General features: G+C 71.8%; 60 protein-coding genes and 1 tRNA gene (1 of these 61 running past the window's edge). 41 read left to right on the top strand and 20 right to left on the bottom strand.

Annotated elements, in window-relative coordinates; translation table 11 throughout:
• The 3 genes from VF092_29210 to VF092_29200 all read right to left on the bottom strand — a co-directional run.
• A protein-coding gene (locus VF092_29210) for a hypothetical protein (GenBank protein HEX6751406.1) crosses the window boundary here: on the bottom strand, nt 1-334 show its 5' portion. 176 nt of this gene lie to the left of the window's left edge; the window shows 334 of its 510 coding nt (coding positions 1-334); it begins with the start codon at nt 332-334; its stop codon lies off the left edge, out of view.
• Nucleotides 319-1098, bottom strand: coding sequence for a hypothetical protein (locus tag VF092_29205; protein HEX6751405.1), 780 nt, complete (start codon nt 1096-1098; stop codon nt 319-321). The genes VF092_29210 and VF092_29205 overlap by 16 nt, the downstream gene beginning before the upstream one ends.
• Nucleotides 1099-1395: 297 nt before the next feature.
• On the bottom strand, nt 1396-3912 hold the full coding sequence (locus VF092_29200) for a prolyl oligopeptidase family serine peptidase (GenBank protein HEX6751404.1): 2517 nt from the start codon (nt 3910-3912) through the stop codon (nt 1396-1398).
• A 482-nt stretch (nt 3913-4394) separates the two neighbouring features.
• On the opposite strand from VF092_29200, the gene VF092_29195 reads away from it, so the two are divergent.
• Complete coding sequence (locus VF092_29195) at nt 4395-4874, top strand: nuclear transport factor 2 family protein (protein ID HEX6751403.1); 480 nt, start codon at nt 4395-4397, stop codon at nt 4872-4874.
• An 80-nt stretch (nt 4875-4954) separates the two neighbouring features.
• Here the strand turns inward: VF092_29195 and VF092_29190 are convergent, their stop codons facing one another.
• Together VF092_29190 and VF092_29185 are read right to left on the bottom strand one after the other, a co-directional pair.
• On the bottom strand, nt 4955-5377 hold the full coding sequence (locus VF092_29190) for a hypothetical protein (GenBank protein HEX6751402.1): 423 nt from the start codon (nt 5375-5377) through the stop codon (nt 4955-4957).
• Between the two features lie 310 nt (nt 5378-5687).
• On the bottom strand, nt 5688-6065 hold the full coding sequence (locus VF092_29185; GenBank protein HEX6751401.1) for a hypothetical protein: 378 nt from the start codon (nt 6063-6065) through the stop codon (nt 5688-5690).
• A gap of 307 nt (nt 6066-6372) precedes the next feature.
• Here VF092_29185 and polA point away from each other — a divergent pair, with 307 nt between their 5' ends.
• The 5 genes from polA (at nt 6373) to VF092_29160 (ending at nt 13304) form a co-directional block, all read left to right on the top strand.
• Nucleotides 6373-9174 (top strand): DNA polymerase I, encoded by a 2802-nt coding sequence (polA, locus tag VF092_29180; GenBank protein HEX6751400.1) that lies wholly within the window; start codon nt 6373-6375, stop codon nt 9172-9174.
• 125 nt (nt 9175-9299) lie between these two features.
• Nucleotides 9300-10643, top strand: a complete 1344-nt coding sequence (locus tag VF092_29175) for an ankyrin repeat domain-containing protein (protein ID HEX6751399.1) — start codon at nt 9300-9302, stop codon at nt 10641-10643.
• Nucleotides 10643-11152, top strand: coding sequence for a hypothetical protein (locus tag VF092_29170; protein ID HEX6751398.1), 510 nt, complete (start codon nt 10643-10645; stop codon nt 11150-11152). Before VF092_29175 ends, VF092_29170 begins: the two co-directional genes overlap by 1 nt.
• 424 nt (nt 11153-11576) lie before the next feature.
• The gene (locus VF092_29165; protein ID HEX6751397.1) at nt 11577-12539 is read left to right on the top strand and encodes a M48 family metallopeptidase; all 963 of its coding nucleotides are present in this window, start codon (nt 11577-11579) and stop codon (nt 12537-12539) included.
• 66 nt (nt 12540-12605) lie between these two features.
• Nucleotides 12606-13304 (top strand): zinc ribbon domain-containing protein, encoded by a 699-nt coding sequence (locus VF092_29160; protein ID HEX6751396.1) that lies wholly within the window; start codon nt 12606-12608, stop codon nt 13302-13304.
• 98 nt (nt 13305-13402) lie between these two features.
• Here the strand turns inward: VF092_29160 and VF092_29155 are convergent, their stop codons facing one another.
• Together VF092_29155 and VF092_29150 are read right to left on the bottom strand one after the other, a co-directional pair.
• A complete protein-coding gene (locus tag VF092_29155) occupies nt 13403-13804 on the bottom strand; it encodes a DUF4259 domain-containing protein (protein HEX6751395.1) in 402 nt (133 codons plus the stop codon).
• A 26-nt stretch (nt 13805-13830) separates the two neighbouring features.
• Nucleotides 13831-14430, bottom strand: a complete 600-nt coding sequence (locus tag VF092_29150) for a DNA-3-methyladenine glycosylase I (protein HEX6751394.1) — start codon at nt 14428-14430, stop codon at nt 13831-13833.
• A 176-nt stretch (nt 14431-14606) separates the two neighbouring features.
• Here VF092_29150 and VF092_29145 point away from each other — a divergent pair, with 176 nt between their 5' ends.
• Nucleotides 14607-15548 (top strand): hypothetical protein, encoded by a 942-nt coding sequence (locus VF092_29145; protein HEX6751393.1) that lies wholly within the window; start codon nt 14607-14609, stop codon nt 15546-15548.
• Nucleotides 15549-15627: 79 nt separating this feature from the next.
• On the opposite strand, the gene VF092_29140 is transcribed toward VF092_29145, so the two are convergent.
• The 7 genes from VF092_29140 to VF092_29110 form a co-directional block, all read right to left on the bottom strand.
• The gene (locus tag VF092_29140) at nt 15628-15855 is read right to left on the bottom strand and encodes a hypothetical protein (protein HEX6751392.1); all 228 of its coding nucleotides are present in this window, start codon (nt 15853-15855) and stop codon (nt 15628-15630) included.
• A gap of 78 nt (nt 15856-15933) precedes the next feature.
• On the bottom strand, nt 15934-16173 hold the full coding sequence (locus VF092_29135; protein HEX6751391.1) for a hypothetical protein: 240 nt from the start codon (nt 16171-16173) through the stop codon (nt 15934-15936).
• Nucleotides 16174-16177: 4 nt separating this feature from the next.
• Entirely contained in the window at nt 16178-16669 is a 492-nt protein-coding gene (locus VF092_29130; protein ID HEX6751390.1) for a hypothetical protein, read from the bottom strand.
• Between the two features lie 201 nt (nt 16670-16870).
• Nucleotides 16871-17098: a hypothetical protein gene (locus tag VF092_29125; protein ID HEX6751389.1), complete on the bottom strand. Its 228-nt coding sequence runs from the start codon at nt 17096-17098 to the stop codon at nt 16871-16873.
• 178 nt (nt 17099-17276) lie between these two features.
• Entirely contained in the window at nt 17277-17501 is a 225-nt protein-coding gene (locus VF092_29120) for a hypothetical protein (protein HEX6751388.1), read from the bottom strand.
• A 19-nt stretch (nt 17502-17520) separates the two neighbouring features.
• On the bottom strand, nt 17521-18012 hold the full coding sequence (locus VF092_29115; GenBank protein HEX6751387.1) for a hypothetical protein: 492 nt from the start codon (nt 18010-18012) through the stop codon (nt 17521-17523).
• A gap of 212 nt (nt 18013-18224) precedes the next feature.
• A complete protein-coding gene (locus VF092_29110) occupies nt 18225-20438 on the bottom strand; it encodes an aconitase family protein (GenBank protein HEX6751386.1) in 2214 nt (737 codons plus the stop codon).
• Between the two features lie 538 nt (nt 20439-20976).
• On the opposite strand from VF092_29110, the gene VF092_29105 reads away from it, so the two are divergent.
• From VF092_29105 to VF092_28990, 24 genes are all read left to right on the top strand, one after another.
• Entirely contained in the window at nt 20977-21510 is a 534-nt protein-coding gene (locus VF092_29105) for a hypothetical protein (GenBank protein ID HEX6751385.1), read from the top strand.
• Nucleotides 21511-21548: 38 nt separating this feature from the next.
• Nucleotides 21549-21621, top strand: a tRNA-Ala gene (locus VF092_29100).
• An 857-nt stretch (nt 21622-22478) separates the two neighbouring features.
• Nucleotides 22479-23636: a pyridoxal phosphate-dependent aminotransferase gene (locus VF092_29095; GenBank protein HEX6751384.1), complete on the top strand. Its 1158-nt coding sequence runs from the start codon at nt 22479-22481 to the stop codon at nt 23634-23636.
• Between the two features lie 477 nt (nt 23637-24113).
• Nucleotides 24114-24701 carry a UpxY family transcription antiterminator gene (locus VF092_29090; protein HEX6751383.1) on the top strand — a complete coding sequence of 196 codons (588 nt, stop codon included), beginning with the start codon at nt 24114-24116 and terminating at the stop codon, nt 24699-24701.
• Between the two features lie 176 nt (nt 24702-24877).
• Nucleotides 24878-25966, top strand: a complete 1089-nt coding sequence (gene gntD / locus VF092_29085; GenBank protein HEX6751382.1) for a guanitoxin biosynthesis L-enduracididine beta-hydroxylase GntD — start codon at nt 24878-24880, stop codon at nt 25964-25966.
• A 16-nt stretch (nt 25967-25982) separates the two neighbouring features.
• Entirely contained in the window at nt 25983-28028 is a 2046-nt protein-coding gene (locus VF092_29080) for a non-ribosomal peptide synthetase (protein ID HEX6751381.1), read from the top strand.
• Nucleotides 28028-35110 carry an SDR family NAD(P)-dependent oxidoreductase gene (locus VF092_29075; GenBank protein ID HEX6751380.1) on the top strand — a complete coding sequence of 2361 codons (7083 nt, stop codon included), beginning with the start codon at nt 28028-28030 and terminating at the stop codon, nt 35108-35110. The genes VF092_29080 and VF092_29075 overlap by 1 nt, the downstream gene beginning before the upstream one ends.
• Nucleotides 35111-35323: 213 nt before the next feature.
• Nucleotides 35324-51940 (top strand): non-ribosomal peptide synthase/polyketide synthase, encoded by a 16617-nt coding sequence (locus tag VF092_29070; protein ID HEX6751379.1) that lies wholly within the window; start codon nt 35324-35326, stop codon nt 51938-51940.
• A gap of 7 nt (nt 51941-51947) precedes the next feature.
• Complete coding sequence (locus VF092_29065) at nt 51948-52724, top strand: 4'-phosphopantetheinyl transferase superfamily protein (GenBank protein ID HEX6751378.1); 777 nt, start codon at nt 51948-51950, stop codon at nt 52722-52724.
• Complete coding sequence (locus tag VF092_29060; GenBank protein HEX6751377.1) at nt 52721-53818, top strand: class I SAM-dependent methyltransferase; 1098 nt, start codon at nt 52721-52723, stop codon at nt 53816-53818. The genes VF092_29065 and VF092_29060 overlap by 4 nt, the downstream gene beginning before the upstream one ends.
• Complete coding sequence (locus VF092_29055; protein ID HEX6751376.1) at nt 53815-55011, top strand: pyridoxal phosphate-dependent aminotransferase; 1197 nt, start codon at nt 53815-53817, stop codon at nt 55009-55011. The genes VF092_29060 and VF092_29055 overlap by 4 nt, the downstream gene beginning before the upstream one ends.
• A 1-nt stretch (nt 55012) precedes the next feature.
• Nucleotides 55013-55276 carry a phosphopantetheine-binding protein gene (locus tag VF092_29050; protein ID HEX6751375.1) on the top strand — a complete coding sequence of 88 codons (264 nt, stop codon included), beginning with the start codon at nt 55013-55015 and terminating at the stop codon, nt 55274-55276.
• Nucleotides 55277-55965: 689 nt separating this feature from the next.
• A complete protein-coding gene (locus VF092_29045; protein HEX6751374.1) occupies nt 55966-82302 on the top strand; it encodes a non-ribosomal peptide synthase/polyketide synthase in 26337 nt (8778 codons plus the stop codon).
• A gap of 115 nt (nt 82303-82417) precedes the next feature.
• Nucleotides 82418-84205: an HAD-IIIC family phosphatase gene (locus VF092_29040; GenBank protein HEX6751373.1), complete on the top strand. Its 1788-nt coding sequence runs from the start codon at nt 82418-82420 to the stop codon at nt 84203-84205.
• 290 nt (nt 84206-84495) lie between these two features.
• Nucleotides 84496-86952 carry an ABC transporter permease gene (locus tag VF092_29035; protein ID HEX6751372.1) on the top strand — a complete coding sequence of 819 codons (2457 nt, stop codon included), beginning with the start codon at nt 84496-84498 and terminating at the stop codon, nt 86950-86952.
• A 222-nt stretch (nt 86953-87174) separates the two neighbouring features.
• On the top strand, nt 87175-87906 hold the full coding sequence (locus tag VF092_29030; GenBank protein HEX6751371.1) for an ABC transporter ATP-binding protein: 732 nt from the start codon (nt 87175-87177) through the stop codon (nt 87904-87906).
• Nucleotides 87907-88764: 858 nt separating this feature from the next.
• The gene (locus VF092_29025; GenBank protein ID HEX6751370.1) at nt 88765-88986 is read left to right on the top strand and encodes an MbtH family NRPS accessory protein; all 222 of its coding nucleotides are present in this window, start codon (nt 88765-88767) and stop codon (nt 88984-88986) included.
• Nucleotides 88986-90719 (top strand): MFS transporter, encoded by a 1734-nt coding sequence (locus tag VF092_29020; GenBank protein HEX6751369.1) that lies wholly within the window; start codon nt 88986-88988, stop codon nt 90717-90719. The genes VF092_29025 and VF092_29020 overlap by 1 nt, the downstream gene beginning before the upstream one ends.
• Before the next feature lie 145 nt (nt 90720-90864).
• Entirely contained in the window at nt 90865-92667 is a 1803-nt protein-coding gene (locus tag VF092_29015) for a DUF3179 domain-containing (seleno)protein (protein HEX6751368.1), read from the top strand.
• Nucleotides 92664-94322, top strand: coding sequence for an FAD-dependent oxidoreductase (locus VF092_29010; protein HEX6751367.1), 1659 nt, complete (start codon nt 92664-92666; stop codon nt 94320-94322). The genes VF092_29015 and VF092_29010 overlap by 4 nt, the downstream gene beginning before the upstream one ends.
• A 166-nt stretch (nt 94323-94488) precedes the next feature.
• Nucleotides 94489-96177 carry an FAD-dependent oxidoreductase gene (locus VF092_29005; protein ID HEX6751366.1) on the top strand — a complete coding sequence of 563 codons (1689 nt, stop codon included), beginning with the start codon at nt 94489-94491 and terminating at the stop codon, nt 96175-96177.
• 68 nt (nt 96178-96245) lie between these two features.
• The gene (locus tag VF092_29000) at nt 96246-96839 is read left to right on the top strand and encodes a hypothetical protein (GenBank protein ID HEX6751365.1); all 594 of its coding nucleotides are present in this window, start codon (nt 96246-96248) and stop codon (nt 96837-96839) included.
• Nucleotides 96840-97120: 281 nt separating this feature from the next.
• A complete protein-coding gene (locus VF092_28995; protein HEX6751364.1) occupies nt 97121-98500 on the top strand; it encodes a sigma-54 dependent transcriptional regulator in 1380 nt (459 codons plus the stop codon).
• Nucleotides 98497-99885 carry an ATP-binding protein gene (locus VF092_28990; protein ID HEX6751363.1) on the top strand — a complete coding sequence of 463 codons (1389 nt, stop codon included), beginning with the start codon at nt 98497-98499 and terminating at the stop codon, nt 99883-99885. The genes VF092_28995 and VF092_28990 overlap by 4 nt, the downstream gene beginning before the upstream one ends.
• Before the next feature lie 462 nt (nt 99886-100347).
• Here VF092_28990 and VF092_28985 read toward each other — a convergent pair whose 3' ends face one another.
• The 4 genes from VF092_28985 to VF092_28970 all read right to left on the bottom strand — a co-directional run bounded on the left by VF092_28985 (nt 100348) and on the right by VF092_28970 (nt 105815).
• Complete coding sequence (locus VF092_28985) at nt 100348-101088, bottom strand: ABC transporter ATP-binding protein (protein ID HEX6751362.1); 741 nt, start codon at nt 101086-101088, stop codon at nt 100348-100350.
• A 47-nt stretch (nt 101089-101135) separates the two neighbouring features.
• Nucleotides 101136-102383, bottom strand: coding sequence for an HlyD family efflux transporter periplasmic adaptor subunit (locus VF092_28980; protein HEX6751361.1), 1248 nt, complete (start codon nt 102381-102383; stop codon nt 101136-101138).
• A 340-nt stretch (nt 102384-102723) separates the two neighbouring features.
• Entirely contained in the window at nt 102724-104745 is a 2022-nt protein-coding gene (gene htpG, locus VF092_28975) for a molecular chaperone HtpG (protein ID HEX6751360.1), read from the bottom strand.
• A gap of 479 nt (nt 104746-105224) precedes the next feature.
• Complete coding sequence (locus VF092_28970; protein HEX6751359.1) at nt 105225-105815, bottom strand: isochorismatase family protein; 591 nt, start codon at nt 105813-105815, stop codon at nt 105225-105227.
• 221 nt (nt 105816-106036) lie between these two features.
• On the opposite strand from VF092_28970, the gene VF092_28965 reads away from it, so the two are divergent.
• The 8 genes from VF092_28965 (at nt 106037) to VF092_28930 (ending at nt 111992) form a co-directional block, all read left to right on the top strand.
• The gene (locus VF092_28965) at nt 106037-106615 is read left to right on the top strand and encodes a Uma2 family endonuclease (GenBank protein ID HEX6751358.1); all 579 of its coding nucleotides are present in this window, start codon (nt 106037-106039) and stop codon (nt 106613-106615) included.
• A gap of 38 nt (nt 106616-106653) precedes the next feature.
• Nucleotides 106654-106884 (top strand): DUF433 domain-containing protein, encoded by a 231-nt coding sequence (locus tag VF092_28960; protein HEX6751357.1) that lies wholly within the window; start codon nt 106654-106656, stop codon nt 106882-106884.
• Nucleotides 106885-106920: 36 nt separating this feature from the next.
• The gene (locus VF092_28955) at nt 106921-107544 is read left to right on the top strand and encodes a hypothetical protein (protein HEX6751356.1); all 624 of its coding nucleotides are present in this window, start codon (nt 106921-106923) and stop codon (nt 107542-107544) included.
• Between the two features lie 64 nt (nt 107545-107608).
• Nucleotides 107609-108136 carry a hypothetical protein gene (locus VF092_28950; protein ID HEX6751355.1) on the top strand — a complete coding sequence of 176 codons (528 nt, stop codon included), beginning with the start codon at nt 107609-107611 and terminating at the stop codon, nt 108134-108136.
• 227 nt (nt 108137-108363) lie between these two features.
• The gene (locus tag VF092_28945; protein ID HEX6751354.1) at nt 108364-108987 is read left to right on the top strand and encodes a penicillin-binding protein activator LpoB; all 624 of its coding nucleotides are present in this window, start codon (nt 108364-108366) and stop codon (nt 108985-108987) included.
• Between the two features lie 35 nt (nt 108988-109022).
• Nucleotides 109023-109841 carry a hypothetical protein gene (locus VF092_28940; protein HEX6751353.1) on the top strand — a complete coding sequence of 273 codons (819 nt, stop codon included), beginning with the start codon at nt 109023-109025 and terminating at the stop codon, nt 109839-109841.
• Nucleotides 109838-111451 (top strand): hypothetical protein, encoded by a 1614-nt coding sequence (locus VF092_28935; GenBank protein ID HEX6751352.1) that lies wholly within the window; start codon nt 109838-109840, stop codon nt 111449-111451. Before VF092_28940 ends, VF092_28935 begins: the two co-directional genes overlap by 4 nt.
• A 22-nt stretch (nt 111452-111473) precedes the next feature.
• On the top strand, nt 111474-111992 hold the full coding sequence (locus VF092_28930; GenBank protein HEX6751351.1) for a hypothetical protein: 519 nt from the start codon (nt 111474-111476) through the stop codon (nt 111990-111992).
• A 162-nt stretch (nt 111993-112154) separates the two neighbouring features.
• On the opposite strand, the gene VF092_28925 is transcribed toward VF092_28930, so the two are convergent.
• Nucleotides 112155-112328 (bottom strand): hypothetical protein, encoded by a 174-nt coding sequence (locus VF092_28925; protein HEX6751350.1) that lies wholly within the window; start codon nt 112326-112328, stop codon nt 112155-112157.
• A 122-nt stretch (nt 112329-112450) separates the two neighbouring features.
• The gene (locus VF092_28920; protein ID HEX6751349.1) at nt 112451-113662 is read right to left on the bottom strand and encodes a patatin-like phospholipase family protein; all 1212 of its coding nucleotides are present in this window, start codon (nt 113660-113662) and stop codon (nt 112451-112453) included.
• A 250-nt stretch (nt 113663-113912) separates the two neighbouring features.
• Here VF092_28920 and VF092_28915 point away from each other — a divergent pair, with 250 nt between their 5' ends.
• Nucleotides 113913-114164: a hypothetical protein gene (locus VF092_28915; protein ID HEX6751348.1), complete on the top strand. Its 252-nt coding sequence runs from the start codon at nt 113913-113915 to the stop codon at nt 114162-114164.
• Between the two features lie 201 nt (nt 114165-114365).
• Entirely contained in the window at nt 114366-115274 is a 909-nt protein-coding gene (locus tag VF092_28910) for a hypothetical protein (GenBank protein HEX6751347.1), read from the top strand.
• Nucleotides 115275-115343 lie beyond the last annotated feature (69 nt).

The raw sequence follows: 115343 nt of genomic DNA, 5'->3' as shown, positions 1-115343 counted from the left end.
CCGAGTCCGCCACCGTCAGCGAGTCGAGCCAGACGGTGGGCCGCGCGCGGCGGACGGGCTCGCCGGCGGGGGCGCCGCAGGGCCCGGTGGTGTCGATCATCCGCCGCATCGGCGGCAGGATGACGCCCATGTACTCCGCCGGCGGGCCCAGCAGCCGCGCCACGGAGCATCCGTCGAAGCGCGTGCTGTCGGCCAGCCACGCGCCGCGGAACGACATCACCGCGCTCAGCGCCGCCGGCCCGGGGCGCGAGAACAGCCCCTGCGCAGCGGCGCGCGGCACGACGACGACCGTCATCGCCGCGGCGAGCAGCGTCCGGATCAGCGCTTGATGCACGAGTTCGGTCCCGGGTTCAGCCGGCTGAACGGATGCTCGGCGTACGAGTCCTTGTGGTCGACCCAGGTCGGGTCGGAGTGATGGTAGCCAAGGACGTGCAGCAGCTCATGCAAGGCGCTGACCGCCAGGTCCCTCGCTTCCGTGGCGTTCCCCGCCGCGGCGGCGTCGAGCCCGCTCGGGTCGAAGTGGATCTTCCCCTGGAAGGCCGCGCCGTAGTGGCTGGCGGTGTCGGGGTTGTCGTAGGCGCCGCGGAAGACGTTCCCCGCCGCGAGCTGCGCGTTGAAGTCGCTGAACATCTGCGCGCACTCGTCCTTCGCGTCGGGGTCGGTGAACTCGCTGTCCGGCCGCCGGTTGGAGGCCAGCGCGTTCTTGATCGTCTCGCGGTCGACGTCGGTCAGCGGCTGGTTGCAGTTGGGGTCCTTTTCGGCGTTGCACGTGCCCTCGACCACCGTGGTGGTGGTCGTCGTCGTGCCCCCTCCTCCGCCTCCGCTGGTCGGGTCGCCGGCCTGCGTGCCGGTCGTTCCGCCGGTGGTGGTGGTGCCGGACCCGTCGGTGGCCGACTTGCAGTCGGGGTACACGCCGCCGTACTTGCAGGTGGTGGTTTCGAGGGTTTCGAGCTGGATGGCCGTCTCGCCGCTGGGGCCGCCGGGGGCGCGGGCGGTGCCCGCGGGGTTCTCGCCGCAGGCGGCGGCGAGCAGGGCCACGCCCAGCACGGCCGGGATCAGCCGGGGCCGGTGCGGCGCCCCGATGTGTCTGCACTGCATGGTGACGTGGAAGAATTCTGGGGATTGGATCGACCGTGGCCGGAGGATTACGCGGCCGTCGTGTTCGAGTAGATGGGTAGAAACATATGATTACATCGCCGAACGCTCAATGGGTGCCCATGTGGATGGGGATACGATTCTCGTGCACTTCCGAGTACTGCTCTGTCTCACGCGGAGACGCGGAGGCGCGGAGAACTGATGATCCGTCTCTGTGCCCTCCGCCGACCCGGCAATGAGAGCGCCGGCATCCGCGGCGAACCGCGGATGCCGGCGCAACTCCATCTCCCGCTCCGGGGATCAGTTCCCCGTGGTCGACGCCGAGCGCTGCTGCGGCTGGCGCGGGCCGGCGTTCTTCACGTAGCGGTCCATCCAGCGCACCATCTCGGCGAGGGTGTGCAGTGTGGCCTCGCGGCCGCGGTAGCCGTGCGCCTCGTACGGCAGCACCACGTAGCGCACCGTGGCGCCGTGCCCCTTCAGCGCCGCGTACATCCGCTCGCTCTGGATGGGGAAGGTGCCGCTGTTGTCGTCCATCTCGCCGTGGATCAGCAGGATCGGCTCGTTGATCTGGTTGGCGTAGGTGAACGGGCTCATCCGCGTGTAGATGTCCGTCGCCTGCCAGTAGGTGCGCTGCTCGGCCTGGAAGCCGAACGGCGTCAGCGTGCGGTTGTAGGCGCCGCTGCGCGCGATCCCCGCGCGGAAGATGTCGCTGTGCGCCAGCAGGTTGGCGGTCATGAACGCGCCGTAGCTGTGCCCGCCGATGCCGATGTGGTCGCGGTCCGCCACCCCCATCTCCACCACCTTGTCGACCGCCGCCTGCGCGCTGGCCACCAGCTGCTCGACGTAGGTGTCGTTCGGCTCCTTGTCGCCCTCGCCGATGATGGGCATGGTGGGGTTGTCGAAGATCGCGTAGCCCTGCGTGAGCAGGAACAGGTGGCTGATCCCCGCCGGCCGCGAGAAGCGGTTGGGCGATCCCTGCACCTGCGCCGCCGCGCCGGCGTCGCGGAACTCCGTGGGATACGCCCACATCAGCATGGGCAGCCGCCCGTCGCGCTGGGGATTGTAGTTGGGCGGGAGATAGAGGGTGCCCGAGAGCTGCACGCCGTCGCCACGCCGGTAGGTCACCAGCTGCCGCGTGATCCCCGCCAGCTGCGGCGCGGGGTCGGGGAAGCGGGTGATGGCCACCGCCTGCCCGCCGGGGAGCGTCCGCACGAAGTAGTTGGGCGCCTCGGCCTGCGACTCGCGGCGGGTGAGGATGCGGCCGCCGTCGGCGTCCAGCACCGTCACCACCTCCTCGTAGTACGGGTCCTCGGCCTGCCAGATGCGCGTGCTCTTCCCGTCGGCGATGCTCATCCGCGCCAGGAACGGATAGTCGCCGCGCTGCGAGGCGCCCGCGCCGGTCAGGTAGATCGACCCGCCGTCGGGGGTGAAGAGGAGGAGCGACTCGCCGCGCGCGTCGCGGCGCAGCACCGGGAAGCCGGGGTCGGCGTAGCGGTCCTGGTAGCTGCGGTCCAGCAGCAGCCGCGGCTGGCCGGGATTGGTGGGGTTGACGGCGAAGCGCTTTTCGCGGCGGGTGCTCCACCAGCGCTCGAGCACGATGGCGAAGTCGCCGCGGCCCCAGAACGCGCCGCTGTAGCGCTGGTCCAGGTCCATCAGCTTGCGCGGCTGGCCGGTGAAGGGCGCGTCGAGCTGGAAGAGCCGGTCGTGCACGTCCACCCGGCGCGACGGGTCGCCGCCGTCCTGCGCCTCGGCCCACACCAGCGTGGCCGGCGCGTCGCCGCGCCACTCGATCTCGCGCGGGCCGGTGATCACCGCGTCGAACGCGGGCGGCAGGTTGTCGGCCAGCGGCTGGTCGGCGATGCGCTTGACCACGGCGCCGCGCGTGTCCAGCACCAGCGCCTCGTAGGGGAAGCTCCCCGCGCTCACCTGGTAGCTGAACGGGCGGTGGATCTTCCGCGCCAGGATGTAGCGCCCGTCGGGCGACGGGTCGAACGCGGAGTAGATCCCCGGCTGCCCCACGCTGGCCGCCGCGCCGCCGTCCACGGGCACGCGCACCATCTGCGCGGTGAAGTAGTGCTCGAACAGCCGCTCGTCGTACGGGTTCTTGAGCATGTCCTCCAGCGTGCGCACCGGCGCGGCGCGGCCCGAGCTCTCCTGGATCACCGGGCCCTCGGGCACGCGCGAGCGCTCCGGCGCCGCGCCGCGCCCGGCGGGAACGCGCAGCGCCAGGACCGCGCGCCCGTCCGGCATCCAGCGGAAGGGGTTGCCGAACGCGGCGTTCAGCACCGCGGGCAGCAGCCGCCGGGCCGTGCCGGTGCGCGCGTCGGCCACCCACAGCTCGATCCCCGTCTCGGTGAAGACCGTGAACGCCAGCTTCGACCCGTCGGGCGACCACTGCGGGAACGCGGCGCGGGCGCGCGGCGGCAGGCGCACCTCGCGATTCGCGCCGCCGGCCAGGTCCTGGAAGGTGATGGAGGTGAGATAGCCGACCCGCGCCGCGTTCCATCCGTTGGTGCGCGGGTTGAGGCGGTAGCCGGCCAGCCCCAGCCACGGCTCGGCCATCTCCTGCAGCGACGGCAGGTTCTCGCGGCCCAGGACGGCCACGGTGCGCTGCCCCGGCGCCACGCTGAGCGCCGGCGTGGGTGCCGCGTCGATGATCTGCGGGATCGGCGCGGGCGGCATCAGCCAGGCGCCGGCCGTGGGCGTGGCCGCGGTCTGCGCCGTGCGCGCGGCCTGCTGCGCGGCCGCGGGCCCGGCGGCCAGCGTGGCGGCGGCCAGCACCGCCAGCGCGCGCGACTTGGAGGTCAGGGTGAGCATGGGCGTCCTGAGCGGAGGGGAGGGTAAACGGAACGGCGCGGCGCCGTCCGGTCGTGCGCGAATCCGGTCTCGGGGAACGCGCCTAATCTGCGGCGGGCCCGGCTGGTTCATCAAGACGGAAGGATGCGCCGCTTTACGATTCCGTTAAGATGTGCAATCCGGACGCTGTACCCCCTGATGTCGGATTGAATGGATTGTTGTGCATTCGACCTGCTCTGATAGAACAGTCTCACACGGAGGAAACGGAGGGAACGGAGGACTGCTCATCATCCTCCGTTTCCTCCGTTCCCTCCGTGTGAGACAATTCTGTTTGTAGGATCGCACAGCCCGCCTCGGGCCTCCGCGCGTATGGCGGAGCGATGCATCGTCATCCAGCCGGCCCGCTCGCGTTCGGGGGGATCGATTCTCTGGTGCGCGGAGGCTCCGCCGCTTAATCCTCGTCTTCGGTCGATGAAATCTCCCTTCATTGCACGGAGCGCCCGATGAGACGAATCCTCGCCCCGCTCGCGCTGATCGCCGCCGCTGCATGCAGCCACATGGTGCCCGCCGCGTCGTCCGGCGAGCCGGATCGGCCGCCGGCGCTGCCGGAGGGGCTGGGCGCCGCGCGCGCCGGCTACATCGCGGCGTGGGGCGGCACCGACCGGGCGGCGCTCGCGTCGTTTTTCGCCGACGACGCGCAGGTGGTGTTCTCCGACTTCACGCTCGAGGGCCGCGCGCGCATCGAAGAGCGCTGGCTGGCGGAGGACGTGGGCCGCGTGAACGATCTGGTGATGGTGACCCAGCGCGTGAGCCGCAGCGGCCACGACGTCACCGAGGCGGGGATGGTGACGCTGCGCTTTCGCGGCCAGGGCGGTGACGTCCGCGCCGAGCGCGGCACCTACGAGCACACGTGGACGCGCACCGCCGCTGGCTGGAAGCTGAAGATGGTGAAGATGGATACGCACCCCGCCCCGGCGCTGTAGCGGCCGGAATCCGGAGAACGGCGGGACGGCCGGGATCGATGGATCCCGGCCGTCCTTGATATTGTCCCCACGGATCGGAACTACGGCCCCGATGCGTCCGGCGGCGGCGTGGCGCGCGCCAGCCTGCCGCGCGCGGTCAGCCCCTCGCCGCGCCAGTCGAAGTCGAGCCCGCCGCCGTCGGGCGAGAAGGTGATGACGCCGTTGTCCACGCAGTCGCCGAAGGTGATGCGCTCCAGCACCTCCACGCGGCCGCGGTCCGCGTCGCGCAGGACCAGGTCGCCGCCGCACGCCAGCGACGGATAGGTGATGGTGCCGACCACGGTGCCGCGCGCGCCGTCCGCCAGCGTCAGCGCGATGGTCCATTCGCCGCCGTCCGCTTGTGCCCCTTCGCCCTTCCACGATCCCTGGAAGCTCCGGGCGATGGTGGACGGCGAGGAGTTCTGCGCGGCGGCGCTGCCCGCGCCCAGCAGGGACGCGGCGAGGAGGAGAAGTGCGATTCTCATGGGAGCTGGATGATGACGGGGTGGGTCGTCGGGAGATCACGGCGGGCGATACATCGGTAAGCGATGCGGCGACGCCGGACAAGCATTTTCGAGACGGGAGCGCGCGAGGCGGGATTCGCACGGGCGGGTAAACCCGCGGCTGGAACATTGGAAAGCCTGCTGCGCAGGCTGCGGGTGCCGTCTCCGCTCGAGTGGCAGCATCCCGCGCCGCCTCATCCCCCGAATGCAGTTGAAGCCTCGCGCGGTTTGCGAGGCTTCCCAATGTTCCAGCCGCGCCTTCAGGCGCCCGTCGCGATCGGATGGGGCAGATTCAGAGCAGGTACGCCTCGGGCGCGAGCACGTCGTAGCGCTCGCGGGCCAGGCCGATCACCTTGCGCAGCTCCTCGAACGCGCCGGCCGAGATCACGCCGGCCACCTGCACCACCAGGCTCGTCTCCGACCAGTTGCACTCGTCGGCGTAGGGGTCCAGCGACCAGACGCCGCCGCGCACCTTCATCCCCGCGCACTCGGGGCGGGCCTGAACCTCGTGGTTGATGAAGGCCAGCAGCTTGGCGGTGCTGACGATCTCGCGGCCGGTGACCGTGGTCTCCGGCTGCTCCTGCACGGGCTCCACGGCCGGCCCGAGCGAGGCGGTGCGCCGGCGCGGGCGGATGTTGCGCGACGTGATGGTGGGGACGGGGATGATCATCGGGCGACTGCGCGAGCTGCGGGGTCGGGGGGCGATCGGATGCGCTCTCTCTTGGCACGATGCGGACCACATCGTTTCGCGACTGAATACGCAGGCAGGACGTGGGATCTTCCCACCTGCCGCTCCCAAACGCCCGTTGCATTTCTAAACATCTGTCGAACTTTGCGACACCGACATCCGTCCGCCGCAGGCCGGGGGTGGCGTTCGCGGGGATGTCAATCCCCCTCCGCCGCTTTTGCCCGCGTCCGGCGCGGGGGATAGATTCCGCGCGGCTCCGGCACACCTTTGCACCCGCCCGCGAACGCACGTGGACAAGCCCGAGAAAACCCGCCCGCGCCTGTACCTGATCGACGGCTACGCGCTCATCTACCGCGCCTTCTTCGCGCTGGTGTCGCGCCCGCTGGTGTCCAGCCGCGGCGAGAACACCAGCGCCGCGTGGGGCGTCACCCGCTTCCTCATCAAGGTCATCGAGAAGCACGAGCCCGACTACCTGGGGATGGTGTTCGACGCGGGGATGAGCGACCGCCACGTCATCTACCCCGAGTACAAGGCCACGCGCGAGAAGATGCCCGACGAGCTGAAGGCCTCGCTCCCGCGCGTGCGCGACCTGGTCGAGGCCTTCCGCATCCCCGTGCTGGAGCTGGAGGGGTACGAGGCCGACGACGTGATCGGCACTCTGGCCGACCAGGCGGTGGACGGCGGGCTCGAGGCGGTGATCGTCAGCGGCGACAAGGACTTCTACCAGCTCATCCGCCCCCATGTCTGCCTGCTCAACCCCGGGCGCGGCGGCCCCGCGGCGGTCGAGGAGGAGTGGGTCGACACCCGCAACGCCAACGAGCGGCTGGGCGTCCCCCCCGAGCGCGTGGTCGACTATCTCGGCCTGATCGGCGACGCCAGCGACAACGTCCCCGGCGTGCCGGGGATCGGGCCGAAGACGGCGGTGCAGCTGATCGAGGAGTACGGCCCGATCGAGGAGATCCTGGCGCACGCGGCGGAGATCAAGGCCAAGCGTCCGCGCGAGGCGCTGGAGGCGTTCGGCGCCGACGCCATCCTCTCCAAGCAGCTCGTCACCATCCGCACGGACCTGCCGCTCACGCTCGACCTCGACGGGCTGCGGCTGGAGAAGCCGGACCGCGCGCGCCTCCGCGAGCTCTTCCTCGACCTGGAGTTCCACACCCTCGTCCGCGACTACGCGGCGCCCGACGAGGAGGAGAAGGCGGCGGGCGAGCGAATGCCCACGGATTATCGTCTCCTCGACACGCCCGAGGCCGTGCGCGAGGTCGTCCGGCGCATCCGCGAGCAGGGATATGTCGCCGTCGACACGGAGACCAGCAGCACCGACCCGATGCGCGCCGAGCTGTGCGGCATCTCCCTCTCCCTCAAGCCCGGCGAGGCCTTCTATCTCCCCTTCCGCCACCGCCTTCCCGCGCCCGCGCAGGGCGACCTGCTGGGCGGCGGCGGCGACCCGTCGCCGGAGGCGCGGAAGCAGGCGGGGCCGAAGAACCTCCCCGATCTACACGGGGCGGAGATGCGCGAGCTGATCGACGTGCTGCAGGACGCGCAGGTGCGGAAGATCGGGCAGAACCTGAAGTACGACTTCCTGGTCTTCCGCCGCGAGGGGATCGCGCTGGAGGGGATCGACTTCGATACCATGGTGGGCAGCTACCTGCTGGAGCCGGGGCGGCGCGAGCACGGGCTGGACTCGCTGGCGCTCCAGCACCTGGACCACAAGACCATCCACTACGAGGACGTCACCGGGAAGGGGAAGGCGCAGATCGAGTTCGCCGAGGTGGAGCTGGAGAAGGCCCGCGACTACGCCAGCGAGGACGCCGACATCGCGCTCCGCCTGCACGAGCGCTTCGAGCCGGAGCTGGAGAGGCTGCACCTGACGCCGCTCTTCCGTGAGATCGAGATGCCGCTGGTGCGCGTGCTGGCCGAGATGGAGTGGAACGGGATCCGGATCGACGAGGAGTTCTTCGGCCGGATGAGCGGGCAGATGCACGGCCAGCTGCGCGACCTCGAGGCGCGCATCTACGCCGCCGCCGGGCAGGAGTTCAACATCGGCTCCACGCCGCAGCTGCGGGAGATCCTGTTCGGCAAGCTCGCGCTGCCGGTGATCAAGAAGACGAAGACGGGCGCCAGCACCGACGTGGACGTGCTGCAGGAGCTGGCCGCGCAGGGGCACGAGCTGCCGCAACTGCTGATGCAGTACCGCCAGGTGGAGAAGCTGCGCGGCACCTACGTCGACGCGCTGCCGAAGGCGGTGAACCCCGAGACGGGGCGCATCCACACCTCGTTCAACCAGACGGTGGCCGCGACGGGGCGGCTCGCGTCTTCCGACCCCAATCTCCAGAACATCCCCATCCGTACGGAGATGGGGGCGGAGATCCGCCGCGGCTTCATCCCCGCCGAGGGGATGCGCTTCGTGGCGGCCGACTACTCGCAGATCGAGCTGCGCATCCTGGCGCACTACTCGAGCGACGAGGCATTCGTGGAGGCGTTCCGCGCCGGCGTCGACATCCACCGCCAGACCGCGGCGCTCATCTTCGGCGTGGCGTCCGACGCGGTGACGCGGGAGATGCGCGACCGCGCGAAGACGGTGAACTTCGCGGTGATCTACGGCATCGGCCCGTTCGCCCTGGGGCAGAAGCTGGGGATGACGACGGCGGAGGCGAAGGAGTTCATCGAACAGTACTTCCAGCGCTTCCCCGGCGTGCGGCGCTACCTCGACGAGCAGATGGAGAAGGCGCGGCAGACGGGGTACGTGGAGACGCTGACGGGGCGGCGGCGCTACATCCCCGAGATCAACGCGCGCAACTTCAACGTGCGCTCCTTCGGCGAGCGCGCGGCCACCAACGCGCCGATCCAGGGCACCGCCGCGGACCTGATCAAGATCGCCATGATCCGCATCCAGGACGACCTGGACCGCCGGACGGACGGCACGAAGATGCTGCTGCAGGTGCACGACGAGCTCCTGTTCGAGGTGCCCGAGGGCCGCGAGCAGGAGGTGCAGGAGCTCATCCGCGACCGGATGGAGAACGCCGCCGCGCTCGACGTTCCCCTGCGCGTGGAGAGCGGCATCGGGTTGAGCTGGCTGGAGGCGAAGTAGTCTTCGAAAGAACAGAAAGACTCACACGGAGGGAACGGAGGAAACGGAGGAACAGCGATCGGTTCTCCGTTTCCTCCGTTCCCTCCGTGTGATCCTTCTTCCCTTCTCTGTGGAGGAGGAGCCGCATGGACGACGATCCCCGCGCCGAATTCATCGAGGCCGCGTCGGTGCCGCTCGACGCGTGGCACGCTTCCGGGACGCTCGATCGCGCCGAGGAGCTCCTCGCGGCGCACCCCCGGATCGCCGACGCGGACATCTACACCGCCGCGACGCTGGGCGACGACGCGGCAGTGCGACGCTTCCTGGCCGCCAATCCCGAGCTCGCCCGCGCGAAGGGCGGCCCGCGCGGCTGGGACGCGCTGACCTACCTCTGCTTCTCGCGCTACCTGCGGCTCGATCCCGCCCGCTCCGACGGCTTCGTGCGCGCCGCCGAGGCCCTGCTCGCTGCCGGCGCCGAGGCGAACACCGGCTTCTTCTCCGGGGACCACCAGCCCCATCCCACGCTGGAGAGCGCAATCTACGGCGCCGCGGGCGTGGCCCACCATCCCGGCGTCACCCGCCTGCTGCTGGAGCACGGCGCCGACCCCAACGACGACGAGACGCCGTACCACTCCCCCGAGACCCTCGACGACCGCGCGCTGAGGGTGCTGGTGGAGAGCGGGCGGATGACGGCGGACAGCCTCACCACCATGCTCCACCGCAAGCTCGACTGGCACCACTCGGACGGCGTGCGGTGGCTGCTGGAGCACGGCGCCGATCCCGATCGCGTCAGCCACTGGGGGAACCGCGCGCTCCACCACGCGCTCGGCCGCGACAACCCGCTCGCGTTCTTCGAGCTGCTGATGGACCACGGCGCCGACCCCACGCTCCCGCCGCGCGAGGGGCCGTCCGCGTTCGCGCGCGCGGCGCGGATGGGGCGCGCCGACGTGCTGGACCTGTTCGCGCGCCGCGGCTTCGCCATGGAGATGGAGACGGACGACGCTTTCGCCGCCGCCTGCGCGCGCGGGGACGAGGCGGCCGTGCGGGAGATGATGGCGCGCGATCCGGATCTCCTCCCGCGCGTGATGCGCGAGGACGCGGCGATCCTGCCGCGCTTCGCCGGGGCGGGGAATACCGCCGGCACGCGGCTGCTCCTCGACCTGGGCTTCGACGTAACCGCGATGACGGGCGGGCGGCCGTGGGAGACGGGCGACACAGCGCTCCACCTCGCCGTCTGGCGCGATCGCAGGGATACCGTCGAGCTGCTGCTGGAGCGCGACGCCCCGCTCGAGGCCACCAATCGCCGCGGCGAGACGCCGCTGGAACTCGCCGTCCGCGCGCTCGCCGAGCCGTCGGAGTGGACACCGCACGAATCCACCGCGCTGGTCGCCCGCCTCCTCGCCGCCGGCGCGCGCCCCGACGCGGTGAAGCGCTTCCCCACCGGCTCGCCCGAGGCGGACGCGCTCCTTCGCCAGCACGGCCGCGAGTAGTGGAGCGTCCGGGAATCGACGTCGCGGAGGTCGAGCGGCTGCTGGAGAAGTATGCCGGCTGGCCGGACGACGAGCTGAAAGGCGTCGTCGCGGCGGCGGATGGCTACACGTCCGAAGCCGTTGCCGCGGCGGTCGCGGTGCTGTGGGAGCGCGGGATCGACGTCACGCCGGCCGACGTGCGCGCAACCGCTCCGCGTACCGGCCGCGGGCGCTGCGACTGCTGCGGGAAGAGCAGCGAGGTCGCGTTTCTGCCGTTCGTGGCCGCCCGCGACCGCGGCGAGGGATTCGGGCCGGACTTCGCGCGCGCGGGCCGGCGGGTGCACGAGCCCATCCTCCTGCGCCTGGGTATCTGCTCCCCGTGCGTGGCCGCGTGGTCGGACTTTTCGGGGCGCCTGACCGCCGAGGCGTATCTCCATCAAGCCGAGTACGCGGAGCTCGCGTCACACGGGCACGACGTGATCATCGACGCGGCCGAGATCCCCCGGTTCGGCTTCTCGCACTGGATCTGAGCGGGTGTTGCTGACCGCGGGACGCGCTCGTCGGGCTGTCATCCTGAGGGCGCGGCGCACCTGACGGTCGTCGTCACCGAATCCTGCCGCGCCCGAAGGATCTTGCATGGCGGGCCGGATATCCGCTCGAACGAGCAGGGTCTGTCCGTAGGGCGAGCAGATCCTCCGGTCGGCGCCAGGGCTGGGTGCGGACGAGAGTCTGGCGCGGCGCCTCCCCTCAGGATGACAACCGAGGTGCCTTGGGATCCTGGTTTGGCAACATCCTCCAACGCGGTGGTCGTCGCCGGAAACTTGCGGCGTTGTCCCCCGCCGGGGAGCGGATTACCTTCGGCTGGAGAGCCGGCGCGCGGCACCCGATCCCCACGGCGCCTCCCGCCACCGGTGCCGCCGGCTCACCCGGTTTCCCCGACACGGGAGCAGCCGCATGCGCGTCAACGCCCGAGACTTCATCCACCCCGAGGATGCCGCGGCCCAGGACCAGCTGCGCAGCATCCCCATGTTCGACCAGTTCGTCAAAGCCTTCCTGAAAGTCTTCCAGGAGCAGCTCTTCCACAACCAGTACATCTCGCAGGCCATCCGCCTGGGCCCCAACCAGCTCCCCCATCTCCACAAGCACCTCGTGGACTGCTGCCAGGTGCTGGAGATGGAGGTGCCGGAGATGTATCTCCAGAACTCGGGCGAGATCAACGCGTTCTCGCTGGGCGACACGCGCCGCTTCGTGGTGGTCACCGCCGAGCTGGTCGACTCGCTCGACGAGGACGAGCTGCGCGCGGTGATCGCCCACGAGGTTGGCCACCTGGTCTGCCGCCACACGCTGTACAAGACCATGGCGATGGTGCTGGCCAACGGCGGCGCCGCCATCCTCGGCCCGCTGTCGGTGGCGGTGAAGCCGATCGAGATCGCGCTGGCCTACTGGTCGCGCCGCTCCGAGTTCTCCGCCGACCGCGCGGCGGCGGTGGTGCTCGGCGGCCCCGAGCCGGTGGTGGAGACGATGATCCGGCTGGCCGGCGGGAAGAAGTCGGTGACGGCGGACGTGAACGTGGAGGAGTACCTGAAGCAGGCCGAGGACTTCGACAAGCTGGCCGAGAACGCGTGGGACAAGGTGCTGCAGCTGCTGTCGGTGATGGAGGCCACGCACCCGTTCAGCGCGCTGCGCGCCCGCGAGATCATGCGCTGGTGCCAGGGCGAGCAGTACCGGCGCCTGTCCGCGGCGCTGCGCGGCATGCAGGCGGGCGAGCGCTGCCCCGCGTGCGGCAACGCGGTGGAGCAGGAGTGGAAGTTCTGCCGCCAGTGCGGCACCGCGCTGCTGAGGGTGCAGATCGCGCCTCCCGCGGCCGATCCCGCCGCCGACGCCCCCGCGGCGGGCGCGCCGGGCCCGGCGCAGTAGGCGAATCCAAGGATGTGATCGAGGACGCAGTCGCGACGGTGGACGCTCGAAACCGGAGGCAACCGCATGGGCACGTTCAAGTCCAGCCGCTTCTTCCCGCTCTCGCCCCCCGACCTGGCGCCCGTGGGGCACGAGGTGATGCGCGAGTTCCAGGGCCGCGGGTTCGAGGTGAAGGGTGAGCAGAGCCTGACCGGGAGCTGGTTCATCAGCATCCACCAGGGCGGCACGTTCAAGGCGGTGGTGGGGATGAAGACCGCGCTGAACATCCGCATCGAGCCGGTGGACGGCGGCACGCAGGTGAACGCGGGGATCGGGATCTTCGGCCAGCAGGTGATCCCCACGCTGGTGACCACGCTGGTCTTCTGGCCCGTGCTGATCGGGCAGGTGGCGGGGATGGTGCAGAGCGCCAAGCTCGACGACGAGGCGCTGGTGATCGTGGAAGCCGCGCTCCGCCGCCACACGCCGGGATTCCACCCCGCGCCGGGCTACCCGCCCCCGCCGGGGTACGCGCCCGCCCCCGGCTATCCGCCCCCGCCGGGATACGCGCCTGCCCCCGGCTATCCCCCCGCGCCGGGATATCCGCCCGCGGCCGGATACCCGCCGCCGCAGCAACCGGAGACGCCCGCGCCGCCCGCGCCCGCCGATGCTCCCGCCGTCCCCGTCGGTGCGATGCCGGCCGGCTTCTGCTCCGAGTGCGGCGCGAAGCTCGGCCCCGGCGCCAAGTTCTGCAGCCAGTGCGGCACCAGCATCGGCGCGTCGGTCTGATCTCGAATCGTTCTCACGCCGAGACGCGGAGCCGCGGAGGAGATGATTCCTCCGCGGCTCCGCGTCTCCGCGTGAGGCCAGGGATCGATGGGATACGGCTAGCCGGCCGTGCGCAGCCGGTCGAGCAGTTCGGCGATGGTCGTCTCCCATTCGGCGCCGCTGTCGTCCTCGCCCCACAGGTCGCGCAGGTCGGACGCCTCGCGGATGCGGGTGACGGCGTCCACGGCCTGCGCGGCGAGCGCGGCATCGACGTCGCCGCCGCGCGCCCGCACCCACTCCGCCAGCTCGCCGGGGAGGTCGGGCGCGGGACGGCCGCGCGATGCCGCCACCGCCTCGGCCGCCGCGATGGCGATGCGCGCCTGCTCCACCTCGATGCGCTCGCCCTCCTCCGCGATCGTCTGGAAGGCGACCAGCATCGCCTCCGCGCCCAGGCGCTCCAGCGTGTCGAGCCAGTCCAGCGCCGTGTCGTTGTCGAAGGCGCCCACGCCCCACGCACCCATCGTCCCGTCTCCCGTCCGAGCGTGAGTCAGACCGCGGCGGCGGCCGTGCGCGCCCACGCCGGGCCGGCCGCCAGGATGCGCGCGTGCACGGGGCAGTCGGGGCGATGCGCGCCGGGGAGGTAGCCGGTGCTCATCAGGAACTCGCCCACGATCTCGCCGCCGGTGAAGCGGAAGGTGCGCTTGAACAGCTTCACCCACTCTTCCTTCGAGCGCGGGTGATGCGCGTCGAGCCATGCCGCGAACGAGCCGTGCGACTCGCGCAGCTGCCGGATGCGGCGCGCGTTCTCGATCACCGCGTCGATCTTCAGCCGGTTGCGGATGATGCCGGGGTCGGCCATCAGCCGCTCGCGGTCCTCGTCGCCGTACGCCGCGACGCGGTCCACGTCGAAGCCGTCGAAGGCACGGCGGAAGGCGTCGCGCTTCTTGAGGATGGTGAGCCAGGAGAGCCCGGCCTGGTTGATCTCCAGCGCCAGCCTCTCCAGCAGCTCGTCGTCGCCGGCGAGCGGAAACCCGTATTCGTGATCGTGATAGGGCCCGTGCCACTCGTGCCCCGGCGCCGCGTCGCAGTATCCCGACATCTCCCCGCCGCCCTCCGTTGATCTCCATCCCCACGTGAACTCAGACAACGTACGTGCCGCAGCGCACTCACGCACTCACGCACTAATTGCATCGTAAGGCTCCCCTAATCGCATTTCACTTTCGCATCCGGAGACAGCGCGCTAACATGCACGTTCTCCGCGAATCCTGAATGGGAGGTCTTCATGGCCCCAGCGCGCGCGACGCGCCCTGCCGCGTCTCCAGAATGAGCATCCTTCCGGGCTCCGACTTCGAGCATCTTCCCTTCGTCCTCGGCATCGTGGGCGATTCCGGGAGCGGGAAGAGCACGGTGGCGCAGGGCGTGGCGTCGCTGATCGGTCCGGAGCGCGTGAGCACGCTCGAGCTGGACGACTACCACCGCTACACCCGCGCCGAGCGCCACGAGCTGGGCGTGACGGCGCTGCACCCCACCGTGCACAACTTCCCGCTGATGCAGGAGCACCTGCGGCTCCTGGGCCGCGGCCGCCCCGTGCGCAACCGGGGATACGACCACTCGGACGGCAGCTTCGGCCAGATCCGCACGGTGGACGCCAACGAGGTGGTGCTGGTGCGCGGGCTGCTGGGCTTTCCCAGCGACGAGCTGCGCACCGCGTACGACCTGGCCGTGTTCCTCCAGCCCGAGCCCGAGCTCCTGTTCCGCTGGAAGCTGCGCCGCGACGTGAAGACGCGCGGCTACAGCGAGGCCGAGGTGCTCAAGCACATCGCCCGGCACCTGCTGGACAGCAAGGAGTACGTGCTGCCGCAGGCCGACCGCGCCGACCTGGTGGTGCGCTACGAGATCCCCGAGTGGGACGCGCCCGACAGCGAGGTGCGCGCCACCCTCACGCTCCGCCGCAAGGCCGCCGAAGCCGTCCGCAGCAACGGGATCATGCACCGCTTCGGCGACTTCGTCGCGTTCGACGAGGGCGACGGCGACGCACTGGTGGTGCGCGTCGATGCGGACCTGCCCGGGGAGATGGTGGACGGGTGGGCCGTGGAGCGCTTCCCCGAGACCTTCGAGTCCGATGCGCTGGGGCTGTTCATGGACGAGGAGGGCAACGACAGCCGCCTGGTCCCGCTCGCCTTCGCGCAGGTGCTCATCGCCGACCTCACGCAGAAGCTCCGCCGGACCGCCGGCGTGGCGCACGCCGCCAGCACGGTGGCGTAGCCCGCGCACGCAGCACGACGGCGAACGACGAAGCGCCGGCTCCCGAGCGGGGGGCCGGCGCTTTCTGCTTCAGGATCGACTACACGGCGGGACGGCTGGGTGGCCGCCCCCGGCCTCGCGCCACCTTCGCGCGGCTCTGCTCCAGCCAGGCCTGAGCCTCCGCCACTGCGTCCTCCAGAGATCTCAGGTTTTCTGCATCGTTCTGGAACTCGGGCCTCGATGCCTGGGAGCGCAGATGATCCAGCCAGGCGATGATCCTCTCGGGAGGCGAGAACTGGTTCACGGGCGCGTCGAATAGCGTGTACACGCTCTCCTCCCTCGCTGGCTTACCGCCGTTCGGCTCCCGGGCGGGGGCCGGCGCTTCGTCATTATCGTGATCTCGCGATCAGACGGCGGGACGATCGGGAGGCCGCCTCAGTCGTGACGCCGCTCTGGTCTGGCTTCTCGCAAGCCATTCCTGCGCTTCCGCGATCGCCGCATCGAGCCGCTTGCGATTCTCCGCATGCTGGAACTCCGGCCTCCCGGCGCGGCCGCGAAGCTCCTCGATCCACGCACTGATGGTCTCCGGCCGCGAGAACGGCGTCACCGGAGGATCGAAGACGGTGAAGACCTTTTCTCCCGCCATCTGCCTACCACCTTTCAGCGGCGTAGCGGACGAGCCCGTGGCTGGCCATCCGCTCCCAGAGTCGGTGATGGTACACGAGGTCTGCGCGAGCCGCAGTCAGGATGCCTCTTGCAATCTCATCCTCCACCTGCCGATCCAGCAAGCCCAGTTCGCGCCGAAGGACCGTCAGGAACACTTCTGTGGGCGTGGGATTCCACCCCTCCTCCGGCGGTTTGATGGAGAATCGCTGCTTCGCCGTCACCACACGGATCTCCTGCAGCTTCCACATCCTCGCGAGCAGGACGTCATCGGTCGAGAGGGAGCGGCCGCCCGGGTGGTTGTGGGTGAGAATCCCGCCGTCCATCGAGTGGAGCTCTTCCAGCGAAAACGACACGCCATCGGGCAGATCGTCCGTGGTCTGCCACATGATCCCACGCTCCTGATCGAGAAGGAACGCGCGCTCCACCGGCAGGTTGCGGATCTGCCGCTCGATGCGCTCCAGCGTCAGGTTGAGCATCCAAACCGACCTCGTGAAGCAAGCTCGCTGGCATTGTGCTGTTCGGGAAACGGGCTGAAGAGTAGGGGTAAACTCAGTTCACTTCAATATGCACTTGAGGCCGCTTCGGAGCGTCGCCACAACTCGGTCACTCCGCGCACAACGCGCGAAGCGCCGACCCCGTTCGGCGCCGGCGCTTCTCTCGTACGGTGATCTCGCCGCTCAGCCGGCGGGACGGTCGGGTGGCCGCCGGCGCTGCGGCTCCGCTCGCATTCGGCTCTCGACCAGCCACCCTTCTGCCTCGGCCAGCGCGAAGTCGAGCGACTTCCCTCCCTCGGGATACTGGAACTCCGGCCGCGAAGCGCGCGAACGGAGCTCCGTGATCCACGCGCTGATCTCCTCAGGCGTCGAGAACGACGACACCGGTGGATCGATCACGACATAGTACATGCTTCCTCCGCGGCTGTAGCTACCACTTCTGAGCGCTGTAGCGAATCAGGCCAAGCGCCGCGACCCTCTCCCACAAGCGATGTGGGGGCGACCGCTTTGGCCATCGAGCCGTCCGGCGCGACCAGCACCAGGCCGTTCGTCCCGCAGCTCGTCGTCATTCCTGCGGCCGCCTCAGCGATCAGACTGCTGGTCGGTTGGGTGGTTGCCGAGAAGTTCCGGCGTGTTCGCGGCTGTCTTTCAGATACTGCTCGGCCTCGGCGATCGCCTCGTCGAGTCGCTTGCGGTTCTCCGGATGGTCCCGGAACTCCGGAAGCGAGATCCACGAGCGCAGCTCATCGATCCACGCGGTAATCTTCTCGGGTGGAGAAAACGGGGAGATCGGTGGATCAATCAGCGTGTACATTCGCACCTCCGAATTCGAGCTACCACGTTTCGACACGGTACTGGATCAGTCCGAGCGAAGCGAGCCGCTCGCACAGGTGGTGATGGAAGACGGAATCCAGCAACGAGCTCGTCATGCGGCCTCTCGCAATCTCACCACGCAGCTGTTCAAGAAGCAAGGCCCGTTCTCGGCCAACGACGGCCATGAACTCGTCGCGCCCGCACGTATCCCATCCCTCTACCGGAGGTTTGAGCGAGTATCTGTTTCTGGATGTTACCACCCGTAGCTCGCTCAATCCTGCATCGCGTGCCAGCAGAAGATCGCGGATCGAGAAGGAGCGACCACCTGGATGATTGTGCGTGAGAATCGCGCCGGCCATCGCCGCGATCTCCGACTTCGTGAATGCCACGCGGGACCGGTGATCGTTCGTACGATGGACGACGATGTTGTGACCCGCGTCGAGTGCGAAAGCATGCTCGACTGGCAGATGGCGAATCTGCCGCTCGATCCTCTCCAGTGTGAGGTTAAGCATGCAAGCCGGACCCCGAGGTGACCGCGTGGGCATTGTGCGATTCGAGAAAGGGGCTCAAGGCTATATGCGGACTCAGTTCACTTCAATATGTGCTTGAGGCCGCTTTGGAGCGTCGCCACAACACGGTCACTCTGCGCACAACGAGCGAAGCGCCGGTCCCGCGGGACCGGCGCTTCGCCACCACCGACTCCGTCAGCCGCGCTCGGTGATGCCTACACCCCCGCGAGCTCCGGCTGCGGCTCCCAGGCCACGATCTCGCCGGCCATGGCGCTGGCGGCCACCGTGTACGGCGACGCCAGGTACAGCTGCCCCGGGCCGCTGCGGCCGGGGAAGTTGCGGTTGATGGCGCTGATCGTCACGTCGGTGGGCTTGCGGCTCACCCCCGGGCCGGCGTTGATGCACGCGCCGCAGCTCGGCTCGATGAAGGTGGCGCCCACCGCGTCGAAGATGCGGTCGTAGCCCTGCTCCTGGCAGTAGGCGTACACCTCCTGGCTGCCGCACTGGATGTAGAACTGCACGTGCTCGGGCTTGCGCTCGCCGCGCTCGGCGTACTCGCGCAGCACGGCGGCGTACATGTCCATGTCCTCCTTCTTCCCCGCCGTGCAGCTCCCCGCGTAGGCGATGTCGATGCGCACCGGCTCGGCCAGCTCGTCCACGTGCTGCCCGTTCCCCGGGTCGCCGGGGAGCGCGATCATCGGGCGGAGGGTGGAGGCGTCGATCTCGATGGTCATCACGTACTCGGCGCCCTCGTCGCTGAACAGGCCGTCGCACAACGCCTCGGCCCGCTCGCGGCTCATCCCCCGCTGCTCCACCAGGTAGTCGGCCGTCTTCGCGTCGGGGGCCACGATCCCGGTGAAGGCGCCCACCTCGGCGGCCATGTTGGTCATCGTCGCGCGCTCGTCCACGCTGAGCGCCTCGACCGCGGGGCCGGTGTACTCGATGATCTGCCCGATCGCGTGGCCGTCCTTGATGTACGGCTGGCGGAGGATCTCCAGCATGAAATCCTTTGCGGAGACGTTCGCCGGCTTCTCGCCGCGCACCACCACGCGGAACGACTTCGGCACCTCCACCCGCACGTCCCGGGTGATCCACGAGTTGAAGATGGCCGTGGTCCCCACGCCGAACGCCACGCAGCCCACCGCGCCAGCGTGCGGCGTGTGGCTGTCGGAGCCGATGATGATCTGCCCCGGCTCGGCGTAGGCCTCCAGGATCTTGCTGTGGCAGATGGCCTCGGAGCCGTGCTTGCCGTGCCCCAGCTCGCCGTACAGGCGGACGCCCTGCTTCTCGGCGAACTCGCGCTGCTTGACCTCGAGCTGGTTGGCCACGTTGAGAAGGCCCATCTGGATGCGCTCCTGCGTCATCGCATCCTTCAGGAAGGTCAGGTGGTCGCGGAAGAAGAGGATCGACTCCGGCTCCAGCACCTTCTCGTCCTCGCCCACGTAGTGCTCGAAGAAGATGGCCGACATCGGCGTCACGTACTCGTGGCTGAAGCGGATGTCGGTCTTCACGAATCCCGAATCGCCCGGCTGCACCCACGGCACGCCGACCGCGTCCTTCGACAAATCCGTCACCCAGTGCCGCGCGAAGATCTTCTCCGCCAGCGTCATCGGGCGCGGCCCCGGGCCGTGTGTCGTCCCCGCGGCGCCCAGCGCGTCGGAGCCGGCGTTCGAGGTCGACGTGGCCACGAACTGGGCCGCGGCGCCGTCCACGCCGGTGTCGGGGCCGGGCTGGTTGTACTCGCCGCTGCCGCGCAGCATCCGCACGTCCTGCCGGTCCAGGTCCTCGGCCGTCTCACCCGCACCGTGGCAGGAGATGGGCGGCGTGCGCACCGTCCCCTGCAGCCGCGCCACGTTGTAGTTGAAGAGCCCGCCGTGCTCGATGATGCCGCGGGTGATCTCGTCGGCGCCCTCGGTGAACTCGCTGAGCGGGATGGTCTCGCCGCGGCGGATGCGGTCGATCAGCTCGAAGTTGGTCGACGTCAGCACGCCCAGGTTCTGGCAGTTCTCGCGGTAGATGCGCTCGATGTTCTCGGCGATCACCACCCGGATCCCCGCCATCATCTCGGCGTACGGGCTCTGCTCGCGCGACGAGCCCTTGCCGCGGCGCTTGCCGCTGACGGAGGCCACGAAGCCGCCCTTCTTCACCAGCCCCTGCCGGATGGGGAACTCGGTCCCCGCCTTCAGGCCGAGATACGGGAATTCGCCCAGCGTCTCGTCGTAGTAGTAGCAGATGTACGCGGGGGTGATCTCGTCGGTGGAGATGTTGTCGCGGAGCTTCGCGCGCACCTCTTCCGTGAGCTCGACGTCCTCGCCCTCGAGCTGGCGGCGCACCAGCTCGGCGTCGTCCACCAGGAAGAGGATACGGCCCTCGAGGCGCACCTCGGGGGGAAGCTTCTCGATCTTGCGCGTCAGCAGCGACGGGATCATCTGCGGTACACCTGTCTGGCGGAATGCGGAGAGGCCCGGTCCGTTCCCGGGGCGCGGGAATCTGGACCGGACGACCGTTCGGTGCAACCCGGAGAGACGCGAAAGGCGGACCCGCTCCTCCGGGTCCGCCCATTACCCCGCTATGGTGCCGGGGTGCGTCAGCAGCCGAAGCAGGTGAAGACCCGGGTTTTCGCACGAGTTGCCGCTGAACCTGCGGGATGCGCTCGGTTGGATGTCATCCTGAGGGCGCGGAGCACCTGAGCGTCGTCGTCTCCGAATCCTGGCGCGCCCGAAGGATCTTGCATGGCGAGATGGAGATCCACTCGAACGAGCAGGTCCGTCCGGGGGCGAGTAGATCCTTCGGTCGGCGCCAACCGATGACGCGGTGGAAAGTTCGTCGCGGCGCCTCCCTCAGGATGACACCGCGGGGGGCTCGGGATCTCGGGTTGACGACACCCTTTCAGTCGCGTCGACGGGACCGATTCCGCTCGCGCGCATCCTCGCTTACCTTCCGTGCAGCCATCCACCCGGAGCCTCCATGCGCCCGATGCGATTCATCCCCCTGCTCGTGCTCGCCGCCGCGATCGTCCCCGCGCATGCGGTGGCGCAGCGCTACGCCGCGCCGGCGGGGCGGAACGCGGCGTCCGACACCGTGCTGGCGTTCGAGTCGGGCGACGAGATCCAGGTGACGGCCTATCCGCGGATGGCGAGCGGGATCGAGATCTGCGGCACCGTCACCCGCGGGATGCACTGGGGGAAGATGCTGTTCGCCCGCACGGACGCGGAGACGAACAGCGCGCAGGAGAGCGTGGTCAGCTTCCCCTCGGTGGGCGTGACCTCGTCGTGCGAGACGCACGTCGAGACCGCGGGCCAGTGGCTGGTGGTCACCTTCTCGCGCGCCGTCCGCGACGAGGTGGGGCGCATCGGCCGGGTCACCGTGGGGCAGGCGTTCCTCCCGCTGGCGCCGCTGCGGGGGAAGCGCGTGACCTTCCGCTGGCGGCGCGAGGGCGCGTTCGACGTTGGCAGCGTGTCGCCGGCGCCGGACACGCTGGGCCCGCCGCGCACGCCTTGAGCGAAACGCCTGGTTGCGTTAGCTTTGTAAGCTGATTCGGGGCCTTAGCTCAGCTGGGAGAGCGCCGCATTTGCAATGCGGAGGTCACCGGTTCGAACCCGGTAGGCTCCACTTCGATCGATCAGGAAGCGCCCGGACCGCGCGACGGTCCGGGCGCTTCTCGTTGATGCTTCCTCAAAGCGCCGGCGACGCTCCGGGAGCGATCCCCGGTTTCGCTGAGATCGTCCGCGACGCGGCCCGCACGGGGCCCGTCCCCGGTTTCCCGCGTGCGGTTGGGCGAGGTGACGTCTCGGTTGATCCGCTACACGTATAACACCCCTCCACTCGCTCACGGCTCGGTGACCGAGGGCAGGTGGCCACCCGGAACGCCCGCACGGCCGGTCCCCGGGAGACAGTTCGCACCGCCTGACACGCTCGCCGGTAGCACCTGAGCGTCACGTATGTCCACCTGGAGATGTTTTCCGGAACCGGGAGCCGGATCGGGGTCCCCACCCGGCCAACAGTTTGTCTCGGTGCCCATGGGATGAGACGCGCAGGTGGAACGATCGGTCGCGAGCGGCTTGGAACGCGCCACATCACGCAACCACGCGGATTCCGGGCGCAACGGGGTGGCAGGTGCCGTCTCACGCGAACTTCCCGTACTCCGTACTCCATGCGACAACAGCACTTAGAGGTGCGCAAGGGAAACGTTTGAGGGGGTTGACGAGATTCAAATGTTTTGCAACAATTAGCGACACCATTTCTGACCTCTTGGTCGAACTCCCGTGACGCGGCTCGACCCGGCTCCGGGTTGCACCCTCATCGCCGCGCCAGAAGACCGCTATTGTCGCAGTCCCTGCGACGTTTTGTGCGCTTGCGAGCGCTTCCCGGCTCCGCCCCTCCACGGGCGTGGTCCCAGAGGTTGCTGTTTCGCGTCGTTCGTAGAGCCAATCACCGTTGGAGGGTACATGCCGCGTCCGGCTGGTCACGTGAGGGACCTCATCGAGGCGATGTCGATCAAGTACAACAACCGCGTCTACGAGAAGAAGCAGCGTGGCGAGGACGTGATCACGCTCTCGTTCGGCGAGGCGTACTTCGACATCCCGCTCTTCCGGTTCGACGACCTGCCGATGCCGGGGCTGTACCACTACTCGCACTCGCGCGGGATCATGGAGCTGCGCGAGCTGCTGGCCGACTACTACGAGAGCCGCTTCGGCGTGCCCGTGGACCCCGAGACCGAGCTGGTGGTGACCGCCGGGTCGAAGATCGCGCTGCACATGGCCTTCATGGCCGTGCTGGAGCCCGGCGACGAGGTGCTGGTGCCCGAGCCCGCGTGGGTGAGCTATCCCGAGCAGGTGCGGCTCTGCCACGGGGTGCCGGTGCGCATCCCCTACCACGAGCGCGTGGCCGACTACCGGCGCTACATCACCCCGCGCACCCGCGCGATCGTGGTGAACAACCCGAACAACCCCACCGGGCACCTGGTGAGCGCCGCCGAGTGGCGCGAGCTGCACCGGCTGGCCGAGCAGCACGACCTGTACATCATCTCCGACGAGGCGTACAGCGACTACGTGCTGGAGCCCGGCGACTTCATCTCCGCGGCGGCGTACGACCCGGAGAAGAAGCACACGATCGTGTGCAACACGCTGTCGAAGAACTACGGGATGTCCGGCTGGCGGATCGGCTACGTGTTCACCAACGAGGAGATGCTGTTCCAGATCCTCAAGCTGAACCAGCACCTGATCACCTGCCCGGCCACCGTGCTGGAGTGGTACGTGGTGCGGCACTTCCACGAGGTGCTCGACATCACCGCCCCGCAGATCCGCGACGTGGTGGTGAAGCGGCGGGCCGTGGCGCGGATGGTGGAGAGCATGGGGCTGCGCGTCTTCCCCGGCGCGGGCACCTTCTACCTGTTCGTGTCGATCGAGGACAGCGCGCTCGGGTCGGAGGAGTTCTGCGACCGGCTGCTGGACGAGCGCGGCGTCAGCACGGTGCCGGGGATCGGCTACGGCGACTCGTGCGACGGTTTCATCCGCATCTCGGTGGGCTCGGAGAGCCTCGAGCGGATTCGTGCCGGCCTGGAGCACATCGCGGAATTCATCCAGGAAACGGCGCCGCTCATGGCGCCCGTGGCGGCCGCGGCCTGATGCCCGGCGTGCCGCACGCCTCTCGAAGCACCCTGTAAAATCGGGGGATTCGATCACCCGGCGCCCGTCCCCACGGCCCACGCGGCCGTGCGGACCGGGGGCCGCCGGATCGTTCCCGCGCGCCGGGCTGCTGGCAGCCCGTCCGTACGGTCCCGGAATTCTTCCGCGGGTCGCACCGTGTTTCGTGCCGTCCCGCGGTCGGTTGGAAACATATGAAGCACCGCCCCGCTCGTTTCACGCACCTGTGACCGAGGGGGCCGAAGGCCGGCCGGGCGAGACGGAATCGACGCTCGCGGCGCGGAGCCGGGCAGGAACAGAACCAGACACACCCCGCTCGTTCACGGAGATGTGACCGAGGGGGCCGAAGGCCGCCCGGGGGCGTCGTTCCCGGCCCGGTCCCACTGGCGAAAGCAGTGCCGTCCGGCCCGCACGGGGCCCGGAGAGGCCGGATCGCCCATCCCGATCCCCAGGTCTCCAATGCTCGACTCGTTCGACTTCCCCGGCGGCTTCGACGCCGTTCCCAGCGCACCGCGCTGGTACGCGTGCTACACGCGCGGACGCCACGAGAAGCGCGTGGCCGCCCTCCTCGAGCAGCGGGGGATCGAGCACTTCCTTCCGCTGCACGCCAGCACCGAGCAGTGGAGCGACCGGAAGAAGCGCGTCCTGTGGCCGCTCTTTCCCAGCTACGTGTTCGTGCGCGTGGACCCGCGCGACCTGACGAAGGCGCTGGCCGTGAACGGCATGGTGGCGGTGGTGCGCGGGGGCTCGGCGCCCGTGGCCATCCCCGACGTGGAGATCGAGAACGTGCGGCGCTTCGCCGCGGCGATCGAGGCGCACGGGCTGGAGCCCGAGCTCGAGCCGTGCCTGGCCGTGGGCCGGCGGGTGCACGTCGGCGCTGGGCCGCTGCGCGGGGTCGAGGGCGTCGTGGTCGAGCGCCGCGGCCGCGCGCGGGTGCTGGTGGGGCTGCAGGCGGTGGGGCGGGGGATGTCGGTGGAGGTCGACGCCGCCCTGCTCCAGCCGCTGGACGCCCACGCCGAGGCCGGCAGCATGCGGCTCGCCGCCTAGGCCGGAACCGCCGCCGTCCCGCAGCCGGGGGACGGCGGCCGCTTCCGTCCGTACCTCCCGACCCAGATCGTCGCTCCGGCCGGCTTGCCCGGCCTGTCCGTTTTCGCGGCTCCACCCCGGGCGCCGCGCAGCACCACCCACGCAGTCTTGCCAACGAGCCAGCGGAGAAAAGGCATATGTCGACCCTCCTGATGCCGACGGCGCCCGCCGACATCACCATCCTCCCCGCGCCGCCCTCGGGCGACCCGGGACGGATCGTCTTCACCGAGAGCGAGGTGGAGGAGATCCGCCTGCTGCTGGCGGACGTCATCCACCGCTACGCCTCGCCCGAGGACGCGGAGTTCCTGGCGGAGGTCGGGGTGATCGCGCACGAGCTGCCGCTGCGCGTGCGCCGCGCGCTGCTGCAGTTCCGCCTGCACGAGCCCGACTCGGCCATGTGCATGGTGTCGGGGTGGCCGGTGGACCAGCAGAAGCTGGGGCCCACGCCCAGCCACTGGCGGAAGACGGACGCCGCCAACCGCGCGCTCGAGGAGGAGATGCTGCTGGCGCTGCTGGGCTCGCTGCTGGGCGACCTGTTCGGCTGGAGCACGCAGCAGGACGGCCGGGTGGTGCACGACCTCCTTCCCATCCAGGGGCACCAGCAGGAGCAGATGGGGAGCGGGAGCGACGCGCTGCTGGCCTGGCACGTGGAGGAGGCCTTCCACCCCTACCGCGGCGACTACCTGGGGCTGATGTGCCTGCGCAACCCCGACCGGGTGGCCACCACCTTCGCGGCGATCCGCAAGGTGGAGATCACCGCGGAGGAGTACCGGCTCCTCTCCGAGCCGCACTTCATCATCCGTCCCGACGAGTCGCACCTCCCCAGGAACCGGGGGAACGCCGGCGCCATGAACGCGCTGCTGGAGCGCGCCTACGCCCGCATCATCCGCATGAAGGACCACCCCGAGCGCATCCCCGTGCTCTTCGGCGACCCGAACGCGCCCTACCTGCGCATCGACCCCGTCTTCATGGACGCGGCCGACGCCCCCGACGCGCAGGCGGCGCTGGACGCGGTGGTGGAGCGCATCGAGGCGGTGCTGGAAGACCAGGTGTTCGAGCCGGGCGACATCTGCTTCGTCGACAACTTCCAGGCGGTGCACGGGCGACGGCCGTTCCGCGCCCGCTTCGACGGCACCGACCGCTGGCTCAAGCGCGTCAACGTCACCCGCGACCTGCGCAAGTCCCGCGACGCGCGCGAGTTCGCCAGCGCGCGGATCCTGTACTGAGCCGGCGAGCGCCCTGATGACGTTACTGGCAGTCGGTGACATCCCCCTGAGCCCCGGCGGCGCCCCTCCGGGGCGCGGCAGGCGGTCGCTGGTGGACCTGTTCCGCGAGCAGGCCGCGGCGGATCCGTCGCGCGCCGCGGTCCGCGGGATGGAGGACACCTGGACGTACGGCGAGCTGGACGAGGCGAGCGACCGCCTGGCGCACGGCCTCCGCGCGCTGGGCGTCCGCCGCGGCGACACGGTGGCCGTGGTGAGCACCCGCTCGCCCGGGCTGATCGTGGCGCTGCTGGGCGTGCTGAAGTCCGGCGGCCGCTTCGTCATCAGCGACGCGTCGCGCTTCTCGCGCGATCAGCTGGCCGGCCTGCGGCGCGTCCATCCCGCCGTCGCCGTCGCCGTGGGCGAGGGGGAGACGATGGAGGGCGTGCACGCGGTCCTCCGCGAGCAGCCGGGCCTGTCCGTGATCTCCCTCGCGGGCGGCCGGAAGCGCGAGACGGAGCGCTCGCTGTCTCCCTTTCCCGGCGGGCCGGTCCCCGATCTCCCCACCGGCGAGTGGTACGCGTACTACGCGTTCACCTCCGCTTCGACGGGGAAGCCGAAGATCGTCAGCGGGCGGCACGGCGCGGTGGCCAACTTCCTGGAGTGGTACGCGGGCCATGGAGAGCTCGGCCTGGACGACCGCTTCGCGATGCTCTCCGCGCTCCCGCACGACCCGCTGCTGCGCGACGTGTTCACGCCGCTCTCCGTGGGCGCCTCGATCCTCGTCCCCACCGACGAGCTGCGCTCGCGGCCGCTGGAGCTGGTCGACTGGCTGCGCGACCGCCGCGCCACCATCGCCCACCTCACCCCCAGCTTCGCGGCCACGCTGGCGTCGCGGAACCCTCACCCCGTCGACTCGCTGCGGATCGTGGGGCTGGCCGGCGAGGCGCTGGACTTTGCGCGCGTGCGCGCGATCCGGCGCCTGGCTCCCAGCGCCACCCTGCTGAACTTCTACGGCGCCACCGAGACGCCGCAGGTGATGGGGTGCCACGTGGTGCGGCGGGACGCGGCCGCCGCGGGCGAGGACGGCGGCGTGCTGATCCCCGTGGGCCGGGGGATCGGCGGCGCGCGGCTGCTGGTGCTCGACGAGGAGATGCAGCCGTGCGGCGTGGCCGTCCCCGGCGAGGTCTTCATCCAGAGCGCGCACCTGACCGACGGCTACCACGACGACCCGGTCCTCACCGCCGAGCGCTTCATCGCCAACCCGCTGGGCGACGGGAGCGTGGCCCGGCTGTACCGCACGGGCGACACCGGCTACTACCTGCGCTCCGGCGAGGTGGTGGTGACCGGGCGCTGCGACCGGCAGGTGAAGCTGAACGGCGCCCGCGTGGACCTGGGCGAGGTGGAGGGCGTGCTGCGCGAGCACCCGCGGGTGCGCGAGGCGGCGGTGCGGGTGCGCGGCCCGGCCTCGCAGGCGCGGGTGATGGAGGCGTTCGTGGTGCTGGACGGCGCCGGCGCGCCGGACGACGCGGCGCTGCGCCGCTACGCCGTGGAGCGGCTGGCCGCGGTGGCGGTGCCGGCCGTGTTCCACCGAATGGAAAGACTGCCGATGTCCGAGAACGGAAAGATCGACTACCGGCGCCTCGACGCGCTGATCCCCGCGCCGCCCTGCGCCGCCCTCGACGAGCCGCCGCCGGCGGAGGGGAACGCGACGCACGGCGCCGTCCGCCTCGAGGGCCTCGAGTTCGTCCCCGCGGGGGCGAACGGCCACGACCGGACGCTGGAAGAGCAGGTGACCGCGGTGTGGCGCGAGCTCCTGGGCCGGCCGTCGATCGACCCCTGGGACAACGTGTTCGAGTTCGGGGCCCAGTCGCTGACCGCGGCCGAGGCCACGGCCCGCATCGCCGTGGTGGTGGGTTCCGCAGTGGACGTGATGGACATCTACATGTACCCGATCATCCGCGACTTCGTGCGCACCCGCCGCAGCGCCGTGCCCGTGGGCGCGGCCGAGACGCGGATGCGGACCGACGCGGTGGACAACCGGAGAAGGGCCATGGAGCGCGCCAAACTCAGGAGGAGAGACTGATGGAGCATCGCGACGATCTCATCGCGATCGTGGGCGTCGGGCTGCGGTTTCCGCAGGCGTCGACGACCGATGAATTCTGGCGCAACCTCCTGGAAGGGAAGGACTGCCTCGAAACCCTCTCCGACGACGAGCTCCTGGCCGCGGGCGCCAGGGAGAGCGAGCTGCGCAACCCGGGCTTCGTGCGCCGGGTGAGCCGGCTGCGCGACGTCGACCTGTTCGACGCCGAGTTCTTCGGCTTCACTCCGCGCGACGCGGGGCTGGCCGACCCGCAGCTGCGGGTGCTGCTGGAGGTGGCCCACGAGGCGCTGGAGGACAGCGGCCACGCGCTGGCCGGCGACAGCGTGGGCGTGTACCTGGCCACGGCCGACAACGAGCTCTGGCTGTCGCGGCAGATCTACCACACGCCCGACCGGCCGGACGAGTTCCTGGGCCACCGCGTGCTGGCGAAGAAGGACTACTTCGCCATGCAACTGGCGCACAAGCTGGACCTGCGCGGCCCCGCCATCAACCTGACCACCACCTGCTCGTCGGGGGTGGTGGCGGTGCACGAGGCGGTGAACAACCTCCTCCTCTACAACTGCGACTACGCGCTGGCCGGCGCCTGCGAGATCAGCCAGCCGCGCGGCTACGTGTACGGCGAGGGCGGGATCGACTCGGCCGACGGCGTGTGCCGCCCCTTCGACGCCGCGGCCACGGGCACGGTGTTCGGCAGCGGCGCGGCCATGGTGCTGCTGCGCCGCTACGCCGACGCGGTGCGCGACGGCGACCACGTGTACGCGCTGATCCGCGCCGTGGGGCTGAACAACGACGGCCGCCACAAGCCCGGCTTCGCGGCGCCCAGCGCCACGGGGCAGGCCGCGGTGATCCACGAGACGCTGCTGCGCGCCGGGATCACCGCCGAGGACGTGTCGTACGTCGAGGCGCACGGCACCGGCACCCCGGTGGGCGACCCCATCGAGGTGGAGGCGCTCACCCGCGTGTTCCGCCGCTTCACGGACCGCACCCAGTTCTGCGCGCTGGGCTCGGTGAAGTCCAACTTCGGCCACCTGAGCATCGCCGCCGGGATGGCGGGGGTGATCAAGACGGCGCTGGCGCTGAAGCACCGGATGATCCCCGCCACGCTGCACGTGAAGGAGCCGAACCCGCGGATCGACTTCTCCGCCAGCCCCTTCTTCCTGAACACCGAGCTGCGGCCGTGGGACGCGCCCGAGGGCGGCGTCCGCTGCGCGGGCGTCAGCGCCTTCGGCATCGGCGGCACCAACGCCCACCTGATCCTGCAGGAGGCGCCCGCCCAGGACGCGCCCGTCATCTCCGACGGCCCCGCGCTGCTGCTGGCGACGGGGAAGAGCGTGGCCGCCGCCGGCGAGTCGTCGCGGCGGATCGACGAGTTCCTGGCCGCCGAGGGCGCGCCCGGGGTGGCCGACGTCGCCTACACGCTGCAGGCCGGGCGGCAGCACTACGACCTGCGCAGCTTCCGCGTCGTCCCCGGACCCGACGCGCCCGCGGGCGAGCCGGGCGCGCCGGGCGAGGCCTGGTCGGCGCCGGTGGCCGTGCGGCACGATCCCAAGGTGGCCTTCCTCTTCCCCGGGCAGGGGTCGCAGTACCTGAACATGGGGCGCGGGCTGTACGACGCGTTCCCCGTCTTCCGCGCGGAGCTGGACGCCTGCGCCCGCGCGCTCGTCCCCCACCTGGGCGAGGACATCCGCGCCATCGTGTTCGGCGGCGACGCGGACGCCGAGTCGCCCGCCGCTCTCCGCCTGCAGAGCACGCGCTACACGCAGCCCATCCTCTTCTCCGTCTCGTACGCGCTGGCCAGGCAGCTGATGAGCTGGGGGATTCGTCCCTCGGTGATGCTGGGGCACAGCCTGGGCGAGTACGTGGCCGCGTGCCTGGCCGGCGTGTTCGAGCGCGACGAGTGCCTGAAGCTGGTGGCCGCGCGCGGCGCCGCGATGGACGACACCGCGCCCGGCGCGATGCTCTCCGTCTCCGCCGCCGTCGCCGACGCGCGCCGCTTCGTCACGGGCGAGGTGGAGATCGCGGCGGTGAACGGCCCCGAGAGCTGCGTGCTCTCCGGGCCCACGGCCGACGTCGAGGCGGCCGCCGAGGCGCTCTCCGCGGAGGGGATCCACGTCACCCGGCTGCGCACCTCGCGCGCGTTCCACTCGCCGCTGATGGAGCCGGCGCTGGCCCGCTACCGCGCGGCGTTCGAGGGCGTCACCCCGCGCGCGCCCCGCATCCCCTTCTTCTCCAACGTCACCGGCGGGCCGATCACCGCCGCGCAGGCCACGGACCCGGAGTACTGGGTCTCGCAGATCCGCGCCGCGGTGCGCTTCCACGACGCCGTCGAGCGGCTGGCCGAGGACGCCAGCATGGTGGCGGTCGAGGTGGGGCCGGGGACGGCGCTCTCCTCGATCATCCGCGCGGCCGACTCGGCGCTGCGGGTGATCCCGTCGATGCGCAAGGCCAAGAGCGCGCATCCCGACCGCGAGCACCTGCTGGCCGCGCTGGGCGGGCTGTGGGCGGAGGGCGTGAAGGTCGATTGGGACGAGATGTACGGCGAGGAGCACCCCGTCCGCGTGGCGCTGCCCAAGTATCCCTTCCAGCGCAGCCGGTACGTGCCGGACGAGCGGCGGAAGGGGAAGCGCGGCAGCCGCCCGGAGGAGGTCTTCCATCCCCTGCTCGGCGCGCGCTGGGCGGTGACCGACGACGTGCAGTCGTACGAGAACTGGGTCTCGCCCTCCGAGCCCGTCTACCTGGCCGACCACCGGCTGGGCGGCACGCCGATCTTCCCCGGCGCGGGCTACCTGGAGATGGCGCTGGCGATGGGCGCGGCGTCGAGCCCCGGCGGCGTGGCTTCGGTCGAGGAGATCCGCTTCGAGAAGCCGCTGATGTTCGCGGGCGACGACGGGCGGGCGCTGCAGGCCGTGGCCACCGCCTGCCCCGGCGAGCAGCCGCGCTTCCAGATCATCAGCCGCCCCGAGACGCAGGTGCAGGCGGAGCGCAGCTGGACGGTGCATTCGCGCGGCCGCCTGGCCGCCGCGGAGGGCGCGCCCGGCGAGGCGCTGGACCCGATGGCGGTGAAGGACCGGATGTCGGCGCGCGTCGACCTGGACGCGATGTACGCCGGGATGGAGTTCGTCAACTACGGCCCGAACTTCCGCGCGCTCACCGGGATGTGGCGCGGCGAGCGCGAGGCGCTGGGGCGGATCGAGCTTCCCGTGGCGCTGGGCGATCCGGCCGCGAGCTACGTGTTCCACCCCGTCCTGGCCGACTCGACCTTCCAGGTCGCCGGCACCCTGCTCGACGAGTACTCGGGGCTGGGCCCCACGCTCCCCGTGAAGCTGCGCGGCGTGCGCGTGTTCGAGCGCGTCCCCCGCACCTGCTGGGTGCACACGACCATCGAGGCCGAGGACGAGACGCACCTCTTCGCCACCATCACCCTCCTGGGTGACGACGGCCGCGTCGTCGGCCGGATCGACGAATACCACCAGGCGGCGGTGGAGATGCCCGAGTCGGCCGACGCCGCCGACGAGGATCCCCACTACGAGTTCCGCTGGATCCGCCAGGACGCGCCCGCTGGCCAGGACGGCGCGGCGTCGACGCTGGTGCTGTCCGGCGCCGGCGCCAGCCGCAAGGCCGCGGCGGCGCTGAAGACGGCGCTCGACGCGCCGGGCAGCACGGCCTCGGTGGTGGAACTGCCGGCGGGCGAGGCGCTCGCGGCGGACCTCCCCGCGCTGGTGGAGGAGTGGGCGCAGGCCTCCGCCGGGCAGCACCGCAACGTGGTGCTGCTGGGCGCGCTGGACGGCGGGAGCGCGCTGGACCTGGCCGAGCAGGCGCTGGGCGTGGTCAACGCGCTGAGCGAGACGCTCGACACGGCGCCGCGGCTGTGGATCGCGACCGCCGGGTGCCACGCGGTGGAGGGCGAGCGCGTGCCCTTCGCGGCGGTGCCGCAGGCGGCGCTGTGGGGGCTGGCGACGACCATCCGCGGCGAGCACCCCGACTTCCGCTGCACCACGGTGGACTTCGACTTCGGCGGCGTGGACGCCGCGGCGCTGGCCGCCGAGATCGCCGCGTCGTCGGCCGAGGAGCGCGTGGCCTTCCGCGGCGGGCGCCGCTTCGTGATGCGGCTCGATCGCCTCGCGAGCGCGAACGCCGGGCTCGAGCGTCCCGACGGCCGCTACCAGCTGCAGACCCGCGCGTTCGGCACCTTCGACAACCTCTACCTGGCCCCGGCGCCGGGCGCGGTGATCCCGGTGCTGGCCCCGGACGAGGTGGAGGTGGAGATCAAGGCGGCCCCGCTGAACTTCAAGGAGTGCCTCTTCGTCCTCGGGAAGATCCCCGTCTGCGAGCCGCAGGACCTGCGCTTCGGCTTCGAGGGCGCGGGCGTCGTCACCCGCGTGGGAAGCGCGGTCACGAGCGTGGCCGCGGGCGACGAGGTGATCGCCTACTCGCGCGGCTGCCTGGCCAGCCACCACGTCCTGCGCGAGCACGAGGTGGTGAAGAAGCCCGCGATCCTGGGGTGGGGCGACGCGGCGGCGCTGCCGACGGTGTTCATGACCGCCTGGTACGCGCTGCACGACGTGGCGCGGATCAAGGCGGGCGACCGGGTGCTGATCCACGCGGCCGCGGGCGGCGTGGGGCAGGCCGCGGTGCAGATCGCCCAGGCCGTGGGCGCCGAGGTGTTCGCCTCGGCCAGCATGCCCAAGTGGGGCTTCCTGCGGTCGCAGGGGATCGAGCACATCGTCGACTCGCGCGACCCCCGCTTCGTGGACGCGATCCGCGAGGCCACGGGCGGCGCGGGCGTCGACATCGTGCTGAACTCCCTCACCGGCGACTTCATCCAGGCCGGCTTCGACGTGATGGCCGAGGGCGGCCGCTTCGTGGAGATCGGCAAGCTGGGGATCTGGAGCGACGAGGAGGCGCGGACCTACCGCCCCGACGTGGCCTACACCGCGCTGGAGATCGGCGAGGGCGAGGCCGGCGGCGACCACCAGTACCGCCGCCTGATGGGGCACGTGCTGGACGGCTTCGAGCGCGGCGACTTCCGCCCGCTGCCGGCCAAGGAGTTCGCGCTGAAGGAGGCGGTCGACGCCTTCCGCTGGCTGGCCTCGGGGCGCAGCGTCGGCAAGGTGATCGTCTCCCTCGACGGCGCGGGCGCGGGCGACGGCACGCTGTCGGTGCCGGCGGACGCGGCCTGCGTGGTCACCGGCGGGCTGGGCGCGCTGGGGCTGCACGTGGCCGAGCTGCTGGCCGCGCGCGGCGCCAGGCGGCTGGTGCTGCTGTCGCGCCGCATGCCGGCGGGGAGCGCGCTGGAGCGGGTGGAGAAACTGCGCGAGGCGGGCGTGGAGGTGATGGTCGAGAACGCGGACGTGGCGTCGATGGACGACATGGCCGCGGTGCTCGAGCGCGCCGAGCCGGTCGCCGGCGTCTTCCACTGCGCGGGCGTGCTGAGCGACGGCATCCTCCGCCACCTCGACCGCGAGCGCTTCGAGACCGTGTTCCGCGCCAAGGTCGACGGCACGCTGGTGCTGCACGAGCTGACGAAGGACCGCGGGATCGGCTGGTTCGCCTGCTTCTCGTCGACCTCGGCGGTGATCGACGGCGCGGGGCAGGGGAACTACGCCGCGGCCAACGCCTTCATGGACGGCCTGGCCCGCCACCGCGCGGGCGCGGGGCTCCCGGCGCTCTCCATCAACTGGGGCGCGTGGGAGGGCGAGGGGATGGCGGCCTCGCTCGGGCTCACCGGCAAGCACCGTCTCGTCGGCAAGGAAGAGGGCCAGCAGGCGCTGGAGCGGCTGCTGGTGGAGGGCCGCACCGAGGCCGTCGTCGCCAAGCTCCGCTCGCGGCGCGCGAAGGCGGCGGCCGACCCGCTCTTCGAGCTGCTGGAGGAGGCTCCCGGCGCCGCCGCGGGCGGCGCGGACGAGTGGCCCGGGCGCATCGCGCGCTCGGCGGCGGACGAGCTTCCCGGGGTGGTCGAGGAGTTCCTGCAGGTCGAGGTGGCCAAGGTGCTGGGCGTGCCCACCGCCAACGTCAAGCGCGAGACCAACTTCGTCGACGCGGGGATCGACTCGCTGATGATGACGGAGCTGCGCAACAACGTGCAGCGCGGCGTGGGAATCCCCATCCGCGCGGGGAGCTTCTTCGCGCACCCGACGGTGGCGCGGCTCGCCGTCTTCCTCGCCGAGCAGATCGTGGCCGCGCGCGGGGGCGACGACGCGCAGCCGGCGCCTTCGACGGCCGTCGCGGTGGCCGTGGGCGAGAAGGCCGGGCCGCCGGTGTTCTGCGTCCCCGGCATCGCCGACAGCGTCTACGACTTCACCGACCTCGCGTCGATCGAGGGACGTGGATACAGCGTGTACGTCCTCTCCGGCAGCCCGGGCGACCGGGCGGCGGACGACGTGCGGCACGACTTCGTCCGCCAGGCCGCCGAGTACGCGAAGGTGATCGTGCAGACGGAGCCGCGCGGGCCCTACCGCCTGGTGGGCTTCTCCTTCGGCGGCTCGGTGGCGGTCGAGGTCGCGAACCAGTTGATCCAGGCGGGACACGAGGTGAGCCTGCTGGTGCTGGTCGACTCCTTCGCCTACGTGAGCCTGGCCGAGGCGCAGAACGAGGACGAGCTCAAGCGGCTCTTCATCAAGACCGCCGTGCTCGAGGCGCTGGCCCCCGACGGGGCCGTCCCCGCGCGCGTGCTCGACGAGTTCGAGGGCGCCGAGGCGGACATGGAGCAGGCGCTGGCGGTGGTGGACCGCTACCTCGACGACCGCATCCGCGGCGCGTCGCTGGAGCCCGCCTCCGTCGACAAGACGGTGGACGACTACAGCAACCGCTCGAACCTCGCCGGCTACGCGGCGCCCCGCTCCCTGAACGGGACGAAGGTGAAGCTGGTCCGGTGCGGCCTGGGGCCGTTCTCGATCATGAACCGGCTGGGCGAGTGGGGCCTGGGCGAGCCGCACGCCGACTCGTACGGGTGGAAGCGCGCGCTGAACACCGACGTCGAGGTGCTGCCGGTGGCATGCGCGCACTCCGAGGCCATGCGCTTCCCGCACGTCGAGGCGGTTCACCAGGTGCTGGTCGGGGAGTAACGGGGGATCGGCGGGGGATTCGTCTCCCGCCGCTGGACGAACAACGACGAGTCCAAAGTCCTAAGTCCCAAGTCCTAAGTCCTAAGTGACCAAGGACGAAGCACTTAGGACTTAGGACCCAGGACTTAGGACTAAAAGGGGCGGACGCCGCGGCGTCCGCCCGATCCGCGCGCGAGCCGAAGGGCTGGCGGGCCGGCAATCAACGGTGGGTGCATGAAGAGCGAACAAGAGACCGCGGGCCTTGCCCGGGCGCTGGAATGGGTGCGGAACGTCCGAGGCCGCCAGGTCGACCTCGAGCGGATCCGGGCCGCGCTCGTCCAGCATCCCGCGGTCCGTGACGCGGTGGTGGACAACCGCAGGCTAGCGGCCCGCGAGAAGGGCCTGATCGCCTACTACCTGGCCGAGCCCGGCGTCGAAGTGGCAGGGGAGAGCCTCCGCGCGCACATGCTGGGGCACCTGCCCGAGTACATGGTGCCGGGCGGCTACATGCGCCTGGACGCCTTCCCGCGCGCGGAAGACGGCTCCGTGGACCTCGGCGCGCTCCCCGAGCCCGGCGACGACGCCTGGGTCACCCGCGGCTACGAGCCTCCCGTCGGCGAGACGGAGCAGGTGCTGGCGGGGATCTGGGCCGAGGTGCTGGGGATGGAGCGCGTCGGCCGGCACGACAACTTCTTCGAGAACGGCGGTCAGTCGCTGCTGGCCGTGCGCGTGCTTTCGCGCGTGCGCGACGCGCTGGGGCGCGACCTTCCGCCGCAGGTCCTCTTCCTCTGCCCCGTCCTGGCCGACTTCGCCGCGATGGTGGAGCGGACGCCGCCCTCCGCGTTCTCGGAGATCGAGACGGTGGAGCGGGACGGCGACCTGCCGCTCTCCTTCGCGCAGCAGCGGCTGTGGTTCCTGGAACAGCTCGGCAACCTGGGCGGCACCTACCACATCCCGCGCGGCTTCCGCCTGCGCGGCGCGCTGGACCGCGACGCCCTGCTTCGCGCGCTCGACACGCTGGTCGCGCGCCACGAGGCGCTGCGGACCACGTTCGCGCTCGAGGACGGCGCGCCGGTGCAGCGTATCGCGCCGGCGCTGGAAGGCGGCTTCGCGCTGGCCGAGCACGATCTCCGTGGCGACGCGGCCGCGGAGGAGACGCTGGCGCGGCTGACGGCCGAGGAGGCCGTCGCGCCGTTCGACCTGGAGCACGGCCCGCTGCTCCGCGGCCGGCTGGTGCGCATGGCCGAGGACGACCACGTCCTCCTCGTCACCATGCACCACATCGTCTCGGACGGGTGGTCGCTGGGCGTGTTCAGCCGCGAGCTGGGCGCGCTGTACGCCGCGTTCCGCGCGGGGCAGCCCGATCCCCTTCTCCCGCTCCCCGTCCAGTACGCGGACTACGCCGTCTGGCAGCGTGGCTTCGTCGAGGGCGATGTGCTCGAGGCGCAGGCGTCGTACTGGCGCGAGGCGCTGGCCGGCGCGCCCGCGCTGCTCGAGCTCCCCACCGACCGCCCGCGTCCGTTGCGGATGGACCATCGAGGCGGCTCGGTGTCGCTGGAGTTCGACGCGGCGCTGACGGAGGGGCTGCGCTCGCTGGGCCGCCGTCACGGCACCACGCTCTTCATGACGCTGCTGGCGGGATGGGCGACGGTGCTGAGCCGGCTCTCGGGCCAGCGCGACGTGGTCATCGGCGCGCCGACGGCCAACCGCGGGCGGCGCGAGATCGAGGGGCTGATCGGCTTCTTCGTCAACACGCTGGCGCTGCGCTTCGACCTCTCCGCGCGGCCCACGGTGGCGCAGCTGCTGGCGCAGGCCAAGGTCGGCACGCTGGGCGCGCAGCGGAACCAGGACATCCCCTTCGAGCGGGTCGTCGAGATCGCCGATCCCGTGCGCAACCTGGCGCACACGCCGCTCTTCCAGGTGATGTTCACCTGGCACAACAACGACGGCGCGCCGCTGGAGCTTCCCGGCGTTGAGGCCGCGGCGCTCCCCGCGGTTTCGGGGACGACGGCGAAGTTCGACCTGGACCTCTCGCTCGAAGAGGGGAACGACCGCATCTCCGGCCGGCTGGAGTACGCCACCGCGCTGTTCGACGAGGCGACGGTGCTGCGGCACGTGGGCTACTTCCGCCGCGTCCTCGAGCAGATGGTGGCGGACGACACGCTGCGCGTGGACGAGCTGGCGCTGCTCTCGGACGGCGAGCGGCGGCAGGTGGTGGAGGAGTGGAACGCGACGGACTCGCCGTTCCCGGGCCACCGCTGCGTGCACGAGCTGTTCGAGCGGCAGGTGGAGCGCACGCCGCACGCCGTCGCCGCGGAGTTCGAGGGCGAGTCGCTGACCTACGCGGAGCTGAACGCCCGCGCGAACCGCCTCGCGCACCACCTCGCGGGGATGGGCGTCGGGCCGGACGTGCCGGTGGCCGTATGCATGGAGCGCAGCCTGGAGATGGTGGTGGCGCTGCTCGCCGTCATCAAGGCCGGAGGCGCGTACGTGCCGATGGATCCCGGCTACCCCGACGAGCGCCTGCAGTACATGCTCGCCGACAGCGCGCCCGCGCTGCTGCTGACGCACGGCTCGCTGCCGGAGCGCTTCGCGGACGCCACCCTGCCGCTGGTTCGCGTCGATGCCGATGCGGAGGCGTGGGCCGATCAGGCGGAGACGAACCCGGCGCGCGCGGTCACTCCCGAGCACGCGGCGTACGTCATCTACACCTCTGGCTCCACCGGCCGTCCCAAGGGCGTCGTCGTCCCCCATCGCGGTCTCACGCACTACGCCACCTGGGCGGCGAACACCTACGCTGGCGGCCAGGCGAGCACCTTCCCGCTCTACTCGTCGATCGCGTTCGACCTCACCGTCACCTCGATCTACGTCCCCCTCATCACGGGCGGGACGATCGTGGTGTACCGCGAGGGAGAGGCTTCCGATCTCCCCGTCCTGCGGGTGATCGGGGAGGACCGGGTCGACGTCGCTAAGCTGACGCCGGCGCACCTCGCGCTGCTGCAGCAGGGGGATGAGGAGACGCGCCGCCTGGGCGCGCTGATCCTCGGCGGCGAGGACCTGAAGACGGCCGTGGCCGAAGCCGCGCAGCGCGCGCTGGGCGGTGCGGAGATCTACAACGAGTACGGGCCGACCGAGGCGACCGTCGGCTGCATGATCCACCGCTTCGACGCGGAGCGCGATCGTGCGGCATCGGTGCCGATCGGTCGTCCGATCGCCAACTCGCGCATCTACGTGCTGGACGCCTCGGGTGAGCCGGTGCCGGTGGGCGTCACGGGCGAGATCCACATCGGCGGCGTGCAGCTGGCGCGCGGCTACCTGAACCGTCCCGAGCTGACGGCGGAGCGCTTCGTCCCCGACGCGTTCTCCGGCAAGGTGGGCGCGCGGCTGTACCGCACCGGCGACCTGGCGCGCTGGCGGGCGGACGGGATGCTGGAGTACCTGGGCCGCAACGACTTCCAGGTGAAGATCCGCGGCTTCCGCATCGAGCTGGGCGAGATCGAGGCGCGCCTCGCCGACCATCCCGACGTGCGCGAGGCCGTCGTCGTGGCGCGCGAGGACTCGCCGGGCGATAAGCGCCTGGTGGCGTACTACGCGGGCCCGGAGATCGGGATCGACGAGTTGCGCGCGCACCTGGCCGGGCTGCCGGAGCACATGGTCCCCGCCGCCTACGTGCGGCTGGAGGCGCTTCCGCTCACGCAGAACGGCAAGGTCGACCGCCGCGCGCTTCCCGCCCCCGGCGCGGACGCGTACGCGCGGCGCGCCTACGAGCCGCCGGTGGGTGAGACCGAGGAGACGCTGGCGGAGATCTGGGCCGAGGTGCTGGGCGTGGAGCGCGTGGGCCGGCACGACAACTTCTTCGAGCTGGGCGGCCACTCGCTGCTGGTGGTGACGCTGATCGCGCGGATGCGGCCGCACGGGCTGCACGCCGACATCCCCGCGCTGTTCACCGCGCCCACGCTGGCCGAGCTGGCCGCGCTGGTCAGCGGCGAATCCGCCGAGGTGGTCGTCCCCGCCAACGCCATCCCCGCCGGGTGCGATCGCATCCGCCCGGAGATGCTGCCGCTGGTGGAGCTGAGCCAGGGGGAGATCGACCGCATCGTCGCGGGCGTGGAGGGCGGCGCCGCCAACGTGCAGGACATCTACCCGCTGGCCCCGCTGCAGGAAGGCATCCTCTTCCACCACCTGCTGAGCCACGGCGACGACGATCCCTACCTGCTGGTGAGCCTCCTCGGCTTCGCCGGCCGCGAGCGGCTCGACGCGTACCTGGGCGCGCTGCGGGCCATCATCGCCCGCCACGACATCTTCCGCACCGGCGTGGTGTGGGAGGGGCTGCGCGAGCCGGTGCAGGTCGTCTGGCGCTCGGCCGATCTCCCCGTCGACGAGATTCAGCTCGACGGGGCGGAGGGCGACGCGGCCGGCCGGCTGTGGGCGAGCAGCCTGCGGCAGAGCCGGATCGACGTGCGCCGCGCGCCCATGCTGCACGCCTACATCGCCCAGGACGGCGAGGGCGGGTGGCTGCTGTTGCTGCGCATGCACCACCTGGTCAGCGACCACACCACGCTCGAGGTGCTGCAGGCCGAGGTGCAGGCGCACCTGCTGGGGCGCGCGGGCGAGCTTCCCGCGCCGCTGCCGTTCCGCAACTTCGTGGCGCAGGCGCGCGCCGGGCTGACGCCGGCCGAGCACGAGCGCTTCTTCCGCGAGATGCTGGCCGACGTGGCCGAGCCCACCGCGCCGTTCGGCCTGATGGACGTGCTGAGCGACGGGTCGGAGACGCACGAGGCCGAGCGTCACCTGGACTCCGACCTCGCGCTCCGGCTGCGCGCCCGGGCGCGCGCGCTGGGGGTGAGCGCGGCCAGCCTCTTCCACGTCGCCTGGGCGCAGGTGCTGTCGCGCGCGTCGGGGCAGCCGGACGTGGTGTTCGGCACCCTCCTCTTCGGCCGCATGCAAGGCGGCGAGGGCGCCGACCGCGTGCTCGGTGTGTTCATCAACACCCTTCCCGTCCGCGTGCGCGTCGACGGGCAGGGCGTGGAGGACGCCGTCCGCGACACGCATCGCACCCTCGCGCGGCTGCTGCGGCACGAGCACGCGTCGCTGGCGCTGGCGCAGCGCTGCAGCGGCGTGCAGGCGCCCACCCCGCTCTTCACCACCCTGCTCAACTACCGCCACGGCTACGGCGACGGCGGCTCGGGCGGCATCCGCGTGGACGAGGCGGAGAGCCGGCAGGCGTGGGACGGGATCCGCATGCTGCGCGGCGAGGAGCGGACCAACTATCCGCTCACGCTGTCGGTGGACGACTGGGGCGAGGGCTTCACGCTGACGCCGCAGGTCGACGTCTCGATCGATCCGGCGCGGATCTCCGAGCTGATGCACGCCGCGCTGGAGCGGCTGGTCGACGCGCTGGAGACGGCGCCGGAGACGGCCGTCGCCGCGGTCGACGTGCTGCCGGAGAGCGAGCGTCGGCTCGTCGTCGACGCGTGGAACCGCAGGGAGATGGCGCCCGCGCGCGAGCGCTGCGCCCCCGACCTGTTCGAGGAGCACGCCGCGCGCGCCCCCGAGGCGATCGCCGTCGTCGCCGGCGAGGTGGAGCTGACGTACGGCGAGCTGAACCGGCGCGCCAACCGCCTGGCGCACCACCTGGCCGCGCGCGGCGTGGGGCCGGACGTCCGCGTCGCCCTGTGCGTGGAGCGCGGGGCGGAGATGATGGTGGCGCTGCTGGGCGTGCTGAAGGCCGGCGGCGCGTACGTGCCGCTGGACCCCAGCCATCCCGCCGAGCGCATCGCCGCCGTGCTGCAGGACGCCGCCCCCGCGCTGGTGCTGACGCAGTCGCACCTCGCGGACGCGCTGGCCGGCTTCGGCGTGCCGCTGGTCGACCTCTCCGCGCCGGAGGCGTTTGCCGGCGAGCCTGACGTCAATCCCGCCCGCGCGGGGCTGACGCCGCGGCACGTGGCGTACGTGATCTACACCTCGGGCTCCACCGGCACGCCCAAGGGGGTGATGGTCGAGCACCGCTCGCTGTGCATGCAGGTGGAGGGGCTGCAGGCGGGACTGGGGATCGGCCCCGGCGACCGCGTGCTGCAGTTCGCGCCGGTGACCTTCGACGCGTCGGTGGAGCAGATCTTCGGGGCGATCCTGTCCGGCGCCGCGTCGGTGCTGCGCAGCGACGCCTGGCTGGAGAGCGCCGAGACCTTCTGGGCCCGCTGCGAGCGCCACGGGGTGACGGTGACCGACCTCCCCGTGCGCTTCTGGCAGCTGCTGGTGGGCGAGGAGGGCGTGGCCATCCCCCCCTGCGTGCGCCTGGTGGAGACCGGCGGCGAGGCCGTGGAGCCCGCGATGCTGGCGGCCTGGTTCCGCCGCGGCGGCTATCTCCCCGAGCTGCGCAACCTCTACGGCCCCACCGAGGCCACGGTCAACGCGACGCTCCAGGAGGTCACGCGCGACCCGCAGAGCTGGCGCTCGATCGGCCGGCCGGTGCTGCATGCGCGCGTGTACGTGCTCGACGAGCAGGGCCGCCCCGCGCCCGTGGGCGTGGCGGGCGAGATCCACGTGGGCGGCGGCCAGGTGGCGCGTGGCTACCTGAACCGCCCCGAGCTGACGGCGGAGAAGTTCGTCGCCGACCCGTTCTCGGGCGAGCCCGGCGCGCGGCTGTACCGCACGGGCGACCTGGCGCGCTGGCGGGCAGACGGGACGCTGGAGTTCCTGGGCCGCACCGACTTCCAGGTGAAGATCCGCGGCTTCCGCATCGAGCTGGGCGAGATCGAGGCGAAGCTGGCCGACCACCCCGACGTGCGCGAGACCGTGGTCGTCGCGCGCGAGGACGCGCCGGGCGAGAAGCGTCTCGTGGCGTACTGGGCGGGCGAGGGCGAGGTGGATGCCGCCGCGCTGCGCGAGCACCTGGCCGCGCGCCTGCCGGAGTACATGGTCCCCGCCGCCTTCGTGCGGCTGGAGGCGCTGCCGATGACCCCCAGCGGGAAGGCGGACCGCAAGGCGCTGCCCGCGCCGGAGAGCGACGCCTGGTCCACGCGCGAGTTCGTCGCCCCGATGGGGGAGACGGAGGAGGCGCTGGCGGAGATCTGGGCCGAGGTGCTCGGCGTCGACCGCGTCGGCCGCAACGACCACTTCTTCGAGCTGGGCGGGCACTCGCTGCTGGCGGTGCAGGCCATCACCCGCGTGCGCGAGGCGCTGCAGGCGGAGATTCCTCTGCGCGCCCTCTTCGAGCGCCCCGTGCTGGCCGACTTCACCCGCGCGCTCGGAGACGCGGTCCACACCGAGCTCGCCCGCATCGAGGCGGTCGAGCGCGGGGCCGACCTGCCGCTGTCGTTCGGGCAGCAGCGGCTCTGGTTCCTGGAGCAGTTCGGCGGGCTGGGGAGCGCGTACCAGATGCGCTGGCGCCGCCGTCTGCGCGGCGCGCTGGACCGCGACGCGCTGGTGCGCGCGCTGGACGCACTGGTCGCCCGGCACGAGACGCTGCGGACCACCTTCCCGCGGGTGGACGGCGCGCCGGTGCAGCGCATCGCGCCGGCGGCGGAGAGCCGCTTCCCGCTGGTGGAGATCGACCTGACCCGCGACGCCGGCGCCGAGGACGCGCTGGTACGGGTGCTGGCGGAGGAGGCCACGGCGCGCTTCGACCTGGAGCAGGGCCCGCTGGTGCGCGGCCGGCTGATCCGCATGGCGCCGGACGACCACGTCCTGCTGGTCACCGTGCACCACATCATCTTCGACGGCTGGTCGTCGGACGTCTTCGGCCGCGAGCTGGGCGCGCTCTACGCCGCCTTCCGCGCGGGCGAGCCGAATCCCCTCTCCCCCCTCCCCATCCAGTACGCCGACTACGCCGCGTGGCAGCGGCGCTGGATCGAGGGCGAGGTGCTGGAGACCCAGGCGGCGTACTGGCAGCGGAAGCTGGCCGGCGCGCCGGCGCTCCTCGAGCTCCCCACGGATCGGCCGCGTCCCGCGCGGATGGACCACGCGGGCGCCTCGGTGTGGGTGGAGCTGGACGAGGAGCTGACGGCGGGGCTGAAGGCGCTGTCGCTGCGCCACGGCACCACGCTGTTCATGACGCTGCTGGCCGGGTGGGCGGCCACGCTCGGCCGTCTCTCGGGCCAGGGCGACGTCGTCGTCGGCTCGCCGTCGGCCGACCGCGGGCGGCGCGAGGTGGAGGGGCTGATCGGCTTCTTCGTCAACACGCTGGCGCTGCGCGTCGACCTCTCCGACACGCCCACCGTGGCCGAGCTGCTGCGGCAGGTGAAGGCGGCCACGCTCGAGGCGCAGCAGAACCAGGACATCCCCTTCGAGCGCGTGGTGGAGCTGGTCGACCCGGTGCGCAGCCTGGCGCACACGCCGCTCTTCCAGGTGATGTTCGTCTGGCAGACCAACGACCTGGGCACGACGGAGCTGCCGGGGCTGGAGCCGGCGCCGCTGCCGTCCGTCTCCGGCGCCACCGCCAAGTTCGACCTGGCGCTGTCGCTGGAGGAGGGCGCCAGCCGCATCGCGGGCGAGCTGCAGTACGCCACCGCGCTGTTCGACGAGGCCACGGTGGTGCGCTACCTGGGCTACCTGCGCCGCGTGCTGCGGCAGATGGTAGCCGACGACCGCCTGCGCGTGGACGAGCTGACGCTCCTCTCCGACGCCGAGCGGCGGGAGGTGGTGGAGGAGTGGAACGCCACGGAAGCCGAGTACGCGTCCGACGCGTGCATCCATCAGCTCTTCGAGCGGCAGGCGGAGCGCACGCCGGACGTCGTCGCCGTGGAGTTCGAGGGCGAGACGATCACCTACGGCGAGCTGAATCGCCGGGCGAACCGCCTGGCGCACGATCTCGCCGCGCGCGGCGTGGGGCCGGACGGCCGCGTGGCCATCTGCATGGAGCGCAGCCTGGAGACAGTGGTGGCGCTGCTCGGCGTGCTGAAGGCCGGCGGTGCGTACGTGCCGCTGGACCCGGCGTATCCCGAGGACCGGCTGCGCTTCATGCTGGCCGACAGCGCGCCCGCGGCGGTGGTGACGCACGCCGGGCAGCGGGTGGCGGCCGAGTCGCTCTTCGCGGAGATGGAGATTCCCGTCGTCGCCCTCGGCGGCGGCGCGGAGGCGAACGGACCGGACTGGGATCCGCAGCCGGCGGGGCTGACCCCCGACCACCTGGCGTACGTCATCTATACCTCCGGCTCGACGGGGCATCCGAAGGGCGTGCTCGTCCCGCACCGGGGCGTGGTGAACTTCTTCGGCTGGATGCGGAAGGTCTGGGTGACGTCGCCCGACGACCGGATCCTGCAGCGCTGGCCGGTGGCCTTCGACGCGTCGGTTCCCGCCTTCTTCGTTCCGCTGCTGGCCGGCGCCCGCCTGGTGCTGCCGCGCGAGCGCGAGGCGATGGACCCGTCGGAGCTGATCGACCTGGTGGCGCGCCACGGGATCACCTCGCTGGGGGTGGTGCCCGAGCTGCTGCGCGCCCTCCTGCGGCATCCCCGCTTCGGCGAGCTGGCCTCGCTGCGCAACGTGAACTGCGCCGGCGACGCGCTTCCCGCCGAGCTGGCCGAGGAGTTCCGCGGCCGCCTGGGCGTGAGCCTGCGCAACATGTACGGCGCCACCGAGGCGTCGATCGTCTCCACCTCGATCCTCTACGAGGCGGGGAACTCCGGGGCGATCGTCCCCATCGGCCGGCCGCTGGACAACAACCGCGTCTACGTGCTCGACCGGCGCGGCGACCCCGTCCCCGCCGGCGTGCCGGGCGAGGTCTACATCGGCGGCGTGCAGGTGGCGCGCGGCTACCTGAACCGGCCCGAGCTGACCGCCGAGCGCTTCGTCCCCGATCCGTTCGGCCGCGAGCCGGGCGCGCGCCTGTACCGCACGGGCGACCTGGGCCGCTGGCGCGCCGACGGCGCGCTCGACTTCCTGGGGCGCGCCGACTTCCAGGTGAAGATCCGCGGCTTCCGCGTGGAGCTGGGCGAGATCCAGTCGCGCCTCCTCGAGCACCCGTCGGTGTGCGAGGCCGTCGTCATCGCCCGCAGGGATGGCCCGGGCGACCAGCGCCTGGTCGCCTACTGCGTCGGCGCCGAGGACGTCGACGTCGCCGCGCTGCGGGCGCACCTGGCCGCGCGGCTGCCGGAGCACATGGTCCCCGCCGCCTACGTGTGGCTGGACCACATCCCGCTCGGCTCCAGCGGCAAGGTGGACCGCCGCGCGCTTCCCGCGCCGGCCGAGGACGCCTACGCGCGCCGCGCCTACGAGCCGCCGGTGGGGACGACCGAGGAGGTGCTGGCGGGGATCTGGTGCGAGGTGCTGGGCACCGAGCGCGTGGGGCGGCACGACAGCTTCTTCGACCTGGGCGGCCACTCGCTGCTCGCGGTGCAGGTGACCAGTCGCGTGCGCGAGGCGCTGGGTGCCGAGGTGGCGCTGCGCGACGTCTTCGAGCGCCCCGTCCTTTCCGACTTCGCGCGCGCGGTCGACGCCGCGGCGCACGCCGAGCTTCCCGCGATCGAGGTCGCCGAGCGGGAATCCGATCTGCCCCTCTCCTTCGCGCAGCAGCGGCTCTGGTTCCTGGAGCAGCTGGGCAACCTGGGGAGCACCTACCACGTGCCGCGCCGCCGCCGCCTGCGTGGCGAGCTGGACCGCGACGCGCTGGTGCGCGCGCTCGATGCGCTGGTCGCGCGGCACGAGGTGCTGCGCACGTCGTTCGCGCAGGTGGACGGCGCGCCGGTGCAGCGCATCGCATCCGAGACGCGTTTCGCTCTCATCGAGCACGACCTGACGGCTGATCCCGCGGCGGAGGAGACGCTGGCGGGACTGATGGAGGACGAGGCCGAGGCGCCGTTCGACCTGGAGCACGGGCCGCTGATCCGCGGCCGGCTCATCCGCATGGCGGCGGACGACCACGTCCTCCTCATCACCATGCACCACATCGTCTCCGACGGATGGTCGTCGGGGGTGTTCAGCCGCGAGCTTGGCGCGCTCTACGCCGCCTTCCGCGCGGGCGGGGAGAATCCCCTTCCGCCGCTGCCGATCCAGTACGCGGACTACGCCGTCTGGCAGCGCCGCTGGATCGAGGGCGAGGTGATCGAGGCGCAGGCGTCGTACTGGCGCCAGGCGCTGGCCGGCGCGCCGGCGCTGCTGGAGCTGCCGGCGGACCGTCCTCGCCCGGCGCGGATGGACCACACCGGCGCGTCCGTCCGCGTGGAGCTGGACGAGACGCTGACCGCGGCGCTGAAGGCGCTCTCCCGGCGCCACGGGACGACGCTGTACATGACGCTGCTGGCCGGGTGGGCGGCCGTCCTCAGCCGTCTCTCCGGCCAGGCGGACGTCGTCGTCGGCTCGCCCTCGGCCAACCGTGGGCGGCGCGAGATCGAGGGGCTGATCGGCTTCTTCGTCAACACCCTCGCCCTGCGCGTGGACGTCTCGGGCTCGCCGACGGTGGCGGAGCTGCTGGGGCGGGTGAAGGCGCGCTCGCTGGGCGCGCAGGCCAACCAGGACATCCCCTTCGAGCGCGTGGTGGAGGTGGTCGATCCCGCGCGCAGCGTGGCGCACGCCCCGCTCTTCCAGGTGATGCTCTCACTGCAGAACAATCCCGGCGGCGCGCTGGAGTTCCCGGGGCTGGAGATGCAGCAGCTCCCCGGCACGTCGGCGGTGATGGCCAAGTTCGACCTCTCCCTCTCGCTCGAGGAGGAGAGCGGCCGCATCGAGGGCGAGCTGGAGTACGCCACCGCGCTGTTCGACGAGGGCACGGTGCGGCGCTACGCGGGCTACCTGCGCCGCGCGCTGCAGCAGATGGCCGCCGACGACACCCTGCGCGTGGACGAGCTGGCGCTCCTTTCCGGCGCCGAGCGCTCGTTCGTGGTGGACGAGTGGAACGCCACGGAGATGGAGTATCCGCGCGAGGCGACCATCCACGAGCTGGTCGAGCGCCAGGCGGAGCGCACGCCCGACGCGGTGGCGCTGGTGTTCCACGACGACGAGGTGACGTACGCCGAGCTGAACCGCCGGGCGAACCGGGTGGCGCACCACCTCGCGGCGCGGGGCGTGGGCCCGGACGTCCGCGTGGCCGTCTGCCTGGAGCGCAGCCCCGAGATGGTGGTGGCGATGCTCGGCGTGCTGAAGGCCGGCGGGGCGTACGTGCCGCTGGACCCGGCGTATCCCGAGGACCGGCTGCGCTACATGCTCGAGGACAGCGCGCCGGCGTGCGTGCTGGCCGACGCCGCCCAGCGCGGGACGATGGCGGATCTCGTTGCCGGGCTGGACGTCCCCGTCCTCTCCATTGGCGAGGCGGCGGACGGGCCGGAGTCGAACCCGGCGCGGGCGGGAGTGGGGCCGGAGAATCTGGCGTACGTGATCTACACCTCGGGCTCCACCGGGCGCCCCAAGGGGGTGATGAACACGCACGGCAACGTGGTGCAGCGCGTGTCGTGGGCGCAGGCCGCGTGGCGGCTGGGTCAGGACGAGACGATGCTGAGCCACACCACGCTCAGCTTCGACGGCTCGATCCGCGAGCTGGTGTGGCCGCTGACGGTGGGCGCGCGGATCGTGCTGGCCGAGGGCGCGCGCCCCGACCCCGAGGCGCTCGTGCGGCTGATGCGGCGCGAGGGCGTCACCGCGCTGAATGCCGTCCCCGCGCTCCTGCAGCTGCTGGTCGACCGTCCCGAGGTGGCGAGCCTGGCCAGGGTGCGCCGCGTGCTGTGCGGCGGCGACGTGCTCCCCGGCTCGCTGCTGGCGCGGTCGCGCGAGCGGCTCTCCGGCGCCACCATCCACAACCTCTACGGCCCGTCCGAGGCCGCCACGGCCGTCGCCGCGCTGGACTGTGGGGGGATGACGGACGCGCGGGTGCCGATCGGCCGCCCGATGGCCAACAGCCGCACGTATCTCCTCGACCGCTCCGGCCAGCCCGTGCCCGTCGGCGTGGCCGGCGAGCTGTACATCGGCGGCGCCAGCGTGGCGCGTGGATACCTGGGCCGGGCCGCGCTGACGGCCGAGCGCTTCGTCCCCGATCCGTTCGGGCGCGAGCCCGGCGCGCGCCTGTACCGCACGGGCGACCTGGCGCGCTGGCGGCCCGACGGGATGCTGGAGTTCCTGGGCCGCAACGACTTCCAGGTGAAGGTGCGCGGCTTCCGGGTGGAGCTGGGCGAGATCGAGGCGCGCCTGGCCGAGCACCCCTCCGTGCGCGAGGCCGTGGTGGCGGCGCGCGAGGATGCGCCGGGCGACCAGCGCCTGGTGGCGTACTACCTGGGCGCCGACGCCGGGGCCGAGGCGCTGCGGGCGCACCTGGGCGAGCGGCTCCCCGAGCACATGGTGCCCGCCGCCTACGTGCGGCTGGAGAGCCTGCCACTGACCCCCACCGGCAAGCTGGACCGCCGCGCGCTTCCCGCGCCGGCCGAGGACGCCTACGCCCGCCGCGCCTACGAGGCGCCGGTGAGCGAGGCCGAGGCCGCGGTGGCCGCCATCTGGGCGGAGCTGCTGGGCGTGGAGCGCGTGGGGCGCAACGACGGCTTCTTCGAGCTGGGCGGCCACTCGCTGCTGGCGGTGCAGGTCATCTCCCGCGTCCGTGAGGCGCTGGGCACCGAGGTGTCGCTGCTGGACCTGTTCGAGCGCCCTGTGCTGGCCGACTTCGCGCGCGGCGCCGAGTCCTCGCGCCGCAGCGCGCTGCCGGCGATCACCCCGCGCGTGCACGGTGTGCATCCGCCGCTGAGCTACGCGCAGCAGCGGATGTGGTTCCTGGATTCGCTGGGCGCCGACGCCTGGGCGTACCGCATCTTCCACGCGACCCGTCTCCGCGGCGAGCTGGACGAGGTCGCGCTGGAGCGGGCGCTGGCCCGGATCGTGGCGCGGCACGAGGCGCTGCGCACCCGCTTCGTGCAGGTGGACGGCGTTCCCCGCCAGCGCATCGCCTCGGTCGAGGAGCACGCCTTCGCGCTGGAGCTCGACGACCTGCAGGGCGTGGAGGACGTGGACGGGGCGCTGCAGCTGGCGATGGCGGCGGAGTCCACCGCGCCGCTGGACCTGGAGCACGGTCCGCTCTTCCGCGCCCGCCTGGTCCGCCTGGCGGCCGACGAGCACGTGCTGCTGGTCACCCTGCACCACATCGTCTTCGACGGCTGGTCGTCGGGGGTGTTCCACCGCGAGCTGGGCGAGCTGTACGCCGCCTACCGCGCGGGCAGGCCCGATCCCCTTCCGCCGCTTCCCATCCAGTACGCCGACTACGCCGTCTGGCAGCGGCGCGCCCTCGACGACGCCACGCTCGAGGCGCAGGCCCGGTGGTGGACCGAGACGCTGCAGGGCGTCCCCGCCGTCCTCACCCTGCCGACCGACCGCCCGCGCCCCGAGCGGCCGGACTTCGCCGGCGCGGTGCTGCGCGGGATCGAGCTGGACGAGACGCTGACCGCGGGGCTGAAGGCGCTCTCCCGGCGGCATGGGACGACGATGTACATGACGCTGCTCGCCGGGTGGGCCACGGTGCTGAGCCGGCTCGCCGGGCAGGAAGACGTCGTAGTCGGCACACCCACGGCCAACCGCGGGCAGCGCGAGATCGAGGGGCTGATCGGCTTCTTCGTGAACACGCTGGCGCTGCGCGTGGGGGTGGGCGGTTCGCCCACCGTGGCCGATCTCCTCAAGCAGGTGAAGGCCACCACGCTGGGGGCGCAGCAGAACGGCGACATCCCCTTCGAGCGGGTGGTGGAGCTGGTGGACCCGGTGCGCAGCCTGGCGCACAACCCGCTCTTCCAGGTGATGTTCACCGTCCAGAACAACCCCGGCGGCCCGCTGGAGCTGCCGGAGCTGGACGCGTCGCCCGTGGGCGGCGAGGCGGCGGCGACCGCGCGGTACGACCTGGCCCTCACCCTCTCCGAGGTGGAGGGGCGGATGCGCGGCGTCCTGCTCTACGCCACCGCGCTGTTCGACGAGGAGACGGTGCGGCGCTACGTCGGCTACCTGCGCCGGGTGCTGGAGCAGATGGTGGCGGACGACGCGCAGCCCGTGGCCGCGCTGGCGCTGGCCGACGAGGGCGAGCGGGCGCGGGTGGTGGAGGAGTGGAACCGCACCGACTCGGCGTACGAGGGCGGCCTGTGCATCCACGAGCTATTCGAGCGGCAGGTTGAGCGCACGCCCGACGCCGTCGCCGTCGTCTTCGAGGACGAGTCGCTCACCTACGCCGAGCTGAACCGGCGGGCGAACCGGGTTGCGCACCACCTCCGCGCGCTGGGCGTGGGGCCCGACGCGCGGGTGGCCGTGTGCATGGAGCGCAGCGCGGAGATGCCGGTGGCGCTCTTCGGCGTGCTCAAGGCCGGCGGCGCGTACGTGCCGCTGGACCCCGACTATCCGTCGGATCGCCTGCGCTACATGCTGGCCGACAGCGCGCCGGCGGCGGTGCTGACGAAGACGCGGCAGCGCGACGGTCTGGCTTCGATCTTCGAGGGTCTGGAGATGCCGGTCGTCGCGGTCGATGGAGATCTCCCCGCCGGGCCGGAGACGAACCCGGCGCGGATGGGGAGCCCGGCGAACCTGGCGTACGTGATCTACACCTCCGGCTCCACGGGCAAGCCCAAGGGGGTGATGAACACGCACGCCAACGTGGCCAACGCCCTGGCCTGGGCGCAGGAGACGTGGGCGCTCGGCGGCGGCGACGCCATGCTGCAGCGGATGTCGTCGAGCTTCGACGTCTCCGTGCGCGAGTTCTTCTGGCCGCTGACCGTGGGCGCGCGGCTCGTCGTCGTGCGCCCCGAGGGGCACCGCGACCCGGCCCACCTGGTGGAGCTGATCCGCCGCGCCGGCGTCACCACGGCCACCTTCCCGCCGTCGATGCTGCTGGAGTTCCTCGAGCATCCGGACGTCGCCGGCTGCACCAGCCTGAGGCAGGTCCTCAGCGGCGGCGAGCCGCTGCCGGCGGGGCTGATGGGGCGGCTGCGCTCGCGGCTGCCGGGCGTCACGCTGGACCACATGTACGGGCCGACCGAGGCGACCGTCGCCGTCACCCGGCGGCGCCCCGTCGAGGGCGAGGCGGTCGGCGCCAGCCTGGGTCGTCCGACGCCGAACTGCCGCATCTACGTGCTCGACGAGAGGGGTGCGCCGGCGCCGGTGGGCGTCACGGGCGAGATCCTGATCGGCGGGGTGCAGGTGGCGCGCGGCTACCTGGACCGGCCGGCGCTGACGGCCGAGCGCTTCGTCCCCGACCCGTTCGCGGGCGGCGGCGCGCGGCTCTACCGCACGGGCGACCTCGGCCGCTGGCGCGCCGACGGCACGCTCGAGTTCCAGGGCCGCGCCGACTTCCAGGTGAAGATCCGCGGCTTCCGCGTGGAGCTGGGCGAGATCGAGGCCAAGCTGGCCGCCCACCCGGCGGTGCGCGAGGCCGTCGTCGCCGCGCGCGAGGACGAGCCGGGGCTGCAGCGCCTCGTCGCCTACTACGTGGGCCCGGAGGTCGGGGCCGAGGTGCTGCGCACCCACCTGGGCGAGCAGCTGCCGGAGTACATGGTGCCCGCGGCGTACGTGCGGCTGGAGCGGCTCCCGCTCACCACCAGCGGCAAGGTGGACCGCCGCGCCCTGCCCGCGCCCGACGCGGACGCCTATGCCCGGCGCGCCTGGGAGGCGCCCGAGGGGGAGACGGAGGAGCTGCTGGCGGAGATCTGGGCCGAGGTGCTGGGGGTGGCCCGCGTCGGCCGGAACGACGACTTCTTCGAGCTGGGCGGCCACTCCCTGCTGGTGGTGCGGGTGGCCACGCGCATCCGCGACGAGGTGGGGGTGGACCTGGGGATGAGGGAGATCTTCGAGGCGCCGGTGCTGGCCACGCTGGCCGAGCGGGTGGTGGACGCGCAGCTGGCCCAGTTCGACCCCGAGGAGCTCGCGCGCCTGGCCGAGGCGGCCGGCGAATCGTTCTCCTTCCCCTCCGCCTGAGGTCACCGTGCCCGTATCGCTGAACACCCTCACCGGGCGGCACGCGCGCGCCAGCCGCCTGGCCCACCGCCTCCGGGCGATCCTTCCCGCGGGCGCGGCGCTCGACGTCCACGAGATCGGCGACCACCACCACGCGCTCCATCCCGTGGAGCGCCAGGCGGTGGCGCGGGCGGTGCCGCAGCGGGTGCGCGAGTTCTCCACCGGGCGGCGGTGCGCCCGGGCCGCGCTCTCGGCGCTGGGGCTGCCCCACCGCGCCATCCCCGTGGGCGCCAACCGCGAGCCGGTGTGGGCCAAGGGGTACGTGGGCACCATCTCCCACAGCCGCGAGATCTGCCTGGCGGTGGCGGCGCGGACCGACGACGTCCCCGCGCTGGGGGCCGACCTGGACTCGATCGAGCCGCTCTCGCCCGAGCTGCGCGGGCTGATCTGCACCGTGGAGGAGCTGCGCGCCGCGCCCGCGTGGTCCGGCGGCGGGATCGATCCCTACAAGGTGATCTTCTCCGCGAAAGAGGCGCTGTACAAGGCGCTCTATCCCCACGCGCGCCGCTTCATCGACTTCCTCGAGGTCGGCATCCGGCTCGACGTGGCCGTGGGGCGGTGGCGCGTGGCCTCGCTCCCGGCCGACCTGCGCGGGTGGGCGGCCATGCCGGTGGAGGGGCGCTTCCTGGTCGTCGACCGCGACCTGGTGACGCTGGCGTGGGCCACGCGCGTTCCCCGGGCCGAGCCGCTCCCCCGGCTTCCGCTGGGCTTCCATCTTCCTGACAACCAAGAGGTATTCGAATGACCATCGACCTTCTGGACGAGGGCCGCGAGGCGGCTACGCTCCTGGGAACGGACCGCTCGCTGATGCCCGAGATCCGGGAGCTGGTCACCCACTACTTCCTGTGCCAGGCGCTGCTGGCCCTGTGGGACAACGGCTTCTACGAGTACGCCAAGTCGCACCCGCGCTTCACCGTGGACGAGGTGGTGGCGGAGCTGGCGGTGGACCGCACCGTCTTCGAGACCTGCATCGTCTACCTGAACGCGCTCGGCTTCCTCACCCGCGACGGCGAGCACTACGGTCTCTCCGAGCGCGGTCGGAAGTACCACAACAGCTACTTCCGCGGGCTGATCGACCTGTACGTGGGCGGCTACGGCGGCATCCTCCAGAACCTGAACCGCGCCGCGCGGGGCGAGATCCAGCTCTCCGACCTGCACCGCTCGACCAAGCACGCGGCCAAGGGGACGGAGGAGATCAACTGCATCTCCGGGATCCCCAAGGTGCTTTCGGTGATGCAGGAGATCGGCGCGTCGCGGGTGCTGGACCTGGGGTGCGGGACCGGCGGGTTCCTGATCCAGCTGGCGCGCCAGTTCGACGGGCTGCAGGCGATCGGGGTGGACATGGACGCCGACGCGGTGGAGATGGCCCGCGAGCACGCCCGCGACTTCGGGCTGGAGAACCGCATCGCCTGGCACGTGGCCGAGCTCGGGCCCGACGGCCTGCCGCTTCCCGCCAGCATCGCCGACGGCGTGGACGTGGTGACCGCGATGTACATCCTGCACGAGATGGGTCGCGGCGGGCGCCAGGCCATCGTCGAGACCCTCACGTCGCTGCGCAAGACGCTCCCGGGGCGGCACTTCATCTTCTTCGAGAGCGAGCCGCCCGACGTCGACGGGCTGGCGGCGGACCCCGCCGGGCAGACCGGGGCGCTGAACTACTGGTTCATCCACCCGCTTTCGCTGCAGGGCTCGCCCCGCTGGCCCGACGACTGGCGCGGCATCGTGGAGGACGCCGGCTGCACGCTGATCCGCCACGAGCTGATCTCGCCCAACGCGCGGCTGCGCTTCTACCTGGGCAAGCTCGGCAACGGGAACGGCAACGGAGCGGCGCACTCGTGAGCGCCGTCCTCTCCGCCGTCCCCTCCCTCCCGCTGGAGACGGAGCGGCGCGTCCTCGGGCCGTCCGCACGCGCCGCGCGGCTGAGCACCTCGGCGCTGCGGCGGCTCCTCTCCATCCGCCGGGAAGACTCGGTCGACCTGTCGGTGGGCGAGCCGCGCCAGGGCCCGTCCGCGGAGCTGCTGGAGGCGGGGTTCGGGGCGTACCTGCGCGAGCCGCTGGGCTACACCATCGGCGCGGGCGACCCGGAGCTGCGCGAGGCGGTGCGCGCCCACCACGGGTTCGGCCACGTCACCTCCGTCGACCAGGTCGTCATCACCGTGGGGGCGATGGAGGGGCTGTTCGCCGCGCTGGGCGCCGTGGCCGACCCGGGCGACCAGGTGATCGTGGTGGAGCCGAACTTCTGGTGCTTCCGCCGCATCGCCGAGATCCTCGGGATCGAGGTGGTGGCCGCGCCCTGCTCGCCCGACGAGGGGTTCGACCTGGACCTTAACGCCATCGCCGGGCTGATCGGCCCGCGCACGCGCGCCGTGGTCCTCTCCAACCCGTGCAATCCCACGGGACGGACCTTCTCCCGCGAGCAGGTGGAGGGGCTGGTGCGCGTGACCGAGGCCAGCGGGTGCTGGATCGTGGCCGACGAGATCTACCGCGAGCTCTTCTACGGCCGCTGCCCGACCTCGATGGGCGAGCTGACCGACCGGGCCATCGTGGTGGGCGGCCTCTCCAAGTGCTGCTCGCTGATGGGGATGCGGCTGGGCTGGGTGCTCTCGCCGCGCGCGCTGGCCCAGGCGACGAACGCGATCCACACCTACACGGTGATGTGCGCCAGCTCCGTCTCGCAGATCGTGGCGCGCGAGGCGTTCCGCGATCCGCGCTGGCTCTCCTACACGCGCGACGAGCTCTCCGCCAAGCGCCTCCTCCTGTGCCGGGCGATCGACGAGGAGCTGGGGCTTCCCTCCACGCCGTCGGAGGGCTCGCTCTTCGTCTTCCTCGACGTGCGGGGGATCACCTCCGACTCGAACGCGCTGGCCGAGGCGCTGGCGCGCGACGCCGGCGTGGTCACCCTCCCCGGGATCTTCTTCGGCCAGGCCGGCGAGGGCTTCCTGCGCCTCTCCTTCGGGGCCACCGAGGAGCACATCGTGGAGGGCGTCCGCCGGATGCGCGACTTCCTCCCCCACTTCAACGGACGCGCCTGAGATGGATGCCACTCTGCTGACCGCCGACGCCACCGACGCCCGCGTGCTCAAGGCCATCCGCCGCGTGCTGGGCCACCCCGCCGCGCTCGAGGTGCCGATGGACACCGAGCTGAAGACGCTGGGCCTCGACTCCATGCGGATCATCGACCTGCTGCTGGAGGTGGAGACCGAGTTCGGCGTGACGTTCACCGACGACCTGCTGATGCCGGAGACCTTCAGGACGCCGGCGACGCTCCGCGCGGCCGTGGTGTCGCTGCAGGGCTGACCGCGCCGCCAGCCTCACACCGAATCTGCGGATTGATCGGGCGATCTGACCCAACAGAATGACTCACACGGAGGGAACGGAGGAAACGGAGGGATGATGAGCAAACCCTCCGTTTCCTCCGTTCCCTCCGTGTGAGACTATTCTCATCAGATCCAATCGAACGCACAGCCATTCGTTCAATCCGGTATCACGCGGAGTCATCGAAGTCGACGGAGGGACTGCCTCCCACGGATCCCTCCGATGACCCCGATGACTCCGTGGAGACATCGGCAGGAGACGTCACCGTCTCTCGGGAAACACTTGCCGCATTGATTTGTTTTCAAGATGTTGATATATTGGCACTTACGCTACATGTCCGCGCAGCCGCGCGCGGGCAGGCCGTGATCACGCCGGACCCGCAGCCAGCGGGTCCGCGTGCACTTTGTAGGCGTTCTTCCGCGGGATCCAAGGCGTGCCTCTCTCCCCGCGGGGCCGGGGGCTGACCACGCCGCCGTCCACCACGGTCACCTCGACCGCCGGTGCGCTTTTCGGGAAACATTTGCCGCTTTGATTTGTATCCAAGCGGTTGACCCCGTGTCACTTACCTGCCACGCCCGCGCACTCACGCGCAGGCAGACCGTGATCACGCCGGACCCGCAGCCAGCGGGTCCGCGTGCACTTTGTAGGCATTTTTCCCCGGTACCCCAGGCATGACTCCCTCCCTGACGGTTTCGCAGCGCGAAGCGCTCCTGAAATCGGCCCGCAAGGCCGGCCTGCAGCGCGCGAGCTTCCAGCTTCCCGCCATCGAGGCGGCGGAGCGCGGGCCGGACCTGCCGCTGTCGTTCGCGCAGCAGCGGCTGTGGTTCCTGGAGCAGCTCGGGAACCTGGGGAGCAGCTACCACATGCCGTGGGGGCTGCGGCTGCGCGGCGCGCTCGACCGCGCCGCGCTGGCGCGGGCGCTGAACGCGCTGATCGCGCGGCACGAGGCGCTGCGGACCACCTTCCACGAGGTGGACGGCGCGCCGGTGCAGCGCATCGCGCCGATGTCGGCCGAGGGCTTCGCGCTGGCCGAGCACGACGTGAGCGCCGAGGCCGCGCCGGAGGAGGCGCTGCTCGCGCTGATCACCGAGGAGGCGCTGGAGCCGTTCGACCTGGCGCGCGGGCCGCTGATCCGCGGGCGGCTGGTGCGCCTGGCGGCGGACGACCACGCGCTGATGGTCACCATGCACCACATCGTCTCCGACGGGTGGTCGCTGGGCGTGTTCAGCCGCGAGCTGTGGGCGCTGTACGCCGCCTTCCGCGCGGGCGAGCCCAGTCCCCTGCCGTCGCTGCCGGTGCAGTATCCCGACTACGCCGTCTGGCAGCGGCGCTGGGTGGACGGCGAGGTGCTGGAGGCGCAGGCGAAGTACTGGCGCGAGCGGCTGGCCGGCGCGCCCGCGCTGCTCGAAATCCCCACCGACCGTCCCCGCCCGGCCCGGCGCGACCACGCGGGCGCGTCGATCTGGATGGAGCTGGACGAGGCGCTGACGGCGGGGCTGAAGGACCTGAGCCGCCGCCACGGCGCCACGCTGTACATGACGCTGCTGGCGGGCTGGGCGACGGTGCTCGGCCGCCTCTCCGGGCAGAATGACGTCGTCGTCGGCTCGCCCACGGCGAATCGTGGACGGAGGGAGATCGAGGGGCTGATCGGCTTCTTCGTCAACACGCTGGCGCTGCGCGTGGACCTCTCCGGCTCGCCGACCGTCGCCGAGCTGCTGGGGCAGGTGAAGGCGACCACGCTGGGGGCGCAGCAGCACCAGGACATTCCCTTCGAGCGGGTGGTGGAGCTGGCCGACCCGGCGCGCAGCCTGGCGCACACGCCGCTCTTCCAGGTGATGCTGGCGTGGCAGAACAACGCCGCCGGCGCCATGGAGCTCCCCGGGCTCGACCCCGCGCCGCTGCCGTCCGCGTCCGGCGTGACCGCCAAGCTCGACCTGTCGCTGTCGCTGGGCGAGGGCGGCGGGCGGATCAAGGGCGCGCTGGAGTACTCGACGGTGCTGTGGGACGAGGCCACCGTCCGGCGCTACGCGGGCTACCTGCGCCGCGTGCTGGAGCAGATGGTCGAGGACGACACCCGTCGCGTGGCCGACCTGACGCTCCTCTCCACGGCCGAGCGCGCCGAGGTGGTGGACACGTGGAACCGCACGGGGACGCCCTACGCGAAGGAGTCGTGCGTCCACGAGCTGTTCGAGCAGGAGGTGGAGCGCACGCCGCACGCCCCCGCGGTCCGGTATGACGGCGGCGAGCTGACCTACGCGGAGCTGAACGCCCGCGCGAACCGCCTCGCCCACCACCTCCGCGGCCTCGGCGTCGGCCCGGACGCGCGCGTGGCGATCTGCGTGGAGCGCGGCGCGGAGATGGTAATGGCCGTGCTGGCGGTGCAGAAGGCCGGCGGCGCGTACGTCCCGCTCGATCCCGCGTATCCGGAGGATCGTCTGCGCTACATGCTCGAGGACAGCGCGCCGGCGGCGGTGCTGACCCAGGCGAAGGTGCGCGAGCGGCTGTCCGGACTGTTCGAGGGGATCGAGGCGCCGGTCGTCGCGCTCGGTGAGGGCGTCGAGGCCGATCAGCCGGAGACGAACCTCGATCGCGCGGGGCTGACGCCGGACCACCTCGCGTACGTCATCTACACTTCCGGCTCCACCGGCCGTCCCAAGGGCGTGATGGTGCCGCACCGCGGCGTCGCCAACCTGGTGACCGCGCAGACGCGGACGCTGGAGGTGACGCGCGAGAGCCGGATCCTGCAGTTCGCGTCCTTCAGCTTCGACGCGTGCGTCTACGAGACGGTGATGGCGCTCTGCCAGGGCGCCGTGCTGTGCATTCCGTCGGCCGACGCGGTACTGAGCGGCGACTCGCTGGCGACGATCATCGACGAGCACGCGGTGACGCACGCGACGCTGCCGCCGGCGGTGCTGACGACGATGCCGGAGGACGCGGAGCTCGCCTCCGTGCGTACCATGGTGCTGGCGGGCGACGTCCTCCCTGCCGCCGTGGCGCAGCGCTTCTCGCGCGGCCGCCGGCTGGTGAACGGGTACGGCCCGACCGAGGCGACCGTCTGGTCCACGCTGCACGTCTGCCGCGACGACGAGGAGGGGAACCCGCCGATCGGCCGTCCGGTCGCCAACACCGGCGTCTACATCCTCGACCCGCTCGGCCAGCTGCTCCCCGTAGGCGCGGCCGGCGAGCTGTACATCGGCGGCGTGCAGGTGGCGCGCGGCTACCTCGGCCGCCCGGAGCTGACGGCGGAGCGCATCGTCCCCGATCCGTTCGGCCGCCGCCCGGGCGCGCGGCTGTACCGCACCGGCGATCTCGCGCGCTGGCGGGCGGACGGCACGCTGGAGTACCTGGGCCGCGCCGACTTCCAGGTGAAGATCCGCGGCTTCCGCATCGAGCTGGGCGAGATCGAGGCGCGGCTGGGCGAGCATCCCGAGGTGCGCGAGACCATCGTGCTCGCGCGCGAGGACGCCCCCGGCGACAAGCGGCTGGTGGCGTACTACGCGGGCGACGCGGAGATCGACGTCGCCGCGCTCAAGGCGCACCTGGCCGAGCGGCTCCCCGAGCACATGGTTCCCGCCGCGTACGTCTGGCTGGAGACGCTGCCGCTCACCCCCAACGGCAAGATCGACCGCCGCGCCCTTCCTGCCCCCGGCGCGGAGGCCTACGCGCGCAGCGTCTACGAGGCGCCGGTGGGTGAGACGGAGGAGGCGCTGGCCGCGATCTGGGCGGAGGTGCTCGGCGTGGCCCGCGTGGGGCGGCACGACAACTTCTTCGAGCTGGGCGGCCACTCGCTGCTGGTGGTGACGCTGATCGCGCGCATGCGCAAGCAGGGGCTGCACTCCGACGTGCAGACCCTGTTCACCGCGCCCACGCTGGCCGAGCTGGCCGCGCAGGTCACCGGCGAGTCGGCCGACGTGGTCGTTCCCGCCAACGCCATCCCCGCCGGGTGCGAGAGCATCCGCCCGGAGATGCTGCCGCTGATCGACCTCACCCAGGCGGAGATCGACCGCATCGTGGCCGGCGTCGAGGGCGGCGCGGCGAACGTGCAGGACATCTACCCGCTGGCCCCGCTGCAGGAGGGGATCCTCTTCCACCACCTGCTGAGCCGCGAGGGCGATCCGTATCTCACCTCCAACCAGTACACCTTCCCCACCCGCGAGGCGCTGGACGCGTACGTCGCGGCGCTGCAGGCGGTGGTCGCGCGCCACGACATCCTGCGCACCGCGGTGGCGTGGGAGGGGCTGCGCGAGCCGGTGCAGGTCGTGTGGCGGAACGCGCGCCTCGACGTGCAGGAGGTGGAGCTGGACGCGGACGCGGGCGAGGCGTCGCAGCAGCTGCACGCGCGCTTCGATCCGCGCCGCGTGCGGCTGGACGTGCGCCGGCCCCCGCTGCTGCGCGCCGGCGCGGCGTACGACGCGGCGGAAGATCGCTGGCTCCTGCTGATGCAGGTGCATCACCTCGCGGGCGACCACACCACGCTCGACGTGATGCGCGAGGAGATCGGCCACCTGCTGGCCGGCGAGGCGCACGCGCTTCCCACGCCCATCCCCTTCCGCAACTACGTGGCGCAGGCGCGCCTGGGGACGAGCCGCGAGGCGCACGAGGCGTTCTTCAGGGAGATGCTGGGAGACGTGACCGAGCCCACCGCGCCCTTCGGCCTGCTCGACGTGCAGGGCGACGGGACGGGGATCGTGCAGGCGCGCCGCCGCGTGGACGACGCGCTGGCGCTGCGGGTGCGCGCGCGGGCGCGTTCGCTGGGAGTGAGCGCGGCGAGCCTCTGCCACGTGGCGTGGGCGCAGGTGCTCTCGCGCGTCAGCGGCCGCGGCGACGTCGTCTTCGGCACCGTGCTCTTCGGCCGCATGCAGGGCGGCGAGGGCGCCGACCGCGTCCTCGGACTGTTCATCAACACCCTCCCCGTGCGCATCGCCGTCGGCGGCGACGACGTCGAGGCGAGCGTCCGGAACACGCACCGGCTGCTGGCGGACCTGATGCGCCACGAGCACGCCCCGCTGGCGCTGGCGCAGCGCTGCAGCGGCGTGCAGGCGCCGGCGCCGCTCTTCACCACCCTGATGAACTACCGCCACCGCGGCGCCGTGGCGAAGACCGAGACGGCCAGCGCGCCGGGCGGCGGGGTGAAGTTCCAGGGGATGGAGCGCACCAACTATCCCCTCGTCCTGTCCGTCGACGACCTCGGCGAGGGGCTGCGCCTGACGGTGAAGGTGGCCGACACGGTGGCCCCGGCGCGCGTCTGCGAGATGATGCACACCGCGCTGGAGCGGCTGGTCGAGGCGCTGGAGACGGCGCCGCGGACGGCCGTCGGCGCCATCGACGTGCAGCCCGCCGCCGAGCGCGCGGAGATGCTGTCGGAGTGGAACCGGACGGAGACGGCGTATCCCGAGGCGTGCCTCCACGAGCTGTTCGAGCGGCAGGTGGAGCGCACCCCCGGCTCCGTCGCCGTCGTCCAGGCCGGCGAGTCGCTGACCTACGCGGAGCTGAACGCCCGCGCGAACCGGCTGGCGCACCACCTCCGCGAGCTGGGCGTCGGCCCGGACGTGCGCGTGGTCATCAGCATGGAGCGCAGCCTCGATCTTCCCGTGGCGATGCTGGGCGTGCTGAAGGCCGGCGGCGCGTACGTGCCGCTGGACCCGGCGTATCCCGAGGACCGGCTGCGCTACATGCTCGACGACAGCGCGCCGGTGGCCGTGCTGACGCAGGCGAAGGTGCAGGACGAGCTGACGGAGCTGTTCGACGGGCTGGAGATCCCCGTGCTGGTGATGGACGGCGAGGTGGCGCCGGGCGCGGAGCGGCCGGAGACCAATCCGGAGCGGGTGGGGACGAGCGCCGGGAACCTGGCGTATGTCATCTACACCTCCGGCTCCACCGGCCGCCCCAAGGGGGTGATGCTGGTGCACCGCGCGATGGCCAGCCGCCTGGCCTGGATGCGCGAGGTGTGGGAGGTGCGGCCGACGGACGCGATGCTGCAGAGCACGTCGTTCTCCTTCGACGCCTCCGTCTGGGAGTTCCTCCTCCCGCTGACCAACGGCGCGCGCGTGGTGCTGTCGCGCCCCGAGGAGAAGCGCGACATCGCCGAGCTGACGGCGACGATCCGCGACAACGGGATCACCATCGCCTTCTTCGTCGCCTCCAAGCTGCTCTGGTTCTCCGACGCGGCCGACCTGGAGAGCCTCACCGGCCTGCGCGTGGTGATCAGCGGCGGCGAGGCGCTGCCGCCGCGGCTGGTGCAGCGCATCCACGAGCGCCTTCCGCAGGCCACGCTCTTCAACATCTACGGTCCCTCCGAGGCGGCCGTGGCCATGCGCCACCGCGTGCACCCCGACGACGCGAAGCTCGTCCAGGTGCCGCTCGGCGGCCCCGTGGGCAACACCGAGCTGTACGTGCTCGACGAGCAGGGCCAGCCGCTCCCCGTCGGTGTCGCCGGCGAGACCTACGTGGGCGGCGTGCAGGTGGCGCGCGGCTACCTGGGCCGCGCCGCGCTGACCGCCGAGCGCTTCGTCCCCGACCCGTTCTCCGGGCGGCCGGGCGCGCGCCTGTACCGCACGGGCGACCTGGGGCGCTGGCGGCCGGACGGGAAGCTGGACTTCCTCGGCCGCAACGACTTCCAGGTGAAGATCCGCGGCTTCCGCGTGGAGCTGGGTGAGGTCGAGAAGCGCCTGGGCGAGCACGCCGGCGTGCGCGAGGCCGTCGTCGCCGCGCGCGAGGACGTGCCCGGCGACGTGCGCCTGGTCGCGTACTACGTGGGCGACGAGGAGATCGACGCGGCCGCGCTGCGGGCGTTCCTCGCCGAGCGGCTGCCGGAGCACATGGTGCCCGCCGCCTACGTGCGGCTGGAGAAGGTCCCCCTCACCCCCAGCGGCAAGGTCGACCGCCGCGCTCTGCCCGCGCCGTCGGGCGACGCCTACTCGCGGCGCGAGTACGAGGCGCCGGCGAACGAGACCGAGGAGCTGGTGGCGGGGATCTGGGCCGGGGTGCTGGGCGTGGAGCGCGTCGGCCGCCACGACAGCTTCTTCGAGCTGGGCGGCCACTCGCTGCTGGCGGTGCAGACGCTTTCCCGCGTGCGCGAGGTGCTGGGCGCCGAGGTGGCGCTGCGCGAGGTGTTCGACCGCCCCGTCCTGGCCGACTTCGCCGACGCCGTCGCCAACGCGGCGCGGGTGGAGCTGCCGCCGATCGAGCTGGCGCCGCGCGGCGCGGACCTGCCGCTCTCCTTCGCGCAGCAGCGGCTCTGGTTCATCGAGCGCTTCGGCGACATGGGGAGCACCTACCACATCCCCCGTCGCCGGCGCCTGCGCGGCGAGCTGGACCGCGACGCGCTGGTGCGCGCGCTGGACGCGCTCGTCGCGCGGCACGAGGCGCTGCGGACGACCTTCGCCGAGGTGGACGGCGCGCCGGTGCAGCGGATCGCGCCGGAGAGCCGCTTCGCGCTTGTGGAGCACGACCTGTCAGCCGACGCGGAGGCGGAGGAGACGCTGGCGCGGCTGATGGCGGAGGAGGCAAAGGCGCCGTTCGACCTGGAGCACGGGCCGCTGATCCGCGGCCGGCTGGTGCGCATGGCGGCGGACGACCACGTCCTCCTCGTCACCATGCACCACATCGTCTCCGACGGGTGGTCGTCGGGGGTGTTCAGCCGCGAGCTCACCGCGCTGTACGAGGCCTTCCGCGCGGGCGACGCCAATCCCCTGCCGCCCCTGCCGATCCAGTACGCCGACTACGCCGTGTGGCAGCGGCGCTGGATCGAGGGCGAGGTGCTGGAGGCGCAGGCGTCGTACTGGCGCCAGGCGTTGGCCGGCGCGCCCGCGCTGCTGGAGATGCCCACCGACCGACCGCGCCCGGCGGTGATGGACCACCGCGGCGCATCGGCGCGCCTGGAGCTGGACGCGGAGGTCACCGCGGGGTTGAAGGCGCTCTCCCGGCGCCACGGCACCACGCTGTTCATGACGCTGCTCGCCGGGTGGGCGGCCACGCTCGGCCGCCTCTCGGGGCAGAGCGACGTGGTGATCGGCTCTCCGACGGCGAACCGTGGACGGCGGGAGGTCGAGGGGCTGATCGGCTTCTTCGTCAACACGCTGGCGCTGCGCGTGGATCTTTCCGGCGCGCCCACCGTGGCCGAGCTGCTGGCGCGGGTGAAGGCGGGAACGCTGGGGGCGCAGGCCAACCAGGACATCCCCTTCGAGCGCGTGGTGGAGGTGGTGGACCCGGTGCGCAGCCTGGCGCACACGCCGGTCTTCCAGGCGATGCTCGCGTGGCAGAACAACCCCGGCGCCGCGCTGGAGCTGTCGGGCGTCACCGTCGGCGGCGTCGCCGATGCGGGGAAGCAGGCGGGCGAGGTCTCGATGGGCGGCGCCCGCTCCGACCTGGTGCTGGAGCTGCGCGAGGCGGCCGGGCGCATCCAGGGCGTGCTGGAGTACGCCACCGCGCTGTGGGACCGGCCCACGGTGGAGCGCTTCCTGGGCTACCTGGGCCAGGTGCTGCGGGAGATGGCGGCGGACGACGGGCAGCGCGTGGACGAGCTGGCGCTGCTCTCCGCCGGCGAGCGGACGCTGGTGCTGGAGACGTGGAACGCGACCGGGGGCGGGTATCCGCGCGGCCTCTGCGTCCACGACCTGTTCGCGCGGCAGGTGGCGCGCACGCCGGACGCCGTCGCCGTCTCCTGCAACGGCGAGGCGCTGACGTACGCGCAGCTGGACGCGCGGGCCAACCGGCTGGCGCGCCTCCTCCGCGAGCGCGGCGTGCGGCCGGACGCGCGCGTGGGCGTGTGCCTGGAGCGCACGCCGGACCTCGTCGTCGCCCTGCTGGCGGTGCTGAAGGCGGGCGGCGCGTACGTGCCGCTGGACCCGGCGTATCCCCGCGAGCGCCTGGGCTACATGATCGAGGACGCGCGGGCCGCGCTGGTCCTCACCAGCGCCGCGCTCGCTGATCGTCTCCCCGCCGGCGCGGAGGCGATCTGCCTCGACGCCGTCCGCGAGCGGCTGGAGATGGGGCCCGCGGAGGCGCCGGAGAGCGGCGCCATCCCCGAGAACCTGTCGCACGTCATCTTCACCTCCGGCTCCACGGGACGCCCCAAGGGGGTGATGATCCGCCACGCCTCCGTCGTCGTCCTCCTGCACTGGCTGCGGGAGAACGTGACGGACGAGGAGCGGTCGTCGGTGCTCTTCTCCACCTCGATCAACTTCGACGTCTCCGTCGCCGAGGTCTTCGGCACGCTGTGCTGGGGCGGGAAGCTGGTGCTGGTGGAGAACGCGCTGGCGCTGGCCACGCTCGAGGAGCCCGTCGTCCACGCCAGCATGGTGCCCAGCGCGGCCGCCGAGCTGCTGCGCGGCGGGTCGATCCCCCACACGGTGAAGACGCTGAACCTGGGCGGCGAGGCGCTGCCGAACGCGCTGGCGCAGTCGCTCTACGCGCTGGGGACGGTGGAGAAGGTGGGGAACCTGTACGGCCCCACCGAGGACACCACCTACTCCACCTACTCGCTGGTGGAGAAGGGCGCCGACACGGTCTACGTCGGCCGCCCCGTGGCCGACACGCAGGCGTACGTGCTCGACGCGCGGCTGCAGCCGGTGCCCGTGGGCGTCATCGGCGAGCTGTACCTGGCGGGCGACGGCCTGTCGCGCGGGTACGCGTCGCGGCCCGACATGACGGCGGAGCGCTTCATCCCCAACCCCTTCGGGCCCGCCGGGTCGCGGATGTACCGGGTGATGGACCGCGTGCGCCACCGCCCCGACGGTGTGATCGAGTACCTCGGCCGCATCGACTTCCAGGTGAAGGTGCGCGGCTTCCGCATCGAGCTGGGCGAGATCGAGGCGCGCCTGGCCGAGCACCCCGAGGTGGAGGAGACGGTGGTGCTGGTGCGCGAGGACACCCCCGGCGACCGGCGCCTGGTGGCCTACGTCCGCGGCGACGCCGAGGTCGACGCCGCCGCGCTGAAGGCGCACCTGTCGGAGCGGCTGCCGGACTACATGGTGCCCGCGGCGTACGTGCGGCTGGAGGCGTGGCCGCAGACCCCCAACGGCAAGGTCGATCGCAAGGCCCTCCCCGCGCCCGAGGACGACGCCTACGCGCGCGGCGCCTACGAGGCCCCCGCCGGCGACACCGAGGAGCGGCTGGCCGCCATCTGGGCCGACGTCTTGGGCGTGGAGCGCGTCGGCCGCCACGACGGCTTCTTCGAGCTGGGCGGCCACTCGCTGCTGGCCGTGACCCTGCTGGCCCGCATGCGCCAGCAGGGGATGCACTCCGACGTGCAGGCGCTGTTCACCACCACGCTGGCCGAGCTGGCCGCGCAGGTCGGCTCGGAGTCGGCCGCGGAGGTGGTGGTGGTTCCCGCCAACGCCATCCCCGCCGGATGCGAGGCCATCCGCCCGGAGATGCTGCCGCTGGTGGAGCTGAGCCAGGGCGAGATCGACCGCATCGTCGCGGGCGTGGACGGCGGCGCCGCCAACGTGCAGGACATCTACCCGCTGGCCCCGCTGCAGGAGGGGATCCTCTTCCACCACCTGCTGGCCACCGAGGGCGATCCCTATCTCGCCACCATCCAGTACGCCTTCCCCACGCGCGAGTCGCTGGACGCGTACCTGGCCGCGATGCAGGCGGGGATCGACCGGCACGACATCCTGCGCACCTCGGTGGCGTGGGAGGGGCTGCGCGAGCCGCCGGTGCAGGTGGTCTGGCGCGCCGCGCGGATGACGGTGGAGGAGGTGGAGCTCGATCCCGCCGACGGTCCCGTCGCGGAGCAGCTGCGCGCGAAGTTCGATCCGCGCCGGATGCGGCTGGACGTGCGCCGCGCGCCGCTGATGCGGGTGAGCGTGGCCTTCGACGCGGCCGAGCGGCGCTGGGTGATGCAGCTGCAGCTCCACCACCTGTCGGGCGACCACACCACGCTCGACGTGCTGCGCGCCGAGATCGCCGCGCAGCTGCGGGGCGAGGGGGATTCGCTTCCCGCGCCGATCCCCTTCCGCAACTACGTGGCGCAGGCGCGGCTGGGGACGAGCCGCGAGTCGCACGAGGCGTTCTTCCGCGAGATGCTGGGCGGCGTCACCGAGCCCACCGCCCCCTTCGGCCTGCTCGACGTGCAGGGCGACGGCACGGGGATCGTGCAGGCGCGCCGCCGCGTGGACGACGCCCTTTCCGCGCGGCTGCGGGCGCGGGCGCGGACGCTGGGCGTGAGCGCGGCCAGCCTCTGCCACGTCGCGTGGGCGCAGGTGCTGTCCCGCGTCAGCGGCCGCGGCGACGTGGTCTTCGGCACCGTGCTCTTCGGCCGCATGCAGGGCGGCGAGGGGTCGGACCGGGTGCTGGGGCTGTTCATCAACACCCTCCCCGTGCGCGTCTCGGTGGACGGCGAGGGGGTGGAGGCGGGCGTGCGGCGGACGCACGGGGTGCTGGCGGAGCTCCTGCGCCACGAGCACGCGTCGCTGGCGCTGGCGCAGCGCTGCAGCGGCGTGCAGGCGCCCACGCCGCTCTTCTCCTCGATCCTCAACTACCGCCACCGCGGCTCGGGGGTCACGAAGCACGCCGCCGAGGCGGGCGCGGCGGAGAGCGGGGCCGTGCGCCTCAGCGGCGTGGAGCGGTCGAACTATCCGCTGTCGCTGAACGTGGACGACTTGGGCGACGGCTTCGGCCTCACCGTGCAGGTGGACGGCTCGGTTGATCCCGCTCGCGTGGTGGCGCTGATGCACACGGCGCTGGAGCGGCTGGCCGACGCGCTGGAGACGGCGCCGGAGACGGCCCTCGCCGCCATGGACGTGCTTCCCGCCGGGGAGCGGACGCAGGTGCTGGAGGCGTGGAACGCGACGGCGGCGGCGTTCCCGCGCGAGTCGTGCGTCCACGAGCTGTTCGAGCGCGAGGTCGAACGCACGCCCCACGCGGCCGCCGTGCGGTACGCCGGCGGCGAGCTGACCTACGCGGAGCTGAACGCCCGCGCGAACCGCCTCGCCCACCACCTCCGCGGCCTGGGCGTCGGCCCGGACGCGCGCGTGGCGATCTGCGTGGAGCGCGGCGCGGAGATGGTCACCGCCGTGCTCGCGGTGCAGAAGGCCGGCGGCGCGTACGTCCCGCTCGATCCTGCCTATCCCGAGGACCGTCTGCGCTACATGCTGGAGGACAGCGCGCCGGCGGCCGTGCTGACGCAGGCGAATGTACGCGAGCGGCTGTCCGGACTGTTCGAGGGGATCGAGGCGCCGGTCGTCGCGCTCGGCGAGGGCGTGGAGGCCGATCAGCCGGAGACGAACCTCGACCGCGCCGGGCTGACGCCGGATCACCTCGCCTACGTCATCTACACCTCCGGCTCCACCGGCCGTCCCAAGGGCGTGATGGTGCCGCACCGCGGCGTCGCCAACCTGGTGACCGCGCAGACGCGCACGCTGGAGATCAGCCGCGAGAGCCGGATCCTGCAGTTCGCGTCGTTCAGCTTCGACGCGTGCGTGTACGAGACGGTGATGGCGCTCTGCCAGGGCGCCGTGCTGTGCGTCCCGTCCGCGGACGCGGTGCTGAGCGGCGACTCGCTCGCGCGCATCATCGACGAGCACGCGGTGACGCACGCGACGCTGCCGCCGGCGGTGCTGACGACGATGCCGGAGGATGCGGATCTCGCCTCCGTGCGCACGATGGTGCTGGCGGGCGACGTCCTTTCCGCCGCCGTCGCGCAGCGCTTCTCGCGCCGCCGCCGGCTGGTGAACGCCTACGGGCCGACCGAGGCGACCGTCTGGTCCACGCTGCACGTCTGCGGCGACGAGGACGGCAACCCGCCCATCGGCCGGCCGATCGCCAACACGGGGATCTACGTCCTCGACGCGCACGGCCAGCCCGCGCCGGTGGGCGTGGCCGGCGAGCTGTACATCGGCGGCGAGGGCGTGGTGCGCGGCTACCTGGCGCGCCCGGAGTTGACCGCCGAGCGCTTCGTCCCCGACGCGTTCTCGGGCAAGGAAGGCGCGCGCCTGTACCGCACGGGCGACCTTGCCCGCTGGCGCGCGGACGGGACGCTGGAGTACCTGGGCCGCGCCGACTTCCAGGTGAAGATCCGCGGCTTCCGCATCGAGCTGGGCGAGATCGAGGCGCGGCTGGGCGAGCACGCCGGCGTGCGCGACTCCATCGTGCTGGCGCGCGAGGACGCGCCCGGCGACAAGCGGCTGGTGGCGTACTACGCCGGCGATGCGGAGATCGAGGTCGCCGCGCTGCGGGCGCACCTGGCGGAGACGCTGCCGGAGTACATGGTTCCCGCCGCGTACGTGTGGCTGGAGACGCTCCCGCTCACCCCCAACGGCAAGATCGATCGCCGCGCCCTGCCCGCGCCCGCGGACGCCGCGTACGCGCGCGGTGCCTGGGAGGCGCCGGAGGGCGAGACCGAGGAGGCGCTGGCGGAGATCTGGGCGGACGTGCTCGGCGTGGAGCGCGTCGGCCGGCGCGACAGCTTCTTCGAGCTGGGCGGCCACTCGCTGCGCGCGGTGCAGGTGACGTCGCGCGTCCGCGAGGTGCTGGGCGCCGAGGTGGCGCTGCGCGAGGTGTTCGAGCGCCCCGTCCTCGCCGACTTCGCGCAGGTGATCGAGGCCGCGGTCCGCGCGGAGCTGCCGCCGATCGAGGTGGCGGAGCGCGGCGCGGACCTGCCGCTCTCCTTCGCGCAGCAGCGGCTCTGGTTCATCGAGCAGCTGGGCAACGTCGGCAGCGCGTACCACGTCCCGCGCCGCCTCCGCCTGCGCGGCGAGCTGGACCGCGAGGCGCTGGTGCGCGCGCTGGACGCGCTCGTCGCGCGGCACGAGACGCTGCGCACGACGTTCGTGGAGATCGACGGCGCGCCGGTGCAGCGCATCGCGCCGGAGAGCCGCTTCGTGCTGGTGGAGCACGATCTGTCCGCCGACGACGCGGCGGCGGAGACGCTCGCGCGGCTGGTGGGCGACGAGGCCGGATCTCCCTTCGACCTGGCGCACGGGCCGCTGATCCGCGGCCGTCTGATCCGCGTGGCGGCGGACGACCACGTGCTCCTCATCACCATGCACCACATCGTCTCCGACGGCTGGTCGTCGGGGATCCTGAGCCGCGAGCTGGGCGAGCTCTACGGTGCCTTCCGCGCCGGCGAGCCGAATCCCCTTCTCCCCCTGCCCATCCAGTACGCGGACTACGCCGTCTGGCAGCGGCGGTGGATCGAGGGCGAGGTGCTGGAGGCGCAGGCCGCGTACTGGCAGCAGAAGCTGTCGGGCGCGCCGTCGCTGCTGGAGCTGCCCACCGACCGGCCGCGCCCCGCGCGCATCGACCACCGCGGCGCCTCGCTGCCGCTGGAGCTGGACGAGGCGCTGACGGCGGGGGTGAAGGAGCTGGGCCGCCGCCACGGCACCACGCCGTACATGACGCTGCTGGCCGCGTGGGCCACCGTCCTGAGCCGTCTCTCCGGCCAGTCGGACGTCGTCGTCGGCTCGCCCACGGCGAACCGTGGGCGGAGCGAGATCGAGGGGCTGATCGGCTTCTTCGTCAACACGCTGGCGCTGCGCTTCGACCTCTCCGGCACGCCCACCGTCGGCGAGCTGCTGAAGCAGGTGAAGGCGGCCACGCTGGGCGCGCAGCAGCACCAGGACATCCCCTTCGAGCGGGTGGTGGAGCTGGCCGATCCCGAGCGGAGCATGGCGCACGCGCCGCTCTTCCAGGTGATGCTGGCGTGGCAGAACGCCGCCGGCGGAGCGATGACGCTCCCCGGGCTGGAGCTGGCTCCGCTCGGCGGGGCCGGCGCGGTGACGGCGAAGTTCGACCTGACGCTGATCCTGGGCGAGGGCGGCGGCCGCATCCGCGGGATGATGGAGTACGCCACGGCACTGTGGGACGAGGCCACCATCGAGCGCTTCGCCGGCTACCTGCGGCGGGTGCTGGAGCAGATGGTCGCCGACGACACGCGCGTGGACGAGCTGACCCTGCTCCCCGAGGCGGAGCGGGCGCTGGTGCTGGAGACGTGGAACGCGACCGACGCCGGGTATCCGGCCGGGCTGCGCGTCCACGACCTGTTCGAGCAGCAGGTGAAGCGCACGCCCGACGCCGTCGCCGTCGCCTTCAACGGCGAGACGCTGACGTACGCGGAGCTGGACGCGCGGGCCAACCGGCTGGCGCACCTCCTCCGCGAGCGCGGCGTGCGGCCGGAGTCGCGCGTCGGCGTCTGCCTGCACCGCACGCCCGACCTCGTGGTGGCGCTGATGGCGACGCTCAAGGCCGGCGGCGCGTACGTGCCGCTGGACCCGGCGTATCCCCGTGAGCGCCTGGGCTACATGGTCGAGGACGCGCAGGCTGGGCTCGTCCTCACCACCTCCGCGCTCGCGGACCGTCTCCCCGGGGGCGCGGAGGCGCTGTGCCTCGACGATCTCGGTGACCGGCTGGAGAGCGGGCCGGCGGAGGCGCCGGAGAGCGGCGCGATCCCCGAGAACCTGTCGCACGTCATCTTCACCTCCGGGTCGACGGGCCGTCCGAAGGGGGTGATGATCCGCCACTCGTCCGTCGTCGTCCTCCTGCACTGGATGAAGGAGAACGTCAGCGACGAGGAGCGCTCGTGCGTGCTCTTCTCCACCTCCATCAACTTCGACGTCTCGGTCGCCGAGGTCTTCGGGACCCTGTGCTGGGGCGGCAAGCTGGTGCTGGTGGAGAACGCGCTGGAGCTGGCCACCGTCGCCGAGCCCATCGTCTACGCCAGCATGGTCCCGACCGCGGCGGCGGAGCTGCTGCGCAGCGGCGGCATCCCCGCGACGGTGAAGACGCTGAACCTGGGCGGCGAGGCGCTGCCGAACGAGCTGGCGCAGGCGCTCCACGCGCTGGGCACGGTGGAGAAGGTGGGGAACCTGTACGGGCCCACCGAGGACACCACCTACTCCACCTACTCGCTGGTGGAGAAGGGCGCCGACCGCGTCACCGTCGGCCGCCCCGTGGCCAACACGCGGGCGTACGTGCTCGACGCCGAGCTGCGGCCGGTGCCGGTGGGGGCGGAGGGCGAGCTGTATCTGGCGGGCGACGGCCTGTCGCGGGGATACGCCTCGCGGCCGGACCTCACCGCCGTGCGCTTCGTCCCCAACCCCTTCGGGCCCGCGGGGTCGCGGATGTACCGGGTGATGGACCGGATCCGCTGGCGCGCCGACGGCACGCTGGAGTACCTGGGCCGCGCCGACTTCCAGGTGAAGATCCGCGGCTTCCGCATCGAGCTGGGCGAGATCGAGACGCGCCTGGCCGAGCACCCGGACGTGCGCGAAGCCGTGGTGATGGCGCGCGAGGACGTCCCCGGCGACAGGCGCCTGGTGGCCTACTACCTCGCCGAGGCGGAGGTCGAGGTCGCCGCGCTGCGGGCGCATCTCTCGGAGCGTCTCCCCGAGTACATGGTTCCCGCCGCGTACGTGCGGCTGGAGAAGTATCCGCTCACGCCCAACGGCAAGGTGGACCGCCGCGCGCTTCCCGCGCCCGACGAGGACGCGTACGCGCGCCGCGCCGGCGAGGCGCCGCTGGGCGAGACCGAGGAGTTGCTGGCCGGGATCTGGGCCGAGGTGCTCGGCGTCGAGCAGGTCGGGCGGCACGACAGCTTCTTCGAGCTGGGCGGCCACTCGCTGCTGGCGGTGCAGGTGACGTCGCGCGTCCGCGAGGTCCTGGGCGCCCAGGTGGCGCTGCGCGACGTCTTCGAGCGCCCCGTCCTCTCCGACTTCGCGCAGGCGGTCGACGCCGCCACGCGCGCGGAGCTGCCGCCGATCGAGGTCGCCGAGCGGGATGGTGATCTGCCGCTCTCCTTCGCGCAGCAGCGGCTCTGGTTCCTGGAGCAGTTCGGCGACCTGGGAAGCACCTACCACATCCCCCGCCGCCTCCGCCTGCGCGGGGAGCTGGACCGCGACGCGCTGGTGCGGGCGCTGGACGCGCTGGTCGCCCGGCACGAGTCGCTGCGGACGACGTTCGCCCGGGTGGGCGGCGCGCCGGTGCAGCGGATCGCGCCGGAGAGCCGCTTCGCGCTGGTCGAGCACGACCTGGGCGGCGATCCCGACGCGGCCCGCACCCTCGCGGGGCTGATGGCCGAGGAGGCCGCGGCGCCCTTCGACCTGGAGCGCGGGCCCGTGGTCCGCGGCCGGCTGATCCGCATGGCGGCGGACGACCACGTCCTGCTCATCACCCTGCACCACATCGTCTCCGACGGCTGGTCGTCGGGCGTGTTCAGCCGCGAGCTGGGGGCGCTCTACGCCGCCTTCCGCGCGGGCGAGCCGAATCCCCTTCTCCCGCTCCCCATCCAGTACGCGGACTACGCCGTCTGGCAGCGGCGGTGGATCGAGGGCGAGATCCTCGAGGCGCAGGCGTCGTACTGGCGCGAGCGGCTGTCCGGCGCGCCGGCGCTGCTGGAGCTGCCCACCGACCGTCCCCGCCCGGCGCGGATGGACCATTCGGGCGCCGCGATCCGCGTGGAGCTGGACGACGCGCTCACCGCCGGGCTGAAGGCGCTCTCCCGGCGCCACGGCACCACGATGTACATGACGCTTCTCGCCGGCTGGGCGACGGTGCTCAGCCGGCTCTCCGGCCAGGCGGACGTCGTCGTCGGCTCGCCCACCGCGAACCGCGGGCGGCGGGAGATCGAGGGGCTGATCGGCTTCTTCGTCAACACGCTGGCGCTGCGGGTGGACCTGGACGGCTCGCCGACGGTCGCCGATTTGCTGGCGCAGGTGAAGGCGGCCACGCTGGGCGCCCAGCAGAACCAGGACATCCCCTTCGAGCGCGTGGTGGAGCTGGCGGACCCGGTGCGCAGCACGTCGCACACGGCGCTCTTCCAGGTGATGCTCGCGTGGCAGAACAACCCGGGCGGCGCGCTGGAGCTTCCCGGGCTCGACCTGGCCGCGGTCCCCGGCCACGCCGGCGTGACGGCCAAGTTCGACCTGACGCTGACGCTGGGCGAGGCCGGCGGGCGCGTCCGCGGGGCGCTGGAGTACGCGACCGCGCTCTTCGACGAGGCCACGGTGGAGCGCTACCTCGGCTATCTCCGCCGCGTGCTGGAGCAGATGGTGGCCGACGACACGCTGCGCGTGGACGAGCTGGCGCTGCTCTCCGACAGTGAGCGCGCGCAGGTCGTGGAGGTGTGGAACCGCACCGACATGGCGTACGCGGACGAGCGCGTCCACGAACTGTTCGAGGCGCAGGTGGAGCGCACGCCGGACAGGATCGCCGTCGTGTTCGAGGGCGAGACGCTGACCTACGCGGAGCTGAACCGCCGCGCGAACCGCTTGGCGCACCACCTCCGCGAGCGCGGCGTGGGTCCGGACGTCATGGTGGGCCTGTGCGTGGAGCGGAGCCTGGAGATGGCGGTGGGCGTGCTGGGCGTGCTCAAGGCCGGCGGCGCGTACGTGCCGCTGGATCCGGCGTATCCGGAAGACCGGCTGCGCCACATGGTCGAGGACAGCGCGCCGGCGGTGCTGCTGACGCAGGGGCACCTCCTGTCCCTCGCGGACGGGTTCGGCGTCCCCGCCGCGGCGATCGACGCGGATGCTGCGCAGTGGGCGCACCAGCCGGAGACGGATCCCGCGCGGGCGGGGCTGACGGCCGATCACCTGGCGTACGTGATCTACACCTCGGGCTCCACCGGCAGGCCCAAGGGGGCGATGATCTCGCACGGCAACCTGATGGCGCACACCGCGTGGCAGGGGAGGGACTTCGCGCTCGCGGCGGGCGAGGCGGTGCTGCAGAAGGCGCCGCTCAGCTTCGACATCTCGGTGTGGGAGTTCTTCTGGCCGCTGATCGTGGGCGAGCGCCTGGTGATCGCCCGTCCGGAAGGGCACAAGGACCCGCGCTACCTCTCCGAACTGATCCGCCGCGAGGGGGTCACGCGCGTGCACTTCGTCCCCTCGATGCTGCAGATCTTCCTCGAGGCCGGCGAGTCGCAGCTGTGCACCGGGCTGAAGCAGGTCTGCGCCGGCGGAGAAGCCCTCCCGGCGACCCTCGTGCGGCGTTTCCACGAGCGGCTTCCCGGCGTGGAGCTGCGCAACTGCTACGGCCCCACCGAGACCACCATCACCACCACCACGCGGCGCTGCGGTGCCGACGAGGCGGCGGAGATCGTCTCCATCGGCGGGCCCGTCGCCAACACGCGGGCCTACGTGCTCGACGGCGCGGGCGAGCCGGTGCCGGCGGGGGTCACGGGCGAGCTGTTCCTGGGCGGCGCCTTCGTGGCGCGCGGCTACCAGGGCCGCCCCGGGCTGACGGCCGAGCGCTTCGTTCCCGATCCGTTCTCGGGCCGCGAGGGGGCGCGGATGTACCGCACCGGCGACGTGGTGCGCTGGCTGGCGGACGGGACGCTGGAGTTCCTGGGCCGCAACGACGCGCAGGTCAAGGTGCGCGGCTTCCGCATCGAGCTGGGCGAGATCGAGGCGCGCCTGGCCGGGCACCCGGCGGTGCGCGAGGCGGTGGTGCTGGCCCGCGAGAGCGGCCGCGGCGACCGGCGGCTGGTGGCGTACTGCACCGGCGCCGAGCCGCTCGCCGGCGACGCGCTGCGCGAGTACCTCGCCGAGCGCCTGCCGGAGCACATGGTGCCCGCCGCGTACGTGTGGCTGGAGGCGCTTCCGCTCACCCCCAGCGGCAAGACCGACCGCCGCGCCCTTCCCGCGCCGGCCGACGACGCGTTCGGCACGCGCGAGTACGAGGCGCCGGTGGGCGAGACGGAGGAGGCGCTGGCGGCGATCTGGGCGGACGTGCTGGGCGTCGAGCGCGTGGGGCGGCGCGACGGCTTCTTCGAGCTGGGCGGCCACTCGCTGCTGGCCGTGCAGGTGACGTCCCGCGTCCGCGAGGTGCTGGGCGCCGAGGTCGCGCTGCGCGACGTCTTCGAGCGCCCCGTCCTCGCCGAGTTCGCGCGCGTGGCCGAGGCCGCGGTGCGCACGAATCTCCCGGCCATCGAGGCGGCGGAGCGGGAGGGTGACCTGCCGCTCTCCTTCGCGCAGCAGCGGCTCTGGTTCCTGGAGCAGCTGGGCAGCGTGGGCGGCGCGTACCACATCCCCCGCCGTCTCCGTCTCCGTGGCGAGCTGGATCGCGACGCGCTGGTGCGGGCGCTGGACGCGCTGGTGGCGCGGCACGAGTCGCTGCGGACGACGTTCGCGAAGGTGGGCGGCACGCCGGTGCAGCGGATCGCGTCGGAGAGCCGCTTCGCCCTCGTCGAGCACGACCTCACGGTTGATGCGGACGCGGCGGCGACGCTGGCGCGGGTGATGGAGGAGGAAGCGGCCGCGCCGTTCGACCTGGCGCGCGGGCCGCTGATCCGCGGCCGGCTGGTCCGGCTGGCGGAGGACGACCACGTCCTGCTGCTGACGATGCACCACATCGTCTCCGACGGCTGGTCGTCGGGGGTGTTCAGCCGCGAGCTGGGCGCGCTCTACGCCGCCTTCCGCGCGGGCGAGCCGAATCCCCTTCTCCCGCTGCCGATCCAGTACGCGGACTACGCCGTCTGGCAGCGGCGGTGGATCGAGGGCGAGGTGCTGGAGGCGCAGGCGTCGTACTGGCGCGGGCGGCTGTCCGGCGCGCCGTCACTGCTCGAGCTGCCGACCGACCGCCCGCGCCCGGCGCGGATGGACCATCGCGGCGGCGTGGTGCACCTGGAGCTGGACGACGCGCTGACGGCGGGGCTGAAGGAGCTCTCCCGCCGCCACGGCACCACGCTGTACATGACGCTGCTCGCCGGATGGGCCACGGTGCTGGGCCGGCTCTCGGGGCAGGCGGACGTGGTCGTCGGCTCGCCGACGGCGAACCGCGGGCGGCGGGAGATCGAGGGGCTGATCGGCTTCTTCGTGAACACGCTGGCGCTGCGCGTCGACCTCGACGGCTCGCCGACGGTCGCCGGTCTCCTGGCGCAGGCGAAGGCGGCCACGCTCGGCGCGCAGCAGAACCAGGACATCCCCTTCGAGCGCGTGGTGGAGCTGGCCGACCCGGCCCGCAGCCTGTCGCACACGCCGCTCTTCCAGGTGATGCTGACCTGGCAGAACAACCCGGGCGGCGCGATGGCGCTGCCGGGGCTGGAGCTGGCCGCCGTCCCCGGGACGGAAACGGCCGGGGTGACGGCGAAGTTCGACCTGACGCTGGCGCTCGGCGAGGGCGGCGGGCGGATCCGCGGAGGGCTGGAGTACGCGGCGGCGCTGTTCGACGAGGAGACGGTGCGCCGGCACGTGGGCTACCTCCGGCGCGTGCTGGAGCAGATGGTGGCCGACGACACGCTGCGCGTGGACGAGCTGGCGCTGCTCTCCGATGCCGAGCGGGCGCGGGTGGTGGAGGAGTGGAACGCGACCGACGCGGCGTATCCGCGCGGCCTGTTCGTCCACGAGCTGTTCGAGCGGCAGGTGGAGCGCACGCCCGACGCGGTGGCCGTGGTGTTCGAGGACGCGGCGCTGAGCTACGCGGAGCTGAACGCCCGCGCGAACCGGCTAGCGCACTGGCTGCGCGCGCGCGGCGTGGGCCCCGACGTGCGGGTGGGGCTCTGCCTGGAGCGCAGCCTGGAGATGGTGGTGGGGCTGCTCGCGGTGCTCAAGGCCGGCGGCGCGTACGTGCCGCTGGACCCCGAGTACCCCGGCGAGCGGCTGCGCTACATGCTGGGCGACAGCGCGCCCGCGGTGCTGCTGTCGCAGGCGTCGCTCGCGGAGCTGGTGGCGGAGCTGGGCGTGCCCGCCGTGGCGCTCGACGCCGACGCCCGCTCCTGGGCCGATCTGCCGGAGACGAACCCTGGCCGGGAAGGCCTGACTCCGGAGCACCTGGCGTACGTGATCTACACCTCGGGGTCGACGGGCCGGCCCAAGGGGGTGATGAACGGGCATCGCGGGGTGGTCAACCGGCTCGTCTGGATGCAGGAGGCCTACGGGCTCGGCGCGGGCGACGCGGTGCTGCAGAAGACCACCTACGGCTTCGACGTGTCGGTGTGGGAGTTCTTCTGGACCCTGGCCACCGGCGCCCGCCTGGTGATGGCGCGGCCCGGGGGGCACAAGGACCCGGGCTACCTGGCCGCGACGATCCGGAGCCAGGCGGTCACCACGCTGCACTTCGTCCCCTCGATGCTGCAGCTCTTCGTGGAGCACCCCGGCGCGGCGGCGTGCACCGGCCTGCGGCGGGTGGTCTGCAGCGGCGAGGCGCTGCCGCCGGCGCTGGTGGGACGCTTCCACGAGGTCCTGCCGGAGGTGGAGCTCCACAACCTGTACGGCCCCACGGAAGCCGCGGTGGACGTGACCGCCTGGCATTGCGTCCCCGGCAGCGACGCGGCCCGGGCACGCGTGCCGCTGGGCCGGCCGATCGCGAACACGCGCATCTACGTGGTGGACCCGCTCGGCGCGCCGGTGCCGGCCGGGGTCGCCGGCGAGCTGTGCATCGGCGGGGTGCAGGTGGCGCGCGGGTACCTGAACCGTCCCGGGCTGACGGCGGATCGCTTCGTCCCCGACGCGTTCTCCGGGCGGGAAGGCGCGCGCCTGTACCGCACGGGCGACCTGGCGCGGTGGCGCGCGGACGGCACGCTCGAGTACCTGGGCCGCAACGACTTCCAGGTGAAGATCCGCGGCTTCCGCATCGAATTGGAGGAGATCGAGGCGCGCCTGGCCGAGCACCCGGCGCTGCGCGAGGCGGTGGTGCTGGCCCGCGAGGACGGCTCGGGAGACAAGCGCCTGGTGGCGTACTGCGTGGGCGAGGCCGAGGTGGAGGCCGCGGCGCTGCGCGCCCATCTCTCCCAGCGCCTGCCGGAGCACATGGTGCCGGCGGCGTACGTGTGGCTGGAGACGCTGCCGCTGACCCCCAACGGGAAGCTGGACCGCAAGGCGCTGCCCGCCCCGGCCGGCGACGCGTTCGCCAGGCGGGCGTACGAGGCGCCGCAGGGCGAGACCGAGGAGGCGCTGGCGGAGATCTGGGCCGAGGTGCTCGGCCTCGAGCGCGTGGGGCGGCACCACAACTTCTTCGAGCTGGGCGGCCACTCGCTGCTGGCGGTGCAGGTGACGTCCCGCGTCCGCGAGGTGCTGGGCGCCGAGGTCGCGCTCCGCGACGTCTTCGACCACCCCGTGCTCGCCGGCTTCGCGCAGGCTGTCGACGCCGCGGTCCGCGCGGAGCTTCCCGCCATCGAGGCGGCGGAGCGGGGTGGCGACCTGCCGCTCTCCTTCGCGCAGCAGCGGCTCTGGTTCCTGGAGCAGCTGGGGAACGTCGGCGGCGCGTACCATATCCCCCGCCGCCTGCGCCTCCGCGGCGGTCTGGACCGCGGCGCGCTGGTGCGGGCGCTGGACGCGCTCGTCGCCCGGCACGAGACGCTGCGGACGACGTTCGCGCAGGTCGACGGCGCGCCGGTGCAGCGCATCGCGCCGGAGAGCCGCTTCGCGCTGGTGGAGCACGATCTCGCCGGCGACGAGGATGCGATCGGCACGCTGGCGGGGGTGATGGCCGAGGAGGCCGGGTCTCCGTTCGACCTGGAGCGCGGGCCGCTGGTGCGCGGCCGGCTGATCCGCCTGGCGGCGGACGACCACGTGCTCCTGATCACCATGCACCACATCGTCTCCGACGGCTGGTCGTCGGGGATCCTGAGCCGCGAGCTGGGCGCGCTCTACGCCGCCTTCCGCGCGGGTGAATCGAATCCCCTTCTCCCCCTCCCGATCCAGTACGCGGACTACGCCGTCTGGCAGCGCCGCTGGATCGAGGGCGAGGTGCTGGAGGCGCAGGCGTCGTACTGGCGCGACAAGCTGGCCGGCGCGCCCGCGCTGCTGGAGCTGCCCACCGACCGCCCGCGCCCGGCGCGGATGGACCACTCGGGCGCGTCGCTCCGCGTGGAGCTGGACGATGAGTTGACGGCGGGCTTGAAGGATCTCAGCCGCCGCCACGGCACGACGATGTACATGACGCTGCTCGCCGGCTGGGCGACGGTTCTCAGCCGTCTTTCGGGCCAGGCGGACGTGGTCGTCGGCTCGCCGACGGCGAACCGCGGGCGGCGCGAGATCGAGGGGCTGATCGGCTTCTTCGTCAATACGCTGGCGCTGCGCGTCGATCTCTCCGGCACGCCGACCGTCGGCGAGCTGCTGGCGCAGGTGAAGGCGGCCACGCTGGGCGCCCAGCAGCACCAGGACATCCCCTTCGAGCGCGTGGTGGAGCTGGCCGATCCGGTCCGCAGCCTGGCCCATACGCCGCTCTTCCAGGTGATGCTTACCTGGCAGAACAACCCGGGCGGCGCGATGGCGCTGCCGGGGCTGGAGCTGGCCGCCGTCCCCGGCGCCGGCACCGCCGGGGTGACGGCGAAGTTCGACCTGACCCTGGCGCTCGGCGAGGCGGGCGGGCGCATCGGCGGGGCGCTGGAGTACGCGACGGCGCTGTTCGACGAGGCCACGGTGGAGCGCTACCTCGGCTACTTCCGGCGCGTGCTGGAGCAGATGGCGGCCGACGACACGCTGCGCGTCGAGGAGCTGACGCTGCTCTCCGATGCCGAGCAGGTCCGCGTCGTGGAGGAGTGGAACGCGACCGGGGCGGATTACCCGGCCGGGCTGTGCGTCCACGACCTCTTCGAGCAGCAGGTGCGGCGCACGCCGGAGGCGGTGGCCGTCGTCTTCCGCGGCGAATCGCTGACGTACGCGGAGGCGGATGCCCGGGCGAACCGGCTGGCGCGCCTCCTCCGCGAGCGCGGCGTGCGGCCGGAGTCCCGCGTGGGCGTCTGCCTGGACCGTACCCCGGAGATGGTCGTCGCGCTGCTGGCGATCCTCAAGGCGGGCGGCGCGTACGTCCCGCTCGACCCCGCATACCCGCGGGAGCGCCTGGGATACATGCTGGAGGACGCGGAGGTCTCGCTCGTCCTCACCAGCTCGGATCTCGCGGATCGTCTCCCCAACACCGCGGCGGCGCTGTCGCTCGACACGCTGCGCGAGCGGCTGGAGACCGGGCCGGCGTGGGCGCTGGAGAGCGGCGCCGTCCCCGAGAACCTGTCGCACGTCATCTTCACCTCCGGCTCCACCGGGCGGCCGAAGGGGGTGATGATCCGCCACTCGTCCGTCGTCGTCCTCCTGCACTGGCTGAAGGAGACGGTGAGCGACGAGGAGCGTTCGTCGCTGCTCTTCTCCACCTCCATCAACTTCGACGTCTCGGTGGCCGAGCTGTTCGGCGCCCTCTGCTGGGGCGGCAGGCTGGTGCTGGTGGAGAACGCGCTGGAGCTGGCCACCGTCGCCGAGCCGGTGGTCTACGCCGGCATGGTTCCCACCGCGGCGGCGGAGCTGCTGCGCACCGGCGGCATCCCCGCGACGGTGAAGACGCTGAACCTGGGCGGCGAGGCGCTGCCCAACGAGCTGGCGCAGGCGCTGTACGCGCTGGGCACGGTGGAGACGGTGCGCAACCTGTACGGGCCCACCGAGGATACCACCTTCTCCACCTGCTCGGTGGTGGAGAAGGGCGGTGACCGCGTCACCATCGGCCAGCCGCTGGCGAACACGCGGGCGTACGTGCTCGACGGCGGGCTGCGGCCGGTGCCGGCGGGCGTGGCGGGCGAGCTGTACCTGGCCGGCGACGGCCTGGCCCGCGGCTACGCGTCGCGCCCGGCGCAGACGGCGGAGCGCTTCGTCCCCGACCCGTTCGGGCCCGCCGGCTCGCGCATGTACCGGGTGATGGACCGCGTGCGGCGCCGCGCCGACGGCACGCTGGAGTACCTTGGCCGCGCCGACTTCCAGGTGAAGATCCGCGGCTTCCGCATCGAGCTGGGCGAGATCGAGACGCGCCTGGCCGAGCACGCGGACGTGTGGGAGGCCGTCGTGGTCGCCCGCGAGGACGCGCCCGGCGACAGGCGCCTGGTCGCCTACTACCTGGGCGGGGCGGAGATCGAGGTCTCCGCGCTGCGGGCGCACCTGGCGGAGCGGGTGCCGGAGTACATGGTGCCCTCGGCCTTCGTGCGGCTGGAGCGGCTCCCGGTCACCCCGAACGGCAAGGTGGATCGCCGCGCGCTGCCGGCGCCGGAGGGCGACGCGTACGGCACGCGGACGTACGAGCCGCCGCAGGGCGCGCTGGAGCAGGCGCTGGCGACGGTCTGGGCCGACGTGCTCGGCGTGGAGCAGGTCGGGCGGCACGACAGCTTCTTCGAGCTGGGCGGCCACTCGCTGCTGGCCGTGCGCCTGGCCGACCGGCTGCGCAGGGCGGGGATCGAGGCGCGGATGGCCGACCTGTTCACCGCGCCGACGGTGAAGTCCTTCGCCGCGCAGCTCCAGGGGACGGCCCCGGAGATGAAGGGCGACGCGGCCATCGCGCTGCGGCCGGCCGGCACCCAGCCCCCGCTCTTCCTCGTGCACGACGGCCTGGGGACGGTGGATTACGCGCAGGTGCTGGCCCCCCACGTGGGCGGCGACGTTCCGCTCTACGCCCTCCCCGGCGGCTACGCGTCCGGCGAAGGGACGATCGAGGAGATGGGCGCGCGGCTGGTGGAGATGGTTCGCGCCGTCCAGCCCGCGGGCCCGTACCGCATCGCCGGGTGGTCGTTCGGCGGGCTGCTGGCGTACGAGATGGCGGCGCAGCTGGTGGCGCAGGGCAAGACGGTGGAGTTCGTGGGGATGATGGATCCCACCCCCGTCGCCGGCCCCGCCGCGTCCCGCGAGGTGGCGGAGAACGGCTGGCTGCTGCGCATGCTGGCGACGGCCGCCGGCGTCGACGAGGCGCGGCGCGGGCGCGTGGTGGAGCTGGTGGGCGACGCGGACGTCCTCGACTTCGACTCCCTCGCCGAGCGGAGCCGGGAGGTGGCGATCCTGCCCGCGCGCCTGGCGCGGCGCAACGGCGACCTGGCGGCGCACCTGCGGGCGGAGACCGCGCTCTTCCGGGCGCGCGCGGAGGCGGCGGAGCGGTATGTGCCGCGTCCCATCTCCGCCCCCGTCCATCTCTTCCCGGCGCAGTCCAGCGGCGCGCGCCCCGCGCCGGCCGGGTGGGACGAGCTGCTGTCGCTCCCCACCGTCCGCGTGACGCCGGTGCCGGGGACGCACTTCTCGATGATGCAGGCCCCCAACGTGGCCGCGGTGGGCCGGATGTTGACCGAGGAGATCGGGCGCATCGGGGAGGAACTGAAGTCCTAAGTCCCAAGTCCTAAGTCCTAAGTGACAGAAAACGAACCACTTAGGACTTAGGACTCAGGACTTAGGACTCTCCGTCATCATCTTACCGATCTTGCGAAAGAAAGAGGTTCCTAGCTTGGCCCTGGAGTTCCTACCGGAAAGCGGTGCGTCGCCCGCGGCGTACCTCGAGGCGGCGCGCGCGGTCCAGTCCGCCGCGCACGACGAGGCGCTCGTTCCCCTGCGCGTCTCCGTCGTCGCCTCCTTCACCGCCGACGTGCTGGCGCCCTACCTGACGGTCGAGGGCGCCCGGCGCGGCCTGGGCATCGACGTCGAGTTCGGGCCCTACGGCCAGCTCGAGCAGCAGCTGCTCGACGCCGGCAGCCCGACCCTGGCGCGGCGGCCGGACGTGGTCGTCGTCGCCACGCGCGCCGAGGACCTGGCGCCGGCGCTGCTCGACGAGCTGCTGACGATGGACGCGGACGACGTCGCCGCCGAGGTGGCCGCGGTGGAGCGGCGCATCACCGCGCTGCTGGAGGGCGCCCGCGCCCGGACCGACGCGGCGCTGCTGGTCTTCAACCACGCGCCGCCGCGCTACGCCCCGGCGGGCGTCGCCGACGGCGGCCAGTCCGTCTCCATCGCCTCCGCGATCGCGGCCGTCAACGACGCGATCGCGCGCGCCTGCGCGGCGGTGCCCGGCTGCTTCGTCTTCGACCTGGCGCGCGTGGCGGCCGAGGTGGGCCTGGCACGCTGGAGCGACGCCCGGCTGGCGCACCTGGGGCGCATCCCCTTCAGCGCCGCCGCGCAGCAGGAGATCGGCCGGGCGCTGGCGCGGCGGCTCCGCAGCCTGCGCATGCCGCCGCGCAAGTGCCTGGTGCTCGACCTCGACAACACCCTGTGGGGCGGCGTGCTGGGCGAGGACGGGCCGGGGGGGATCAAGCTCGGCGCCGACTATCCGGGGAACGTCTTCAGCAGCTTCCAGCGGCACGTCAAGCGGCTCCGCTCGCGCGGCGTGCTCCTGGCCGTGGCCAGCAAGAACAACCCGGCCGACGCGCTGGAGGTGCTCGACGGCCATCCCGACTGCGTCCTGCGCTCCTCCGACTTCGCCGCGCTGCAGATCAGCTGGGAAGACAAGGCCACCTCGCTGCTGGCCATCGCCCGCGAGCTCAACATCGGCGTCGACTCGCTCGCGTTCTTCGACGACAACCCCGTCGAGCGCGAATGGGTGCGCTCGCGGCTCCCGCAGGTGGCGGTGGTCGACGTCCCCGCGTCGCCCACGGGCTACGTCGAGGCGCTGGAGGCCGCCGAGCTCTTCGACCACCCCGTGCTGACCGAGGAGGACGGCCGCCGCGCCGACCTCTACCGCGCCGAGCGGCAGCGGCGCGAGGCGCAGGTCGGCAGCGGCTCCGTGGAGGAATTCCTGCGCTCGCTGGAGATGCAGGTGACGATGGGGGAGATCGACGACGCCACGCTCCCCCGCGTGGCCCAGCTCCTCCAGAAGACCAACCAGTTCAACCTCACCACCCGCCGCCACACCGCCTCCGAAGTGGCCGCGATGCTCGACAGCGGGGGGATCGGGGTGTGGATGCGCGTGGCCGACCGCTTCGGCGACAACGGCCTGGTCGGCGTGGCGCTGGCCACCCCGCGCGGCGACGGCGTGTGGGACGTCGACTCCTTCCTCCTCAGCTGCCGGGTGATCGGCCGCCGGGTGGAGGCGTGCCTCCTGGCCGAGCTCGCGCGCCTCGTGGCCGCGCGCGGCGGGCACACGCTGGTGGGGCACTTCGTGCCCAGCGAGAAGAACGCGGTGGCCGCGCGGATGTATCCGGACCTCGGATTCGCGCCCGCGGGGGACGGTTCGTGGAACTGGAAGTTGTTTCAGGGCTTGCCTTTACAGCCCGATTTCGTGTACATTTGTTCCCAACCCTGACATGGCTGGGCACAACCGTCTGCCGTTCCGGTAGCACTCCGCCGCCGGCGTTCCTTTCCGTGCCGGCACCTCGCCCTGCCGGCCGCGCCGCCGCCGGGTGTCCGCTCGTGGGACAGATGTTCCCAGAATCGCATCGCGAGATGGTGTGCGTCGGCGGATAAATCGTTGCGACACAACGATTTTTAACGCATCGCAACGTGGCACGGACCTCGCCTTCCGGCATCACATCGAAGCCCTGGATACCGCCGCACGGACGTGCGCGCGAACCCCTGAGTCGTGAGCGTGTCGAGATGAACCTTTCGTCGTCGTGGCTGGACCTCAAGCTGAGCCTGCGGATGCTGACGAGGTATCCGTTCCTGACGCTGATCGCGGTGCTGTCCACCGCTTTCGCCATCGGGGCCGGCGCGGTCTACTTCGAGATCGTGAACGACCTCCTCTATCCCACGCTCCCGCTGAACGACGGCGGGCAGGTGGTGGAGATCCACGACCAGGACATGGCCACCAACGCGCCCGAGCCCCGCTCGCTGCACGACTTCACGGCGTGGCGCGAGGGGCTCAGGGGGGTGCAGGACCTGGCGGCGTTCAGCACCTACACGCGCAACGTGGGCCCCGCGGGCGGCCTGGCCGAGCCGGAAGAGGTGGTGGAGATCGGCCCGGCGGCCTTCCGCCTGGCGCGCATCCCCGCGCTCCGCGGGCGGCCGCTGGTGGCGGGCGACGAGCTGCCCGGCGCCGCCCCGGTGGTAGTGATCGGCGAGCGGATGTGGGAGCGCCGCTTCGGCCGCGACCCCGCCATCGTGGGCAAGTCGCTGGAGGTGGGGTCGCAGCAGTACACGGTGGTGGGGGTGATGCCGAAGGCGTTCGCGCTCCCGGTGAACCAGGAGGTCTGGATCCCCTTCCGCGAGAACGCGCTCGACTTCCCGCGCCGCCAGGGCCCGGCCATCGGCACCATCGCCCGGCTGAAGCCCGGCTACACGCTGGAGAAGGCGCAGGCCGAGCTGACGGTGCTGGGCGCGCGCCTGGCCTCGGAGTTCCCGCAGAGCAACGAGCGGCTGCGCCCCCGCATCCAGCCCTACCTCGAGCAGTTCACCCCCGACCCGGTGGAGAGCTCGGCCCGGATGGGCGTGAACGCCGTGTTCATGATGCTGCTGGCGGTGATCTGCGCCAACGTGGGCGCGCTGGTCTTCGCCCGCATCGTCACGCGCGAGAAGGAGTTCTCGGTGCGCACCGCGCTGGGCGCCAGCCGCGGCCGCATCGTCACCCAGCTGTTCGTCGAGGCGCTGCTGCTGACCTCCATCGGCGCGGCCATCGCCCTGACCGTGGTGAGCTGGGGGCTGCGCAACGGCGAGGACTTCTTCTGGCGCACCCTGGGCACCGCCGCCCCCTTCTGGCGCGACTCGGGGCTCAACCTGACCACGATCCTCTACGTGGTGACGCTGGCGGTGGTCGGCGCCGTGTTCATGGGCGTGATCCCCGGCCTCAAGTTCACCCGCGGGAGCATCGAGGCCAGCCTGCGGCGGAGCGCGGCGGGCGGCGCCGGGCTGCGCTCGCGGCGGATGTCGACGGGCGTCATCGTGGCCCAGGTGGCGCTCTCGGGCGCGCTGATGCCCATCGCCCTGTCGTGGACGCTGGGGCTGAACTGGTCCGACCCCGCCTACCCGGGGATCCGTCCGCAGGAATACCTCACCGTCAGCTACGGCACCGAGGGTCCCGTGGGGGTGGAAGGCGGCGAGACGAAGGCCGCGGAGTCCACCGCCCAGATGGAGGAGCGGCACCGGGCGCTGCAGCAGCGCCTGCTGGCCGAGCCCGGCTTCGCCGCCGCCACCTTCGCGCGGCAGCTCCCCGGCTCGACCCACTTCCCCCAGCTGGTGGAGGTGAAGGGAGAGGGGAACGCGGCCGCGGGCGAGGTGCAGCGCGTGCGCGTGGCCTCCGTCGGCTCGGAGTTCTTCGAGACCTTCAAGACGCCGATCCTGGCCGGCCGCGGCTTCCGCGCCACCGACGCGGCCTCGGGGCAGGGGGTGATCGTGGTCAACCAGCCGTTCGTGCAGGCGGTCCTCGGCGGCCGCAACGCGGTGGGCCGGCAGATCCGCTTCGCCGCGTCGGGAAGCAAGGAGCCCGGGCCCTGGCTGGAGATCGTGGGCGTGGTGCCCGACCTGGGGATGAACCCGCTGCGGCCCGACAAGGCCGCGGGGCTCTACCAGCTGGCGAAGCCGGAGGAGATGCAGTCCGGGTTCATGGCCATCCGCCTGGAGGGCGGCGCCACCGACGCGGCCGAGCGCTTCCGCGCCATCGCGGGGCAGGTGGACAAGAGCTTCCTGGTCTACGACACGCGCCGCCTCGACCAGCGCAGCGACACCGAGCTGCGGATGGACCGCGCCTTCGCGCTGCTGATGGTGGGCGTGTGCTTCTTCATCGTGGCCCTGTCCGCGGCGGTGACCTTCGCGCTGATGTCGTTCACCGTCACCCAGCGCAAGCGCGAGATCGGCATCTACCGCGCCCTCGGCGCCAGCCCGCGCAACGTGCTGACCTCGGTGTTCTCGCGCGCCGTGGTGCAGCTGGGGCTGGGCGCGGGGATCGGGGCGCTGATCTCGATCTTCCTCTTCACCCGCATCCCGGGGTCGCACTTCGACCCCATGCTGATGCTGTCGGTGCTCGCGTCGATGCTGCTGATGGGCGTCGTCTCCTGCGGCGCCCCCGCGCTCAACGCGCTCCGGATCGAGCCGACCGTGGCCCTGAAGGAGGGCATCTGAACAGATAGTCCTAAGTCCTGAGTCCTAAGTCCTAAGTGGTTAGTTATCTGTCACTTAGGACTTAGGACTCAGGACTCAGGACTTAGGACTTAGGACTTAGGACTTAGGACTTAGGACTTAGGACTTAGGACTTAGGACTTAGGACTTAGGACTTAGGACTCAGAACTCAGAACTTTCTGAGCACCTACTCCCGGTGTTTCCCCCGACTGCAGACGAGGTTTCATGGCAAGCGGTGATCTTCTGATCGAGCTCCGCGGGCTCGGCAAGGTGTTCGCGACCGACGAGGTGGAGACGCACGCCCTCTCCGGCGTGGACCTGGACGTCCGCGAGGGCGAGTACCTGTCCATCGCGGGCCCCTCGGGCGGCGGCAAGACCACGCTGCTGTCCATCCTGGGGCTGCTCGACTCGCCCACCTCGGGCACCTACACGCTGGCGGGCGAGCCGGTGCAGACGCTGAAGCCCGCCGAGCGCGCGGCCATCCGCAACCGCGAGATCGGCTTCATCTTCCAGGCGTTCAACCTCATCGGCGACCTGTCGGTGCGCGAGAACGTGGAGCTGCCGCTGACCTACCGCGGGATCTCGTCCGCGGAGCGGAAGCAGCGCGTGGAGGAGGCGCTGGAGCGGGTGGGGATGGCGCACCGGCGCGGCCACTACCCGGCGCAGCTCTCCGGCGGCCAGCAGCAGCGCGTGGCCGTGGCGCGCGCCATCGCCGGGAAGCCGTCGGTGCTCCTGGCCGACGAGCCCACCGGCAACCTCGACTCGAAGAACGGCGAGCAGGTGATGGAGCTGCTGGCCGAGCTCCACCGCGGCGGGGCCACCATCTGCATGGTGACCCACGACCCGCGCTACGCCGAGCGCGCCGACCGCCAGGTGCACCTGTTCGACGGGCGCGTGGTTGACGTCGAGGCCGTCGCGGCCATGGCGGCGTCGCCCTCCGCCTTCATGGTGGCGTAGCGAGATCCCACCGCGGCGTATCCGGTCGCGGTCACACGCGGAGACAGATCTGATTCGGCCACGGATGGCACACGGGCGAGGAGCACGCGCCCGTGTGCCGGCCGCCGCGTTTGCGACCGGCGACGTCCGCGGCAGAACGGGGCGGAAAACCGCGCTCGGACGGGTTGGACGGATTTCCCCAGCGCACGCGCCGCTCCGTGCCGGGAAAGGTGCTGGAGTGAGCGTATCTATAGAAGGCGCAGTCACCTACGGCGACATTCTTCTACCTGTCGGCGCCTTGACAGGATGGCGTTGTTGCGCGAAATATCTTGGCATGCCGGGTCTAGGTGCAGGCCGCGGGGAACTGATGTTTCTCCGCAACGCTCGCCGCGATGGCGAGATGCCTCCACCTCTCTCTCCCGGCGGTGTCGCGATGCACCGGCCGCGCAGTCGGGTCCCGCGCCTGGAGGCGCGGCGTAGCGTTGGCCGGATGCGCTCCAATCGCGCGTAAACAAGAAGATACTCACGCGTGCTGTCGCATCGCGCCGAATTGGCGCAACGGTGCGCGGCCGCGAAGCGAAGCTCCGACGGCTCCGGGCGCTCGCCGCCCAGGCCGCCGCGGCACCTCGTTCGTCCTGCAGGGACGGTCGCGGGCCGGCGCTCCCGGCTTCGCATCCCCGTGCGGTGTGCACGGGATTTCACCTCGCTCGACGCGCATCTCCACGGCCCGACGATCCCGCGCTGCGGCAGGGAAAATCGGGGATGGAGAGGTGCGGCGAGACAAACTGTCAGTAAGCGCCTGTTTGTAATACGCTCACACGGCGCAGTCGGGGCACCGGGGCCGCGACTCAGCTTCCCACCCTGCTGGAGAAAGCCCGCATGTCGACGGAGACGTTCGAGGATACCCGCACGTACATCGTCCTCGTGAACCACGAGGAGCAGTACTCGATCTGGCTGGCGGACCGCGAGATCCCCCTGGGGTGGCGGGCCGTGGGCACCCCCGGCTCGAAGGACGAGTGCCTGGCCTACGTGAAGGAGGTCTGGACCGACATGCGTCCCCTGAGCCTGCGGACGGGCGCCGCCGGCGCCGCGGCGGCGTGATGCGCGCCGCTTCCCCCGTCCCCACCGACATCCGGGCGAACGCGGCTGCCGCTCCCGCCGAGGCGAAGCACGGCACGGGGATCACCTACCGCCACGCCGGCGCCTTCTGGGCGGGCGTGGCCTGCGTCGCCGCCGGCGTGATGGCGCACCTGCCGGAGTTCGTCGGCGCCCGCCACATGCATTTCCACATGGCGGGGATGCCCATGTCGGGGCTGATGCTGGCCGGCATGGCGCTGATCGTGGGCGGGCTGGCGCTCACCGCGTACGGGCTGATCCCCGCCGGCGGCCTGCGGCGGCCCGCGGCCGCCACCTCGTCGCCGGTGGCCTACCGCACCATGGACGACGCGCCGCTGACCGGGGCCCACTGGGGGCTCCTGTTCGTGCTGGGCATCGCCCTGGTGGTGGACGTGATGAAGCCGGCCACGCTGGGGTTCGTGGTGCCCGGGATGAAGGCCGAGTACGGGATCACCATCGGCCAGGTGGCCTACTTCCCCATGACGGCGCTCACCGGCACGGTGCTCGGCTCGCTCCTGTGGGGGGTGCTGGCCGACCGCATCGGCCGGCGCGCGTCGATCCTGCTGGCCTCGCTCCTGTTCATGGCCACCTCGATCTGCGGCTTCATGCCGTCGTTCCAGTGGAACCTGTTCATGTGCTTCATGATGGGCACCTCGGCGGGCGGGATGCTGCCCATCGTGTACGCCCTGATGACCGAGTCGATGCCGGCGAAGAAGCGGGGCTGGCTGGTGGTGCTGCACGGCGGGCTGGGCACCGTGGCGGGGTACCTGCTGGCCGCCGGCCTGGCCGCCCTGCTCGAGCCCCACTTCAGCTGGCGCATCCTCTGGTTCGCCGGCCTGCCGACCGGGCTGCTGCTGCTGGTGCTGAACCGCTGGATCCCCGAGTCGCCGCGCTTCCTGCTGGAGCACGGCCGGGTCGACGAGGCGGCGTCGGTGCTGGCGCGCTACGGCGTGGTGCTGGACCGCCGTCCGGCCGAGGGGGCGTCGCCGAAGCCGGCCGAGAAGCCGGCGCCGGTCCCCGCGCCGGCCCACGCGCCGAAGGGCGGCTCGCTCCTGCTGGCCCTCTTCCGCCCGGAGCACCGGCTGCGGACGCTGTCGGTGGGCTCCTACGCCTTCGGCTGGAGCCTGGTGAACTGGGGGTTCATCACCTTCACCCCCACCATCCTGCGCGACCGCGGCCTCGACGCCGCCGGCGCCAGCCGCATGCTCTTCTGGTCGGCCCTGATCGCCGTCCCCGCCACCATCCTGGTCGCCTGGCTGTACGGCTACTGGAGCAGCCGCAAGACCATGTCGCTCTTCGCGGCGCTCACCGGCATCACCCTCCTTCTCTTCGCCCTGGTCGACCCCGGCTCGCGCGGCGCGGGAACCGCCCTGCTGATGCCGCTGATGGTGGCGCTGCTGGTGGGGAGCGGGGGGATCATCTCCATGCTCTCGCCCTACACGGCCGAGGTCTATCCGACCCGGCTGCGCGGCACCGGCAGCGGCTTCGCCGCGGGGTGCAGCAAGGCCGGGGGGATCCTGGCGCCGCCGCTGGTGGTGCTGGTGCTGGCGCGCTGGCCCGGGTTCGCCGCCATCGCGCTGATCGCCGCGGTGCCGGTGTTCCTCTCCATGCTCATGCTGACGCTCAGCGGGGTCGAGACCCGCGACCGGCCGCTCGAGGAGATGGCCGCCGCACCGGCCGAGACGCCGGAGCCGCTGGAGACCGCGGCGGCCGCCTGAGCCCTGGAGCGATCCCTCGTCTGCCCTGCTTCACGGCCGGGCGGACGAGGATGCCCCGCTCCGATGATCCTCGTCTCCGCCCCGCGCGGGGATCGGGACGATCCACGAAGACATCGCACGCAGACGTGATTCACCTCCGGAAGGGATGGACGAGCCCGTGGCCGACGACATGATGACGATCCCCGCGGTCCGCTGCGACCGGTTCCTCGACGACGCGGACCCGGCGCTGGCCTACCGCGTGGCGCACGACACCTTCCCGGTCCTGACCGACCCGGTCTTCGTTCCCGCCGCCGACGCGGGCTTCATGCGCCCCGACGACTGGGTCGTGGGCGTGCGCGTGGGCGGCGAGGTGCGCTGCTACCCCGCGTACATGCTCGACAACGTGCACGTGGTGAACGACACCATCGGCGGCCAGTGGCACGCGGTGATGCACTGCGAGATCTGCTGCTCGAACGCGGTGTTCCTGGCCGAGATGGACGGCGCCCGGGTGACCTTCGGCACGGGCGGGCTGTTCGGCGGCACCCTGTCGATCTTCGACGAGCAGACGAAGAGCCTGTGGAGCCACGGGATGGGCGTGGCCTTCGACGGCCCGCTGGCCGGCCGCGGGCTGGAGCGGGTGGAGAGCTTCCAGGCCACGTACGCCGAGTGGGTGGCGCTCCATCCCGACACCGTGGTGATGACCTGGCCCGAGCCCGCGTCGCACCCCGACGCGCGCCACGGCCACGGCACCGACGCCTGGTTCGCGCAGCCCGGGATCGAGCCGCTGGTGCTGAAGACCATGTCGGTGCGCGAGGACGAGCGTCTTCCCGAGCACGACATGGTGGTGAGCCTGTTCACCCCCGACGGCCACGCGGCGCTGCCGCTGCGCGAGCTGGCGCGGGCCGGCGGGCTGATCGCCTCGGACGTGGCCGGCAACCCGCTGGTCACCCTCTCCGCCGGCGCCGACAGCGCGATGACCGGCACCTTCCACCCCTTCCTGGACGACGAGCCGGAGACGGCGGTGGAGCTGGAGCTTCGCGGCGGCCGCTTCATCGACCGTGAGACCGGGTCGGAGTTCCGCGTGGACGGGCTGGCCGTCTCCGGGCCGCTGGCGGGGCGGCGGCTGCGGCCGGCGCCCACCATGACCAACAAGTGGCACTCGCTGATCTGCTTCGTTCCCGGCGTCGAGGTGGTGCGCGCGCCCGAGCCGGTGGCGGTGGACGTGGGCGCGCTGGCCCCCGTGCTCGGCGCGCTGCGCGGCGACGGCTATTCGGTGGAGCCCACGCGCCGGATGTACTCGCTGGAGCTGCCGCAGGAGGCGTTCTGCGGGTGCGAGGTGCAGCTGAACGGCGAGCCGTTCCGCGTCTTCCTCTTCACCGACGAGAGCGTGGCCGCCGACCAGCTGCTGTGGATGCAGCACGCGCTGCAGGCCGGGCCGGTGGTGCTGGCCTCCAATCCCCCGCTCTGGGCCGACTGGACCAACACGCGCCGCATCCGCGGCGACGCGGTGGCCTGGTCGAAGCTGGTCGAGGATCCCGCGCTGCGGGCGTCGCTCGACAGGGCGGCCGCGCGCGTCTCCATGGGCCGCGCGCTGGACCGCGCCTCGCTGGGTGAGTTCGTGACCGCGCTGCGCGAGCGCGGGGTGCAGGTGCACGTGCGCCGCTCCGCCTACCGCGAGACGCTGCCGCCGGGCGCGCGCTCGGGGATGTTCGCGCACATCGGGGGCGACCCCTTCCTGATCTATCGCTTCGACTCCGAGGAGGCCGCGGCGGCCGGGGCGCCCCTTCCCGCGCACAGCATCGTGGCCGGGCATCTCCTGCTGCAGTCCGATCCCTCCGACATGTACGGCAACCTCGAGCGCGGCACCCACCGCCGCCCCGACGAGCTCGTCTCCTGGTCGCCGCTGCTGAAGTCCGCCGAGTTCGCGGCGCAGGTGCGCGCGGCCGCCGCGCAGCGGAGCGACGCGTGAGCGGCGCGATGACGAGCGGCCGCAAGCGCATCGGCGTGATCGGCGCCGGGCCGGCGGGGCTGGTGGCGGTCAAGGAGCTGAAGGAGACCGGGCACGAGGTGGTGGCCTTCGACGCGCGGCCCACGCTGGGCGGCGTGTTCGCCGACGCCTACGCGGGGCTGCAGCTGACCTCCAGCAGCCTGATCACCAGCTTCGGCTCGTACATCCGCGACCGCGACCTGGACCGCCCCGTCCTCTGGCAGTGCGACGAGTATCTCCAGTACCTGCGCGAGTTCGCGGAGCGCTACGATCTCGCCCCGCACTTCCACTTCTCCACCATGGTGAAGTCGGTCCGCCGCGCGCCTGACGGCGGGTGGCGGATGCGCGTGGCGCCGGTCGGCTCTCCGGAGCAGGAGACGGAGCACGCGTTCGACCACGTGGTCGTGGCCACCGGCTCGAACGTGAAGCCGCAGTTCCCCGCGTGGGCCGACCCGGCGGGCTTCGACGGGCGCATCGTCCACTCGGGCGACGTGCACGACGAGAGCACCTTCGCCGGCAAGCGCGTGCTGGTGGTGGGGATGGGCGAGAGCGGCTCGGACATGGCGCTGATGGCGGCGCGGGCCGGCCGCGCCTGCGCCATCTCCACCCGCAACGGGCCGGGATACATCATCCCCCGCTACTACCGCGGCCTTCCCGCCGACACCGACAGCAACCGCTGCTACCACGGCCTGCCGCGCTCGGTGGTGCACAAGCCGATCGTGCGCTTCAAGGTGAAGGTCGAGGACGCGCTCCTTCCGGCCGACGCCGACCGCAAGGTCCTGGGAAAGGTGGCGGAGATCAACCGGGCGAGGGGCGGCACGCCGTTCACCCGCTTCGGCACCAAGAGCACCGCCTTCGTGAAGGCGATGGTCTACCACGGCGCGGAGTGGCGCCCCGGCGTGGCCGAGCTGCGCCGCGACCGCGTGGTGTTCGCCGACGGGACGGAGTTCGAGTGCGACCTGATCGTCTGCTGCACCGGCTTCACCCCCCAGTTCTCGTTCCTCGAGGAGCACGAGCCCGAGCTGGCGCGCCGCGCGTGCAACGCCCGCTCGCTCTACCGGCGGATGATGATCCCCGAGCTGGGCACCTCCATCTCCTGGATCGGCCTGGTGCGCCCGGGGATCGGCGGGGTGCCGGCGTGCTCGGAGATGCAGGCGCGCTACCTGGCGCTGCTGATCTCCGGCGGGAAGCCGCTGCCGTCGCTGGACGAGATGCACGACGACATCCGCCTGCACGCCGAGCTCGACCGCAGGCAGTACGGGCACGACGCCGAGCGGCTGCCGACCATGGCCGACCTCTTCCGCTTCTCGGAGTCGACGGCGCACGAGATCGGCTGCCGGCCGCCGCTGCGGAAGCTGTTCCTGCGCGACCCGCGCGCCGCCTTCAAGGTGGCGTTCGGGCCGCTCTCCGCCGCGCAGTACCGCCTGGCCGGCCCCGGCGCCGACCCGGTGCGGGCGCGCGCCGTCCTCCGCCGCCTGCCCACCATGCCGTGGCCGGTCCTGGCGTACGAGGCGATGCTGATGGCCGGCTGCTGGGCCGCCGGGCTCACGCGCGAGCCGTGGAAGAAGTGGCAGCGGCGAAGCCCCGCCGTGCGCCGCCCCGCCGTGGCCAAGGCCCCGCGCCCCGCGCTGCAGTAACCGCTGGGATGATCCGGTGGATGGCATCGGGCGAGGCTCCCGATGCGCCGCCGGGTGAGAATGCCGGTCGCCATGGACGGGTGGGAGTAGGTGCGAGAAGGAAATCCGATGCTGCCGGGCGCGCGGTTGCGCCCGGCATCTCCACGAAGCTGAACGCGGGGAACGCATGAGCGAAGGAACGATGCCGGCGGCGGGCGGGCGCAAGCGGGTTGCGGTGATCGGCGGCGGGCCGGCCGGGCTGGTGACGATGAAGGAGCTGAAGGACAAGGGGCTCGAGGTCGTGGGCTTCGAGCGGCGCACGCAGCCGGGCGGCGTGTACCGCGGCACCTACGCGGGGCTGCAGCTGACCTCCAGCAGCCTGCTGACCAGCTTCAGCTCGTTCGTGCGCCCGCGCGACCTCGACAGGCCCACCGTGTGGCAGTGCGGCGAGTACCTCGAGTACCTGGCCGACTACGCCCGGCACTTCGACCTGGACCGCCACTACCACTACGGCACCGAGGTCCGCTCGGTGGGGCGCGTGGCCGGCGGCGGGTGGCGGGTGCGCTACGCGGCCCCGGACGCCGCGTCCGGCGAGGAGCGCGAGATCCACGTCGACAACGTGGTGGTGTGCAGCGGCGGCAACGAGCAGCCGCGCTTTCCCGCCTGGGCCGACCCGTCGCGCTTCGACGGCCGCATCGTCCACTCGGCCGAGATCCGCGACGACCGCGACTTCGCCGGGAAGCGGGTGGTGGTGGTCGGCCTCGGCGAGAGCGGCTCCGACATCGCGCTGATGGCGGCGCGCGGCGGCGTGGCGTGCGCGATCTCCACCCGCAAGGGTCCGGGGTACGTGATCCCCCGCTACTACCGCGGGCTGCCCACCGACCTCGACACCAACCGCTGCTACCACGCGCTCCCGCGCTCGATGGTGCAGACGCCCATCGTGCGCTTCAAGGTGAAGATCGAGGACGCGCTGCTGAAGCCCGACGAGGACCGCGCGGTGCTCGAGAAGGCGGGGGAGCTCAACGCCGCCCGCGGCCTGCCGCCCTTCCACCGCTTCGCCACCAAGAGCACCGCCTTCATCGAGGCCATGCTCTACCACGGCGCCAGCTACCACGGCGACGTGGCCGAGCTGCGGCGCGACCGGGTGGTGTTCGCCGACGGGACGGAGTTCGAGTGCGACATGATCGTGTGCTGCACCGGTTTCGCGCCCGGGCTTCCTTTCCTGCAGGAGCACGAGCCGGAGCTGGCCCGCCGCTCGCGCAACTCGCGGATGATGTACAAGCGGATGATCTTCCCCGAGGTGGGCACCGACATCGCCTGGGTGGGCTACGTGCGCCCCTTCGTGGGGAGCGTGCCGCCCTGCGCCGAGATGCAGGCGCGCTACCTGGCGCTGCTGATCAGCGGCGAGAAGCCGATGCCGTCGCCGGCCGAGATGCGCGAGGACATCCGGCTGCACGCCGAGCTCGACACCCGGCAGTTCGTGGAAGACGCGGAGCGGCTCCCCGCGCTCACCGACTTCTTCCGCTTCATGGAGACGATGGCGCACGACATCGGCTGCCGCCCGCCGTTCGGCCGGCTCCTGCTGCGCGAGCCGTGGACCGCGGCGATGGTGATGGCCGGGCCGCTCACCGGCATCCAGTACCGTCTGGCGGGCCCGGGTGCCGAGCCGGAGGCGGCCAGCCGCGCGCTGCGGCGGATGCCCACGATGCCGTGGCTGGTGGTGGCCTACGAGGCGCTGGTGCTGTTCGGCTGCTGGGCGGCCGGGCTCACGCGCGAGCCGTGGCGGAAATGGCACCCCCGGCGGGCCCCCGCGCCGCGCCCCGAGCACGCCGTGGCCGAGCGGCCGCGCGCCGTCCTGGAGCTCTCGGAGCCGTGACCGGTGCCGCCGGGTGAGCAGTCCGCTCGTCCCCGGATGAACCCTGCACTTTCAACCCCCGGACGACCATGTCTTCGATCGTCTCGCCGACCCCGGCCGTCGCCGTGCAGCACGGCCTCGACGTCACCGGCGGCGGCTTCATCGCCCGCCTCAACACGCGGTGGCACGAGCGCGCCATGTGGGCGTTCGCGGCCGTCGTGCTGGGGCACTGGGCCGAGCACCTGTTCCAGGCCTGGCAGATCTGGGTGATGGGGATGCCGCGCCATCACGCCATGGGCGCGCTGGGGATGGTGTGGCCGTGGCTGGTGCACTCGGAGTGGCTGCACTACGGCTACGCGATCGTGATGCTCGTGGGCCTCGTCCTGCTGCGCCCGGGGATGGCGGGGCGCGCGCGCACCTGGTGGACGGTGTCGCTGGCCATCCAGTTCTGGCACCACATCGAGCACGCGCTGCTGCTGACGCAGGCGCAGACCGGCTGGCACCTGGCGGGGCGCCCGGTTCCCACCAGCATCGTCCAGCTCTGGCTCCCCCGCGTGGAGCTGCACCTGTTCTACAACGCCATCGTCTTCGTGCCGATGGTGATCGCCATGGTCTACCATCTCCGCCCCTCGCCCGCCGAGGCCGCGGGGATGCAGTGCAGCTGCGCGCTGCGCCGGGCGTAATCTCCAGATCAGGCGAGCTGATCTAATCTCACGCAGAGGACGCAGAGCCGCAGAGGGAACGCCAACCCTCCGCGGCTCTGCGTCCTCTGCGTGAGGTCAAGTATCCTTTGGTCTCACGCAGAGTCAGCAGAGTCAGCAGAGAACTTCAGCCGTTCACCCTGCTAACTCTGCTAACCCTGCGTGAGACCTTTTTTGTTATCCGTATCCGGACGCGGGTACCCTTCCGGGGCGCATCGCACTAGCTTTCCCGCCGGTTTTCCATCACCACGCGCGCCCAAGCGATGCAGATCACGCCGCCGCCACGCATCCTGATCGCCGACGACCAGCCGGACGTGCTGGAGGCGCTCCGCCTGCTGCTGAAGGCCGAGGGCTTCCGCATCGAGACGGCCAGCTCGCCCGCGGGGGTGCTGGCGGTGGCGCGCGAGCAGGACGTGGACGCGGTGCTGATGGACCTGAACTACGCCCGCGACACCACCTCGGGGCAGGAGGGGATGGAGCTGCTGCAGGCGTTGCTGGCGCTCGACGCCGCCCTTCCCGTGGTCGTGATGACCGCGTGGGGGAGCGTGGAGGGCGCGGTGGAGGCCATGCGCCGCGGCGCCCGCGACTACGTGCAGAAGCCGTGGGACAACGCGCAGCTGCTGGCCACCCTCGGCCGCCAGGTGGAGTTGGGGCGCGCGCTGCGCCAGAGCCAGCGGCTGGAGCAGGAGAACCGCCGCCTGCGCGCCGACGGCCTGCCGGAGATGATCGCCGGCTCGCGCGCGATGGAGTCGGTGCTGCGGCTGATGGAGCGCGTGGGCCCGTCCGACGCCTCGGTGCTGATCACCGGCGAGCACGGCACGGGGAAGGACGTGGTGGCGCGCTGGCTGCACGCCAGCAGCCCGCGCGCGCAGCGGCCGCTGGTGACGGTGAACGCCGGCGCCATCGCCGAGGGCGTGTTCGAGAGCGAGCTGTTCGGGCACGTGCGCGGCGCGTTCACCGACGCGCGCACCGACCGCGTGGGCGCGTTCGAGCTGGCCGACACCGGCACGCTCTTCCTCGACGAGATCGGCACCATGCCGCACGCGCAGCAGGCCAAGCTCCTGCGCGTCCTGCAGACCGGCGAGTTCCAGCGCGTGGGCTCGTCGAAGACGCGCCGGGTGGACGTGCGCGTCCTTTCCGCCACCAACCTCGACATCTCCCGGGCCGTGTCCGAGGGACGCTTCCGCGAGGACCTGCTCTTCCGGCTGAACACGGTGGAGATCCACCTTCCCCCGCTACGCGACCGCCGCGACGACATCCCCCCGCTCGCCCGGCACTTCCTGGCCCGGCAGGCGGCGCGGTATCGGAAGGAGATCGCGGGGTTCGAGCCCGACGCCATGCAGGCCCTCCTCGCCTACGGGTGGCCCGGCAATATCCGCGAGCTGGAGCACACCGTGGAGCGCGCCGTGCTCCTGGCCACCGGTCCCGCGATCGCCGCGGGCGACCTGGCGCTCCGGCCGCCCGCGGCATCGGCGCTGCTGGAGGAGATGTCGCTGGAAGACGCGGAGCGCCTGCTGATCGGCAAGGCGCTGGCGCGCCACAACGGCAACGTCAGCCAGGCCGCCGAGGCGCTGGGGCTGAGCCGGAGCGCGCTCTATCGCAGGCTGGAGCGCTTCGGCCTGCAGGCGCAGGCGGACGCGTGAGCCGCCCCTCCGCGCGGGCCGGCGCGGGCGTGGAAGACGAAGCGCGCTCCGCGGAAAGGCGGCGGGAGCCGCGGCACCAGACCCAGGTGCTGCGGCTTTCCGTGCTCACGGGGCTCCCCGCCTGGGCACTGGCGATGGCGCTGCTGTGGACGGGCGGCTTCTCCCTGGCGGTGAAGCTCGCGCTGACGCTGGCGGTGACGGCGCTGTGGATCGCCTTCGCCGCGGCGCTCCGGCGGCGCGTGGTGCATCCGCTGCAGACGCTGGCCAACCAGCTGGGCGCGCTGCGCGGCGGCGACTTCGCGGTGCGGGCCCGCGGCGCGCGCGCCGACGACGCGCTGGGGCTGCTGGCGCTCGAGGCCAACGCGCTGAGCGTAACCCTGCGCGAGCAGCGCCTCGGCGCGATGGAGGCCACGGCGCTGCTGCGCAAGGTGATCGAGGAGATCGACGTGGCGGTGTTCGCCTTCGACGACCAGGTGCGGCTGCGGCTGGTGAACCGCGCGGGCGAGCGGCTGCTGGACACCCCGCGCGAGCGGCTGCTGGGGCTCGCCGCGGCCGAGGTGGGGCTGGCCTTCGCGCTCGAGGGGCAGCCGTTGCGCACGCTCGACCACGCCTTCCCCGGCGGGAGCGGGCGCTGGCAGATCCGGCGCGACCCCTTCCGCCAGGGCGGACGGCAGCACCGGCTGCTGGTGGTCACCGACCTGTCGCGCGCGCTGCGCGAGGAAGAGCGGCAGGCGTGGCAGCGGCTGATCCGCGTGCTGAGCCACGAGATCAACAACTCGCTGGCGCCCATCCAGTCGATCGCGGGCACGCTGCACGCGCTGTCCTCGCGCGAGCCGCCGCCGCCCGACCTCCGCGACGACCTGCTGCACGGGCTCGACGTCATCGGCTGCCGGGCGCGGGCGCTGGGCGCGTTCATGGCCGAGTACGCGCGCCTGGCCCGCCTTCCCCCGCCCGTGCTGCGGCCGATGGAGGTGGGCGAGTGGGTGCGCCACGCGGCCGGGCTGGAGACGCGCGTGGAGGTGGAGGTGCTCCCCGGCCCGCCGGTGGAGATCCAGGCCGACCGCGACCAGCTGGACCAGCTGATGATCAACCTGCTGCGCAACGCCGCCGACGCCGCGCTGGAGACCGGCGGCGGCGTGCGCGTGGGCTGGGCGCCGCACGGCGGGCGGGTGGAGATCCGGGTGGAGGACGACGGGCCGGGCTTGGCGGAGACGGCCAACCTCCTGGTCCCCTTCTTCACCACCAAGCCGCACGGCACGGGGATCGGGCTGGTGCTCTCGCGCCAGATCGCCGAGAACCTGGGCGGCACGCTGGCGCTCGAGAACCGCGCCGGCGCCCGCGGCTGCGTCGCCACGCTCGTCCTCCCCATCCGCCCGTCGAGCTGAAGAAGAGGGATTTCGCTCAAAGGCTGATCCGACCCCGACGTCATCCTGAGGCCGGCCAAACCGTAATCAGCGTCTGCGCAAAAGCTTGCAGGCCGAAGGATCTATCGCCGATCCAGCACCCGGTCTCGCGAAACGCGCCGAATCTCCATCCAGATTCATATCAGGCAGAGTCAGCCGGGTCAGCAGAGGGAACGGCTGCAGTTCTCTCTGCTGACCCTGCTGACTCTGCGTGAGCCTTGCTGTTTACAGACTCGGTACCAACACGGAGGCACGGAGAACCGCGCGCGATTCTCCGTGCCTCCGTGTGATCTCAAGTCCGGAGTTGGTGCGGCTCCGAGGACTGTGTGCATGACGCGGCGATAGATCCTTCGGCCTGCAACCGCTTGCGCAGTCCGCAACTACGGTCTGGCCGGCCTCAGGATGACGTCGGTCGGGGTCGGTCTCGGATCAACAAACTCCGGATCAGGCGTGGACGAAGCCGTGGCGCTCCAGCTCGTGCATCACGCCGCTGCTCTCGTCGCGCACCACCTGGCCGTCGAAGAGGTGCACCGTGCGCTGCGCGTGCTCGGCGTAGCGCGGGTCGTGCGTGACCATGCAGATGGTGGCGCCCTCGGCGTGCAGCTCGCGCAGCAGCGTCATCACCTGCTCGCTGTTGGCCGAGTCCAGGTTCCCCGTGGGCTCGTCCGCCAGCAGCACCGAGGGCGAGCCCGCGATGGCGCGCGCCACGGCCACGCGCTGCTGCTGCCCGCCCGAGAGCTGGCTGGGGTAGTGCCCCATGCGGTGGCTCATCCCCACCTTCTCCAGCGCCTCCTTCACCCGCTGCGCCCGCTCCGACGCGGGGATGCCGCGGTAGGTAAGCGGCAGCTCCACGTTCTCCTTCACCGACAGGTCGCCGATCAGGTTGAACGCCTGGAACACGAAGCCGATCTCGCGGTTGCGGATGCGCGCGCGGTCGGTGGCGGTGAGGTTGGACACCGGCTCGCCGTTCAGGACGTAGCTGCCGCCGCTGGGCGAGTCGAGCAGCCCCAGGATCGACAGCAGCGTGGTCTTGCCGCACCCCGACGGTCCCGCGATCGCCACGTAGTCGCCCTTCGCGATCTGCAGGTGCACGCCCGAGAGCGCGTGCGTCTCCACGTCCTCGGTCAGGTACACCTTGCTGACGCCGTCGAGCTGGATCAGCGGGCTGCCGTTGCCGTTGCTCATTCGGATCGATGCCGGTTCGGGGAAATGCCGTTCTGCTTGGCGATGGCCTACTTCAGCCGCACGCGCTCCGAGGCGTCGTACTGCGACATGTCGGAGAGGATGATCACGTCGCCGGGGTTCAGCCCGCGCAGCACCTCCACCGAGGTGGCCGAGCCGCGGCCCAGCTGCACCATCACCCGCTCGGCTTCGCCGCCGCCGGGAAGGAGGCGGAAGACCGCCAGCGTGCTCTCGGCCTGGCCGTAGGCGGGACGGCCGACGTGCAGCACGTTCCCCAGCCGCTCCAGGTCCACGGTGCCGTCCACCGACATGTCGGGGCGCGCGCCGCGGGGAAGCGCGCCGGTGAGCGACACGTCCACCGTGACGGTGCCGTTCTGCGCCGCGGGGTCGATGCGCGTCAGGCGCCCGGCCACCACGCCGTTGTGCGTGTCGATCGACGCGAGCTGCCCCACCGCCAGGTCGCGCGCCTGCGTCTCGGGGATGCGCAGCACCGCCTTCAGCGTTCCCGGCTGCACCACCTTGGCCAGCGTGGCGCCCGAGTTCACCCACTGCCCCAGCTCCACCGGCAGCTCCTGCAGCACGCCGGCCTGCGGCGAGCGCACCTGCATGCTGGCGATCTGCGTGCGGTTGAACTCGGCCAGGCGGCGGAGCATGGCGATCTGGCTCTCCTGCCCGGCGATCTGCTGGCGCATGGAGCCGCGGATCTGCTCCAGCCGCTGGCGCTCCACGTTCAGCCGCGTGCGCAGGTCGGCGGCGTCGTCGCGCGCCTTGGCCAGCTCGTGCGCGCTCACCATGTTCTCGCGGGCCAGCGCCTCGGCGCTCTGCGCCTGCCGCTCGGCCTGGTTGTACTGCGCCTGCACCTGCGCCACCGTGCCCTGCTGGGTGAGCAGCCCGTTCTGCAGGTTGGTGCGCAGCGTGGTGAGCTCGGCCTCGGCGGCGGTCAGCTGGCGCTGCGCCTCGAGGGCGGCGCGCTCCACGTCGGGGTTGCTGAGCTCCACCAGCACGGTGCCCTCGGCCACGGTGGTGCCGGGCTGCACCAGCTTGCGCTCCACACGGCCCTGCGTGACCGCGCTGATCCAGCGGATGTTCTCGGCCACCAACGTGCCGGGCCCGCGCACCTGGCGCATCATCTCGCCCTTCTGGACGGTGTCGGTCCACAGGGTGGCGCGGTCGACCGACGGCGCCGCCGGGCCCATGCGCGCCAGCGCCGCGGTGGCCACGGCCAGCAGCAGGACCGCCGCGCCGCCGTACGTGATCCACTTGCGGCTCTTGCGTGCCGGCTTGCGAGGAATATCCACGGTTCTGCTCCGGGGGAGATTTCAGGGTGACGATGTACGCCGGCTCGTGCGGAGGGCGTTGCCGCACCCGGTAAAGGCGAGGTCCGTGCCAACTTTCCATGCGGCGTAAATTGTTGGTAGATGGCAATATAGCTGTATCGGATCGCCGTGCGGTTATCCGGATGTGGGAATCCCCGTCCCACGAGCGAACACCCGGCTGTCCGCTGCCGGGAGAAAAACAATCACACAGAGGACACAGAGGTAACGGAGAGGCACAGAGAACCAATCGCGGTCCTCTGTGCCTCTGCGGTTCTCTGTGTTCTCTGTGAGAAAATTTAGATCGCCAGTCCTCGCGCGAGATCTATGGATTCGCCGCAGTCTCCTCCGACGACGTCTCCTCGATCGCGTCCGCGGCGGGCTCCTCCGCGGATGGGGCTTCATCAGCCGCGGGCGGAGCGGATGCGGGGGACGGCGCCGCATCCAGCCCCGTCTCCATCAGCCCGGCCACGAGCTGGGTGAAGCGCACGGCGTCGTGCGGCTCGGAGCCCTCGGCCAGGAGCGACCACGACAGAAGCAGCTCCGCGTAGTCGCCCACGACGGGGTCGCCGGGGTTCGCGTCGAAGCGGCGGCGGAGGCCCTGCACCAGCGGGTGCGTGGCGTTCAGCTCCAGGATGCGGCGCTGCCGGAAGCCGTCGCCGCGGCCGGCGGCCAGGAAGCGCTCCAGCTGCGGCGAGTAGTCGTGCTCCGCCACCACCAGCACCGCGGGCGACTTGGTCAGCCGGCCGGAGAGGCGCACCTCCTTCACCCACGTCTCCAGGCGCTTCTGCAGCGCGCCCAGGAAGGGCTCGAACTCCTTCTTCCGCTCGTCGGCCTGCGTCTTCTTCTCCGCCTCGTCCAGCTCCACCGCGCCCTTGCCGGCCGAGCGCAGCCGCTTCCCCTCGAACTCCGTCACCGACTGCACCACCAGCTCGTCCACCGGATCGGTGAGGTACAGCACCTCCCACCCGCGGTCGCGGAACGCCTCCAGCGCGGGCGAGTTCTCGATCTGCTCGCGGCTGGCGCCGGTCAGGTACCAGATCTCGTTCTGCCCCTCGGGCATCCGCCCCACGTATTCCTTGAGCGTGGTCAGCGCCTCCGCCTCGCGCGACGAGCCGAACAGGAGCAGGTTCAGCAGCGCGTCGCGGTTTTCGTAGTCGCTGTCCACCCCCTCCTTCACCGCGCGCCCCAGCTCGCGCCAGAACGACTCGTACTTCGGCCGGTCGGCGTTCAGCATCTGCTCCAGCGTGCCCAGCACCTTCTTCGTCAGCGTGCGGCGGATCTGCCGGACGTGGCGGTCGCTCTGCAGCATCTCGCGGGAGACGTTCAGCGGCAGGTCGGGGCTGTCCACCGCGCCGCGCACCCAGCGCAGCCAGCGGGGGAGCAGCTCCTCGCTGTTTTCGCGAACCAGCATCCGCTTCACGTACAGCCGCAGGTTGGGCTTGAAGCCCGGGTAGTACAGCTCGACCGCCCCGCGCGAGGGGACGAAGAGCACCGCCTGGTACTCCACCAGCCCCTCGCCGCGGGTGTGGATGGTCTCCAGCGGCTCCGACCAGTCGTGCGAGATCTGGCGGTAGAAGTCGGCGTACTCCTCCTTCGTGACCTCCGCCGGCGGGCGCGCCCAGATGGGCTTCATCGAGTTGACCGGCCGCTCCGGCTCCGGCGTCTCGCCCTCGGGCACCTCCTCGGGCTTCTCGGGGGGGAGGAGGATGGGATAGGTGATGAAGTCCGCGTGCTGGCGGATGATGCGCGACAGCACCCAGCGGTCGGTGTAGTCCTCGATCCCGTTCTCCGAATCCACCGGCTTCAGGTGCAGGGTGATCGTGGTCCCCGGCCGGTCGCGCTCCGCGTCGGTCACGGTGAAGGTGCCGCCGCCCGACGACGTCCAGCGCACCGCCTCGTCCGTCCCCGCCTTGCGGGTGACGAGGTCGACACGGTCGGCCACCATGAACGACGAGTAGAAGCCCACGCCGAACTGCCCGATCAGCTGCCCGGCGCCCTCGCCCGCACGGTCCTTCAGCTGCTCCAGCGCCTCCCGCGTCCCCGAGCGGGCGATGGTGCCGATGTTCTGCACCACCTCGTCGCGCGTCATCCCGATCCCGTCGTCCTCGATGGTGAGGGTGCGGTTCTCCTTGTCGGGGACGAGGCGGATCTTCGGCTCGTGGCCGTCGGGAAGGAGCTCCGGGCGGGTGAGCGCCTCGAAGCGGAGCCGGTCGATGGCGTCGGACGCGTTCGACACCAGCTCGCGCAGGAAGATTTCCTTGTCGGTGTAGAGCGAGTGGACCACCAGGTCGAGGAGCCGCTGTACCTCGGCCTGGAAGGCGAACTGCTGGGCCTGCTCGGACACGCTTCCCTCCTGTCGGCGGATCTGATTGACGCTTGGAGATGGAGATGATTCCGCGGCGTCGGTTCCTCCGCGGCGGGCGGGATTCTAATCAAGCCCCGCCGGAGGCAACAAGTGGCGGCAGCGGAATGATCGGGAGGTGGCCGATCTCCTGCGAGGAGGTTGCGTCCCTCCCGACACCCGGCGGGTGTCATCCTGAGGGCGCGGCGTACCGAAGCCGCGGATCACACGAACCTCCGCGCGCCCGAAGGATCTTGCATGGCGGGCTGAATGTTCGTGCGAAGCGCAGGCTTCTTCGCGGCGGGCGAGTAGATCCTTCGTCGGCGCCAAGCGCCGGTGAGGACGCGAGTTCGGTGCGGCGCCTCCTCAGGATGACATCGAGCGGTGTTCCGGAATTCCGGGTGTTCCGCCTCGAACCCACAAAGCAGAGGAGCGGAGAATCGCCTTCTCCGCTCCTGCGCTTCACAGAGTTGGATCGCGGCTCAGCCGACGGGGGCCGGCTCCAGCTCGCGCGCCAGCTCGCCGACGGTGGCGATGCGCGCGAAGCGGCCGCGCAGCGCGAACTCGGCGTTGCGCGTGATCTCCTCCACCCCCAGCTCCTCGCCCGTGGCGGGGTTGCGGATGGGGAAGGTGGCCGTGGCCTCGGTGACGAAGTCCACGTCGTAGCCCAGGTCGCCCGCCAGGCGCGCGGTGGTCTCGCAGCACTGCTCCGTCTGGATGCCGGTGATGGCCAGCCGCCGCGCGCCCAGCCCGGCCAGCACGTCCGCCAGGTTGGTGCTGGTGAACGCGTTGCGCGTGGTCTTCACCAGCACCGGCTCGCTCTCGCGCGGCTCAAGGAACGATTGCACGCGGAACCACTCGCTGTCCTGGCGGAACGGGCCGTCGTCGTCCGTGTGCAGCACCCAGATCACCGGCAGCCCCGCGTCGCGATATGAGTCGACCAGCCGCGCCAGGTTCCGCTCGAAGTCCGGGTTGCTACGCCGCGCCCACCGCTCGGCGTCCGCCCTGAACGAGTCCTGCACGTCGATCACCAGCAGCGCCGACCGCTCGATCGGCTCCTTGTTCGTCGCCATTGTCTCATCTCCCGTTTCGTTCGTCTCCAATCCACCTGCGGCACACAAGCTAATCGCCCCAGGCTTGCCGGTCAGGCGAAATTCAGGACGAATCGGCACCGGATCGGGACAAGCGCGCGATAAAGGGAACCTCGGGTTCTCTGGCGCGAATATGAGTGGTGACTCATACTTGCTTGACCCACACGGCTCTTCCTCACAGCGATCGAAGACGCGGAGTGCCGATGTCGCCGCTGGTTCAACCTCGCTACACACCCGAGGAGTACCTCCGCCAGGAGCGGGCAGCCGCATCGAAGAGCGAGCTGATCAACGGGCGCATCTACGCGATGGCCGGTGCGAGCCGGCGTCACAACCTCATCGTTGGCAACCTGTTCGCCGAGATTCGGTCGCAGCTGCGCGGAAAGCCGTGCGAGGCCTACGTGAACGACATGCGTGTGAAGGTGGCCCGCACCGAGCTGTACACTTATCCGGACATCGCGGCGCTGTGCGGAGAGCCGATGTTCGAGGACGAGCACGTGGACACGCTGCTGAATCCCTCGGCGATCGTCGAAGTGCTGTCCGAATCGACGGAGAAGTACGACCGCGGTGAGAAGTTCGCGCACTACCGGCGGCTGGACTCGCTTCGCGAGTACGTCCTCGTCGCCCAGAACACGCGCCGCATCGAGCAGTACGTCCGCCACGGCGAAGCGTGGACGCTGACGGAGATCAGCGACCCGGACGCGGTGCTTCGGATCGAGAGCGTCGGTTGTTCGATTCCCGTCGCGGAGATCTACGACCGGGTCGATTTCGCCGCGCCTGAGTAGCCCGACCCTGCTTTAGCTTTGCTAGGACTTTCACTGGAGTGCGTGCTTTGACACTCGTAGAACGAATCACCGTCAACCCGCGCCAGTGCGGCGGCCGGCCCTGCATCCGCGGGATGCGGATCCGTGTCACGGACGTCCTGGATCTCCTGGCCTCCGGGTTGTCGCGCGAGCAGATCCTCGAGGAACTGCCCGACCTTGAGCCGGAGGACATCGAGGCAGCTCTCCGGTTCGCGTCGCGCAGGATCGATCACCCCGTGGTCGTGGCGTGACTCGTGTTCCGGGCACTGATAGTCTCGCGGAAAACTATGGAATTCAATGAAGCACGCCTTCTCGACAACTTCGGTAAGCTCATGCAAGAGCGAATCGTGCATGGAACGCATACCACAGAGGATGCCGTCCGATACATGTTTTTCCATACACTCGTGTGCGCTGGATATCGTCCGGAGAATATCTCGCTTGAGGAACCGCTACCGGACCACCCGACACGACGTCTTGACACGGTAGTCTATGACCGCTCAGGACATCGTCAAATTCTTGTTGAATTTAAATTTCACAGGATGAAACAGGCGGTGCAGCCCAAACCTCAACTTGCGGGTGGACTCTATCGGGATTTGTTTCGCTTAGCGTTTGCACAGGCAAAAACTGGGGCAAAAGCATTCTTGGTGTACATTACTGATCGTGGTATGGCTGATTACTTAGAGCAGCCTAAGCATGGGTGCTCTGAGATTTTCTTGTTGGCGGAGGAATCCTCAGTTGACATAGGCTCACGCAGCTTACACGGGAAGTCGAAAACATTCTCTCATGCACTTGATGGGTTCCTTTACCCGGCTACGGTTCGCTGTGCATATCGGCGCGAATTCTCCAATGGCCAGCAACTCATAATCTTTTCGATCAAACATTTACGCGCTGAAGTATACGAGTGGGATTGACCCCGGGGGGAACTGCCGTACTTGCAACTCCGCCAGTGCTCGACGCTGGTATGTATGTAGGTAGGTGCCAATGGGCGATAGGACGATGCGATCTTTTCATGTAGCTGTTGCTGCGGAAGCGTTCGCAGCCGGGCTACTAGCACGGGCGGGTTGCGATGTGCTCGTCCAGTACGGTGCCAATCAACCTGAGTACGATCTGGTAGCGACGAAAGGAGATCGTTTTCTTAAGGTTTCTGTGAAGGGTAGCCAAAGCGGTGGATGGGGCCTTATTCAAAGCTATAAGCGAGGCTACAGTTATCATGAGGCCATTGAGCGGTGGGTAATTGCTCAGAGCCCGCACGTGATTTACTGCTTTGTACAGTTCTTTGACGTACCGTTCGACGCTTGCCCACGTGTCTATCTGGCCACTGTCGACGAAGTGGCTCAAGCATTGAAGGTAGCGCGCGGCGGCCTTGGATCAACAATTCTTTATGAGAACTATATGTACAGTCGCGGAGTTGCCCGCTCCTTCCGAGATTCTGTTCCTAGTACATGGGCCTTCACCGTTGATAGAGTGGATGAGCTACTCGTGGCCGCACATTCTTCTACTTGACTAGCCGTCCAAACTCGTCACGCTGTCCCCTGCCGTCCGTCCACCACTGTCCGCGCGGGGTGACACGGCGCGCCGGGCGAATCCCCGTCCCAAAACCTAAGTTGTTGTTCGATAATCAGATCGTAGCAGTTGCGCGCGGGGTACGCCCGATGCGCTCCCCATCCCCCGTCCGACACGCTGCGCCGACCCGGGCGCGGAACCCTCCCGATCCGTCTTACGGAGAACCGATGAACACCCTGACCCGCGGCCTGCGCGCGGCCCTTGCCTCGGCGGCGATCCTCGTCTCCGGCGGCTGCGCCACGCAGGTCACCCGCATCTCGCCCGACCAGCAGATCGACCTCAGCGGCCGCTGGAACGACGTGGACAGCCGCCAGGTGGCCGACGCCATGGTCCAGCAGAGCTTCCAGAGCCAATACGGCCCCAGCTGGGCCATGCAGTACATGCAGGCGCACGGCGGCCGGCGCCCCACCGTGATCGTGGGCTCCATCCGCAACCGCAGCCTGGAGCACATCCCGGTCGAGACCTTCGTGCGCGACCTGGAGCGCGCCTACCTGGGGAGCGGCCAGGTGCAGGTCGTCGCGAGCAGCGAGGAGCGGCAGGAGGTGCGCGACGAGCGTGCCGACCAGCAGGACAACGCCGCCGCCGACACCCGCGCGCGCATGGGGCGCGAGCACGGCGCGCAGTACATGCTGCAGGGCGACATCTCGCAGATCACCGACCGCGAGGGCGGCCGCCGCGTGGTCTACTACCAGGTGGACATGACGCTCGTCGACCTGGAGACGAACGCGAAGACCTGGACCGGGCAGCACAAGATCAAGAAGGTCGTCGAGCAGCCGCGCTTCCGGCTGTGATTTCCGCGGACCGCCGACAGAAGGGATCTCCCGAGATGACGACGAAGAATTCCGCGCCGGCCGTGGCGCTGCTGGCCCTCCTGGCGGCCGGCGCCTGCGCGCCGCGGATGCGCCGGGTGGTCGAGGTGCAGCCAAACGGCGCCATCGTGGCGTCGACGCAGGATGACGACATCGCCCGCGCGCGCGCCGAGGGCGCGAGCGAGCGCAACCGCCTGCTCGCCGAGAACGACCAGCTGGTGGGCGCCGCGCTGGCCGCGTGCACGCCCATGCTCTGCAGCGCCCTCGCGCGTGGCGAGCTGGCGGTGGGGATGACGCGCGAGCAGGTGCTGGCCGCCACGCACTCGTCGGTGGCCGCGTGGGACCTGCGCGGCCGGGGGAGCGTGAGCACCCTCACCCCGCGCGACGGCGTGACGCCGAAGGACGTGGTCAGCCAGGTGGCGTTCGTCACGCTGGTGAACGGCCGAGTGGCGAACTACGCCTACCGCGAGCCGCAGGGCGTGCGCATCGTCTCCTCGTCGGCGGACGCGAGCGCCGACGGGGTGGCGCGGGCGCGCGCCGACCAGCTGCTGCGCGAGGGCGACGACCTGGCGCTGGCGGGCGACTTCGACCGCGCGCTGAACTACTACGACCGCGCCGACATCATCGTCCCCAACAACCCGGCCACCACGCTCCGCATCGCGCGGGCGCTGGACAAGCAGCTGCGGCCGTACGAGGCGCTGATCCAGTACCAGCTCTTCCTGCACCAGCTGGAGATCGAGCGCATCCACGCCTACGGCGACGTCTACGCGCAGTACGGCGCGGCCATCGCCGAGGCGCACAACCGCATCATCGTCCTCGAGCACTACCGGAGATGAGCCCCGCCAGACGGCTCCCCCGCGCACTGGCGCCCGTGGCGGCGCTCGCGCTGGCCGCGTGCGCGGGGGCCGGCGCGTATCCCCGGATGCCGGCGCCCGAGTCGCTGCCGGCCAACTCGCCGCTCCTCTCCCGCACGCTGGGGCGGACCGACGCGTGGCTGCGGCACTACGTGATGCAGGGGCGGCCCGACAGCGCCGTGGCCATGCTGGGCGAGGATTCGAAGGCGCGGCCGCACGACGAGCTGGTGCGCCATCTCCAGCTCGGCCTGGTCTACCACTACGCGGGGAAGTGGGAGGCCAGCAACGCCGCGCTGGAGTGGGCGGAGACGGAGGCCGAGCAGCGGTGGACCAGGAGCCTGACGCAGCAGGCCGGGCAGCTGGTGATCAACGACGCGGTGGTCGACTACGTGCCCGCCGCGGGCGAGATGGCGCTGATCCCCTACTACCGGATGCTGAACTACCTGGCGCTGGGAAGCACCGACGGCGCGCTGGTGGAGGCCCGCAAGGCCAGCGAGTGGCTGGCGCGGCTCGGTGACCGCAAGGACCCGTGCGTGGGCGACGGCTTCGTGCACTACCTGGCCGGCCTGGCCTTCCGCGGCGCGGGGGAGCGCAACGACGCCCTGGTCTCCTACCGCAACGCCGAGCGCTCGTTCGGCGCCTGCGCGGGGAAGGACGCGGCGGGCGCGCCCGAGTGGCTGGGCGCGGAGCTCTACCGCGCGGCGATGGACGCGGGCGTGCGCGCCGTGGCCGACTCGGCGGCGGCGCGCTACCGGCTGGCCAACTTCGCGCGGCGGCCCGAGCCGGGGACGGGCGAGCTGGTCGTCTTCGTGGAGAACGGGTGGGTGGCGCACAAGGCGAGCGCCGACGTGCACGTCCCCATCTTCCCCTCCGAGCTCCAGGACGTCGACAGCGGGAACGGCGACCAGGTGATGGAGGCGGCCACGCGCGTGGTCGCCAACCTCGTGGGCAACCTGCAGGAGCAGGCGTACTGGGGCGAGGCGCTGGACGAGCGCCCCGACTTCCAGGTGGCCGCCGCGGCCGACGGGGCGTACGTGATGAAGCTCGCGTGGCCCGAGTCGCGGCTGGAGGCGTCGGACGCGGCGCGCGTGCGCGTGGTGGTGGACAGCCAGGCGGTCGACGCGCCGGTGGTCGAGGACCTGTCGTCGGTGATGTTCCGCCGCTGGCAGGCGCAGCGCCCGGGTGTGTTCACGCGCATGGTGGGGCGGGGGATCGTGAAGTTCCTGGCCGCGCACGGGCTGGAGCGCAGCACCGAGAAGAAGCACGGCGAGACGGCCGGGTGGATCGCCGGGCGGCTGGCGAACCTGGCCGCGAACGCGCTGGAGCGGGCCGACACGCGCAGCTGGACGCTCCTCCCCGACCGCATCTCCGTCGCGCGGATGACGCTGCCGGCGGGGGAGCACACGGTGCGGGTGGAGGTGCTGGACGAGAGCGGCGACGTGGCGCAGACGATCGATCTCGGCCGCATCACCCTGCAGCCGCGGGGAACGCTGGTGCTGAACCGCCGCGTGTGGGGCAGCGAGATGGGCGACGTGCGGCGGCTGTACGCGCGCGCCGGCCATCACGCCGACGCGCAGGCCGACGCGCGCTAGTCCACGAGCACGGGAGGTGGCGATGCGACGGGGAGCGCTCGTTCTGCTGGTCGCCCTGGGCGGGTGCCTGCTGCCGGGGCGCGAGCGCGACGCGGTGTTCGTGAGCGAAGGCGTGGCGGACGGATCGTCGTTCGACTGTTCGCGGCGGGGCGTCCGCGGGCTGGGCTACAGCGTGATGCAGCTGGACGAGGCCACGGAGACGCTGCACGCCTTCCGCTACCTGGGCCGCTCCGGCGACGAGCGGATGCACGGGTACCTGACGGTGAGCGTGGCGCAGGACAGTGCCGGCCGGCACCTCCTGGTCGCGGGCGAACGGACGGCGGAGCGGGCGAACGTTACGCGGCCGCGCTTCCCCACGCCGGTGCCGACGCCGATCCCGGAGCCGCAGCCGGTGCCGGTCCCCGGCCGCAACCCGCCGCCGGAGGTGCCGCGCGCGCGGACCACGGGCCCGCGCCGCGTCAGCCCCGGCGAGGTGGCGTCGCACGCGCGCTACGTGGTCCGCCGCTGCGGCGTCGGCGGCGAGACCCGCGCGACGGACTGACAAAGATTTTTCTCACGCAGAGTCAGCAGGGTTAGCAGAGAAACAGCCGCAGTTCCTCTGCTGACCCTGCTGACTCTGCGTGAGACCTGCTGTTTCAATGCAGAAGCCCCGCCCAGGGATCGATTCCCGGGCGGGGCCTCAGTGTGTCTGCCGTGGTGCGCGTCAGTGGCCGTGGGGGCCGACGCCGGAGAACGGGGTGAAGAGCGCGATCATGATGATCGGCACGAGCGGGATCATCACGATCCCGATCAGCCAGTAGATCACCTCCCACCAGGTGTAGTCCTCGCCGACCACACCCATCTCGTTGCGCTCGTGCTTGATCTCCAGCTCGGCCATGGCTCTGCTCGCCGCGTGTTCGGTGTCGCGCCGCGCGCCGGAATCGCCCGGCCGCGAAGGGCGGTATCTTAGCACCCGCACCGGCGCATGTCCAGACGGACTCAGCACTCAGGACTTGGGACTCAGGACTTATCCCCGTTGCCGTTGCCCTCGATGAACGCCGCCAGCTCGTCCCCGCGGCGTTCCGCGTCTTCCTCTCCCATGTCGATCAGGCGGCGGATGTAGTCGTCCTGGAACATGATCAGCGACAGCGCGTCGGGGCTGGCCGTCTCGCGCGTGCCCAGGCCGCGCGTGAGCAGGCGGAACGCGCGCGGCAGCCGCGGCTCGTGCTCGCGCGAGATGGCGCCCAGGTCGCGCGAGGGGCGGAAGGTCATCAGCTCCACCACGCGCATCCCCTCGCGCTTCTCCGGCGGCACCGCGCGCAGCAGGTCGTTCATCCGCTCCATCCGCATCACGTCCTGGTCCACCACGTCCAGGAAGATGGCGTCCATCAGCACGCCCAGCACCTGCGCGGGCGGCGGGTAGCCGCGCACCGCGGGGCGGTCGGCCTCGCTCTGGCTGCGCTCGTAGTGGGTGCTGACGGCCAGGATCTTGTGCGCCCCCAGGTGTAGCGCGGGCGAGAGCGGCGCGGTCAGCCGGATCCCCCCGTCGCCGTGCCACTGGTCGCCGATCTTCACCGCGGGAAAGAAGAGCGGAAGCGCGGACGATGCCATCACGTGCTCCACCCCGAGCCGCGTCTCCACCGCCCGCCGCGACGGCCGCTCCCAGGTCTGCAGGTGGCGTCCCTGCACCCAGACCACGGATTGGCCGGTGCTGTAGCTGGTAGTGCCGATGGCCACCGCGCGCAGCGTTCCCCGGGCCAGGTTGAAGTCGATCCCCGTCAGCTCGCCGTGCACGGGGCAGAGCGCCTCGGTCAGCAGCTCGCCCAGCGGCGCGGTGTCCACCAGCCCGCGCACCCGCGACTCGCGGATGCCGCCGCCGGCCAGCTGCAGCCCCCATCGCCCCATGTTGGCCAGGAGCGCGGGCACGTCCACGCGGAAGATGCGCTCGGGGGTGAGCTCGCCCCACAGCGCCGCGAGCTCGTCGACCGCCTGCGGAAGGGTGCCGTGCGCCTGCGCCAGGTGCGCCGCGTTGATGGCGCCCGCGGACACGCCGGTGATGATCGGAAAGGTCAGCTCCGGCCAGCGCCGCGAGATGTAGCGCAGGATGCCCACCTGGTACGCGCCGCGCGCGCCGCCGCCGGTGAGCACCAGCGCCAGGTCGCCGTAGTCGGTGGTGCCGTGCGCGCCGGGCGCGGGCGCTCCGTTCTGGGGATGCGGGACGGGATCGGGCACGGGGCGGGGCTGGAGATCGGATCGGGGAGATGGGAGACGCGGCAATATCTGCGTTCGTCCCGCGGCGCGGAAGATGGGGCGACAAGGTGCGTGGAGAGGGCGGTCCGCGAGGATCTGCGCGCCCGGCGCGGCGTTGTGGCACGGAGCGCGCATCTTCCGCCCGTCGCAGGGCGAGTCCTGGACGGCCCCGGTGCTACGCGCCGCCCCTTCCGCGGCGGGGCGCGCCGGGGTGCTCACCCGGAGGAAAACGATGGCCGAGGTCGAGGTCAACAACGTCAACCCGCCCGGCGGCGGCGGGGACGGCAGCGGCATGGGGTCGCTGCTGGTGGGGCTGCTGGTGGTGCTGCTGCTGGCGGCGTTGGTGTGGTTCTTCTTCCTGCGCGGCGGCACCGGCGGCACGGACAAGCACGAGGTGGACGTGAACGTGAACGTCCCCGGCGCGTCGAGCGGCGGGTCGTCGGGCGGCTCGTCCGGCGGATCCTCGGGCGGCACCAGCCCGTAACCACGAAAGGATCAAGGATCACACGGAGGGAACGGAGGAAACGGAGGAACTCATCGCAGTCCTCCGTTCCCTCCGTTCCCTCCGTGTGACTTCTTCGATCAGTTCGGTCTGGATCTTCGCGCGGCCGGGATTGGCGGGACGCGGCGCGGGGGATACGTTCAATCCGATCCCCCAATCGTCCCGATCTCCATCCGAATCCCCATGAACCGAACCCGGGTCGTTTTCGCCGCCGCGCTGTTCGTCGCGACGGGCCCGCTGCGGGCGCAGCAGACCGTCGCGGGCGGGCTGGCGGTGCAGGTGGCGCCGCACGCGTACGTCGTGACGGACCACGGCGCCAACCTGGTGCTGATCGCCGACTCGGCGGGCGCGATGGTGGCCGGCGTGCAGGCGCCGGCGCTGGTGGCCAGGGCCAGGCAGGCGCTGGCGGCGCTGCACGCCGGACCCGTGCGCTACGCGCTGCTGATGGACGGCCCCGGCGCGGCCGGGTTCATGGACGGGGGATGGGAGAGCGGCGGCGCCGTTGCCCTCGCGCACGAGTCGCTGCGCGGCGCCATCCGCCGTGCCTCGCGCGACGCGTCGGCGCCGAAGCCGGCGGGCGCGCGGATGCCGTCGGTGGGATACTCGCAGGTGGTGCAGGTGGAGCTGGGCGACGAGGAGGCGCACTGCGTGAAGCAGGAGCCCGGCTACAGCGCGGCGGACGCGGCCATCCACTTCGAGGGGGCGCACGTCCTCTACCTCAACAGCCTCACCACCGACGGGTACCCGGACATCGACGTGGACCGCGGCGGCACGCTGCTCGGCGTGGCGCAGACGGTGGCCGCGTTCGCCGCCAACTTCGAGGGCGCGCCGCAGGCCATCGAGCCCATCGTCCCCGCGCGCGGGCCGCTGGCGAAGATCCAGGACCTGCGCGACTTCCGCGACATGGTGTCGGCGGTGCACGAGCGCATCTCCGGCCTGATCGACCAGGGGAGGACGGTGGAACAGGTGGTGGCCGCGCGCCCCACCGCGCAGTTCGACGCGCGCTGGGGGCACGGCCCGGTCACCCCCGAGCGCTTCGTCCGCGCCGCCTACGCGTCCATCCAGAAGGAGCGCGCGGCGCCGAGGCAGTAAAAAGAAATCTCACGCAGAGGGCGCAGAGGTCGCAGAGGATTGATTCAGTTCCTCTGCGACCTCTGCGCC

Source organism: Longimicrobium sp., from assembly GCA_036377595.1.
In the GTDB taxonomy this organism is placed as follows: domain Bacteria; phylum Gemmatimonadota; class Gemmatimonadetes; order Longimicrobiales; family Longimicrobiaceae; genus Longimicrobium.
Note: the sequence above shows the minus strand (reverse complement) of the source record. Positions and strands in the feature narration are given on the sequence as shown.

Excerpts from the sequence above, each read along its gene's own strand:
- VF092_29205 (HEX6751405.1), bottom strand. The coding sequence starts at position 1,098 with ATGCAGTGCAGACACATCGGGGCGCCGCACCGGCCCCGGCTGATCCCG.
- VF092_29200 (HEX6751404.1), bottom strand. The coding sequence starts at position 3,912 with ATGCTCACCCTGACCTCCAAGTCGCGCGCGCTGGCGGTGCTGGCCGCC.
- VF092_29195 (HEX6751403.1), top strand. The coding sequence starts at position 4,395 with ATGAGACGAATCCTCGCCCCGCTCGCGCTGATCGCCGCCGCTGCATGC.
- VF092_29190 (HEX6751402.1), bottom strand. The coding sequence starts at position 5,377 with ATGAGAATCGCACTTCTCCTCCTCGCCGCGTCCCTGCTGGGCGCGGGC.
- VF092_29185 (HEX6751401.1), bottom strand. The coding sequence starts at position 6,065 with ATGATCATCCCCGTCCCCACCATCACGTCGCGCAACATCCGCCCGCGC.
- VF092_29175 (HEX6751399.1), top strand. The coding sequence starts at position 9,300 with ATGGACGACGATCCCCGCGCCGAATTCATCGAGGCCGCGTCGGTGCCG.
- VF092_29165 (HEX6751397.1), top strand. The coding sequence starts at position 11,577 with ATGCGCGTCAACGCCCGAGACTTCATCCACCCCGAGGATGCCGCGGCC.
- VF092_29160 (HEX6751396.1), top strand. The coding sequence starts at position 12,606 with ATGGGCACGTTCAAGTCCAGCCGCTTCTTCCCGCTCTCGCCCCCCGAC.
- VF092_29155 (HEX6751395.1), bottom strand. The coding sequence starts at position 13,804 with ATGGGTGCGTGGGGCGTGGGCGCCTTCGACAACGACACGGCGCTGGAC.
- VF092_29145 (HEX6751393.1), top strand. The coding sequence starts at position 14,607 with ATGAGCATCCTTCCGGGCTCCGACTTCGAGCATCTTCCCTTCGTCCTC.
- VF092_29135 (HEX6751391.1), bottom strand. The coding sequence starts at position 16,173 with ATGGCGGGAGAAAAGGTCTTCACCGTCTTCGATCCTCCGGTGACGCCG.
- VF092_29130 (HEX6751390.1), bottom strand. The coding sequence starts at position 16,669 with ATGCTCAACCTGACGCTGGAGCGCATCGAGCGGCAGATCCGCAACCTG.
- VF092_29125 (HEX6751389.1), bottom strand. The coding sequence starts at position 17,098 with ATGTACTATGTCGTGATCGATCCACCGGTGTCGTCGTTCTCGACGCCT.
- VF092_29120 (HEX6751388.1), bottom strand. The coding sequence starts at position 17,501 with ATGTACACGCTGATTGATCCACCGATCTCCCCGTTTTCTCCACCCGAG.
- VF092_29115 (HEX6751387.1), bottom strand. The coding sequence starts at position 18,012 with ATGCTTAACCTCACACTGGAGAGGATCGAGCGGCAGATTCGCCATCTG.
- VF092_29110 (HEX6751386.1), bottom strand. The coding sequence starts at position 20,438 with ATGATCCCGTCGCTGCTGACGCGCAAGATCGAGAAGCTTCCCCCCGAG.
- VF092_29105 (HEX6751385.1), top strand. The coding sequence starts at position 20,977 with ATGCGCCCGATGCGATTCATCCCCCTGCTCGTGCTCGCCGCCGCGATC.
- VF092_29090 (HEX6751383.1), top strand. The coding sequence starts at position 24,114 with ATGCTCGACTCGTTCGACTTCCCCGGCGGCTTCGACGCCGTTCCCAGC.
- gntD (HEX6751382.1), top strand. The coding sequence starts at position 24,878 with ATGTCGACCCTCCTGATGCCGACGGCGCCCGCCGACATCACCATCCTC.
- VF092_29080 (HEX6751381.1), top strand. The coding sequence starts at position 25,983 with ATGACGTTACTGGCAGTCGGTGACATCCCCCTGAGCCCCGGCGGCGCC.
- VF092_29075 (HEX6751380.1), top strand. The coding sequence starts at position 28,028 with ATGGAGCATCGCGACGATCTCATCGCGATCGTGGGCGTCGGGCTGCGG.
- VF092_29070 (HEX6751379.1), top strand. The coding sequence starts at position 35,324 with ATGAAGAGCGAACAAGAGACCGCGGGCCTTGCCCGGGCGCTGGAATGG.
- VF092_29060 (HEX6751377.1), top strand. The coding sequence starts at position 52,721 with ATGACCATCGACCTTCTGGACGAGGGCCGCGAGGCGGCTACGCTCCTG.
- VF092_29050 (HEX6751375.1), top strand. The coding sequence starts at position 55,013 with ATGGATGCCACTCTGCTGACCGCCGACGCCACCGACGCCCGCGTGCTC.
- VF092_29045 (HEX6751374.1), top strand. The coding sequence starts at position 55,966 with ATGACTCCCTCCCTGACGGTTTCGCAGCGCGAAGCGCTCCTGAAATCG.
- VF092_29035 (HEX6751372.1), top strand. The coding sequence starts at position 84,496 with ATGAACCTTTCGTCGTCGTGGCTGGACCTCAAGCTGAGCCTGCGGATG.
- VF092_29030 (HEX6751371.1), top strand. The coding sequence starts at position 87,175 with ATGGCAAGCGGTGATCTTCTGATCGAGCTCCGCGGGCTCGGCAAGGTG.
- VF092_29025 (HEX6751370.1), top strand. The coding sequence starts at position 88,765 with ATGTCGACGGAGACGTTCGAGGATACCCGCACGTACATCGTCCTCGTG.
- VF092_29020 (HEX6751369.1), top strand. The coding sequence starts at position 88,986 with ATGCGCGCCGCTTCCCCCGTCCCCACCGACATCCGGGCGAACGCGGCT.
- VF092_29015 (HEX6751368.1), top strand. The coding sequence starts at position 90,865 with ATGGACGAGCCCGTGGCCGACGACATGATGACGATCCCCGCGGTCCGC.
- VF092_29005 (HEX6751366.1), top strand. The coding sequence starts at position 94,489 with ATGAGCGAAGGAACGATGCCGGCGGCGGGCGGGCGCAAGCGGGTTGCG.
- VF092_29000 (HEX6751365.1), top strand. The coding sequence starts at position 96,246 with ATGTCTTCGATCGTCTCGCCGACCCCGGCCGTCGCCGTGCAGCACGGC.
- VF092_28995 (HEX6751364.1), top strand. The coding sequence starts at position 97,121 with ATGCAGATCACGCCGCCGCCACGCATCCTGATCGCCGACGACCAGCCG.
- VF092_28985 (HEX6751362.1), bottom strand. The coding sequence starts at position 101,088 with ATGAGCAACGGCAACGGCAGCCCGCTGATCCAGCTCGACGGCGTCAGC.
- VF092_28970 (HEX6751359.1), bottom strand. The coding sequence starts at position 105,815 with ATGGCGACGAACAAGGAGCCGATCGAGCGGTCGGCGCTGCTGGTGATC.
- VF092_28965 (HEX6751358.1), top strand. The coding sequence starts at position 106,037 with ATGTCGCCGCTGGTTCAACCTCGCTACACACCCGAGGAGTACCTCCGC.
- VF092_28955 (HEX6751356.1), top strand. The coding sequence starts at position 106,921 with ATGGAATTCAATGAAGCACGCCTTCTCGACAACTTCGGTAAGCTCATG.
- VF092_28945 (HEX6751354.1), top strand. The coding sequence starts at position 108,364 with ATGAACACCCTGACCCGCGGCCTGCGCGCGGCCCTTGCCTCGGCGGCG.
- VF092_28940 (HEX6751353.1), top strand. The coding sequence starts at position 109,023 with ATGACGACGAAGAATTCCGCGCCGGCCGTGGCGCTGCTGGCCCTCCTG.
- VF092_28935 (HEX6751352.1), top strand. The coding sequence starts at position 109,838 with ATGAGCCCCGCCAGACGGCTCCCCCGCGCACTGGCGCCCGTGGCGGCG.
- VF092_28930 (HEX6751351.1), top strand. The coding sequence starts at position 111,474 with ATGCGACGGGGAGCGCTCGTTCTGCTGGTCGCCCTGGGCGGGTGCCTG.
- VF092_28925 (HEX6751350.1), bottom strand. The coding sequence starts at position 112,328 with ATGGCCGAGCTGGAGATCAAGCACGAGCGCAACGAGATGGGTGTGGTC.
- VF092_28915 (HEX6751348.1), top strand. The coding sequence starts at position 113,913 with ATGGCCGAGGTCGAGGTCAACAACGTCAACCCGCCCGGCGGCGGCGGG.
- VF092_28910 (HEX6751347.1), top strand. The coding sequence starts at position 114,366 with ATGAACCGAACCCGGGTCGTTTTCGCCGCCGCGCTGTTCGTCGCGACG.